The organism is Streptomyces sp. CC224B (genome assembly GCF_030010595.1).
GTDB classification, from domain to species: domain Bacteria; phylum Actinomycetota; class Actinomycetes; order Streptomycetales; family Streptomycetaceae; genus Streptomyces; species Streptomyces longispororuber.
The window spans coordinates 1-105475 of sequence record NZ_JASCXL010000014.1 but is presented as its reverse complement, the minus strand read 5'-3'; the positions used below and the strand labels follow the sequence as shown (position 1 = coordinate 105475).

Below are 105475 nucleotides of genomic sequence, written 5' to 3'. Positions count from 1 at the left end.
GAGCCGGCGTCCGCCTCGCCGCACTCATCCTCTGGCTCCGCGAACCCACCCAAGATCCTTTGTCAGACAGGACCTAGGGCCCGCGCGGACCGCCCTAGAGCCGGTGCATCCACCTGAAGCCCGGCGCGTCCCTCTGGAGCCCGGCGCAGGGGAGCGCACAGCGGCGCACAGGCTCGTGGCGAGCGCCCCCGTCTTGGTGGGTAGCGCACCGCCAGTGGCCCGGTGTCGTGACGCAGGATCGTTCAGGCCCCGACCGCCCCAGGGGCAACCCGCACCACCATGGGCGGCGTGCGAGATCCGTGCCACACTCCCGTAGGCGAGGAGCACCCACCGCCGTACCGTTCGTCCATGAGCACGACCTCCCCTGCCCGACGACTGCGCCTGGGCCTGCCGCGGCGTGTGTTCTCGCAGGTCCTGCTGATGCAGTTGGCGATCGCCGCCGGGGTCACGGTGCTCGCGACGGGGCTGTTCCTCGCGCCGCTCGGCACACAGCTCGACGACCAGGCCATGCGCCGCGCGCTCGCCATCGCGCAGACGACGGCGGCCCAGCCGCGGATCGCCCAGGACCTCACCTCGACGCGACCGGCGGCCGACGGCCCCGTGCAGGCGGCCGCGGAGCGGATCCGCGAGGCCAGCGGAGCCGAATACGTCGTGATCATGAACAAGCTCGGGGTGCGCTGGTCCCACCCGGAACCCGGTGAGATCGGCAAGGTCGTCTCGACCGACCCCAGCGACGCACTGGACGGCCGGGACGTCATGCAGATCGACAGCGGCACACTGGGCCGCTCCGCGCGCGGGAAGGTGCCGTTGCGCGTCCCCAGCGGCGACATCGTCGGGGCGGTCTCCGTGGGCATCGCGTACGACAGCGTCCGCGACCGGCTGATCCACACGATCCCCGGCCTCTTCGCGTACGCGGGCGGAGCACTCGCCGTCGGCGCCCTCGCCGCCTATCTGATCTCCCGGCGGGTCCAGCGCCAGACCCGGGACCTCGCCTTCTCCGACATCGCGGCGCTGCTCGCCGAGCGGGAGGCGATGCTGCACGGCATCCGGGAGGGCGTCGTCGCCCTGGACCACGACGGACGCGTACGGCTGCTCAACGACGAGGCGCAGCGCCTCCTGGGGCTCGGCACGGAGGCGATCGGCCGTCCTCTGGACGTGGCCCTCGGCCCGGGGCGTACGACGGACGTGCTGGCGGGACGGGTCACGGGCACCGACCTGTTGACGGTACGGGGCCAACGCGTCCTGGTCGCCAACCGCATGCCCACGGACGACGGGGGCGCCGTCGCGACCCTGCGCGACCGCACCGAGCTGGAGCAGCTCGGTCGCGAACTCGACTCCACCCGCGGCCTCATCGACGCCCTGCGCGCCCAGGACCACGAGCACGCCAACCGTATGCACACGCTGCTCGGCCTGCTGGAACTGGAGCTGTACGAAGAGGCCGCGGAGTTCGTCGGCGAGGTGGCGGGCGCGCACCGGGTGACGGCCGAGCAGATCACCGAGAAGATCCACGATCCGCTCCTGTCGGCCCTGCTCGTCGGCAAGGCGACCGTGGCCACGGAGCGCGGCGTGGCACTCGTCGTCTCCGAGGACACCGCCGTGCCCGACCGGCTCGTCGACCCAGGCGGCCTCGTGACGATCGTCGGCAACCTCGTGGACAACGCGCTGGACGCGGCGGCAGGCACACCGCACGCGCGCGTGGAGGTCGTTCTGCGTACCGAAGGTCTCCAGGGACGCACGGTTGTCCTCCGGGTACGCGATTCCGGCCCCGGTGTCCCGCCGGGACAGCGCGAGGCGGTCTTCACGGAGGGCTGGACCACCAAGGAAGCCCCCGCACACGGCAGGCGGGGCATCGGTCTCGCGCTCGTGCGCCGGCTCGCCGAGCGCCAGGGCGGCACCGCCCGGGTCGGCGCGGGCCCGGACGGAGGCGCCGAGTTCACCGTCGTCCTGCCCGAAGGACTCACGGAGCCGCAACCGGCCACAGCGGGGCCGCCGACGGCCGCAGCAGGACCGCCTCCGGCCACCGCGGAGCCCCAGTCCGCCTCCACCGGTCCGTGTCCCGTCTCGGCGGCTCCGCGTCCTGGCCCGGCGGGCCAGTATCCGACGTCCGCAGCAGACCAACCGTCGTCCGCCGAGGGTCCGCAGTCGGACCCGGCGGAACCACAGCCGTTCGTTCCGGAGGAGGCGCGATGATCGAGGTGCTGGTCGTGGACGACGACGTCCGGGTCGCGGACGTCAACGCCGCCTACGTCGAGAAGGTCCCGGGCTTCCGGGTCGCCGGACGCGCCCACAGCGCCGCCGAGGCGCTGCGGCTGGTCGAGGAGGTGCCCGTCGACCTCGTACTCCTCGACCACTACCTGCCGGACCGGACGGGCCTCGCCATGGTGCGTACGCTCCGCGAACGCGGCCACCAGACCGACGTCATCATGGTGACGGCGGCGCGGGACATCACCACCGTCCAGGCCGCGATGCGCCACGGCGCGCTGCAGTACCTGGTCAAGCCGTTCTCGTACACCGGGCTCCGCGCGAAGCTCGAGGCCTACGCCACGCTGCGCCGCACCCTAGACGGCGGGGGCGAGGCGGAGCAGGCGGAGGTCGACCGGATCTTCGGCGCGCTCTCCGCGACGACCACTGCGCCCGAGCTGCCCAAGGGGCACTCCCCCACCACGGCGGAACTGGTCCGCAGGGCCCTGCTGGCCGCCGAAGGGCCCCTCTCCGCCCAGGAGCTGGGGGAACGCACCCGGCTCAGCCGCCAGACCGCGCAGCGCTACCTGAAACTCCTGGAGCGCACGGGCCGCGTGCGACTGAGCCTGAGGTACGGCGACACGGGCCGTCCGGAGCACCGTTACGAGTGGGCGACCGGCCGCTAGCCCTGCGTTCGCGGCACCGTCGGAAGCCCCGGGCGACCCCTCCCCCGGGATCTCGGCACGGGGAGGCCTCCCCGCCGCCCTCGCCTCCACTCGGCTTACACGGCGCCCGCCCCCGTCAGCGAACGCACCTCCGTCTCCGCGTGCTTGCCCTCGTCCGCCCTGTCCGCCGAGGTCACCGTGGCCAGCCAGCCCGCGAGGAAGCCCAGCGGGATGGAGACCAGGCCCGGGTTGTCGAGTGGGAAGTACTGGAAGTCCACGCCGGGGAACAAGGCGTCCGGGCTGCCGGACACCACCGGCGACAGCGCCACGAGCACCAGCGCGGGCACCAGGCCCCCGTACACCGACCACACGGCGCCCCGCGTCGTGAACCTCCGCCAGAACAGCGAGTACAGCAGCACCGGCAGGTTGGCGGACGCGGCCACCGCGAACGCGAGCCCCACCAGGAACGCGACATTGAGGTCCTTGGCCAGCAACCCGAGGCCGATCGCCACCACCCCGATCCCGGCCGCGGCGACACGCGCCACCGCCACCTCACTGCGCGGCTCGGCGCGCCGCCGCAGGGACGCGTACAGGTCGTGGGCCACGGACGCCGAGGACGCGAGCGTGATCCCGGCGACCACGGCGAGGATGGTGGCGAACGCGATGGCGGCGACGATCGCGAAGAGAACCGTTCCTCCGGTGGAATCCGCGCCTCCGCCCAGGTCGAGCGCCAGCAGGGGCACCGCCGTGTTCCCCGCGGCGTTCGACCCGCGGACCGCGTCGGCACCGACGATCGCGGCCGCACCGAAGCCCAGCACGATCGTCATCAGGTAGAACCCGCCGATGAGACCGATCGACCAGACCACCGAGCGGCGGGCGGCCCGCGCGGTCGGCACGGTGTAGAAACGGGACAAAATGTGCGGCAGTCCCGCCGTCCCCAGCACGAGCGCCAGCCCCAGGCTGATGAAGTCCAGGCGCGCGGTCCAGTCCCCGCCGTACTTCAGACCGGGCGCCAGGAACGCGCTCCCGTGCCCACTGCGGTCGGCAGCCGTACGCAACAAGTGGTTGAAGTCGCCCTGGAACCGCACCAGCACCAGCACGGTCAGCGCGACGGCCCCGCCCATCAACAGGACCGCTTTGACGATCTGGATCCACGTGGTGGCCCGCATCCCTCCCAGCGACACATAGACGACCATGAGCGCGCCGACACCGATGACCGTCCACGCCTGCGCGGCCTCGCCCGTCTCCCCGAGCAGCAACGCGACCAGGGAACCGGCCCCCACCATCTGCGCCACCAGATAGAGAACGGACACCGTCACCGAGGACGTTCCCGCGGCGATGCGCACCGGACGCTCCCGCATCCGCGCCGCCACGACGTCGGCGAGCGTGAACCGCCCGCAGTTGCGCACCAGTTCCGCCACGAGGAACAGCACCACCAGCCACGCCACGAGAAACCCCACCGAATACAGCAGCCCGTCGTAGCCGTACAGCGCGATCAGCCCGGAGATGCCGAGGAACGAGGCGGCCGACATGTAATCCCCCGCGATGGCAAAACCATTCTCCATGGGCGAGAACAACCGCCCGCCCGCATAGAACTCCTCCGCCGAACCCTGCCTGTTGCGGCTCACATACGTCGTGATGGCGAGCGTGACCGCCACGAACACACCGAACAGCACGAGCGCCGCCGTCTGATGCTCACCGGTCACCGCTCGCCCCCTGCCTCAGCTCCCGCTCCCTCTTCTGCTCGAACACGGTCCAGCGCAGATCGAGCGCCGCCCGGTCCCGCCGCAGCCGCGCATGCCGGGCGTACGCCCAGGTCAGCAGGAACGTCGTGACGAACTGCCCGAGCCCCGCCAGCATCGCCACGTTCACCGCACCGGTGACGGGCCGCGCCATCAACCCCGGCGCCGACGTCGCCGTCACGACGTACGCCACGTACCAGGTGAAGAAGACGGCCACCCCGGGGACCACGAACCTTCGGTATCGGCGTCGCACTTCCTGAAAGGCCTCGCTCGCCTGCACCTGCAGGTAGATGTCGGTCGCGCTCCTGTCCCCCTCGGGCACCGGGGCGGCAGGACTCATGGGCGCCGGTGTGCCCACGCCGTCCGGCTCGCCCCACCCCGTGGCGAGCTCGTCGTACCACGGGTCCCGCAGGTCGCCTGGACCGTCCCGCCCGGCATTACGGCCGTCGTCCTTCTCCACCGAACTCTCCTTGCCCGCAGCCATGTTCGGCCGCGTGCCCAAGGATGAGCAGAACGGGAAGATCCCTGACTTGTCTCCTTCCGCTCTTCACCCCATCAGGTGAAATGGTTTCTCACCTGCGCGTACTTCCCGGTGGCTGCGCGAGACCGTGTCGATAGGCATACCGCACGGCCTGTGCGCGGTCCTTGAGCCCCGTTTTGGCGAAGAGGTTGTTGATGTGGGTCTTCACGGTGGCCGTGGAGACGTGCAGCGCGCGAGCGATCTCCTGGTTCGTCATCCCTTCCGCGATCAGTCCGATCACCTCCGTCTCCCGCAGCGTCAGGCCGTCCGGCGGTTCCACCGGCCGCGCCGGAGGCTCCGGCTCCGCGAGCCGCTCCAGGAGCCGCCGCTGGATCTGCGGCGACAGACCGGCCTTCCCCGAGAGCACGTCCCCGATGGCCCGCACGATCTCGTCACCGCCCGCGTCCTTGGTGAGATACCCCCGCGCCCCGGCCTTGAGCGCGGGGAACAGCGACTCATCGTCGTCGTATGTAGTGAGCACCACCACCTGCGTACCCGGATACTCGGCGCGGATCCGGCGCGTCGCCTCCGCCCCGTCACAACGGGGCATCCTCAGGTCCATCAGCACGACGTCCGGCGCGAGTTCTGCCACGAGCCGCACCGCTTCCTCACCGTCGCCCCCGGCACCCACGACCTCGATCCCCGGCAACAGCCCCAGCAGCATCACAATGCCCTCACGCACCACAGTCTGGTCATCGACCACGACCACACGCGCGGGCGCCTTCCCCTCTGCTGCTGCCTCCTGGCCCACCGGCCCCGCACCCGCACCGGCACCCGCACTGACACCTGCCTCTGCGCGAACCCCGACGCTCACTCCCGGCCCGCCCGCCGGAGAGCCGGGGCCCACACCGCCAGCACCAGCACCAGCACCAGCACCAGCACCAGCACCAGCACCAGCACCAGCACCAGCACCAGCACCAGCCATGGTCCCGCCGTCGCTGCGCCCGTCGTCCCCTGTCATCCCGGCACCCTCAGCCTCACCGCGAAGCCATCCTCCTCCGGCCCCGCCTCCAGCGAGCCGCCGAGCAACTCGGCGCGCTCCCGCATTCCGAGCAGACCGTACCCGGCACCCGACGCCGTCAGATCACCCGGCGCCCCGCCCGAATCCCGCACGTCCAGCGTGACGTCCTCCTCCCCGTACTCCAGGCACACGGTCACCTTGGCGCCCGAAGCGTGCTTCCGGACGTTCGTCAATGCCTCCTGCGCCACTCTCCGCACCGCCTGCGAAGCCTCGGTGGCAAGGTCCCGGCGCTCTCCGGAGACCGCGACCTGGGTTCCGTCCTCAGCGGCGAGCCGGCGGAGATAGTCCTCGACCGGGGTCATCTCCCCGCGCAGCGCGGACAGCGCCTGGCGGGTCTCGGCCAGTCCTTCCGCAGCCATGGCCCGTGCCGCAACCACCCGTTCGTGGATCTGCTCCCGGTCCGCGTCCCGTTCGATCAGCAGCCGGGCCGCCTCCAGGTGGACCATCTGCGCGGAGAGGCTGTGCGCCAGCACGTCGTGGATCTCCCGGGCGATCCGGGCGCGCTCGGCCAGGGCGGCGGACTCCGCCTCGGCGGCCCGCGCGGCCCGCTCCTGCGCGAGCAGTCGCTGGGCGTTGCCCCGGGCCTCGGCATCCAGCCGCAGGACGTAACCGGCGAGACCAAGACCCACGGTGACGGCCGCTGTGACCGGCCACGGGTCCTCGTTCACCAGGGCAAACGCCCCCAGTGCCAGCAGGGCGGCGGCCACCGCCGCGCCCAGGGGCAGTCGCTCCAGGGCCAGAACGGCGCAGGAGCACCACAGCACGGCCGCGGGTATGTGCAACCCGGTTCCCTGCGCCACCGCGCCTACCGCCACCAGCAGGCCGAGTGAGCACAAGGACGTCCAGGCCTGCCGTTGCAGGGTGGCGTGGAAGTACCACGCGATGGTCACCGTACAGAGCACGACCATGAGCATCGCCAGGGCGCTGCCCCAGGCCGGCATGTCGCGCCCGGAGAAGGCACTCCACAGCAGCACGCCGATGAACACCGCGCGCACCACCCAGGTGAGCAACCGCCGGGACCGGGTCAAGCCCTCCGGGCTGAGTGCTTCCCGTACAGGCCAGCGCGTCCAGTTGTCGCACGTCATGCCTACTCCTTCCGGTCGGTGTGCCCGGTCACCGCACGGCGGCGGTGAGTACCGGAGCCGGATGCAGAGCGCCAACCCGCAGCTCCAGAGAGCCGGCGCCTACCAGCAGGGACGCCGCCAGGCCGAGGAGCAGCGCGCCGGTGCCCTGGTGCATACCGATGAGCAGGGCTATGCCGACGAGCCCGAGCCGTGGGGCGATGCCCGCACCTCGCATCACGGCCGTGGCCTTGGTCTCCCGGCTACGCACGGAACCGTCCGGCTCGGTCCGGATGTGGCTGGTGCCGGCCCAGGCCGCCGCGCCCATTGCCACGCCGACGAGCAGTTCGACGCTGAGGAGCGCTATCGACGCATAGCGGTGGTGGACATCGATCAGATGCGAGCCGCGACCCGATCCGCGCAGGCCGCAGTAGGCGAGCACGACGGGCAGCGGCCACCAGCGCCTGGCCGCCCTCATGCGCTGCGGCTTCGTCTGGCGTATGGCGAGCAGCCCGGCGGCAGCGATGATCAGCAGCGCGTTGGCGAACCCGGGCATCACGGCCTCCGATGGCGTGCGCGGACGAAGAAGTACGACGACTTCGACGGTACGGAATCGGCCCAGGTCAGCGAATCGGAGCAGAAGTGGAGCGCGGGTGGAACGGTGCCTCCACCCGGGGGTGGAGGCACCGGACGCGGCGGGGCGTCGTGGCGCCCGGACCGCGGTTACGCGTCGATGCGCGAGCGGTCGAGCGTGGCGGCGGAGCTGGTGATGAACTCCTTGCGGGGAGCGACTTCATTGCCCATGAGCAGGTCGAAGACCTGCTCGGCGGCTTCCAGGTCGCTGATGTTGATACGGCGCAGAGTGCGGTGACGCGGGTCCATCGTGGTCTCCGCCAACTGGTCGGCGTCCATCTCGCCCAGGCCCTTGTAGCGCTGGATGGAGTCCTTGTACCGCACGCCCTTGCGTTCGAACTCCAGCAGCGTCTCGCGCAGCTCACGGTCGGAGTACGTGTAGACGTACTTGTCCTGCCCCTTCTTGGGCTGGGACAGCTCGATGCGGTGCAGCGGCGGCACCGCCGCGAACACCCGGCCGGCCTCGACCATGGGCCGCATGTAGCGCTGGAAGAGCGTCAGCAACAGGCAGCGGATGTGCGCCCCGTCGACATCGGCGTCCACCAGCAAGATGATCTTTCCGTAGCGGGCGGCGTCCAGATCGAAGGTCCGGCCGGACCCAGCCCCTATGACCTGGATGATCGCGCCGCACTCGACGTTCTTCAGCATGTCGGAGACCGACGACTTCTGAACGTTGAGGATCTTGCCGCGGATGGGTAGCAGCGCCTGGAACTCCGAATTGCGCGCCAGCTTCGCCGTGCCCAGCGCGGAGTCCCCCTCCACGATGAACAGCTCACTGCGGTCCACCGCGTCACTGCGGCAGTCCGCCAGCTTCGCCGGCAGGGACGACGACTCCAGGGCCGTCTTGCGCCGCTGGGCCTCCTTGTGCTGCCGGGCCGCGATGCGGGTCCGCGCCGCCGCCACGACCTTGTCCATCACGGCCCGCGCCTGCGCCTTGGCATCCCGCTTGGACGAGGTGAGGAACGCCTTGAGCTCCTTGGCGATCACGTTGGCCACGATGCGGTTGGCCGCCGACGTGCCCAGGACCTCCTTGGTCTGGCCCTCGAACTGCGGCTCGGCCAGCCGCACGGTCACGACCGCGGTCAGCCCCTCGAGGGCGTCGTCCTTGACGACGTCGTCCTCGGCCACCCGCAGCAGCTTCTGTGCCCGCAGCACCTCGTTGACGGTCTTGGTGAGCGAGCGCTCGAAGCCAGCCACGTGGGTGCCGCCCTTGGGCGTGGCGATGATGTTCACGAACGACTTGATCGTCGTGTCGTAGCCGGTGCCCCAGCGCAGGGCGACGTCCACGCCCAGCTCGCGGGTGACCTCGGTGGGCGTCATGTGCCCGCGGTCGTCCAGGACCGGCACGGTCTCCTTGAAGGTGCCCTGCCCGGTGAAGCGCAGGACGTCGCACACCGCCTTGTCCTGTGCCAGGAACTCACAGAATTCGCTGATGCCACCGTCGAAGCGGAAGGATTCCTCGCCCTTCGTACCGCCCTCGCCCAGCCCGTACTCGTCGCGTACGACGATCGTGAGGCCCGGAACGAGGAACGCGGTCTGCCGGGCACGCTGGTGCAGCGTCTCCAGGTTGAGCTTGGCGTCCTTGAGGAAGATCTGGCGGTCCGCCCAGTACCGCACGCGGGTACCCGTACGGGCCTTGGGGATCTTCTTGACCTTGGTCAGCCGGGCCTTGGCATCGAACGGGGCCTCGGGCCCCATCTTTGCGAACGCACCGGGGACGCCGCGCCGGAAGCTGATGGCGTGGGTGTGCCCGGCGCGGTCCACCTCGACGTCCAGGCGGGCCGACAGGGCGTTCACCACGGAGGCGCCCACGCCGTGCAGACCGCCGGAGGCCGCGTACGAACCGCCGCCGAACTTGCCGCCCGCGTGCAGCTTCGTCATGACGACCTCGACACCGGAGAGCCCGGTCTTCGGCTCGACGTCGACGGGGATGCCCCGGCCGTTGTCCCGGACCTCCACGGAGGCGTCGTCGTGCAGGATCACCTCGATGTGATCGCAGAACCCGCCCAGGGCCTCGTCGACGGAGTTGTCGATGATCTCCCAGAGGCAGTGCATCAGGCCCCGGCTGTCCGTGGAGCCGATGTACATGCCCGGGCGCTTGCGGACCGCCTCGAGCCCCTCCAGGACGAGCAGGTGCCGCGCGGTGTAGTTGGAACCGTCCCGGTCTGCTCCGGTCAGCAACGCTGTGGACGGCACGGACGTCTCGGCGGTCACGCGGTTCGCTCCTCGCTGAATTTCATTGGGGGCCCTTCGGGGTAAGGGCTCGGCTTCTGCTGCCCGTCAGAGGGTACCGAGGCCTGGTAGAGCCGCTGCCACGCCACCCTCGCCATCACCCCCGACCAGGTCCAGACTAGTCCAGAAGCGCACGCGTGTTCGATCCCTCGATGGAGTGAAGCGCACGTCACGTTCCCTTCCAGGCATGAACCATTTAGGCTCCGGGCACGTCCTCTTGAACAACCGGCAAGCCAGCCGGCAGGACCCGACCTGACAGACAGCGCGAAACCGTACGACACGTAAGACACGCACTACGGCACATTCGCCGCCAACCGGCAGCAGACAGCCACCTCGGAAAGAAAATTTCGAGGAAAAGCCACGAGCGGGAACGTTTTCGGCCTGGTTGGATGTTGACCCTGGTACGACAGCTCGTCGAGCTAGAGAAGAGGCGACGTGACTACTGTTCTGACCCCCGCGAGCCCCCTGACGGCCGCTGACCGCTGCGACCGATGCGGCGCCCAGGCCTACCTGCGCGTCGTGCTGCTCAGTGGCGGTGAACTGCTCTTCTGCGCCCACCACGGTCGCAAGTTCGAGCCGGAACTCAAGAAGATCGCCGCCGAGATACAGGACGAGACGGAGCGCCTGACGGCCGTTCCGGCCACCACGTCCGATGAGGACCGCTGACGCCTCGCACCACGACGAGCGAACGCCGGACCACCAGGCCGGCGACCGGGCGGCTGCCCCTGTGACCCAGGAGCGGCCGCCCGTCCTCTTCCCTGAGGTTTCCAGGCGTTTCCCGGCGTGGACCTTCCAGGCGCGGACGTCTTCCTGGCGCGAACCGTAGCGGCTGGCAGCTCCGGGCCGTGCCGACGGACGGGCCCTGACGGCTCCGGGAGGAGCCCAATTCCCGGGGACCGCCCAACCCCGCGACATCCCCCGGCAGCGAGCGCTGAGGCGGCCCCACAGGGCCGCGCCGAAGCTCCCCCGCTGCCCCGTAAGGCCGCTCTCGGCCTGCGTACCGCCCCAGTCGTCGCACCGTCACTGCGCTCGCCAGGATGTGAGCCACCGCGTTGCGCGGCGGCTCAGACGGTGGAGTGCGCCGCTACCGAGCGCCCCCCCGGCCGGCCCCACTGGGCAGCCCTTGAGGCACCCCAGGCCTGCGCACCTCAGCGCACCCCGCGCGCTGCTACTCGTACCGCTCCACAAGCCGTACGACCTCCGAGACGCGCGTATAGACCCCCGGGCTGTCCGCCCGGCCGCAGCCGCTCCCCCACGACACGAGCCCGATGAGGCGTCCGCGAGCCACCAGGGGGCCTCCGCTGTCGCCCTGGCAGGCGTCCCGCCCGCCCTGGCGCTCGCCTGCGCACAGCATCGACGTCCGCGTGTACGTCCCGTCGACGCTGCCTTGGTAGGCCTCGTCGCATACGGCATCCGGCAGGACCGTCACGCGCGCGGAGTGCAGCACGTGCGCGTAGTCACCTGCGCCCGTCGTGTCTCCCCAGCCGTACACAGCCGCGCCGGTCCCCGGTTCGTACGCGGGGTCTCCTGCGCGCGCCATCGGGATCACATACCCCTGCGGCAGCGCCCTGGACAGGGTCACGACGGCGACGTCGCCGTCGTTCGTGTAGGCGTCGTACTCAGGGTTGACCCATACGTCACTCACCGGGATCTCGGCCCCGGAGTCCGTGTGCAGGTCCTCGCGTCCGGCCAGGACCCTCAGGTCCCGCAACTGCTGCAGGGGCACGCCGAGCACCTCTTCGCTCATGCAATGTGCCGCGGTCAGCACCGTGGACGGCGCGACCACGACGCCCCCGCAGAACTGGCCCGAGCGGGTACCTCCGAATTGGGCACGACTGGCGAGGGCCACCGTCCACGGACTGTCCTCCACCCGTGCCGGAGTGCCGCCGACGATCACACTGTCGGCGGCCGCCGGAGGTGGGGAGGCCAGAGGCAGAGCCGCAGCGGCGGCCCCCAGGATCAGCGTTCCCGCCAGCGTTCGGGCGAAGGGGCGACGCATGCGTTCTCCTCACTCCGGGTTGCCATCGCGTACCCAGAGTCATCCGCCGTCGCGCGCGCCGCACCCTGTCCGCGCAGACAGACGAAAGACCCGGAGCCTTCGCACGGAAGGGCTCCGGGTCTTTCGCAGGCGCTCAGAGGTCTGGTCCGGATGGCCAGGACCTGGCCCTGGCGGTCGGGACGTGCCGTCCCGAGGCAGGGCGCGGTCCTGGCGGTCGGGACCTAGTCCAGGTAGTCGCGCAGGACCTGCGAACGCGACGGGTGGCGCAGCTTCGACATGGTCTTCGACTCGATCTGGCGGATGCGCTCACGCGTCACCCCGTAGACCTTGCCGATCTCGTCGAGGGTCTTCGGCTGACCGTCGGTGAGACCGAAGCGCATCGAGACGACGCCCGCCTCGCGCTCGGACAGGGTGTCGAGGACGGAGTGGAGCTGCTCCTGGAGGAGCGTGAAGCTGACCGCGTCGGCCGGAACCACGGCTTCGGAGTCCTCGATGAGGTCACCGAACTCGCTGTCGCCGTCCTCGCCCAGCGGGGTGTGCAGGGAGATGGGCTCGCGGCCGTACTTCTGGACCTCGATGACCTTCTCCGGGGTCATGTCGAGCTCCTTGGCCAGCTCCTCCGGGGTGGGCTCACGGCCCAGGTCCTGGAGCATCTGGCGCTGCACGCGCGCGAGCTTGTTGATGACCTCGACCATGTGCACCGGGATGCGGATGGTGCGGGCCTGGTCGGCCATGGCGCGGGTGATGGCCTGACGGATCCACCAGGTGGCGTACGTGGAGAACTTGTAGCCCTTGGTGTAGTCGAACTTCTCGACCGCGCGGATCAGACCGAGGTTGCCCTCCTGGATGAGGTCCAGGAAGAGCATGCCGCGGCCCGTGTAGCGCTTGGCCAGGGAGACCACCAGGCGGAGGTTGGCCTCCAGGAGATGGTTCTTGGCGCGGCGGCCGTCCTCGGCGATGATCTCCAGCTCGCGCTTGAGCTTCGGCGCGAGCTTGTCGGCGTTGGCCAGCTTGTCCTCGGCGAACAGACCCGCCTCGATGCGCTTGGCGAGCTCGACCTCCTGCTCGGCGTTGAGCAGGGGGACCTTACCGATCTGCTTCAGGTAGTCCTTGACGGGGTCGGCGGTGGCGCCGGCCGCCGCGACCTGCTGGGCGGGCGCGTCGTCCTCGTCCTCGTCGGAGAGGACGAAGCCCTGGGCGCCCTCTTCCGCGGGCTCGCCCTCGCCGGGCTTGCCGACGACGGGGGTCTCCTCGGTGACCTCCTCGTCCAGGAGCTCACCGGCCTCCTTCTTGGAGGCGGTCTTCTTCGCCGTCGTCTTCTTGGCGACGGTCTTCTTCGTGACGGCCTTCTTGGCCGTCGTCTTCTTGGCAGCAGCCTTCTTGGCGGCCGTGCTGTCCTCGGCCACGCCTTCGGCGGCGGGCTTCGCCGAGGCGGCTGTGGCGGTGGCCGACTTCGCGGTGGCGGTCTTGGCCGCGACCGTCTTGGTCGCGGTGCGTTTGGCCGGACTCTTCGCTGCGACGCTCTTGCGGGGGCGCTTGGGCTCCGCGGCACTCACCATCAGCGTCACACCCTCTTCCTCGAGGATCTGGTTGAGGCTGCGCAGAACGTTCTTCCACTGAGTGGCCGGGATCTGGTCAGCTTCGAAGGCACGACGCACGTCGTCGCCGGCGATCTGCCCATCAGCCTTTCCCCGCTCGATGAGCGCCATCACTGAGACGGATTCGGCGATCTCCGGCGGGAGCGTACGGGATGTGCTGGCCGACACGAACAACCTCTCGGAACGTTGGAAAACGGCTTCCGGCCCCGTCCACCCTGGATCGGAGCCGACGACCGACGGCTGGGAATTGTGCCGACGGTGCGGGCGGGACCGTGGAGCTGGACAGCGTCTGGCACGACGTCTGTATTCCCTCCTCGGCTATCACCTCTTAGGTCATCGCGCTGCCTCTAGGAGCGTTACGCCCAATCTACGTGGCCCGAGTCACACCCCATAGGGGCTGAAAAACGTCTAGATCCGGTCAGAAGCGACCACTGCTACGGAAAAGTCGACCACTCTTGGGTCCAAGACCGGTCATACGTACAGAGAAGGACCGCCCAACCTCCGAGACGCGCGCCGGAGCGCCACCCTCGAAGTCAGCGACGTTTCAACTGTCAACTACTCGGTCGTATGACCGTCCGCGAAGACCGGCTACCCCTTCTCGAGCGGGGCACGCGCTCTTGAGCAGGTACGTGTTCTCGAGCGAGGTACGCGCGTCCGGACGGGCGCCGGGAGACGCGTGTACTCCCCGGCCGGACGGGGGCCCCCGCGGGCCCGAGCCGTTACGCCCGTGTCGCCGGGCCCTTGGCACCTGGAAGGCCCCGGGAGTCCGGCGACACGGGAGCGGTCAGCGGGAGGGGGAGCAGCGAAACGATGCTGCGCGGCGCGCACGGCTGCGGTGGCGACGCGAGGCCGCGGTCAGTGCTCGCGAGGAGCGGGCACGACCCGCTCCACCTCCGGGTGGACGGTCAGGAGCTGGCGCATGGCGGCCTCGGCCGCGGGCCCGTCGCCGGAGGAGAGGGCGTCGACGATCCGGGCGTGATGGGTCAGCGAGGCCTCGGTGGGGCGGTCACAGCCGGTGACCGGGCCCCCGGAGACCTGGAGGGCGGCCGAGACGATGCCGGACAAGTGCTCGAGCATGCGGTTGCCTGCGACCTGGATGAGCAGCGAGTGGAACTCGGCGTCGGCGCGGGTGAAGGTGATCGAGTCACCCTGTGCCAGCGCGTGCCCCATGATCTCGACCATGTCGGAGAGGCGCTGCTGCACCTCCTCCCGGCCGTGCCCGGCGGCGAGCCGGGCCGCCAGTGGCTCGATGGTCCAGCGCAGCTCGCTGAGCTCACGGCGCTGGTCGTCGCGTTGCGGACCGAACGCCCGCCACTCGATGATGTCCGGGTCGAGCAGGTTCCAGTCGCTGACGGGACGCACGCGGGTGCCGACGTTGGGCCTGGCGCTGACCAGGCCTTTGGCCTCCAGTACGCGCAGTGATTCGCGGACGACGGTGCGGGAGACCTCGAACCGCTGGCCGATCTCCTCCGGGACGAGCGGCCGGTCGGCGCCCAGATCCCCGGAGACGATCATCTGGCCCAGTTGCTGGACCAGTTGGCCATGCAGTCCGCGGCCACGGCTGCCGGCTGCCCGGCGGCCGACGCGGCCCAGTTCCTGGTCGGCGCTCTCCCAGGCGGGCGCGACCACGCGGTCGGCGCTGTGGGCCTCGGTGTAGGGGTAGCGGTCGAGTTCGCCCGGGCCGGCGAGGCCGGAGTCTGCGGAACGGGCGGCGGTCATCATGGTGTGCGCAAGGGTACTCACGGATTCAGTTGTCGGCCGGGCGTCCAAGTCCCTTGAGGTCTTTGGTGAAAAGCACACGAAAGGGTGATCGCTTACCTCGCCGCAATTGACGCGTTATCGGAAAGAAGTGGCTGCCCTACGAAGACTTGTGCTCAGCAGGCGAACGAAAGGTGCCAGAAGACCGTCAGGGAACCCCGTCGTAAGCGACAGAAGACCACCATCGATCCGCGCCGTCGGCAGCGGAAGAGGTCAGCGGGCCCGTCCGCGCACCGCCGTGAGCAGGTACGCGCCGAGCAGAGCGGACAGTGACAACATCAGTGCGCCGCCCACAGGTTGGGCCACCGCCTTGAGTGCTCCCGCGATGAAGCGTTCGATACCGAACGGCCATTGCACCAGGGTGAGATGACGCAGCCTTCCCGGAAACCCGACGGCCGACCGGGCGGACGCCCCTTCCAGCGCCTTTCGTACGACCGGTACGACGACGATCGGCACCGCGAGCACTGCCGCGAGCCCGGCGGTGGTGGACCGGAAGATGCCCGCGGCCAGCACGCCGGCCCAGGCGCAGCCGACCATCAGAGACACCCAACTGACGCTCAGTGACAGCCAGTCGGCGGGAACTTTCGTGAGCTCCTCTCCGTATACCAGGTGGAGCAGCACGGCGTCGCACCCCACGGTGAGCCCGGCCAGCAGCAGTGCGGTGATGGCGGCGACGGCGAGCTTCGCGGTGAGGAAGCTCAGACGGCGGGGCACGGCACCGCGATCCGCCGCGAGGGCGGGGTGGCGGTACTCCTCACCGAAGGCGAGCGCGCCGAGCAGCCCCGCGCCCAGGGCGGCGGGCGGCAGGGGGAGCTCCTCCGGCCAGGAAGCAAGCAGGTAGTGCTGTGGTGTGTGCCCGGTCCGGGCGAGGAGGAGGCAGAGGACCGCGGACACGGCGATGACGCCGGCCACCGTGAAGTACCCGGTGCCGACACCCGTGATGCGGTGCAGCTCGTAGCGCAGCGGACGGAGAGGGCTCGGGGCGGCGCGGGTGGCGAGGGGAGGGGGGAGCGGGGACGGCGCGGGCAGAGGCGCGGACAGCGGGGGCCGGGCCGGGGACGACGGCGACGGCGACGGCGACGGCGTCCGCGGGGTGGCCTCGCCGGCGTCCGGTGATCCCTCGGGAACGGCACTGGGCTCGGGCGATGCGACGGGCGACTGGGACCGCTGCTGCGCGTCCTTGGCAGCAGCTACAGGTGCGGGGGGGTCCGCCCCTTCTTCGGTTGCCTCGGCTTCGGCGGACGTGAGGCTCACGGGCCCGTTCCGTACATCGTCAACGCGCTCTGCCCCCGGCTCCGAGACCGCCAGTACCCGCTGTCGCACCTCGGCGCCCAGCGATCCGGTGCCCCTGAGCCCATCGCTCGACAAGGGGCCTTCGGCGTCCCCTGAAGGTCCGGCGTCCCCGACCTCGTCGGCAAGTTGATGGACGAGGATGCCGTGCCGGAACGCGGTCTCCCCCACCTCTCCGCAGGTACTTCCGTACACCGACAACCGGCTGCCGCCTTCCCGCACCACTTCGACGGCCCGTCGGCGTGAGCGCGCCTCCTTGGCCAGCAGGGCGGCGAGGCGCGCGGCGTGCGGGCTGCGCACGGCGACGCGGGGCCTGAGCCGGGTACGGGCGAAGTCCGCCGCGTCCTGGTCGGCGACGAGCCGCCCCGCGTCCAGCGTGACGACCCTGTCGGCGGCCCGCGCCGCTTCCTTGGGATCGTCCGTGGTGAACAGGACAGTGCCGCCCCGGGTGGCGTGTGCTCGCAGGGCACCTTGCATCCAGGCGCCCTCCCGGGCGGAGAGTCCGACGGTGGGCCCGTCAAAAACGAGGGCGTGCGGATCAGCGAGGAGCGCGCACGCCAGGCCCAGACGGCGGTCCATGCCACGCGAGAGGGTGCCGAGACGCTGGTCGCGCAGGCTGACGAGTCCGACCGCTTCGAGCACGTCATCGGCGCGGGAAGCCGGCACACCGACTGCGGCGCAGAGCATGCGCAGGTGCCCTCGCACCGTGCGTGCCGGATGGCCGGGGACATCGCCGAGCAGCACACCCACTTCGTGCGAGGGGTGCGCGATGCTGTGCAGCGGTCTGCCCCTGAAGTACGTGATGCCGCGCCCCTGTTGGAGCTCCAGCATCAGTCTGACGGTTGTCGTCTTCCCTGCGCCGTGTGTGCCGAGAAGTGCGGTGACACGGCCTGGTCGCGCTTCGAAGGAGACGTTGTCGAGGGCGGGCGGAAGGTCCTTGCGGGGGCTGCTCGTCAGTCCGATGGCCTGGATCATCGCTTCTCTCGCAGGAGGTGCGACCGCGCGGCGGCCAGGGCACGTCCTCCGGCTCAGTGACGGACGAACCCCGTGGTTACCGCAGCAAGATAACGCGACATATCCGGCTTTTCGCTGAGGGTGTGTCTCGCGGGTGTCAAGCATGGGCCGTGCAGAAGCGAGTACGACAGCGTCCGCGACGAGTCAGCCGCCGAGCCCGGTGAAGGCCATCAGCGCACGATCAGGCGTCGGGTCGCAGCATCGGAGGGTTGAGGAGCGTCGCGCCTCCCGCCCGGAAGAGCTGTGCCGGGCGGCCGCCCTGGCGGGTGGTCGTACCCCCCGTGGGCACGAGGAACCCAGGGGTGCCCGTCACCTTGCGGTGGAAGTTGCGCGGGTCGAGTGCGACGCCCCACACGGCCTCGTACACGCGCCGCAGCTCCCCGACGGTGAACTCCGGCGGGCAGAAAGCAGTGGCGAGCGAGGAGTATTCGATCTTCGAGCGAGCCCGCTCCACCCCGTCCGCGAGGATCTGCGCATGGTCGAACGCCAGCGGCGCGGCCTGCTCCCCTTCTCGGCCGTACCCACCTTGGTGGAGCAGGGCCTCGACCGGGGCCCAGCGCGCGCTGTGGGCGTCGCCTCCCGGGCGGGGCGCGGGCAGGTCCGGTGCGAGGGCCAAGTGCGCGACACTGACCACGCGCATCCGTGGATCGCGCTTGGGATCGCCGTACGTCGCCAGTTGCTCCAGGTGTGCGCCGTTGGCCTGAACCGGGCTGTCCGGGTCGTGGGCGCAGAGCCCCGTCTCCTCCACCAGCTCACGTGCCGCGGCTGCCGAGAGGTCTTCGTCCGCCCGCACGAAACCTCCGGGCAGCGCCCAACGCCCCTGAAACGGCGGCTCTCCGCGGCGCACGGCCAGCGCGCACAGGGCGTGGCGGCGCACGGTGAGCACGACCAGATCGACGGTGACAGCGAAGGGCGGGAAGGCCGACGGGTCGTAGGGCGACATGCCGCGATCATAGTCGTCTGCCTGACGATAAACACCTCCTGTGCCGTCTGCTTCCGGCCCCGCTTCCCGGGAGCCGCCTGTCCGGCATGTCGTATTCATGGCAGTGCCGCTCGGCGGCATCACACCCCCAACTGGAGTCCGTCGGCTGCTTCCTCGACCATGGCGAGGCCGAGTCTGCTGACGCGCACGGAGAACGGGGCGCCCGCCACGCGCAGACCCGTCAGACCAATCTCTCCCAGGGGCGCGCTGCGGACCGGCCGCAACGTCACCGTGCCTGCCGGCGCGTCCGGACGGATCCCGGCCAGTACTGTCAGGAGCTGCGCTCCGGCGGCCGCGCTGACGGCCGCGGGGCGGCAGGCCGCCGGGTGCGGGATGGGTGCGCCGCCGGTCGCCCGCTGCTCGCCGCCGTACATCTCCGGCAGCCGGTACTCGAAGGCGGCGGCCGCGTCCAGCACGCCGCGCAGGAGCGAACCGGCTTCCTTCTCATAGCCCGCAGCCGCCAGGCCCGCGACGGCCGTGGCCGTCTCGTGGACGCGCACCGCTCCCCCGCGGTGCCCGAAGGGGTTGTACGACACCTCCTTGGCTCCCAGGCTGCGCAGGCCCCAGCCCGAGTCCATGGCGGGCCCGCCCAGCAGCCTGGCCACCTGCTCGGTCTGCACCTTGTCGAGCAGTCCCGGTGCGAACTCGCCCGCACCCAGGAGTCCCGTGTCGAGGAGGTGGGCCGCGCCCCCGGTCAAGTGCGGCAACGGCTGTCCGTCGGCGTGGAGCGCCGCGGCGGGTCTGCCGCCGCTCCGGTCCGCCACCCAGAACTCCTCCCGGAACCGCGTGCGCACCCGCTCGGCCCAGCGCCGCAGCTCCGCGCCACCTGTCCGCCCGTGGGCGTCCAACAGGTCGGCGCCCAGGAGCGCCGCGCGATGTGCGTGCGCCTGTGTCTCGCAGCGGGCCGGGCCGGCCGACGGGGCGTCCGGGTGGATGTCCCGTACGAAGGCCCCGTCCGGAGCCACGGCGAGGAGCCAGCGCAGGCACTGCTCCGCCGAGGGAAGCAGCTCCGCCACGGCGGCCGCCGCCATGCCCCATCGCCATGCCTCGGCGAGGAGGGCGGGGTACAGGAGCGTGGCCTCGATCCCTGTGCACACGGGCGGCAGGTGGGGGCCGGTGTCCCGCAGGGGCCCGGGGATCATGCCCGACCGGAGGCCGGGGCCCGTGAGCTGGTCGCGGGCGAGGGCCCGCAGCGTGCTCTCCGCGAGCCGGGTGCCGAGTGGCAGGACCATCCGCGCTGCCGTGAGGGCCTCGACGGGGGCGAGGCCGCAGCGCCAGGGCGCTCCAGCGGCTACGTAGAGATCGGTGGGGTGGGCCGGGGCGCGCAGCAGCAACGCCCGGAGGTCGGCCACCGAGGTGTCCAGCAAGCGCGGCACCGCTGGGTCGTCGCCGATCGCCTGGGCCGAGGACAACGGGCTGGTGACGCCGTGCCCGACCGCTCTGAGAGGGCCGGCACCGTGAGGGCGGACCCTCAGCTCGACGCTCTGGCTGCCTCCCGGCGGCAGGTGCACCTCCCAGCGCAGCAGTCCCGCGGAAGCGAGCGCGTCCTTGGGCGCCGGCACCGCTGTGACCACACAGTGGCCCCCTCCTCCGGAGGACCAGCGCATGCCCGAGTCGTACACGCTGGCGGCCAGCTCGGGACCGGCGCGGCCAGAGGCGACCGCACCGAGTTCGGCGAGGTCGGTGCCCAGCGCCACCTCGACGGGCAGCCGCAGAGGACGACTGGCCGCGCTGTGGAGTGTGATCCGCTCGGTGCCGTCGGCGTGCCGTGTGCGCTCGACCAGGACGTCCGGGTCCGGCCCTCCGTCCGCCGCGGGAAGGAGAGTCGCCACGAAGCGGGCACTGTCCGCCGACAGTATCCGGGCCTGCACGGCGACCGGCTCGCGGCCGGCCACACGCACCTGGCAGCGGGACAGCAACCGGCGACCGGACCGATAGAACCCTTCCAGTCCGTGGCCGTTCAACTGGCCGTGCTCCGTGGAGATCGCGAGCGCGGGAAGGGCGACACAGACGAGCGAGGCGTGCACAGGTGGCAGCGCGGCGGGACGGCGCGCTCCCGGGCCGGGTGGCCAACCGGCGGACGGGCGCCTCGGAGCCGAGACGAGCTCGCGGAAGCCCGGGGGCTCCGGGCCGTCGTTGCCGCCGGGCCGGGGAGAGACAGGAGACGAGCCGGGAACGGACATGGGGTAGCCACTTCTGCGTTCTCTGCGCTACGGAGACTCGGTCGCGGAGCAGCGGCACGAGCCGGACACGAGTACCGCCACTCAGGTGAACGGCCTGGGACCGTCCCAAGTCACGCACGCGGGCCAGGAAGCCTCCCAGCCGATGGCGCGTCGCCGTACCGGCTTCCACGCCATACGCCGAGCCGGCTCGCCCCTTCGCCGTCCTGGCCTGCGCGAACCTCGTCTGTCCTCTTCTCGTCACCGCCTTTGTCAGCGTCTCGGCCGCGGCCCCGGTCACCGCTGGTCCCTCGGGCCGCGGCGGATCGTGTCCCGCCGGTTCCGCGGTCCCGTGCCCGCACCGCCGACGGCGCGTGAGCCCGGGCCAGAGGTGCGAGGAGAGCGGCGACGGCCACGCGGTGTCGCCCTGACGCCGACGCCGGCCGCTGCGTGGTCCAGCTCGTCCGTACTCTCCTGGGGCTCCGGCGCATCTCCGGGCGGGGTGCCTTCCGGCGAGCCAGTGGAATTGTTGATCGTGGCGGCCGTCTGCGCCTCGGTGGCTTCTTCCTGCGCTGCAGCGGCTTCCTTACGGGCTTCGGCGGTCTCCTGCTGAGTCTCTGCCGTCCTCCTTGGGCCCTCGGCCGACTCCTGCTTGGTCCCGACCGGCTTCGGGCAGGTCCCGCGATCGAGTTGTTGGCCTTGAGCAGCCGCGCCGTCCCGCTGGGAGCGCTCGTTCCGCAGGATACGGCGGATCGGTTCGGGGTCCTCGTCCGCGCTGCACGCCGGGTGCAGCAGCAGGGCGAAGGCATACTGCGGGTCGGAGATCAACGCCATGGTCAGCGCCTCCTGGCCCTCCGCGAGGTCGCCGAGCGACCAGGCCACCCATCCGGCGAGGGTCAGGGGCGCGGCGGCGTGCTGCCGGTACTCCCCCACACAGCGCCGGGCCAGGGTGCGCCAGAGCCGGAGCGCCGGGGCCGCCTCCTCGCCCTCCATCCACTCCGCTGCCCGGTCGCGCGTCGTGCGGTCCTGGAGGCCGAGGATCAGCGCGGCGGCTTCGTCGTGGCCGATCAGTTCGTCGTCATAGACGTCGGCTTCCAGTGTGTCGGGGATGGGTGGGGCTGCGGCGAGGCGCTGCATGATGTGGCGAGCCAGGCCGATGGTCTCCTCGGCGACTTCGGCATGTCCGCCGTCGTCGAGGATGCGGGGCACGAGCGCGCAGGCCGCGTCGTGCAGGGCGCGCTCCTGATCGCTCGCGGCGCCGGTCCGCCACGGCGTGAGCCGGGCCCTGATCCGCCCTTGCGACGGGCCGACCTGGAAGCCCGCGTACACGGTGGCGGCCGCCAGGACGGACGTACCCGCGGGGAGAAGCGGGGTGCCTTCCGGCGGGCAGCATCGCTGGTCCGGGCAGCAGTACGTCCAGAAGCGGCCGTCCGAGACGCAGACGACCTCGAGCACGGGGACGTCGAGGCCGCCGCACTGGGTACGGAGGGCCTGGGCCAGCGGCCTGAGGCGCTCCATGACCTGCCGGCCGGAAGTGTCCCCCGCGAACACTTCCGGCTCCTGGCAGAGGAAGGCGACGGCACCCTCAGGTCGGGCCTCACGCTTCTCGGAGCCGCTCACCAGGCACTGGGCCAGTTCCCCCGCGACGCACGGCCAGTCCTCCGGCCGGTCGGGGATGCCGAGGCGCACCCGTCCGCCGAAGCGGCCCCGGGGGCCGTGCAGCGCGATGAGGACGACGCTGTTCTCGGGCTGGAAGCCGAGCAAATACGGCAAAGCGTCGGCGAGTTCGGCGGGCGTGCGGAGGGTGACGACGGTCTCGTCGATCGCGTCGGCTGGTTCGCTGTGATTCGTCATGTGCCGACTCTGCACCGGAATGCCAGCCTCCGGTTGGAGCTGTGGATAACCCTGGGCAGGGCCACGACAAGAGTTGTCCACAGTTCGGCGGACCCGTTCGCCGAATGTCCGACCCATCAGGTTGCATGGAGCCATGAGCAACGAAGACCTCCGCACGGCAGCCGACGCCATCCTCACCCGTCTCGTCGGCGGCCCCTCGCCCGCGCCCGGCGGAACGCCGCCGGACGGCCCGCGCCTGCGTGAGGACCAGTGGAGAGCCATCGAAGCGCTGGTCGCCGACAAGCGCCGGGCCCTCGTCGTGCAGCGCACCGGCTGGGGGAAGTCCGCGGTGTACTTCGTCGCGACGGCTCTACTGCGGGAGCGCGGCAGCGGCCCCACCGTGATCATCTCTCCTCTGCTGGCGCTCATGCGGAACCAGGTGGAGTCGGCGGCGCGCGCGGGCATCCGTGCCCGCACGATCAACTCGTCCAACACGGAGGAGTGGGACACCGTCCAGGCGGAGGTGGCCGCGGGCGAGGTCGACGTGCTGCTCGTGAGCCCGGAGCGGCTCAACAATCCCGACTTCCGCGACCAGGTCCTGCCCAAGCTGGCCGCGGCGACCGGCCTCCTAGTGGTCGACGAGGCGCACTGCATCTCCGACTGGGGTCACGACTTCCGCCCCGACTACCGACGCCTGCGCACGATGCTGGCCGACCTGCCGCCCGGCGTCCCGGTCCTCGCCACGACGGCCACCGCCAACGCCCGGGTGACCGCAGACGTCGCCGACCAGCTCGGTACCGGCAGCGGCTCGGACGCCCTCGTCCTCAGAGGTCCGCTCGACCGCGAGAGCCTGAGCCTCGGCGTGCTCCAGCTCCCGACCGCGGCACACCGCCTGGCCTGGCTCGCGGACCACCTCCACGACTTGCCGAGCTCCGGGATCATCTACACCCTCACGGTCGCCGCCGCCGAGGAGGTCACCGCCTACCTGCGGCAGCGCGGCCACACCGTCGCCTCGTACACCGGGAAGACGGAGAACGCGGACCGGCAGCAGGCCGAGGAGGACCTGCTCGCCAACCGCGTGAAAGCCCTGGTGGCCACCTCCGCCCTCGGCATGGGCTTCGACAAGCCGGACCTGGGCTTCGTCATCCACCTCGGCTCCCCCTCCTCGCCGATCGCCTACTACCAGCAGGTGGGCCGCGCGGGCCGTGGCGTCGACCACGCGGAAGTGCTGCTCCTGCCCGGCCAGGAGGACAGGGCGATCTGGGACTACTTCGCCTCCCTCGCCTTCCCGCCCGAGGAGCAGGTGCGTCACACCCTGGACGTCCTGGCACGGGCGGATCGCCCCCTCTCGCTCCCCGCGCTGGAGCCGCTGGTCGAGCTGCGCAGATCACGGCTCGAGACGATGCTCAAGGTCCTGGACGTCGACGGTGCGGTCCGGCGGGTGCAGGGCGGCTGGATCGCCACGGGCGCGCCGTGGTCCTACGACACCGAGCGCTACGCCTGGGTCGCCAAGCAGCGGCAGGCGGAGCAGCAGGCCATGCGCGAGTACGTCACGACCACGTCCTGCCGGATGGAATTCCTGCGGCGCCAGTTGGACGACGAGGAGGCCGCGCCGTGTGGGCGCTGCGACAACTGCGTGGGGGGCCGGTTCGGGGCGGACGTGACGTCGACCGCGCTGGAGTCCGCACGCGGTGAGCTGGCCCGGCCCGGTGTGGTGGTCGAGCCCCGGAAGATGTGGCCCACCGGCCTCGCCGCCGTGGGCATGACCCTCAAGGGCCGGATCCCGGCCGGTGAGCAGGCAGCTCCGGGCCGGGCCCTGGGCCGGCTCTCGGACATCGGATGGGGCAACCGGCTCCGCCCGATGCTCGCCCCGCAGGCGCCGGACGGCCCGGTGCCCGACGATGTCACCCAGGCCGTGGTGGAGGTCCTGGCGGACTGGGCCAAGGGCCCGGGTGGCTGGGCCCCGGGCGCTCCCGACGCCGGGCCCCGGCCCGCGGGTGTGGTGATCATGCCTTCCCGATCGAAGCCTCGGCTCATCCAGTCACTCGGGGCCCGGATCGCGGAGATCGGCCGCCTGCCGCTGCTCGGTTCCCTCGAATACGTGGCCGAGGTCACGGACGCGAGGATCCCGAGGAGCAACAGCGCACAGCGTCTGCGCGCCCTGGACGGCTCCTTGACGGTGCCGCCCGCTCTCGCCGCGGCCCTCCAGGAGGCAGACGGTCCGGTGCTGCTGGTCGACGACGCGACGGAGACCGGCTGGACGCTCGCGGTGTCCACGCGCATGCTGCGCCGGGCCGGCGCCAAGGGGGTGTTGCCGCTGGTCCTGGCCGTGCAAGGGTGACATCCGCATCATCGTGCGGCGCCCTGGGCAGGGATATGCGAGACGTATCACCGGATATGGGTCGGCGGGGTCAATTGCTCGTTGCCGCAAGCGAGTACGGCCGCAAGAATTGGAACCGCTCCCGCGCGGCTCCCCCGTAATCCGGTAGGGCTGTGCCGCGGTGCGTCCCCCAGTCCCCCAGCCCGACCCCGCCCTGCCAGGGGCGTGTAGCCGAAGGGAGGACCGTGACCTTCGGAATCGCTCCGTCCGCTGCGGCGTCGGCACCGGATCCCGTGGCCGCCGCTGCCGCGATGCCCGAGACCGGCGAGCAACTGACCCGGATGCTCGAACCCTCGGAGTGGTCAGCCGCCGAGATCCCGCTGCTCAGAAATCCACGTGAGGTCGTGAGTAGCCTGCACGCCCGGCACCGGCCCACTCTGGCCACCGCGATCGTGGCCGTACTCGACCCGGAGGAACGGGTCAGGGCGTCCGCCTCGTTCGTGCGACGGGCGAGCGCGGTGGACGGGTGGGTGTTCCGCAACGCGCTGCTGGCCCAGTTGCGCAGGGTGATCCCGCACGATCTGCGGCGCCGCACCCCGGTGCGCACCGCCGTACTGCTCTACTGCCGTGACGGGGACGCGCGTTGGACGCAGGAGGACGGCGCGTGGATGTGGGGCCTGCGGGACGCGTGCACGCTGCACGGGCTGAGGTGCGGGGCGTACATCACGCTCACCCGGGAGGGCTGGCAGGTCCTCGGCGAAGGCCGCGGAGGCCGTCGGCCGCACGCCGTGCCCGCGCCCGAAGGACCGGCCGGAGCATCCAGCACGGGTGCCGGGGAAGACGCTGGAGCCGGCGGTGGTCGGCGCCGGTCACCCTCCGACGGTGCGGCACCCCAGCCGTCGGCCGGGGGCGAGGCAGCGCAGACCTCTGCCGGAGATGCGGCGTCGCAGTCCTCGGCCGGGGGTGCGGCGTCGGAGTTGTCGCGGCGCGTGGCGGCGCGGTGAGGCCGGACGGCCCCGCCGCACCGCGCCCTGCGTCGTCCTCCGCGTGACGGCGGCGCCCCTGCGGGCAGGCAGCCACGCCCCACCGTGCCTCCACGCCGACTCCCGTGGGCGCGGCACCGATGCGACGGACCCACCTGCGGACGGGCGCGAGCACACCTGCGGAGGGGCCCAGCCGAGCACGGCACGGCACCCCGGGCCACGGCGCACGCGCCGCGGCCTGCCCGCCGGGCGGGAGCGTCAGACGCCCGCGCCCAGCATGGTGTTGATCCGCTGCGGGTCGCCGCAGACGATCAGCAGGGTGCCGGCCCGGTTGAGCGCGGCGGGCAGGGCCGTGACCGCGGTCTCCTCGCTGCCGCCGTTCAGCGCGACGACGACCACGGGGCGGGTCGCGGCGCGCGGCAGGGCGGCGGCGTCGGCGTAGAACACGTCGTCGCCGGCGTCGTGCTGCGCCCAGTAGGCGTCCTCGCCGAAGGACAGCTCGTGCGTGGACCACGGGTGGGGCTCGCCCGTGGTGACCACCAGGACGTCGCCCGGCGCACGGCCCGAGTCGAGCAGCAGGTCGACGGCTTCCTCGGCGGCGTCGAGAGCGCCGTCGGCGGAGGCCGGGATCAGCTGGATCTGCGGGACCGCGGGACCGTTGGCGGCGGCTTCCGGGGCGGCCGGGGCGGACGGCCCCGGCTTGGCGGCCTGGGCGGGCTGCCCAGGCTTGACAGCCGGTTCACGCGTCGCGCGCTGCGCGGGCGGCGTCGGCCGCACGGGACCCGGGCGACCGGGCCGCGACGGAGCCGCGGGACGCGGACCGGGTACGGGGCGGGGGGTCGGCGCGGTACGGCCGGTGGCCGGAGTGACGCGGGGACCCTGGGCACTCTCGTGAATCTGAGGCTCCTCGGGAATGAGAGGCATGCGTTGTTGTCTATCAAACGCCGATGCGACACGCGTCGGCGGGTGGCACATGAGTGCGACCGGAACTGTGGAAAACATCAGAACTCAAAGCCGAGCTGGCCCTCGATTTCCGGAACGTTTCCCTCCGCCCAGGCGCGGGCTTTCTTGAGGTGCCGCCACTGGGGCAGCGCATCAAGATACGCCCACGAAAGCCGGTGGTACGGGGTGGGGCCCCGTTCCGCCAGCGCGGCCTTGTGCACCGGCGACGGATAACCGGCGTTGGCCGCAAAACCGAAGTCTGCATGTTCGATGCCCAGTTCGGCCATCATTTTGTCGCGCTGAACCTTGGCGATCACCGACGCCGCCGCGACGGCCACGCAGGACTGGTCACCCTTGATCACCGTACGGACCCGCCAGGGAGCGCCGAGGTAGTCGTGCTTGCCGTCGAGGATGACCGCGTCCGGCCGGACCGGGAGCGCGTCGAGGGCACGGACCGCGGCCAGCCGCAGGGCGGCCGTCATGCCCATGTCGTCGATCTCCTCGGGCGACGCGTGCCCCAGGGCATGTGACGTGACCCACCCCTCCAGCTCCGCCGCGAGCTCGGTGCGCCGCTTGGGGCTGATCAGCTTGGAGTCGGTGAGGCCCGCGGGCGGCCTGCGCAGCCCCGTGATCGCCGCGCAGACGGTGACCGGGCCCGCCCACGCTCCGCGTCCGACTTCGTCGACACCGGCGACGATCTTCGCTCCGGTGGTGGCGCGCAAGGAGCGCTCGACGGTATGGGTGGGTGCTTCGTACGGCATGGCGTTTGACAGCGTACGCCGCCGGTGACCACTCGCGACACCCTGGTTGGCCAAGGCTTGGGCGGGTTCGCGCCACGCCACCTCCGCGAGGCGCGCGACCACCCCTTTCCAGAAGGGGGCATTCCCCTTCCGCGTGCACGATGCCCCTCCTGCCCCTACGCGAGAGGCGTTGCCCCGGGCGGTCGCGACCGGCTTACGGGCGCAGCAGCGGGACCATGACCTGATCCACGAGGGCCGCGAATTCCTCGTCCGTCCATTCGCTCCCGCACACCTTGGAGCGGTACATCATCATCGCGGGGATCACCTCGCAGACGTACTGGTCCGTCGCACCGGAACGCACCTCTCCGCGCTCGATTCCGCGCCGCATCACCTGTCGGATGAGTTCCACGCTCGGCTCGACGACACCCTCGACGATCACTTCATGGAAGCGCGCCGCAGCCTCGGCGTCACATTCGTGAAGGACCGCCAGCAGGGCGTGACCGGGGCGCGACGTCATGGCCGCACGCATGTCGCGGCACAGGCGCAGAAGGTCTTCGCGGACGCTGCCGCAGTCCGGCACCTCGTCGAACTTCGGCAGCCCGGCCTGCAGGGCGTGGACGACGAGGTCCTCCTTGGACGGCCAGCGCCGGTACACCGCGGCCTTGCCCGTCTGGGCGCCCGCGGCCACGCCCTCCATCGTCAAGCCGTTCCAGCCGACCGTACTGAGCTGTTCCAGCGCGGACTCCAGGATCGCGCGCTCCAGCACAGGACCTCGACGGCGCGAGGAGACCGCCTGAGCGGAAGCGGCCTTCCAACGCGAAGTAACCATCTGCATCTCTCCGTTGGGCTTTCGAGGAAGCCCAGTGAACGGTTGCGTTCTCTGTCCGGGCTTCACTACCGTGGGACGCGACAGTGAACGGGCGCGTTCACTAACGCACTTGTGGGGGACTCATCGTGACAACCTCTCCGTTGAAGCAAGACCAGCAAGCGGGTGCCGCCCGCCGGGAAGGACATCCCGGCATCGCCCTCACCATCATCGCGGCCTGCCAACTGATGGTGGTCCTGGATGCGACGATTGTGAACATCGCGCTTCCGCACATTCAGGACGCGCTGAAGTTCTCGACGACGGACCTCACGTGGGTGGTCAGTGCGTACACGCTCACGTTCGGCGGTCTGCTGCTGCTCGGCGGGCGTGCCGGTGACATCCTGGGGCGCCGCCGGGTCTTCATGTTCGGCATCCTGCTGTTCACCCTCGCCTCGCTCCTCGGTGGATTCGCCCAGGAGCCCTGGCAGTTGCTGGCGGCGCGGGCCCTGCAGGGCGTCGGTGGCGCGATCGCGTCGCCCACGTCGCTCGCGCTGATCACGACGACGTTCCCCGAAGGTCCCGAGCGGAACCGCGCGTTCGGTGTCTTCGCGGCGGTGTCCGCGGGAGGCGGCGCGATCGGCCTGCTGGCGGGCGGCATGCTCACCGAGTGGCTCGACTGGCGCTGGGTGCTGTTCGTCAACGTCCCCATCGGTGTCCTGATCGCGTTCCTGACCCCGCTGTACATCAGCGAGTCCGAGCGCCATCCGGGCCGCTTCGACCTCGTGGGCGCCTGCACCTCGACGCTCGGCATGGCGTCCTTGGTCTACGGGTTCATCCGCGCTTCCGAGGACGGCTGGCGTGACGGTCTCACCCTGGGGTCGTTCGGCGCCGCGGTCGTGCTGCTCCTGGCGTTCGTGGTCATCGAGAGCCGGGCCAAGGAACCGATCACTCCGCTCAAGATGTTCGCCGATCGCAACCGCTCGGGCACGTACGTGATCATGCTGAGCTTGGCGGCGGCGATGTTCGGCATGTTCTTTTTCATCGTGCTCTTCGTGCAGAACGTGCTGGACTACACGCCCATCGAGGCAGGCCTCGCCTTCCTGCCCGTCACCGTCGCGATCGTGACCGGCGCGGGACTCTCCCAGCGGTTGCTGCCCGTGCTCGGACCCAAGCCCTTCATGGTGACCGGGTCGGCGATCGTCGCGCTGGGGCTCGGCTGGCAGACGTTCATCACGCCGGACAGCTCGTACGTCAGCGGGGTGCTCGGGCCGATGCTGCTCTTCGGCTTCGGCATGGGCCTGAACTTCGTGACACTGACGCTGACGGCGGTGTCCGGAGTCGCGGTGCACGAGGCGGGCGCGGCGTCCGGGCTGCTCAACGCCACGCAGCAGGTCGGCGGATCGTTGGGCCTGTCCATCCTGACCACGGTGTTCGGCACGGCGAGCCGGGACGAGGCCAAGGAGCAGATACCCGACTTCCTGGCGAAGGCCTCCCCGGAGCAGAAGGCCGCCTTCGCGAAGTCGCACGAGCTCCCGGCCCCCTGGGGCCACGAGGTGCTCGCCAAGGGCATCTCCACGGCCTTCCTGCCGGCCGTCGCGATGGCGGTACTCGCTCTGCTGACCGCCGTGGTGGTGATCCGGGTACGCAAGAGCGACCTGGACGCTCTGGCGGGTACGGCGAGCGCTGCGGGGCCCTCCGGGGGCTGACGGGGGCCGTGTGTACCCGGGCCTGCGCGATGGTGGGCCCGGCCCGGCACACACGGAGCCGGGCGGCCGTCAGCGCGTACGCCGCCCAGCTCCTGCCGTGCACGCAGAGCGCGAGCTTGCCTCGGAGCCACCGCCGAACGCTGCCACCGCGCGCCACTGCCCGGGCGCCTGTACAGCTCGCTCCGCTTGAGCCCTCGCCCCTCCCGACGAGCAGCCCTTCCTCCGTACGGGACGGCCGGTACCGCCCGACCCGGCTTCCCGGCCCCCGCTCAGGAGCCCACCGTGGTGGGCACCCACCCGGGCAACGGCTCCGTGCGGTCGAGCCATAGCGCGGGCGGCTTTCCTCCGGCGGCCGCGATCACGCCACCGACGATCGCGCAGGTGGTGTCCATGTCACCGCCCACTCCGGCGGTGGTCCAGAACGCCTTCTCGTAGTCCCCCAGCGCCCGAGCGGCCGACCACAGCGCGAACGGCACCGTGTCGTGCGCGGTCGTACGGCGTCCGCAGCCCAGGACGGCGGCGACCGTCCCGGCGTCGCCGTAGTCGAGCATGTCGCGGGCGCGCCGAAGTCCGGCCCCCACGGCGCTGCGCGGCACCAGGTCGACGACCCCGTCGAGGAGCGCCTTGGCCGTCGGCGGTCCCGTCGGGTCGGCCGCCAGCGCCGCGGCCGCCGCGACCGCCATGGCCCCGACGACGGCTTCCCGGTGCTGGTGGGTCGTGTAGGCGGAGATCTCGGCCTGATGGGTGGCCTGCTCCGGGTCGGAGGCGTACCAGGCGCCGAGCGGCGCCATCCGCATCGAGGCGCCGTTGCCCCAGGACCCTTGCCCCTTGAACAGCGCGGACGCCAGCTCGCGCCAGTCCTCTCCGCCCCGGATCCGGGCGAGGAGGCGGCTGACGGCAGGGCTGTAGCCCCGGTCCGCGTGATGGCGCTCGGCGAAGGAGCGCGCCAGGGCGTCCTGGTCGATCCTGCCGTGCATGGCAAGGACGGCCAGCACGGAGCACGCCATCTCGGTGTCGTCGGTCCACGGCCAGGGGCCGTCCGGCAGCTCGCGCCGCTTGAGCAGTGGGTAGTGCACGGGCGTGAAGAACTGGGAGCCCAGCGCGTCTCCCACCGCCAAGCCGCGCAGGCTGGCCAGAGCACGGTCCAGGCACTGGTCGGGAGAGAGGTCAGCGGTCATCGCCTTGTCACTCTATCCGGTGATGCCGTACGGCTCCGGCTCACGCCAGCGCTCAAACGGCCGGTCGAGTCTGTACTTGCCGTCCTCGCCGAGCAGCAGGGCCCGCATCTCACCATTGCCCGGGTTGGACAGGCATTCGAATTCGGCCACCGACCAGTGGAACCACCGCATGCAGAACAGGCGCATGGTCAGCCCGTGCGTGACGAGCAGGACGTTCGGCGGGTGGTCGGGCGCCTCGAAGCTGCGGTAGAGGCTCTCCAGGAAGGAGCCGACCCGGTCGTAGACGTCGGCGCCCGACTCGCCCTGCGCGAAGCGGTAGAAGAAGTGTCCGTAGGCGTCCCGGTAGGCCTTCTGCAATCGGATGTCGTCCCGGTCCTGCCAGTTTCCCCAGTCCTGTTCCCGCAGCCGTGGCTCCTCGCGTACGCGTACCTGCTCCGGGTCGAGGCGGAAGGCCTGGAACGTCTCGTGGGTGCGGCGGTACGGCGAGACGTACGCGCTGATCCGCTCCTGTCCGAACAGCTCGCGCAGCCCTTTGCCGGCCTCTTCCGCCTGTCGGAGCCCCGTCTCGGTCAGGGCGAGTGCATGGTCGGGCTCGCGCTCGTACACGGTGTCGTCGGCGTTTCCTGCCGACTCGCCGTGTCGGACGAGAACGATGCGCCGGGGTCGTGCCATGGGTCGACCCTAGATCGGGGGCTCCGGGCGGGGCTCAGCCGGGTAGCCGTCCGGCCTCCATCCGGCGTATTCGCCCGGTGAAGCGACTCCTGAGGAGCCGGTCGTGCGAGACGACGACGAGGGCACCGGTCCACCGGTCGAGGGCCTGCTCCAGTTCCTCGACGAGCGTGAGGGCCAGGTGATTGGCCGGTTCGTCGAGCAGGAGCAGGTCGGCGGGGCGGGCGAGCAGCCGCGCGAGGGCGAGTCTGCGGCGCTGCCCGGCGGAGAGCGAACCCACGGGCACGTGAGCCGGGCGGGGGCTCGGCGAGCAGAGCCGGGAAGCCCGGTGCCACCGTGACCTCCGCGGCCGACCAGACCTCGGCCACGCCACCCACCGCCCTCACCTCCACCTCCGCCCCCGACACGAAGCCGTCCCGCACCAAGCCCCAGCCCTCAGCCCCGGCGCAGCCCCAGCCACGATCCCAGCCCCAGCCCCCCGGCACCCGCCGTCCCGGCGGCCGTACCGCCCGTACCCGTGCGGCCGTGCGCGACGCCGTTCTGAGCGGCCTCAGCGATCACGGCTACCCAGGGCTCACCATCGAGTACGTGGCCGAGCACTCCGGTGTCCACAAGACCACGCTCTACCGGCGCTGGGGCGGCCTGGAAGGCCTGGTGGCCGACGCCCTGGACCTGGCGGGCGAGGACACCTGGACGCCGCCGGACACGGGGAGCCTGGAGGGCGACCTGCGCGCGCTCGCGCGCGAGGTCGTCGACGCGTTCGGCGACCGCGCCGAGGCCGCGGCGCCCACCGCCTTCGTGGCGGCCGCCTTCCAGTCCCCGCGCGCCGCCGACGCCTTGCGCGCCTTCTACGCGGAGCGGCTCACACGCTGCGAGGCCGTCGTCGCGCGTGCCGTCGCGCGCGGCGAGGCAGCCGCGGACACCGACGCCGGGGCGCTCGTCCGGGCCGTGTCGGCACCCCTGATGCTGCGCCTGTTCATCACCAGGGAGCCCATCGACACGGCGCTCGCCGACCAGTCGGCCGCAGCGGTACTGGCCGCCACGCGCGCGGGGGCCTTCGCCCGGCGATGATCAACAGCCGTCCCGGGGGCGCGCAGAGCCGCACACGGGCGCCCAGGGTGTGCCGAGCGCGCCTCAGGGCTCGTAGCGCCGTCTCACGTCACACCGTCCAGGACGGTTCCAGTTCCACGACATCGCCCGTGAGCGCCGCGATGTCGGCCTCCGTCTGGGCCCGCAGCGAGAGCCGTTCCACGCGCTCCACGCGGTACTTGCCGTGCTCGGCGGCGGACTGCCACATCGACAGGACCAGGAACTCGTGGCCCGGGGCCTCCCCGAAGAGCCCCCGGACCATCCCGGGTGAGCCGGCCATCGCCGGGTTCCAGATCTTCTCCTGCATCAGCGCGAAGTGCTCCACGCGCTCCTCGTGGACGCGGCAGTGCGCCACCCGCACCACGTCGGTGTCCGTGAAGCGCGGCTCGAAGCCCGTCTTCACGTCGAACCGGTAGTCGAAGAGCTTCACCTGGGCGTCCTTGTACGTGCCCACCTGCGCCGCCGCGAGCCGGTCGTGCGAGCGCGCCATGAAGGAGTCGTAGAAGGCCCGGCTCTCCCAGAAGGCGAAGACGTGCGCCACGTTCGTCCGACTGCGGCTCCACCCTCCACCCTGTCCCCGGAATCCCGGCTCCCCCAGAAGCCCCGCCCACTTTCGCTGCGCCCGCTCGAATCCCCGGCGGTCCACGACGGTGCAGCGAATCCACTTGACCAGCACCGCGCCATCGTACGGCGGAGCGCGTGGCGCGCGTCACGCTCCGGGGTAGTGCGCCTGGATCAGATCCGCGAACTCCTGGTCGGTGAGCTCGATACCGAACTGCCCCACGAGCACGTTCCGCAACTCGTCCACGGAGACCTCTCGTTCGTCCGGCTTCCCGTCGGGCCCCGTGACGGACAGATGCGCTCCGGTCAGTCGGCGGCGCAGCTCCGGGGTGGCCCGTTGCAGTACAGGACGGCGCACGAACGGGGACAGGGGGTACGTCGCCGTGTAGTGGTTCAAGACGGTGTAGTCGACGGGGAGGTACGGCGTCTGCGCGTACGCGTAGAGGTCGAACCAGCCGTCGGGGTGCTCGGTGCGCAGCACCATCTCGCCACTCGGCTCGCGCTCCAGGCTGAACCGCCACTCTCCTTGTCGTGCGTCGGCACCGTCGCGCAACAGGAGGGGTTCGAGCAGCCCCTCGCCCCCGAAGCCGACGTCGCAGTGCCACAGTTCACCGTCCGCCTCGACCTTCAGGAGCATGTGGGTGACGGGGCGCGTGGAGGAGGCTCCGGCCCTGACCCGGGCGCCGAGTCCTGCCACGGTGAAGCCGAAACATTCCAGCGCCGCGGCGAACAGGTGGTTCTGTTCGTAGCAGTAGCCACCGCGCCGGCGGCGCACCATCTTGTCCTGCAGGGCGGCCACGTCCAGCAGGACGGGACGGCCGAGCATGATCTCCAAGTTCTCGAACGGAATCGCTGTCACGTGCGCGCGGTGCAGCGCGCGCAGCGTCGCCAGGTCCGGCTTCACCTCTCCCTCGTAGCCGATCCGGGCCAGATAGGCCTCAGCGTCCAGTGCTTCCCCGTTCCACGTCATGGGGTCAATGATTGCCGCAGGGGCGTCGTGCGCAAAGCGGAGGGTTCGGAACCCCGATGTCAGTGGGAAGCCTTAGCGTGGTGGTAGCACGGGACAACAGACCAGCCACGGGCAACAGGGCAGCAACGAGGGGGAGTTCGGTGAGTAACATCAGCAAAGGGCTCAAGAAGGTCGAGGTCGGCCTGAAATGGGACCCGAGCCCCCTTGGCTCGTCGCCGCACGACCTGGACATCATCGCCGCGACGTACACGGCCGACGACCCCCACGGCAGCCCCGACTACCTCGTGCACTTCGACAGCCGCTCCCCGGACGGCACGATCACGCTCAGCCGGGACAGCACGACCGGCCAGGGGTTCGGCTACGACGAGGTCATGGTCCTGGAGCTGGAGCGCCTGGCCGAGCGGTACGCGCGCGTGGTGATCGGCGTGGCCGTCCAGCAGCCCGCGGAGGGGCGGATCTTCGGCGACATAGAGAACGCCTCGGTCCGGATCCGGGACGGGTACACGGTCCTGGCCGAGCACGACTTCACCGAGGTGGCCGGGTGCACGTCCGCCGTGGTCGCGGAGTTCACGCGCGCCCGGGAGGGCGGGTACTGGTCGTTCCGCGAGGTGCTGCACGGCTTCGACACGGACCTCGCCTCGTTCACGTCCGCAATGGGCGCGGTGCGCTGAGACGCGGTGAGGGGCGGCGGACCCGAAGGCCCGCCGCCCCTCACCTCACGGCGTTACGCGCTCAGCTGCAGCCGCTGGTGGAGCCGCAGCCCTCGCAGATGTAGCACGAGCCGGCGCGCTGCATCTTCGTACCGCAGGAGAAGCACAGCGGTGCGTCGGCCTGGATGCCGAGCTGCATCTCGACGAGCTCGGCACTGGTGTGCGCCTGCTGCGGGGCGGGCGCCTCGGCGTGCGCCTGGGGAGCGGCGACGGCCTTCAGGGTCTCCGTCTGGCGCGGTGCGGACTGGGCCAGGCCCTCCACGTCGACGTCCTCGTCGGCCGGCTCGTACGAACCGGTCTCCAGGTGACGCTGACGCTCCTCGGCGGAGTGGATGCCGAGGGCGGAGCGGGTCTCGAAGGGCAGGAAGTCCAGCGCCAGGCGACGGAAGATGTAGTCGACGATCGACTGCGCCATCCGCACGTCCGGGTCGTCGGTCATGCCCGCCGGCTCGAACCGCATGTTCGTGAACTTGGAGACGTACGTCTCCAGGGGCACGCCGTACTGCAGACCGACGGAGACGGCGATGGAGAAGGCGTCCATCATGCCCGCGAGGGTCGAGCCCTGCTTGGACATCTTCAGGAAGACCTCGCCCAGGCCGTCGTCCGGGTAGGAGTTCGCGGTCATGTAGCCCTCGGCGCCACCGACCGTGAAGGACGTGGTGATGCCGGGACGGCCCTTGGGGAGGCGCTTGCGCACCGGGCGGTACTCGACGACCTTCTCGACGGCCTCACGGATCGTCGCCTCGGTCTTCTCGGTGACCTCGGCCTTCTCCTCCTCCTTCTTCTTGGCGGAGAGCGGCTGGCCGACCTTGCAGTTGTCGCGGTAGATCGCGAGCGCCTTGACGCCCATCTTCCAGGCCTCGAAGTAGACCTCCTCGACGTCCTCGACGGTCGCCGTCTCCGGCAGGTTGACCGTCTTGGAGAGGGCGCCCGAGATCCACGGCTGGATGGCCGCCATCATGCGGACGTGGCCCATCGCGGAGATGGAGCGCTCGCCCATGGCGCAGTCGAAGACCTCGTAGTGCTCGGTCTTCAGGCCCGGGGCGTCGATCACATTGCCGTGCTCGGCGATGTGGGCGACGATCGCCTCGATCTGCTCCTCCTGGTAGCCCAGGCGGCGCAGGGCCTGCGGCACGGTGCCGTTGACGATCTGCATCGAGCCGCCGCCGACGAGCTTCTTGAACTTGACCAGGGCGAGGTCGGGCTCGAGGCCGGTGGTGTCGCAGGACATCGCGAGACCGATGGTGCCGGTCGGCGCGATCACCGAGGCCTGGGAGTTGCGGAAGCCGTTCTTCTCACCGAGGCGCAGGACGTCCTGCCAGGCCTCCGTGGCGGCGGCCCAGATCGGCGTGTCCAGGTCGTCCATGCGGACGGCCGTGGCGTTGGCGTCGGCGTGCTGCTTCATGACGCGCTTGTGCGGCTCGGCGTTGCGGGCGTAGCCGTCGTACGGGCCGACGACCGCGGCCAGCTCGGCGGAGCGCTTGTACGAGGTGCCGGTCATCAGGGAGGTGATCGCGCCGGCGAGGGCACGGCCGCCGTCCGAGTCGTAGGCGTGGCCGGTCGCCATCAGCAGGGCGCCGAGGTTGGCGTAGCCGATGCCGAGCTGGCGGAAGGCGCGGGTGTTCTCGCCGATCTTCTCGGTCGGGAAGTCGGCGAAGCAGATGGAGATGTCCATCGCCGTGATGACCAGCTCGACGACCTTGGCGAAGCGCTCGGACTCGAAGGACTGGTTCCCCTTGCCGTCGTCCTTGAGGAACTTCATCAGGTTCAGCGAGGCGAGGTTGCAGGACGTGTTGTCCAGGTGCATGTACTCGCTGCACGGGTTCGACGCGGTGATCCGGCCGGACTCAGGGCACGTGTGCCAGTGGTTGATGGTGTCGTCGTACTGGATGCCCGGGTCGGCGCAGGCCCAGGCGGCCTCGGCCATCTTGCGGAAGAGCGCCTTGGCGTCGACCTCCTCGATGACCTCGCCGGTCATGCGGGCGCGCAGGCCGAACTTGCCGCCGGTCTCGACCGCGCGCATGAACTCGCCGTTCACGCGGACCGAGTTGTTGGCGTTCTGGTACTGGACGGACGTGATGTCGTCGCCGCCCAGGTCCATGTCGAAGCCCGCGTCGCGCAGGGCGCGGATCTTCTCCTCCTCCTTGACCTTGGTCTCGATGAAGTCCTCGATGTCGGGGTGGTCGACGTCGAGCACGACCATCTTCGCGGCACGGCGCGTGGCACCACCGGACTTGATCGTTCCGGCGGAGGCGTCGGCGCCCCGCATGAAGGAGACCGGGCCGGAGGCGTTGCCTCCGGAGGACAGCAGTTCCTTGGAGGAACGGATACGGGAGAGGTTCAGGCCGGCACCGGAGCCGCCCTTGAAGATCATGCCCTCTTCCTTGTACCAGTCGAGGATCGACTCCATGGAGTCGTCGACGGACAGGATGAAGCAGGCGGAGACCTGCTGCGGCTGGGGCGTGCCGACGTTGAACCACACCGGCGAGTTGAAGCTGAAGATCTGGTGCAGGAGGGCGTACGCCAGCTCGTGCTCGAAGATCTCGGCGTCCGCGGGGGAGGCGAAGTACTTGTAGTCCTCGCCGGCCTTCCGGTACGTCTTCACGATGCGCTCGATGAGCTGCTTGAGGCTCACCTCGCGCTGCGGCGTCCCGACCGCGCCCCGGAAGTACTTGCTCGTGACGATGTTGACCGCGTTCAACGACCAGAAGTCGGGGAACTCCACGCCGCGCTGCTCGAAGTTGACCGAACCGTCGCGCCAGTTGGTCATGACGACGTCACGGCGCTCCCAGGTCACCTCGTCGTACGGGTGCACGCCGGGGGTCGTATGAATGCGCTCGATACGCAGGCCCTTGCCACCCTTGGGTCCCTTGGCACGGGAACCTCGTGCGGGGCCGCTCGTCGTCTCGGTCATGCCGCCTCCCTGTATCAGGCTAAAACGCCCTGAAGTGCCACGTTCTTCCCGCAGCACGGTGTGTGTGTCTTGCGTCGCGGACGCTCCTGCGTGCGCCTCGCGACAGGTCTGGTGTGCCGCCGAACCGTCGGCCGGACGGTCAGTCGGCGGCAGTGGCAGGCTGCGGGACTTCGGGAGTCCCTCCGGGCCCGCGGCCGGTCGCGGCAGGCTCCGCGGCGGAGCCGTCCGGCGCGCTGTCACGCCCACCCCGCAGCTCTTCGATCGCGGCCTCGAAGTCCTCGAGCGAGTCGAAGGCCCGATACACGGACGCGAAGCGCAGATAGGCGACGAGGTCCAGCTCCTGCAGCGGGCCGAGTATGGCGAGACCCACGTCGTGGGTGGTCAGCTCGGCGCTGCCCGTGGCACGGACCGCTTCCTCGACCCGCTGGCCGAGCTGGGCCAGCGCGTCCTCCGTCACCGGTCGCCCCTGGCAGGCCTTGCGGACGCCATTGATGACCTTGGTACGGCTGAAGGGTTCGGTCACGCCGCTGCGCTTGACCACCATCAGTGAGCACGTCTCCACCGTCGTGAAACGGCGCGAGCAGTCCGGGCACTGACGCCGCCTGCGGATCGACGTGCCGTCATCAGTGGTGCGACTGTCGACTACGCGGCTGTCGGGGTGCCTGCAGAAGGGGCAGTGCATGGAACTCCCAACCCTCCTTCACGGCACGTCTCACAGGCCTCTGCGGGCGCTTGAGGCCCTCGAAGCAGCCCCCAGCATAGGCGATGCCTGAGGCCCCGAATGACCGGGGACCACAACTTCTGGGCTGCGGTCGCAATCCAACCACTAGATCTGGGGTTTGCCGTGTTTTCCTGGGGCATCGCGTGTCGCTCGCCGACCTGGCGCCCCATGCCGCGATCCCGCGCGCGGGCACCGCGCTCCCCGTACGGGGGCCACACCCCTTCCCGTACGGGGGCCACACCCCTTCCCGTACGGGAAGGACGTCGGCCACCCGGCGCCGGAGGGGCGCCTCCCCTCCGCACGCGGACGGCGGGCGGTCGCGTGCGACGTCGCCCGAGAGGGGCCGGTGCGGGGTTGACGGGGGCCTGGGTGGCACTATGTGAGCCTCACCCGGCAGGGTTACGACCCCGGCGGTGAAGCGTACCGTAATGAACCGAAATGCCTTTCGGCCCGAGCGCGAGCCATACACCCAAACACATGATCGCGGCAGGCAATCTGCGTTTTTTCACTCGAACGTGTGTTTGGCGCAACCTTTCGAAAGCAACTACCGTTGGCTAACTAGGGAGAACATCTCGAGAGGGGCCGACCGACGTGACCACCACCGCAGACAGCGCCACCATCACTGCCCAGGACCGCTCCCGGAGCCGATTCGAGCCGGTGCATGCCATGAATGACGCAGCCACGAACCAGGAGGGGCCCAAGCCCGCGCGCTCCCTGCCGGGCCGACCTCCAGGAATCCGTGCCGACAGCTCAGGGCTCACGGATCGCCAGCGCCGGGTGATCGAGGTCATCAGGGACTCGGTGCAGCGGCGGGGCTACCCGCCGTCGATGCGGGAGATCGGACAGGCGGTAGGCCTCTCCAGCACGTCGTCGGTGGCGCACCAGCTCATGGCTCTGGAGCGCAAGGGGTTCCTGCGCCGCGACCCGCACCGCCCGCGCGCCTACGAGGTCCGCGGCTCGGACCAGCCGAGCACCCAGGCCACGGACACGACGGGCAAGCCCGCCGCGTCGTACGTCCCTCTCGTCGGCCGCATCGCGGCGGGCGGCCCGATCCTCGCGGAGGAGTCCGTCGAGGACGTGTTCCCCCTCCCCCGGCAGCTCGTCGGAGACGGCGAGCTCTTCGTCCTGAAGGTCGTCGGTGACTCCATGATCGAGGCCGCGATCTGTGACGGCGACTGGGTGACGGTCCGCCGCCAGCCCGTCGCGGAGAACGGCGACATCGTCGCCGCGATGCTCGACGGCGAGGCCACCGTCAAGCGCTTCAAGCGCGAGGACGGCCACGTCTGGCTGCTGCCGCACAACGCCGCGTACCAGCCCATCCCCGGTGACGAGGCGACCATCCTCGGCAAGGTGGTGGCGGTCCTGCGCCGGGTGTGAGCCCCGCCCCTGGACCGGGCCCCGGAACCCACTGCGCCGGTTCCGGGGCCCTGTGCTGTGCCCAGCCGGGTGCGGGACCCCGTGGCCATGGGGGGGGAGCTGCCCCTCCTCGGATGAGTCGGCTCGCGCTGTTCCTGCCGCTTCCGCCGTCCCTGGGGGCGCCCCCGGTCCCCCTCCCCCGGCGGACGGAAGCATGATCGGGGGCGCACCCATCGGGCCCGGCGCGCACGCGCCGCACACGCCCCGGCGAGGCTCCCGCCCACCTACGCGTCCTGCGCGCCCTTCTCCTTCGCCGCGGCGTCGATCGCCGCCAGGGAGCGCCGCACCTGATTGCGGTCCGTCGTGTACCAGAAGTCCGGCAGTGACGCCCGGAGGTAGCTCCCGTACCGAGCGGTGGCCAGGCGCGGGTCGAGGACGGCGACCACGCCGCGGTCCCCCGACGCCCGGACGAGGCGGCCCGCGCCCTGCGCCATCAGCAGGGCCGCGTGGGTCGCGGCGACGGCCATGAAGCCGTTGCCACCCGCTTCGTCCACCGCCTTCTGGCGGGCGCTCATCAGCGGGTCGTCGGGGCGCGGGAACGGGATCTTGTCCATGACCACGAGCTGGCAGCTCGGGCCCGGCACGTCCACGCCCTGCCACAGCGACAGCGTGCCGAACAGGCACGTCTCGTCGTCGGCGGCGAAGTTCTTGATCAGCTCGCCCAGGGTCTCCTCGCCCTGGAGCAGGATCGGCATGTCCAGCCGTCCCCGCAGTTCCTCGGCGGCCGCCTGTGCCCCGCGCATCGAGGAGAACAGGCCGAGCGTGCGCCCGCCCGCCGCCTCGATCAGCTCCGTCAGCTCGTCCAGCATGTCGCCGCGGGCGCCGTCACGGGCCGGGCGGGCCAGGTGCTGTGCGACGTACAGGATGCCCTGCCGGCGGTAGTCGAACGGCGAGCCCACGTCGACGCCCTTCCACACCGGGAGGTCGTCGCCCTGCGTCCCTTCGGGGGGCAGGCCCAGGGAGGCCCCCACGCCGTTGAAGTCGCCGCCCAGCTTGAGCGTGGCCGACGTGAGGATCACCGAGCGGTCGGTGAAGAGCTTCTCGCGGAGCAGTCCCGACACCGACATGGGTGCCACCCGCAGGGAGGCGCCGAAGCGGTCGTGGCGCTCGTACCAGACGACGTCGTACTCGGAGCCGTTCGTGATGCGCTCCGCCACGTCGTGGACGCTCTCCACGGAGGCCAGGGCCTGCTTGCGGACGGCGTCCTCGTCCTGGACCGACTTGTCGCGGGTCGACCCGAGGGCGGAGATGACCGTCCGGGCGGCGTCACGCAGCGCCATCAGCGCGTACCCGAGGTCCTCGGGGACCTCCTCCAGGCGGCCGGGCAGGGCCAGCTCCATCAGCCGCTCGAAGCCCTCGGCGGCGGTCTGGAGCTGGTCCGCGACCTTCTCGTCGACGAGCTTGGCCGCGCGCCGCACCGCGCGGTTGACCTGCCCCGGCGTGAGCTCGCCGGTGGCCACGCCGGTCACGCGGGAGACCAGCTCGTGGGCCTCGTCCACGATCAGCACCTCGTGCTGCGGCAGGACCGGGGCGCCCTCGATGGCGTCGATGGCGAGCAGGGCGTGGTTCGTGACCACGACCTCGGCGAGCTTGGCCCGCTCCCGGGCCATCTCGGCGAAGCACTCCTGGCCGTACGCGCACCGGGTGGCGCCCAGGCACTCCCTGGAGGAGACGGACACCTGGGCCCACGCCCGGTCGGACACCCCGGGGGTGAAATTGTCCCGGTCGCCGCTCTCGGTCTCGTCCGCCCAGTCCCGCAGGCGCAGCAGGTCGCGGCCGAGCTTGCTGCTGGGCGCCGCGGCCTCGAACTGGTCGAAGAGGCCCTCTTCCTCCTCCTGGGGCATGCCCTCGTGCAGACGGTGCAGGCACAGGTAGTTCGACCGCCCCTTGAGCATGGCGAACTCGGGGCGGCGGCGCAGCAGCGGGTGCAGGGCGTCCACCGTGCGCGGCAGGTCCCGCTCCACGAGCTGGCGCTGCAGCGCGAGGGTGGCCGTGGCGACCACGACCCGCTCGCCGTGCGCCAGCGCGGGCACCAGGTAGCCGAGGGACTTACCGGTGCCGGTGCCGGCCTGGACCAGCAGGTGGGAGCCGTCGTCGATCGCCTCGGCGACGGTCTCGGCCATGGTCACCTGGCCGGGGCGCTCCGTGCCTCCGACGGCGGCGACGGCGGCGTGCAGGAGCTCGGGGAGTGAGGGCTTCGTCATAGCCCGACCACCCTACGGTGCCCCACTGACAATGCCGCGATCAAGGCTGATGGAGGGGGTTGGGCACGGTCCCGTGCACGGCGGCGTGGGGGCGCTCGGCCCGGTCGCGGTAGCCGTCGAGGTGGAGCCGGTTGCGGTTCAGGCACAGCCGCTCGATCCGGGGCGTGAACAGGTCGAACAGCTCGTAGCGCTCCTTGAGCTCCGGGGCGCGTGCCTGGTGGCGGAGGATCTCGGCGCGGACGAGGGCCCAGAAGTCGGTCTCGGGAACGCCGAGCTGCTCCTCGCACAGGGGGGCCAGGTAGCGGAAGACGCCGACGAACAGGCCGGCGTGGAGGAACTGCGTGAGGAACGCGGGCGGCTCCGTGAGCAGGATGTCGCGCACGGCGGCAGGCATCGTGTCGTGCTCCCGGACGCGCTCGGCGCTGACGTTGACGTCGTCCACGAAGTCCTTCACGGCCAGCCGTACGGGCACGTCGCTGTCGTCGAAGACGACGATGGTGTTCTCCCCGTGGGGCGAGAACACCGTGCCGTACCGGTACAGGAACTGCAGGAGGGGCGGCAGCAGGGTCGCGAACAGGTGGCGCAGCCAGACGGCCGGTACGAGCCCGGACCGCTCGACGAGCGCGGCGACGAGGGCGCGTCCCTGGGGGTCGGTGTGCAGCAGGCAGGCGAGGGTGCGGGCGCGCTCCCCCGGCGCGAGGTAGCGCGTGACCGGCTCGCGCCAGATGGCGCCGAGCAACTCCTTGTACTGGTAGGGAACTTCCGGCAGCGAGTCGTAGACGGGATGTTCCACCGTCACGGACGCGACTTCTCCGAGGAGGATCACGCGGCATTCGTCGCGCAGGAAGGGGTCGGAGTCGCGCAAGGCGTGCACCCAGGAGGTGACGTCCGGGGCGGCGAGGGTGCGCTCCGTGGGGAGACCGCGCCACACCAGGGTGTTGAGGACGGACAGCGGCAGCTTGATGGTGTGCCGCTCGGGTCGCGTGATGTTCAGGAAGGTGCGGATGGACTGCTGGGGCAGGCGCAGGTCGCCGTCGGTGGGGAGCGGGACGATCTTCCCGGAGGCGACGGACGGCGCGAAGAGGGGCAGCACGATGTCATCCCACTGCCAGGGGTGCACCGGGAGGTAGAGGTACTCCTGGGGGTCGAGGCCCCGCTCGCGGAGTATGGCGGCGTAGGCCTCCTGTGTGGCGGGGGCGAGTTCGCGCGCGTAGAGCTTCTCGGAGGTGTCCAGGGCGAGCACGCCCCGGTAGGTGGCGAGGCTGGTGTGGACGGCGATCCAGGGGATCGTGGTGTGGGCGCGGGCTTCGGGTGCCCAGTGGCGCGCGTCGGTGGCGGAGAAACCGATGCGCCCTTTGTTGAGGACGAGCCAGGGGTGGCCCGTCTGGTGACCTTCGAGCTCCGCGTAGCCGAGGTCGGCGAGCTCCGACGCGCTCAGGGCGCCGTGGTCGAGCCGGGTGTCCGCGCTCAGGGTGACGGTCAGTTCGCGGATGAGGTGGCCGAGGGTGGCGCCGTCCAGGCCGAGAGTGCGGCGCGCGGCCGTCAGGAACCAGAGCGGGTCCGTGAGCGGCCGGGGCCGGTCGTCGCCTTCGTCGAGCAGCAGGCTCGCCGGGTCCACGCGCCAGCTGCCGTAGGCGGTGCGGCGGGCGCGGAAGGTGAGGCGGGGCCGTGGCCGGCCGCTCGTGCCGGATTCGTCGAGGAAGAGGTGGTACGTGTCCGTGCCGTCGGCGGTGTCGGCGGTGTCGGCGTCGACCGGTGCGGGCCGGAGGATCTCCTCGTACGCGAACTCGCTGACGATCTTGGCGAGCAGGCGTCGGCCCGCCTGCTCCCAGCGCTCCCGCGACAGCTCGGGCGGGTCGTAGAGGGCGGCGGGGTGGTGGGGTTTGTGGGGTCCGGACGGATGCGGCACGGGGACTCCTCGGGGAGGGAACCGGATCAGGTCGAGCGACGTTGGAGAAGTGAGCAGGTCGTCAGCGGGCGGGTCCGAGCAGGCCGCGCAGGGCCCGGTCGCGGATCATGAGCGCGGCTCGCTTGTCGGGCAGGTCGACCTCGGCGGCGAAGCGGAAGCCGGCGCTGAGGAAAGCGGAGACGGAGGGGGTGTTGCGCAGGTCCGGTTCGGCTACGACGCGTGCGCAGGCGGGGCGGCGGTCGAGGACGAGGTCGGCGACGACTCTCAGCAGGGTGCTGCCCAGGCCCCGGCCGCGGTGGGTGACGCCGCCGATGAGCAGGTGGATCCCGGTGTCGTGCGGACGGGCGGGGTAGTGGCGTGCCAGCGGATCGAGGTCGGCACGGTAGATCTCCCAGTAGCTCATGGGTGTGCCCGCGAGGACGCCGAGGCAGGGGACACTGCGCCCGTCTCCGTCCAGTTGGGCGCGCAGGTGGGCCTCGGTGACGGACTCGGGCCCCGAGAGCTCCCAGAATTCGGCGACGGCCGGGTCGTTCATCCACCGGCTGATGAGCGGCAGGTCACGGGGGAGGTGGACGGGCACGAGTTGGAAGACACCGGCGTCGGTGGCCGCCGGGCCCCAGGTGGCGATGTGGTCGAGAAGGTCCTCCCGGGGGTGGGGGTCCACCCCGCCTGCCGTCGGCCCGTAGGCGCCGTTTCCGTCGGCTGCCGGTGGCGGTTCCCGCCCGTCGCCGTGGGCGATCAACGCGAGGAGTTCGTCGGGCAACTGCAGATCGAGGGTGTCTTCGCAGTCCGTGGAGCCCGGGGTGGCGGGCTCGGTTCCGGCGTCGGTGCTCGTATCGCTGTCGGCGACGGTGCTCGTATCCGGGCTGGCGTCGGTGCTGACGTCGGTGCTCGCGTCGGTGCTGGCATCGGTGGGAGGCACGACGTGGCTCCTCTCGGCGGGGCGGGTTCAGTGGAGGCGGGGCAATGGTCCTCAGGGGTGGCTCAGGTCGGGCGTGGGACGGGCTCGGCGATGCTGGGCTGAGGGGTACGGGGTGAGCGGTGCGGGGTTCACGCGTGGAGGGGGTTGGCGATGGTGACGTAGACGGACTGGGTGTCGACGGGGCCGACGAGTTCGTCGAGACCGTGCAGGCGGGTGAGCAGGTTGGCCTTGCACCGCAGCACGGGTGAGTCGAGCAGCAGGGCGGGCAGGGGAGTGCGCAGGCGGCCCGGCCCTGACGCCACATCGCCGAGGAAGCGGCGGAGGGCGGCGAGCAGCAGCCGTTCGTCGGCGAGGCGTTGGGAACCGAGGGCGCCGACGAGGCCGAGGACGTTGTTGATGCCGAGGTAGTAGGCGAAGCGCTCGTCGGTGACCTCGTCGGAGACGAACGTGTCGCTGTGCCGGCCGATGCCGGGGAGGCGCTGGTCCAGTTCGGCGCGGCGGGACTCGCGGAAGTAGTAGCCCTGGTTGTCGCGGTAGCGGCCGCCGCTGGGCCATCCGTCGGGGTCGAGCAGGAGCACGGTGTTCTGCTGGTGGGCCTCCAGGGCGACTCCTGCCTCGCTGTCCAGCCACAGGACGGGGCGGACGACGTTCTCGAGGTACCGCAGGAACCACTCCGCGGCCACGGCTCCGCGCGGGCGGCCGGTGCGTCCGGCGAGGCGGGTGATGATCTCGGCGAGCCGGGAGCGCATCGGCGGCTGGTCCTGGCCACCGTCCGGGGCGGGCGGCCTGGGTGAGACGAGGCCGGCGATGCAGGTGGCGTCGTCGGCGGGGCCGAACGGATTGTGCCGGATCATGACGTCGAGCCCGGGGACGGGGGCGCCGTCGGCTCCGGTGACGGCGAGCCAGGCGGGGTCGCGGATGATGTCGAACCCCGGGTGAGCCGCGCGCCACTGTTCGGCAAGGCCGCTGCGCAGCAGGCGGTGAACCTCGACGCCGCGGTGGAGTTCCTTGCGGAGGTTCTCCCGGCGGGAGTTGGTGATGCGCAGGCCGAGCGACAGCTTCAGCATGGCCGGGGCGCCGGAGCGGTAGAGCGTGCGGACGGAGGAGGTGGGGTGCCAGGGCTCACCGTGCGGGCCGCAGTCCTGGAGCAGCCCGTCGGCCAGGAGTGCGGTGGCCTCGGGGCGGTGCTGGAGCTCGCGCATCTGCCACGGGTGCACGGGGAGCAGGGCGTGGCCGTCCGGCGGAGTCAGTCCGGGCCCGGCCAGGCGGGCGGTCAGCAGCCCGGCCGGGACGACGCGGCCGCGCTCGGTCCAGGCCGAGTCCGTGGCCAGGACGGAGGGGGCGACCGCGAGCCAGTGCAGCGGGAAGGCGCCGCGCAACTCCGGTGAGTAGAGACGGGTTTCGGCGTCCGAGAGGCCTTCACGGCTCTTGGGGGTGGGGTGCAGGGGGTGCCCGAGGAGGAGGGACTGCTCGGCGGTCAGGAAGAGGTCGGGAGGGTCCTGCCGATGGTCCCGGCGCGAGGCCAGGAACGTGGCGGTACGGCGGAGGGAGTCGGCGACGCGGGCCACGAGGTCGGCGCCTTCGGCGGCCTCCGGGGACACGGTGGCCGCCGGGGCGGCCGCGGCCTCCGTGGCGGCTGCGGCTTCTGTGACAGCCGCGGGTTCCGTGACAGCGGTGGCTTCCGTGGCGGCCACGGTCTCCGTGGGGGCTGCGGCTTCCGTGGCGGCTGCGGCGTCCGTGGCGGCGGCGCCCGGCTTCGGCTCCGCTTCGGCCGGTTCCTCGTCGGGTGCCGACGCGACGGCTCTTCCCGCCGGGGGCTGCGGTACGGCGTCAGCGGTGCGCTCGGCGCTTCCGCCGGGCGGGGGTGCCGTCTCGCGGCTCAGCAGGGTGGCGAGCGTGACGGCGTCGACCGGGGGCCCGGGCTCGGGGTCGTTCTCCAGGTGGGGAAGGCCGAAGCGGTGCCAGCCGGTCGGGGACCAGTAGTCGACGGGCACGAGCAGGGCGGTGCCACTGGTGGGAAGGGGGATGCGGAGGGTGCCGCGCTCAGGGGCGTCGTAACCGTTCTCGCGCACCCAGCACCGGAGCAGGTTCTCCAGGGCGGCGGCCTGTGCGGCCGTGCGCGGGTCGGGGTGGTCGAGCAGATCGGCGGTGCCGTGGGGAAGGCGCTTGGCCTCCTGGCTCCGGCCCTTCTGCTGGGGGACTGTCTCGGACTCCGCAGCCGGCGGGGAGTGCGTGCCGCAGGCGCCTGAGGGATGCGGTTGGGGACGGCCGTCGGATGCGGGGGTCGCGTTCAAGGGGCTTCCTTGCTGGTGTCGGGCTCCGTGTGGGGACGGGCGGGGCTTGACGACTGGAGGGGGACGGGAAGGGGACGGGAGTGGCGGATGGGGCGCGCCCGGGACGGACCGGCCGCGTCTGCCCCGCCGATGGGGGGAGGCGGCGGACAGGGCAGACAGTCGACGGGACGGACCCGGGAGCCGGAACAGACCCGGAGGCCGGGAGAGACGGTGGACGGGTCAGCCCCGGGACCGGAACGACGGTGGACCGGGGCAGACGGGGTGGGCTGGCACGGACGAGGTGGACCGAGACGGACGAGGTGACCAGGACAAGCGAGGTGGACCGGGGCAGACGGGGTGAACTGGGACGGACGAGGTGGATCGGGACAGACGGTGGGCCGGCGCGGGCCATGAACAGGGGGAAGGGCGGCGGACATGGGGAGCGTGGGCGTGGGCTACCGGTGGTGGGCGCGCGTCACCGTGGCGAGCGCGTCGGCGAGGCGGTCAAGGACGGCGGTGGCCTGTTCGTCGGTGATGGTGAGCGGCGGGAGGAGGCGTACGACGCTGGAGTGGCGCCCACCGAGTTCGACGATGAGTCCGCGGCGCAGGCACTCCCGCTGTACGGCTGCGGCGAGTTCGGGGGCGGGCGGGAGCGGGCGGGTCTCCGGCAGCTCGTGCGCGTGGTCGCTCGGGCGCTGGTGCGGCTCGGCGCGGTCGCCGGGCACGGTGGCTGCGGAGGACGGGGTGCCACGGGGGCGGGCGGTGTCGGAGGGGTCGTCGCCGGTGCGGGCGGCGGGCACGGTCCGGGTCCGGTCCTCGCCCCCGGGGGTCGGCACACCGGCACGACCGGCACTCCGCGCGGGGTCCGGCTCGCCACCGCCCGGAGCGGGAGGGGAACCGGCCGGATCGACCAGTTCGACGCCGAGCATGAGGCCGCGGCCGCGGACCTCGCCGACGCAGGAGTACTCGTTGCCCAGGGACCGCAGGGCGGCGAGCATGCGGGCGCCCAGGGTGGCGGCGCGCTCGGCGAGGTGGTGCTCACGGACGTAGGCGAGGGTCGCCGCGCCCGCGGCCATGGCGAGCTGGTTGCCGCGGAAGGTGCCGGCGTGGGCACCGGGCGGCCAGACGTCGAGGTCGTCGCGGTAGACGACGACGGCGAGCGGGAGGCTGCCGCCGATCGCCTTGGACGCGACGAGGACGTCGGGCACGATGCCGCTGTGTTCGACGGCCCAGAAGGCGCCGGTGCGTCCGACGCCCGTCTGCACCTCGTCCGCGATGAGCGGAATGCCGCGCGCCGCCGTGATGTCGCGCATCCGGCGCAGCCAGGTGTCGGGGGCAGGGAGCACACCGCCCTCGCCCTGCACGGGTTCGACGATCATCCCGGCGGGGGCGGGCACGCCGGACTTGGGGTCGTCGAGCACGTTCTCGGTCCAGCGGGCGCCGAGTTCGGCGCCACGGGGGCCGCCGACGCCGAAGGGGCAGCGGTAGTCCTGCGGATAGGGCAGGCGCGCCACCCGTACGTCCCGCGCGCTTCCGGATGCTTCGAGCGCCCCCGCTGTCATCCCGTGGTACGCGCCGGTGAAGGCGAGCAGTCCGTCCCGTCCGGTCGCGGTGCGCACCAGTTTCAGCGCGGCCTCCACCGCGTCCGTGCCCGCGGGCCCGCAGAACTGGACGCGTGCGCGCTCCGCGAAGCCACGGGGCAGCGTGTGGAACAGCTCGGTGGTGAAGGCGTCCTTGACGGGAGTGGCCAGGTCGAGGACGTGCAGCGGGGCGCCCGAGTCGAGCACGGCGCGGATGGCCTCCAGGACGACGGGGTGATTGTGCCCGAGGGCGAGGGTGCCCGCGCCGGAGAGGCAGTCCAGGTAGCGCTGTCCGTCGGCGCCCTCGATCGTCATCCCGCGCGCGCGTACGGGCACGATCGGCAGGGCGCGCGCATAGGTGCGCGCCGCGGACTCGCGCGCCGACTGGCGGCGCAGGATCCCTTCGTGTGCCGCGGACACCGCCGCGGGAGCAGGCTCGGTCACGGCCACGACTGTTGGTCCTCCCACTGGGACGGGGCAGGACCCGCCGCATCCGGCCGGGTGCGACGGGCGGGTTGGCGCGGAGGTGAACGCGTGCCGCGTGTCCCCCGTACGTACCAACGACGGCGAGGGCGGGGGATCACGGGTTGCCCGAAGATCCTTGCCGTGACGGAACCGTTGCAACTCTGTCGGCTGTCCCCGACGGCACCGGCATAGTGTGGGGTGCCGTTCATCAGCACCAAGGCGTTCAGAATCCCTGAGCGCCGTGGTGCTCAGGGATGATCGACGCCGACGTGGCGGACGTACGCGAAGTCGTACGGACGGCGCACGGGAGGCGTGGACACCACGGGTGTCCGGCATTGGAACGATTCGAGGCCCAGGGGGATTCTCACCATGCGACCCATACGTCCGCTCTTCACCGCTCGTCGTGGGAGGAGCGTGCGCGGCAGGACCTCCCCCGTGGCGGCCGCTGTCGCGCTCGGCGCCGCGCTCGTCCTGACGGCGACGGCCTGCGGCCCCGGCGACGACAAGGACGACTCGTCCGCGGCGCAGCCGGCCGGCGACAACGGTGACGGCGACGGCAAGATCCGCCTTCCCGGTGACCTCGAGGACCGGCTCAAGGAGCACGGCATCGACGTCGACAAGTGGAAGAACGGCGCCTGGCGGGACTGGGACAAGGACGACTGGCTGCGCGAGGCGGGCGAGTTCGTCAACCCGATCATTGAGGACCTGTGGGACCCGGACCGGATGCGGGACGCCGACAAGAACCCGGACCGCGGCGTCGACGACAGCGACATCTCCGGCGACCAGGGCGTCACGGACCCGACGCCGGAGCCGGTCGAGGCGGCGGCCGTGAAGGCGCCGTACCACGACCAGGTCCCCGCGGCCGGCAAGCTCTTCTTCGACGGCCCCGAGGGTTCGATGGTCTGCTCGGCCACGGTGGTCAAGGACCCGAAGAACCCGGGCAAGTCGAACATGGTGTGGACGGCGGGCCACTGCGTCCACGCGGGCGCCAAGGGCGGCTGGTACCGCAACATCGCCTTCGTCCCCTCGTACAACGACGCCGGCAAGCCCACGGCGCAGCTCCAGGGCGCGCCCAAGGAGGAGGTCGCTCCGTACGGCGTGTGGTGGGGTGACTGGGCTCAGACGTCGGACCAGTGGATCGAGCAGGGCGGTCCGACCGGCGGCAAGGGCGCTCCGTACGACTTCGCGGTGATGCATGTGACGCCGGAGAAGGGCGGCAGCGGCAAGTCCCTGGAGGAGACGGTCGGCGCCGCGCTGCCCGTGGACTTCAACGCGCCCGCCGTGGCGGACATCAAGGACATGACGGCGACGGGCTACCCGGCGGCGCCGCCGTTCGACGGGCAGCGGCAGTTCCAGTGCGCGGACAAGCCGGGCCGGCTCTCGATCAGCGAGCCCGACCCGACGATGTACCGCATCGGCTGCACCATGACCGGCGGTTCGTCCGGCGGCGGCTGGGTCGCCCAGGGCGAGGACGGCAAGCCCGCGCTGGTGTCGAACACCTCGATCGGCCCGGTCACGGCCGGCTGGCTGGCGGGTCCGCGCCTGGGCGACGAGGCCAAGGGCATCTACGACGCCGTCAGCAAGAAGTTCGCGGGCCAGTAGGCGGAGGCGCGCCGGCTGGTGGGTTCGTCCGCGCGGGGCGGGCCCGCCGGCCGCGTGCCACGGGGCGCGGCTTGAGCCGTGTTCCTGTCAGCGCCGACCGCCTCGGCCCGGAGCCGCCCGGGGAGTCGCCCAGGAAGCCGCTCGGGCCCCGGCCGCTGCGGCCTCAGCCTGCTTCCGCGCGGCAGGGCGCGGCGACACCGAGGCACCGAGGCACCGAGGCACCGAGGCACCAGCTTGCCTCGTACACCCGCTTTGTACGTCCACGTACGCGTATGCGACCGAGGCGGCGAAACCTTCACGACCTCGCCGCCGTACGTCCCCACCTGCACAGGCATAGTGGGAGGCCACGTCGGCCGGGGCGGCGGACGCCACGCCCACGCCTGACACGCACATGGCAAATACACATTCCTACGGGGGTTCCAGCTCCATGCGTTCCATTCGTGCGCCCTTCGCGCGCGGCCGCGGTCGCCGTACCGCGCTCGCCGTCACCGGGCTCGCCGCGACTCTCGCGCTCACCGCCACGGCCTGCGGGCCGAGCGACGACGAGGCGAGCGACACGTCGGGCTCATCCGGGACCTCGCAGGGCGCGGACAAGGGGTCCGGCTCGGGCGGCGGCGGGCTGCCGGCCGACCTCACGGACCGGCTCAAGGAGCACGGCATCGATCCGGACAAGTGGAAGGACGGTGCCTGGAAGGACTGGAGCAAGGACGACTGGCTGCGCGAGGCCAAGGACTTCGTCAACCCCGTCATAGAGGGGCTGTGGAAGCCCGAGCGGATGCGCAAGGCGAAGGACCCGAACAAGACGATCGCGGCGAAGGACGCGGCCGCCGACCAGGGCGCGACCGACCCCGAGCCGCAGCCGGTCCAGGCGAAGCCCGAGAAGACGCCGTACCACGAGAACGCCGCGCCCGTCGGCAAGATCTTCTTCGACTCCCCCGAGGGCTCGATGGTCTGCTCGGGCACGGTCGTGAAGGACCCGCGCAACCCGGGCAGGTCCAACCTCGTATGGACCGCGGGCCACTGCGTGCACGCGGGTGCGCGGGGTGGGTGGTACCGCAACATCACCTTCGTGCCGGCCTATAACGACCTGAACAAGTCCGAGGCCGAGCTGAGCAACGCGGCACCGCAGGAGATCGCCCCGTACGGCCAGTGGTGGGCGGACTGGGTGTCGACCTCCGGCGAGTGGATCGACCGGGGCGCGGCGTCGGGCGGGGCCGGTGCTCCGTACGACTACGCCGTGATGCACGTGAAGCCGCAGCAGGGCAGCAAGTCCCTGGAGGAGACGGTCGGCAACGCGCTGGACGTCGACTTCTCGGCCCCGTCCGCGCGGAGCGTGGGTTCCATGGGTGCGTGGGGCTACCCGGCCGCGCCGCCGTTCAACGGCCTGACCATGCACAAGTGCATCGACAAGCCGGGCCGTCTGTCGCTGGACCCCACGCAGCCGACGATGTTCCGCATCGGCTGCACCATGACCGGCGGCTCGTCCGGCGGCGGCTGGTTCCGGGTCGTGAACGACGAGACCAAGCTGGTGTCGAACACCTCGATCGGCCCGGCGCAGAACACCTGGCTGGCCGGTCCGCAGCTCGGTTCCGGGGCGAAGCGGGTCTTCGACATGATGAGCGAGAAGTACGGGGCTCAGTGATCCTGGCGGATCACTGAGCGTGATGCGCGGGCGGCCCTGCGGTTCGATCCGGCCCCTGCAGTTCGATCCGGCCCCTGTGGCTCCGGGCGCCCCGCGGTTCGGGGGCCTGCGACGCGGGGCACGGAGGCCACGCCGCCCCCGCACGGGCCCCACGCGGCTGAGGCCCCGCTCCCTGTGACAGGGAACGGGGCCTCAGCCGTGTGGGTCAGCTCGCGAGCACGCCGCGGCGGGCCTGCTCGCCCGGCGTCAGTGCGCCGCCGGGACGAACGGAGCGAGCTCCGCCGCCAGCACCTCGTGCACCCGTGCCTTGAGCAGCGTGCCCTCGGCGGTGTGCTCCTCGGAGAGCACCTCGCCCTCGGCGTGCGCGCGCGAGACGAGCTTGCCCTGGGTGTACGGCACGAGGGCCTCGATCTCGACCTCGGGCCGCGGCAGTTCGGCGTCGATGAGCGCGAGCAGCTCCTCGATGCCCTCGCCGGTGCGCGCCGAGACCGCGATCGCGTGCCGCTGCGTGCGCAGCAGCCGCTGGAGGGTCAGCGGGTCCGCCGCGTCCGCCTTGTTGATCACCACGATCTCGGGGACGTCCGTCGCGCCGACGTCGCGGATCACCTCGCGGACAGCCGCGAGCTGCTCCTCGGGCGCCGGGTGCGAGCCGTCCACCACGTGCAGGATCAGGTCGGACTCGCCGACCTCCTCCATCGTGGAGCGGAAGGCCTCCACGAGGTGGTGCGGCAGGTGCCGGACGAAGCCGACCGTGTCCGCCAGCGTGTACAGGCGGCCGCTCGGGGTCTCGGCCTTGCGGACGGTCGGGTCCAGCGTGGCGAACAGGGCGTTCTCCACCAGGACCCCCGCCCCCGTGAGGCGGTTGAGCAGGGAGGACTTGCCGGCGTTCGTGTACCCGGCGATGGCGACCGAGGGCACCTGGTTGCGCTTGCGCTCCTGGCGCTTGATCTCGCGGCCCGTCTTCATCTCCGCGATCTCCCGGCGCATCTTCGCCATCTTCTCGCGGATCCGTCGCCGGTCCGTCTCGATCTTGGTCTCACCGGGGCCGCGGGTGGCCATGCCGCCACCGCCGCCGCCACCCATCTGACGGGAGAGCGACTGACCCCAGCCGCGGAGCCTCGGCAGCATGTACTGCATCTGCGCGAGGGCGACCTGCGCCTTGCCCTCGCGGGACTTGGCGTGCTGGGCGAAGATGTCGAGGATCAGCGCGGTCCGGTCGACCACCTTGACCTTGACGACGTCTTCGAGGTGGATGAGCTGGCCGGGGCTGAGCTCACCGTCGCAGACGACCGTGTCGGCACCCGTCTCGAGCACGATGTCGCGCAGCTCGATGGCCTTGCCGGAACCGATGTACGTCGCCGGGTCCGGCTTGTCACGGCGCTGGATGACGCCGTCGAGCACGAGGGCGCCGGCGGTCTCCGCGAGGGCGGCGAGCTCGGCGAGGGAGTTCTCCGCGTCCTGAACCGTCCCGGAGGTCCAGACGCCGACGAGCACCACCCGCTCCAGACGGAGCTGCCGGTACTCGACTTCGGTGACGTCCTCGAGCTCGGTGGAGAGGCCCGCGACGCGGCGCAGGGCCGCTCGCTCGGCACGGTCGAACTGGTCGCCGTCCCGCTCTCCGTCGATCTCGTGGCTCCGAGCGACGTCCTCTTCCATCAGGGCATCGGCCCGAAGACCTTCGGGGTAGTTCTGCGCGAAGCTCTGTGCGTCCTGGGAAAAGGAAGAAGAGGAGGTCATTGGGTCCTTTACGTCGATGGGAAACCGATGCGAGGGCGCTTTCGGGACGTCCGGCGTCCCGCCGCACCCCTTGGTGCGACCGCGCCTCGCGAGCGACGGCGCCACCCGTCACATGCGACAACGCTCACGACCGCCCCGGGATTCCCGGGACCGGCAGGCACCGACCCTGAGATATCCCGGAGGGGATGTCCCGGATGGGCCGCGCCGTCGACCACACGATGGTTGCACGGGACGGCCCGTCTCGTCATCTGGGTTATTGCCGGGATCCGCCCGGCCATGCGCGCCCGGGCCCGCACACATCCCCGGAGCCCGGGCCCGCGGCATCGCTGCCGACACCGGCACCGAGCCCGACACCGGCGCCAGTACCAGTACCAGTGCCCGACCCGAGCCCGACACCAGTACCAGTACCTGGACCGGCACCAGTACCAGTACCTGGACCGGCACCGACACCGACACCGACACCGACACCGACACCGGCACCGGCACCGGCACCGGCACCGACGATCAAGGGTGGACGTGCCCCCCGCCGCCATGGACGCCGTCACCGTGGGCCGCGGCAGCGTGTCCGCTCCCGCCCCGCGCGGGCAGCTTCGTCCCCGGAGCCGCCGACTTCCACTTGGGGTACCCCGGCATCGGCGGCGTCTTGGCCCCGTACAGCCAGGCCTGGAAGAACTCGTGCAGGTTCCGGCCCGAGATCTGGGAGGCCAGGCGGACGAAATCGGCCGTCGTGGCGTTCCCGTCGCGGTGGACGCGGACCCACTCGCGCTCCAGGTGCTCGAAGGCGGGCCGCCCGATCTCCTGCCGCAGCGCGTAGAGCACCAGGGCACTGCCGTCGTACATGACGGGCCGGAAGAGGCTGATCTTCTGCCCCGGTGCGGGCGCCTTGGGCGCGGCCGGCGGGCCGCCCTTCGCGCGCCACTGGTCCGAGTGCTTGTAGGCCTCGCGCATCCGCGCGTGCAGCGTGCGCCCGGACTTCTCCTCCCCGTACAGGGCCTCGTACCAGGTGGCGTGGCCCTCGTTCAGCCACAGGTCGGACCAGGTGCGCGGGCTGACGCTGTCGCCGAACCACTGGTGCGCCAGTTCGTGGACCATGATCGTGTCCACGTACCACTCCGGGAACTCGGGGCGCGTGAACAACTGCTTCTCGAAGAGCGACAGCGTCTGCGTCTCCAGCGCGAAGCCGGTCTCGGCGTCCGCCATGAGCACCCCGTACGTCTCGAAGGGGTAGCGGCCGACCTTGCTCTCCATCCAGGCGATCTGGTCGGGTGTCTTCTTGAGCCAGCGCTCCAGCCCCGCGCGGTCCTTGCTCGGTACGACGTCGCGTACGGGGAGCCCGTGCGGGCCGGTGCGGCGCGGCACCGCGGAACGGCCGATGGACACCTGGGCCAGCTCCGTGGCCATGGGGTGCTCGGTGCGGTACGACCACGTACGGGTGCCCTCGGCCTGTCCCGTCGTACGGGGGACACCGGCGCGCGTCGACGCCAGGGGGAGGCCGTTCGCGACGACGGTGAGCTCCTTGGGGGCGGTCACGTGGAACGTGAACCGCGCCTTGTCCGCGGGGTGGTCGTTGCAGGGGAACACGCGGTGCGCGGCGTCCGCCTGGTTGGCCATGGCGAGGCCGTCGGCGGTGCGCACCCAGCCGGACTCCTCCTTGCGGCCGACCGGACTGCTGGTGTGGTGGACGGCGATCCGCATGCGCTCGCCGCGCTCCACGCGCGCGTGGGGGGTGATGACGAGGTCCTCACCGCTGGTGTCGAAGCGGGCGGGCACGCCGTTGACCTCGACGGAGCGGACCTTGCCCTCGGCGAAGTCGAGGTTGACGCGCTCCAGCGGGGCGGTCACCTGGGCGTCGATCTTCGTCAGGGCGTCGAGCGGCTTGCTGTTGTCGCCGCGGTAGGTGAAGGCGATGTCGTACGCCAGGACGTCGTACCCGGGGTTGCCGAGGTGGGGGAAGAGCCGGTCGCCGATGCCGAGCGGCGGGGCCGGCTGCGGGGTGCTCGCGGCGAGCAGGGTGGCGGAGGTGGCGGTGGCGAGCAGGGCGACGGCGACGCGGAGCGTGCGGGGCCGCACGGCCTTGGGGCGTGGGGTGAGCAGCATGAGCCACCGCTATCAGCGCCCGCCTGCCGTGCCGGGGCGACGCGCGCCGGGCCACTCGAACGAGTCGGCTGCGGGTGGCCGGATGCCACAGCGACGGCACGCCGCGTGCCGTTCGGTTGCCACCCTGAGCCTCCAGGGGCCTGGTGCCGCCGCCCTGCCGCCCTCCCTAGGGGCTGTGTTGCCGCCGCTCTGCACCCCCAGGGGCTGTTGTGCCGCCCCGGGTGCGGCGGGCGGGTCACCGTCGCCCCGAGCCCTCCTGGGCCCGTAGCCGCCGCCCCGGCCTCCCGCCGAGCACCCGCCTCACGGTGCCGCCGGGGTCCGGTGCTGGGCCCGGCTCACGTCGTACACACCCGGTACGTTCCGCATCGCGCGCATCAGGACGGGGAGGCGGGCGGCGTCCGGGAGTTCCAGGGTGTACGTGTGGCGGACGCGCTGCTGGCTCGGGGGCTCCACGGTCGCCGAGATGATGGCGGCGCCCTCCAGGGCGATGGCTTCGGTGAGGTCGGCGAGCAGGTGCGGCCTGCCGAAGGACTCGGCGACGAGCGTGACCCGGCACTCGGCGCTGTCCCCCCAGCGCACGCCCACCTCCGCGCGCCCCACGTCCTTCATGCGCGCCACCGCCGGGCAGGTGACCCGGTGGACCGTGACGACGCCGCCGCGCACCGCGAAACCCGTGACCTCGTCGGGCGGGACGGGAGTACAGCACCCGGCGAGCCGTACGGTGGCGCCTTCGCGGTCGACCACGGCGTTCGCGGCGGCCGGGCGGAGGGTCGTCGGCACCTGGGGCCGGGAGGTGGCGGCCGGGACCGTCACCGGGGGCGGGGCCGCCGCGGGCGGCGGACAGGGGGCGGGGGTCGGGTGGGAGGCGAGCCAGCGGCGGATGGCGATGCGCGCGGCGGGCGTGCGCGCGTGGTCGAGCCACTCGCGGGAGGGCCCGGATGACGGGTCCTGGCCCATGAGGAGCTGCACCGTGTCGCCGTCCCGCAGGACCGTGCTGAGCGTCGCGAGGCGGCCGTTCACGCGGGCGCCGATGCAGGCGTGCGCGTCCTCGCCGTACTGCGCGTACGCGGCGTCGACGCAGCTCGCTCCGGCGGGCAGGCCGAGCGTGCCGCCCTCGGCGCGGTAGACGGCGATCTCGCGGTCCTGGGCGAGGTCCTCGCGCAGGGTGGACCAGAACGTGTCGGGGTCCGGGGCGGCCTGCTGCCACTCGAGGAGGCGTGAGAGCCAGCCGGGCCGGGTGGGGTCGGCGCGCTCGCCGTCGGCGGGCTGCTCCTCCGTGGGCGGCGCGTACGGGTTGCGCAGGGCGACGACGCCCGCCTCCGCGACGCGGTGCATCTCGTGCGTGCGGATGAGGACCTCGGCGACCTCGCCGTCGCGGCGCGCGACGGCCGTGTGCAGCGACTGGTACAGGTTGAACTTCGGTACGGCGATGAAGTCCTTGAACTCCGAGACGACCGGCGTGAAGCACGTGTGCAGCTCGCCGAGCACGCCGTAGCAGTCGGCGTCCTCGCCGACGAGGACGAGCAGCCGCCCGAAGTCGGCGGGGCGCAGGCCGCCGCGTTTGCGGTGGACGCGGTGCACGGACACGAAGTGCCGGGGTCGGATGAGGACTTCGGCCGTGATGCCCGCCTCGCGCAGGACGCCGCGCACGTCTTCGGCGATGTCCACGAGCGGGTCGGAGCCGCCGGCGTTCTTCGCCGCGACCAGCGCCTCGATCCTGGCGTACTCCTCGGGGTGGAGGATGGCGAAGACGAGGTCCTCCAGCTCGGTCTTCAGGGCCTGCACGCCGAGCCGTTCGGCGAGCGGGATGAGGACGTCCCGGGTGACCTTGGCGATGCGCACCTGTTTCTCGGGGCGCATGACACCCAGGGTGCGCATGTTGTGCAGGCGGTCGGCGAGTTTGATCGCCATCACGCGGACGTCGTTGCCGGTGGCGACGAGCATCTTGCGGAAGGTCTCGGGCTCGGCCGCCGCGCCGTAGTCGACCTTCTCCAGTTTGGTGACGCCGTCGACCAGGTAGCACACGTCGTCACCGAACTCCGCGCGCACCTGATCGAGGGTCACGTCCGTGTCCTCGACCGTGTCGTGGAGCAGGGAGGCGGTCAAGGTCGTCGTCTCGGCGCCCAGTTGGGCGAGGATCAGCGTGACGGCGAGCGGGTGCGTGATGTACGGCTCGCCGCTCTTGCGCGTCTGGCCGCGGTGCGAGGACTCGGCGAGGACGTAGGCGCGGCGCAGCGGCTCCAGGTCGGCGTCGGGGTGGTGGCCGCGGTGGGCCTCGACGACGTGGCTGATCGCGTCCGGGACGCGGTCGCGTCCGGCGGGCCCGAGCAGCGCGGCCCGGCCGAGCCTGCGCAGGTCGAGGCGGGAGCGGGCGCGGCGCCACTGGCCTGTGGAGCCCGCAGTCGCCGGGGCCGGGCCCACGGGCGTCGTGGGGCCGGGCGTCGCGGGATTCGTCGCCTCCGCACTCATGGGCACCTCCGGCAGCTCCGACCGGCGGTGTGCGGACGGCAGCCTGCTCCGTCCGGGCCGGTGCTTGATGCTACCGAGCCCATCACGCGCCGCTGACCCGCTCTCGCCGAGCGTGAAACGGATCACCCATTCGAGCGACAGTTCTGTGGAGTCGTGTTTCGCATGATGATGCGACCGGGACGCGTGCTGGTGCGACACGGAGAGACCCGTCGTGACGCGTCACGGGCCTGTGGTGACCGCGCGGCCTCCATCGGCCCGCGTCACCCCCCATAGGCTGCCGGGGGTGCCCACTGGCGCCCGGCCGCGCGGCCCCGGCTGGCCACCCGGTCGGACGGCCAGCTGGCCGGCTGGCCACCCGGTCGTGCGGTCACTCAGTCCTGCGGTCACTCGGTTGGACAGCCGCCCGGCCGTGCGGCGCACCGGGGTGGCCGTCCAACGGAGGGTCCTCAGCGCGCCGCCGAGGCCAGCCACCGCGGGTCGATCTCGCCCTCCGCGACGATCACGGCGGGGCCCGTCATCTCGATCTCGCCGTCCGGCCGCTCGGTGATCACGAGTCGGCCGCCGGGCAGGTCCACGGTGTACGTCACCGGGGCGCCGGTCTCCGCGGGGTCCAGGCCGTCCCTGCGGGCGGCGGCGACGGCGACGGCGCACGCGCCCGTGCCGCAGGCCCGGGTCTCGCCCGCGCCCCGCTCGTGCACGCGCATGGCGACGTGGCGCGGGCCGCGGTCGACGACGAACTCCACGTTCACCCCGTCCGGGTACGCGCTCTGCGGGCTGAACGGCGGAGGCTCGTAGAGGTGGCCCGCGTGGGCCAGGTCGTCCACGAAGGCGACGGCGTGCGGGTTGCCCATGTTCACGTTGCGGGCGGGCCAGTGGCGGTCGGCCACGGAGACCGTGACCTCGCCCTCGGGGAGCACGGCCCTGCCCATGCCGACGGTGATGTCGCCGTCGCCGCCGGAGGACGTGGGCTTGGCGATGTGCACGCGCTTCACTCCGCCGCGGGTGGCCACGGCCAGGTCGCCCTCGCCGACGAGCCCCGCGTGCTGGAGGTAGCGCGCGAACACGCGCACGCCGTTGCCGCACATCTCGGCGATCGAGCCGTCGCCGTTGCGGTAGTCCATGAACCACTCGGCCTCGTCCACCAGGTGCCGCGCCTCCGGGTGCGCGGCGGAGCGCACCACGTGCAGCAGACCGTCGCCGCCGATGCCCGCGCGCCGGTCGCACAGGGCGGCGACGGCGGCCGGGGACAGCTCAATGGCGTTGTCGGCGTCCGGGACGATCACGAAGTCGTTCTCGGCCCCGTGCCCCTTGAGGAAGGCGATCGGTGTGCTCATTCCTCGATCGTACGGCGTGGGTACGACAGCGGTGACGGAGCGGTCCGCCGGGGCTGCCCGGGCTGCCCGGGCTGCCGGGACTGCCGGGACCGCTGCGGCCTGCCGCTCAGCGCAGCCGGGCCACGCGCCACACGGCGAGGACGGCGACCGCGGTGACCGCCAGGGTGTACGCCGAGACCACCCGCCAGTCCGGGCGCCGCCCCGAGCCGCGCTCCGGGAAGCCGGGCCAGGTGTGGCCGACGCGGCGGGCGGCCATCATGCCCCAGCCCGCCGCGCAGGAGCTGATGAGCAGCCCGAGCATGGCGACCACGGCACCGCCGTCGCCGAACTCGAAGGCGAGCGGGAAGGCGAACATCAGGGAGCCGACGGCGGCGAGGACCACGATCGGGGCGAGCTGCCAGATGCGCAGTCTGCGCTGGGGGCGCAGCTCCACCTCGACCTCGGGCCCGGTGGCCAGCTCCGCCTCGGAGGGGCCGTCGTCGGTGACGCCGCCCGCGGTCGCCTGCTGGCTGTCCGGGCCGTCCGGGCTGAGCCGCGCTCCGTCCGGAGCGGTGTGCCGCTCGCCGTCATGTGCGGTGTCACGAGGGCCGGCCTCCATCGCCACGCGCCCTCCCACTTCGGACTCCACTGGTCGATCGATGGTCGATGATGGCACGGCGTCAGGTGCCACGATGACCGGCGGAGCGTCCCGATGCCATCACGTGATCAGGCTGTGACCGCTCGTTCGACCAACGTCAGTGCGCGTCCGGGGAGTTCCCCGCGGTCGGCGGCGGCCCCGCTGAGCCAGTGCACCCGCGGGTCGCGGCGGAACCACGTGTCCTGGCGGCGCGCGAAGCGCTTGGTGGCGCGCACGGTTTCGGCGCGCGCCTCTTCCTCGGTGCACTCCCCCGCGAGCGCCGCGAGGATCTGCTGATAGCCGAGCGCGCGCGACGCCGTGCGCCCCTCGCGCAGCCCCCGCGCCTCCAGCGCGCGCACCTCGTCGACGAGGCCCGCCTCCCACATGCGGTCCACGCGTACGGCGATGCGTTCGTCGAGCTCGGGGCGGGCCACGTCGACGCCGATCTGCACGGTGTCGTACACCGACTCGTGGCCGGGCAGGTTGGCGGTGAAGGGCCGTCCCGTGATCTCGATGACCTCCAGGGCGCGGACGATGCGGCGGCCGTTGCCGGGCAGGATCGCGCGGGCCGCGTCGGGGTCCGCGGCGGCGAGCCGGGCGTGCAGCGCGCCGGGGCCGTGCTGCGCGAGCTCATCCTCCAGCCGCGCGCGCACGGCGGGGTCGGTGCCGGGGAACTCCAGGTGGTCGATGGCACCCCTGACGTACAGCCCGGAGCCGCCGACGAGGATCGGCCAGCGGCCCTCGGCGAGCAGCCGGTCGATCTCCGCGCGGGCGAGCTTCTGGTACTCGGCGACGCTCGCCGCCTCGGTGACGTCCCAGATGTCGAGGAGGTGGTGCGGGACGCCGCCGCGCTCGGCCAGCGTCAGCTTGGCGGTGCCGATGTCCATCCCCCGGTAGAGCTGCATCGAGTCCGCGTTGACGACCTCGCCGCCGAGGCGCTGCGCCAGGAAGACTCCCAGATCGGACTTACCGGCCGCGGTCGGCCCGACGACGGCGATGACCCGCGGTGCGGGGGGTGCGCTACTCACCGCCCCAGTCTCGCAAATCCCCCCGCGTCTGCCCGAACGAGCTACGTGACGGCACGGCAGCGGGGTCGTTCCCTGTTGGGAGGTTCCAGCCGCCGGTTTCGAGGCCGGTGTCCCGGGCGACGCAATCGGACGCACCGGGCGGCGCGGGATTTCGCCCACACGAGTAACGTATGGAGTAGATATGGGCGTTTTTGCACGGTTCCGCCGGAAGTCCAAGGACACGGAGAAGGCGTCAACGGCCGAGGCCGCGACCGACACCCTCACGGCAGAGCCGGAGAAGGCGGGCGAGGAGTCCGCCACGGAGGCGGAGAAGGCCTCCGACGGGGACGAGAGCAAGGCTGGGGCAGAGAGCGGTTCCAGCGGTTCCAGGGGTTCCGCGGACGAGAAGCACGCCCCGGAGGGCGCACAGGGCCCACAGGGCGTCGGCGTCGCGGCCGACGACACGGACGTTACGGATGGTGCGGACGGCAGCAGCGGCACGGACAGCACGAGCGAGACGGACGACACGGACGCGAAGGCGGAGGCCGCCGAGGCGGCCGGGGAGAACGTGGAGATCCCGAAGCAGCAGTCCGCTCAGGAAGCGGCCGACAACGAGGCCGGTGAGGGCGCCCGTAAGTGACCCCTCGATGAGGAACCAGTGAGGAAAGGCGGACCGATGGGCTTCCTGGACAACCTGAAGGCCAAGCTCCGTCCTGCCAAGGGCAAGGCCTCGGCACTCGCGCGGCGGCACGGCGACACGATCGACCAGGGGCTGGAGAAGGCCGCCAAGGTCGTCGACCGCAAGACCAAGGGCAAGTACAGCAGCCAGATCGCCTCGGGGACGGGGAAGGCGAAGGACGCCCTGGGGCGCCTCGCCGGGACGGACGGCGGCAAGGCCGGTGGTGGCGACACCGCTCCCCCGGCCGCGCCGCCCCCGCCGTCCTCGCCGCGGCCCCCCTCGGCCTCCTGACACGCACCGGCGGACGGCCGTGAAGTCACGCAGCTTCACGGCCGTCGGCGTGTGCGCCGTCGGCGGCACGGGGCCTTGCACGCTCGCCCCTAGGACTAGGACTAGGACCAGGACCAGGGCTGGCGCCCGGGAGGGGCGTCGTCGGCGCGCACAGCGGTGCCGCCACGACAGCTCGCAGGACCAGCCCGAGGACACTAGGACACAGGGCCAGCCCTAGCCCCAGGGCCGGCCCTAGGCCCAGGCCGCCACCAGGTACCCCACACCGTACGGAGCCTCGTCGAAGAGCAGCGCGCCCTTGAGGCCCGCGCCGGCCGCGGCGCCCGCCAGCACCTGCCAAGGGGCCCGGCCCGCCGCCTGCAGCTCGTGCGCCAGCTTCTCGTCCAGCCCCTTCAGGGCCTCCACGTCGGCCGCCGCCAGGGCTGCCGCCACCGCCGCGTCGAAGTCGGCCGCCCGGTCGTCCAGGTACCCGGGCGCCTTCAGCGTGCGGCACGCGCTGGCGTCGCCCATCACCAGCAGCGCCACCCGGTCCGTCCGCGCTGCGACCTCCTGGCCCACGCGGATGCAGCGCTCGGCCGCGAGCCGCTCCCCCACGCCGAGGCCGTCGACCGGAGCGGCTGACCACCCGGTGCGCTCCAAGAGCCAGCCGGCGACCGCGAGGGAGGCCGGAAGCTGATGCTCCGGCATCTCGCTGTCGCCTTCCGGTGTCCCAAGGCGGACGTCGAGGTCCACGCCGAAGCCGCGGAACGACCCGCAGGTCCCCTGAGGGTGCGGTCCGTGGCCCTCGGGTCCGGCCGGGCCGACCACGACCAGGCGGTCCGGCCGGGAGGCCGCGAGCACCCCGACGGCGTCCGCGCACGCCGCGCGCGCGGCGTCCAGCTCGGGGGCCGCACCCGCGGCGACCTCGGGCACGAGCAGGGGCGGACAGGGGCACACGGCTGCGGCGACAAGCATGATCCGCAGCGTAACGCGCGCCGCCGACAGCGCGGGGCGCGGTCAGCGGCGGCGTACGGGAGGACGGCAGGACGGCAGGACGGGCACCCTAGGACGGCGGACCGGGGACCGGAGGACCGGGCGACCGGCCACCGTCCCCCCGCGCCCGGTGTACCGCTCTCAGTCGCGGGCGCACCCGGGAGCCGCCGCCACCGGCAGGGGCTCCGGGACGCCCACCTTGGGCAGGCCGAGGAGGACGCCGGCCGGCTTCGCGGCCTCGGCGGCGTTGCGCTTCTCCCAGGCGTCACCCGCGCGCGTGCGGCGCACGTCGAGGACGGCTCCCTCGGCGAGCAGGTGGTGGGGCGCCGCGTACGTGACCTCGACGGTGACCACGTCGCCGGGGCGCACCTCGGTGTCCGGCTTGGTGAAGTGCACCAGGCGGTTGTCGGGGGCGCGGCCGGAGAGGCGGTGCGTGGCGCCGTCCTTGCGGCCCTCGCCCTCGGCGACCATCAGCTCCAGGGTGCGGCCGACCTGCTTCTTGTTCTCCTCCCAGGAGATCTCCTCCTGGAGGGCCACCAGGCGCTCGTAGCGCGCCTGCACGACCGCCTTGGGGATCTGGTCGTCCATCTCGGCCGCCGGCGTGCCGGGCCTCTTGGAGTACTGGAAGGTGAAGGCCTGCGCGAAGCGGGCCTCGCGGACCACGTGCAGGGTCTGCTCGAAGTCCTCCTCGGTCTCGCCGGGGAAGCCCACGATGATGTCCGTGGTGATGGCCGCGTGCGGGATGGCGGCGCGGACCTTCTCGATGATGCCCAGGTAGCGCTCCTGGCGGTAGGAGCGGCGCATCGCCTTCAGGACGGGGTCCGAGCCGGACTGCAGCGGCATGTGGAGCTGCGGCATCACGTTCGGCGTCTCGGCCATCGCGGCGATCACGTCGTCCGTGAAGTCGCGCGGGTGCGGCGAGGTGAAGCGCACGCGCTCTAGGCCCTCGATGGTGCCGCAGGCGCGCAGGAGCTTGCTGAAGGCCTCGCGGTCCCCGATGTCGGAGCCGTACGCGTTGACGTTCTGCCCGAGGAGCGTGATCTCGGAGACGCCCTCGGCGACGAGCGCCTCGATCTCGGCGAGGATGTCGCCGGTCCTGCGGTCCTTCTCCTTGCCGCGCAGGGCGGGCACGATGCAGAACGTGCAGGTGTTGTTGCAGCCCACGGAGATCGACACCCAGGCCGCGTACGCGCTCTCGCGGCGCGTGGGCAGCGTCGAGGGGAACGCCTCCAGGGACTCGGCGATCTCGATCTGCGCCTCCTCCTGGACGCGGGCGCGCTCCAGGAGGACCGGCAGCTTGCCGATGTTGTGCGTCCCGAAGACGACGTCGACCCAGGGTGCCTTCTTGACGATGGTGTCGCGGTCCTTCTGGGCCAGGCAGCCGCCGACGGCGATCTGCATGCCGGGGCGCGAGGCCTTCTTCGGGGCGAGGCGGCCGAGGTTGCCGTACAGGCGGTTGTCGGCGTTCTCCCGGACCGCGCACGTGTTGAACACCACGACGTCGGCGTCGCCGTCGGAGCCCTCGGGCGCGCGCACGTAGCCCGCGCCCTCCAGGAGGCCGGAGAGGCGCTCGGAGTCGTGGACGTTCATCTGGCACCCGTAGGTGCGCACCTCGTAGGTCTTCAATCCGGCCACTGCTCCACCAGCCACGTCGTCACCGCTCACCCGTCCAGGGTAAGGGCTGGGATCAGCGCGCCGTGCTGGCCGGTGCTCAGGGGCCGGCCCGAGTGGGACGGAGCCGGGGCGCCGGGTGGGTGCCGTCCCTGCCCGGCGGTGCGGCGCCGGGCCCCTCCGACGGCACGGTGCCGCCCCGTGGTGCCGCGCGTCCCGCCCTTGTCCGCCGAACGGGGACCGGCGCGGGAACTCGCGCCACTACATTGCACGTTGACAGCATCACCGGCCCTCTTCGCGCCAGGAGGCATCACGTGACCGGGCACCCCTCCCCCGAGGCTCCGGAGGTCCCTGAGGCTCCTCGGGGTCCGTCCGCCAAGGACGCCGCCGAGGCCGTACGGAGCCGGATCAACACCGCGCAGCCGCACACGGCGCGGATCTGGAACTACTGGCTGGGCGGCAAGGACAACTACGCCGTGGACCGCGAGGCGGGTGACCGCATCCGCGAGCTGCACCCCGGCATCGGGGACTACGCGCGCGCGGACCGCCAGTTCCTGGGCCGCGCGGTGCGCCACCTGGTGGCCGACCGCGGCGTGCGCCAGTTCCTGGACGTCGGCACCGGCCTGCCGACGGCCGACAACACGCACGAGGTGGCCCAGCGGATCGCCCCGGAGTCGCGCGTCGTCTACGTGGACAACGACCCGCTGGTCCTCACGCACGCGCGCGCCCTGCTGACCAGCTCCCCCGAGGGACGCACGGACTACCTGGACGCCGACATGCGGGACGTGGACCGCGTCCTGGAGCACGCGGGGCGGACGCTGGACTTCAGTGAGCCGGTCGCGCTGATGCTCCTGGGGGTCGTCATCTTCATCGACGACGACCAGGAGGCCTACGGCGTCGTACGCCGCCTCATGGAGGCCCTGCCCTCCGGGAGCCACCTCGTCCTGTCGCACACCATCACCAGCCCGGCGATGCCGGACGTGGACGCCGCGGTGGCCTTCTGGAACGAGCACGGCACCCCGAAGCTGACACAGCGCACCCCGGAGCAGGTGGCCCGCTTCTTCGACGGGCTGGACCTGCTGGAGCCCGGCGTCATCTCCTGTTCGCGGTGGCGCCCCGAAGGGGGTGGGCAGGGGCTGCCGGACGAGGTGGCCATGTACGCGGGCGTGGCCCGCAAGGCCTGAGCGGCCTTCGGCAGTCCCGGGAGACGACTGCGGTGCCTCAGGGCAGCGGGGCCCAGACCATGCGCCCCTGGGAGTCCCGTTCCGCCCGGCCGAACACCACGTCCGCGAAGTGGATGCCGAACCCCAGGGTGCCGGGCTCGGCCAGTTCGCCGACGAGCCGCTGCCGGTACGCGGCCGCCTGGGCGGGGTCGTGGTCGACGGCCGCCGACCACTCGGGGCGGGTGATCTGCACCGGTGAGTGCAGTGCGTCGCCGAAGGCCAGGAGACGTCCGCCGCCCGACGAGATCTCGTACGTGACGTGGCCCACCGTGTGCCCCGGCCGCACCCGGGCGCGCACCCCGGGGAAGACCTCCTCGCCGTCCGTGACCGTCCGGACCTTGGGCGCGAGGACGGCGAGGACCTCGCCGGTCGCCCCGTGGTCCGCGGCCAGGTGGCGCTGCTCCCACTCGGGCTCGCCGAACAGATAGGCGGCGCCGGTGAACGCGGGCTCCGTGCCGCCGGGTGCCGGGTTCCAGGCCCAGCCCAGGTGGTCGCCGTGCAGGTGCGTGAAGGCGACCGCCTCGATCGTCCCGGGGGCGCGGCCGAGCGCGGCGAGGTTCGCCAGGAGCTCGCCGCTGCGCCGGGCGCCGATGAGGGCGTTGCCCGGGTCGTCCGGGGCGTCCTGGGGACCGTAGCCGGCGTCGATGAGCAGGGCCCGGTCGCCGTGCTCGACGAGCAGCCCGCCGACGCTCGCCACGAGGTGTCCGTGCTCGTCCAGGTGGTCCGCGTGGGCCTCCCAGTCGCTCGCCGTCGAGGCGGGCAGCCAGCCGCGGGGCTTGAGGCGGACGGCGCCGTCGGCCACGGAGCTGACGCGCAGGTCGCCGAGGCGGAACGTGCGGGTGCGCCCCGGTCGGCGCAGCCGCTCGGCGGCGTCCTCCCCGCCCAGCAGCGCGGGGCCGTCGGCGTGTGCTTCGAGGGTGTTCTCGGACGCGGGCATGGGACCTCCAGGGCAGTCGGTTCAGCCGTCGGCGCGGCTGTGGTCCGCCCCGCCGAGCAGAACGTTAGAACTAGAATCATTCGAGTTGCAACCATTTGAGTTGCAGCGATGAGTACCCTGAGGCCATGGCGAACACGCGCGACGGCGCTCTCGGCGGCGAGCAGGCGACCCGGGCCGAGGCCGCGGCTCCCGAGCCGGTGGCCACGGAGCCGGAGAATCCGGCGGAAGCCCCTGCTTCGGAGACTCCCGCTCCCGCCCGGACCCCGGCGAAACCCCCGGAACCGCAGACCGCCCTGTCCGCCGAGACCCTCGCCGAGGCCGAGCGGCGCCTCTGCGGCCTCGTCAACGCCCTCTCCCGGCGGATCGAGGGCCACGTGCGGGAGCACGCCTCCGCCCTCGGCCTGACCGCGCCGCAGGCCGTCGCCCTGCGCGAGCTGACCGGGCCGATGACCCTGCGCGAGCTGGCGGAGCGGATGTCCTGCGAGCCGTCCAACGCCACGTTCGTCTCGGACCGCCTGGAGGAGCAGGGCCTCGTGGAGCGCCGGCCGCACCCCAGCGACCGGCGCGCCAAGCAGCTCGTGCTCACCCCCAAGGGGGCCGCCCTGCGCGACCGCCTCATCGCCACGCTCACCCGGGAGTCACCTCTCAGCCGCCTCTCGGACCGCGAGCAGGACACGCTCCAGGAGCTGCTGCTGCGAGCCGTCGCGGGCTAGAGCACCGCGTGGCCCGGGCCCCGGCCCTGGTCAGCACGGCGGCAGCGGTGGCAGGATCGCGCCCATGTCGCCAGCCCTGCCCCGCCTCAGCCGACGGCGCGCCCTCCAAGGGGCGGCCGTCGCCTTCGTGGTCTTCGGGCTGCTCCTGTGGTGGCTGCTCCCGGTGGGAGGGTCGTCGCCCCAGGGCCGGGTGGCCTTCAGTACGGGCGTCAAGGGCGCCGTCTACGAGACGTACGGGCAGCTCCTGCGGACCGCCGCGGCCAAGGACATGCCCGACGTCGACATCGACCTGCTCAACAGCGAGGGGTCGCAGCAGAACGTGGAGCGGGTGGCCACCGGGCGGGCCGACTTCACGATCGCCGCCGCCGACGCCGTGGAGAAGTACCGCCTCAGCGGCGGGGCAGGCGCCGAGCGGCTGCGGGGCTGCGCGCGGCTGTACGACGACTACGTGCACATCGTGGTGCGCCGCACGTCCGGCATCCACACGGCACAGGACCTGCGCGGCAGACGGGTCGCCGTCGGGCAGCCGCGCTCGGGCGTCCAGCTCATCGCGGAGCGCGTCCTGAAGGCCGCCGGGCTGGATGTGGACAAGGACGTCACGGCGCTGCCGAACGGCATAGACACCGCCCCGGACCTGCTGCGGCGCGGCAAGGTCGACGCGTTCTTCTGGTCCGGCGGCCTGCCCACCTCGTCCGTGAGCGCGCTGTCCGAGGACGTCGCCATCCGCCTCGTACCACTCGGGGACCTCGTCGGCGCCCTGCACCGACAGGGCGGCGCGTCGCGCTACTACCGGGCCGCCGTGATGCCCGCCGACGCCTACCCCGAGGCCCAGCAGAACGCCGCAGTGCGGACCCTGGCCGTGGCCAACCTCCTGGTGACCACCGACCGGGTCGACCCGGAGCTGACGGAGGGCCTCACCCGGACGGTCATCGACAGCCGGGACCGCATCGGCGCACGCGTGCACGCCGCGCAACTCGTCGACCTGCGGACCGCCCTGTACACCCACCCCCTGGCCCTGCACGAGGGCGCGCGGCGCTACTACCGCTCGGTCAAGCCCTGAGCGCCGGCCTCTCGCCGCCGGGCGCCTGCCGGGGGACGCCCACCGTCACCTTCAGGCCGTGCGGCTCGTGACGCTCGTACGCGAGGGTGCCCCCGCCGGCGGCCAGCAGCGCCCGGGAGATGGACAGGCCGAGTCCGGAGCCCTTGACGTTCTGATGGCGGTTGCTGCGCCAGAAGCGGTCGCCGACGCGGGCCAGCTCGTCGTCGGTGAGGCCCGGGCCGCGGTCGGTGACGACGACGCTCGCCGTCCCGTCGGCCGAGGCGACCCGCACCTCGACGCGCTCCCCCTCGGGCGTGAACTTGAGGGCGTTGTCGATCACCGCGTCCAGGGCGCTGGACAGCGCGATCGGGTCCGCCCACCCCGTGGTGGCCGGGCAGTGCCCCTCCAGGAGCACGCCCCGCTCCTCGGCGAGCGGCCGCCAGGCGGCCACGCGCTCGGCCGCGAGCGCGCCGATGTCGGTGAGCCGGAGGTCCGCCGTCGCGTGCTCGGCGAGCGCCAGGTCCAGGAGGTCGTCGAGGACCTGCGCCAGTCGCTTGCCCTCCGTGCGCACCGAGGCGATCTCCTCGTTGCCCTCGGGCAGTTCCAGGGCGAGCAGCTCGATGCGCAGCAGCAGGGCGGACAGGGGGTTGCGCAGTTGGTGGGAGGCGTCGGCGACGAAGGCGCGCTGCTGCTCAAGCACGTCCTCGACGTGGTCGGCCATCTCGTTGAACGAACGGGCCAGGCGCCGCAGTTCCGGCGGCCCGCCCGCCGCCGCGACCCGGGACGCGAGGCGGCCGGTGGCGATGTCGTGCGTGGTCGCGTCCAGAACGCCCACCGGGCGCAGGATCCAGCGGGTGAGGCGCAGCGCCGCGCCGACCGCGAGGAGCATCGCCGCCGACTCGCCCGCGCCGATCAGCAGCCAGCCGTGCAGGGTCTGCGCGCGCATGCGCCCGGTCGGCGAGTCGGTGACGACGACGGCGATCACGTCGCCGTCGCGGATCACCGGGGACGCCACGACGATGCGCCCGTCCTCCTCCCAGGGCCACACCTGGGGCGGGTCGTGGCTGCCCCGGGAGCGCAGCGCCTCTTCGAAGGCGTCGCGTACGGGGTGGCCCACGCCGGGCAGGAACCAGTCGTCCGGGGCGTGCGCCATGGGGAGCGTGTCCCGGAAGAAGACGCCCGCCCTGATGCCGTAGACCTGGTTGTAGTAGTCGAGTTCGTTCTGGAGCGTCTCGCGCCGTTCGTCCTTGTCGCGTACGCGTGAGCCGACGGGGCGCTCCGTGACGAACTGCGCGAGCGAGGCGAAGCGCGCGGTGTCGTCGATGCGGTCGACGACGACCTTCTGCTGCTGGGCGGAGGCCACGCTCACCGCGAGGGGCACGCCCAGGGCGAGCAGGACGCCCGCCATCAGGACGATGAGCAGCGGCAGGAGGCGGGCGCGCACCTGTGCCCGCTACGACGCCGGGGCGACGAGCCGGTAGCCGACTCCGCGCACGGTCTCGATCAGGGCGGGCATGTGCAGCTTCGCGCGCAGGGAGGCCACGTGCACCTCCAGCGTGCGGCCGGTCCCCTCCCAACTGGTCCGCCACACCTCACTGATGATCTGCTCCCGGCGGAAGACGACGCCGGGCCGCTGGGCCAGCAGGGCGAGCAGGTCGAACTCCTTGCGGGTCAACTGCACCCGGGTGCCGTCCACGCTGACCTGCCGGGTGGGCAGTTCGATGCGTACGTTGCCGAGCCGCAGCTCGGTCTCGGCCGGGGCGGGCGCGGTGCCGGCGGACGGGCGCCGGGTGACGGCGTGGATCCGGGCGATGAGCTCCCCGGTGTCGTAGGGCTTCACCACGTAATCGTCGGCTCCGAGGTTGAGACCGTGGATGCGGGAGCGTACGTCGGCCCGGGCCGTGACCATGATGACGGGGGTCGACGTGCGCTTGCGGATCTTCCCGCAGACCTCGTAGCCGTCCTGGTCGGGCAGGCCGAGGTCCAGGAGCACCACTCCGAAGGGTGCCGCTTCGCCGGGCAGCAGGGCCTGGAGGGCCTCCTCGCCGCTGCGCGCGTGGGTGACGGCGAAGCCGTGCCGGGCCAGGACCGCGGCGAGGGCGGCGGCCACGTGGTCGTCGTCCTCGACGAGGAGCAGTCTCATGCGGTCCCCCTCCAGCTCATCGGCCCCCCTGTGGTGTGGTGGTTCCCACGGGTCCCGGTGGTGCCGTGGGCCCGCGGTTCATCGGATGTTCCGTTTCCGCTCACGCGGCGCTCCGCCCGTGTCCACGGGCGTCGGCCACGCGCGCGTGCGCGCGGATCTCAGCGGTACGGGACGCGTGCGGCGCCCCAAGGCATCCACGCCGATGGCAAAGGACCGCGTCAAGACCCTTCGGGTCACGGACACGTTCCGTTATGCACCCGGTACGCGCGCCCGGCGCCCCGTTCACACAAAGTGTCCGGTTGCGGCCGGATCGTTATGCTCAATTTCCCCTCAGATGTAATGACGCTGGTCGCACCGGGTTACTACTGTCCTCCCAACCCGAGGAGGATGGAGCAACAAGCCGTGACCGAAGTATCGGTGACCAAGGACGCCATACCCGCGGCGGACGACCTTGTCGTGTTGAAGAACGTCAACAAGCACTTCGGCGCGCTGCACGTCCTCCAGGACATCGACCTGACCATCGCCCGCGGCGAGGTCGTCGTCGTGATCGGGCCCTCCGGGTCCGGCAAGTCGACCCTGTGCCGCACGATCAACCGCCTGGAGACCATCGACTCCGGCGCCATCTCGATCGACGGCAAGCCCCTGCCCCAGGAGGGCAAGGAGCTCGCCCGGCTCCGCGCCGACGTGGGCATGGTCTTCCAGTCGTTCAACCTCTTCGCGCACAAGACCGTGCTCGAGAACGTGATGCTGGGCCAGGTCAAGGTGCGCAGGACGGCCAAGGCGGAGGCGGAGGAGAAGGCCCGCGGCCTGCTCGACCGCGTGGGCGTCGGCTCGCAGGCCGACAAGTACCCGGCGCAGCTCTCCGGCGGCCAGCAGCAGCGTGTCGCGATCGCCCGCGCGCTCGCCATGGACCCCAAGGTGATGCTCTTCGACGAGCCCACGTCGGCGCTCGACCCGGAGATGATCAACGAGGTCCTCGAGGTGATGCAGCAGCTCGCCCGGGACGGCATGACCATGGTCGTCGTGACCCACGAGATGGGCTTCGCCCGGTCGGCCGCGAACCGCGTGGTGTTCATGGCGGACGGCCGGATCGTCGAAGAGGCCACTCCGGACCAGTTCTTCAGCAACCCGCGCAGTGACCGTGCCAAGGACTTCCTGTCGAAGATCCTGCACCACTGACGTGCCGCGCCGGCGCCCCGCCCGCAGGGGGCGCCCCCTCACCTCCGGACGCCCGGCAGCGTCTCCCCCAACCTCCGCCGACACGAAGGATGTTCACCATGAAGGTTCGCAAGGTCACCGCGGCAGCCTCGGTCCTGCTCGCGCTCTCCCTCACCGCCACCGCGTGCGGCGGTGACGACAAGGACGACAAGGGCTCCGGCGGGGGCAAGAAGATCACGATCGGCATCAAGTTCGACCAGCCGGGCCTGGGCCAGAAGACGCCGGACGGCAAGTACGAGGGCTTCGACGTCGACGTCGCCACCTATGTCGCCAAGGAACTGGGCTACAAGGAGGGGGACATCGAGTGGAAGGAAGCCAAGAGCGCCGACCGCGAGACGATGCTCCAGCGCGGTGACGTCGACTTCATCGCCGCGACGTACTCGATCACGCCGGAGCGCGAGGAGAAGGTCGACTTCGCGGGTCCGTACCTGCTGGCGCACCAGGACGTCCTGGTCCGTGCCGATGACGACTCCATCAAGTCCCCGAAGGACCTGAACAGCAAGAAGCTGTGCTCGGTGACCGGGTCGACGTCGGCGCAGAACATCAAGGACAAGCTGGCCCCCAAGGCCCAGCTCCAGCGCTACGGCGCGTACTCGCAGTGCCTGACCGGCGTGCAGAACAAGGTCATCGACGCCCTCACCACCGACGACTCCATCCTCGCCGGTTACGCCGCCCAGAAGAACTTCCAGGGCAAGTTCAAGCTCGGCGGCTTCAAGATGACCAACGAGAACTACGGCATCGGCGTCAAGAAGGGCTCCGACCTCAAGAAGAAGATCAACGACGCGCTGACCAAGATGGTCAAGGACAAGGCCTGGGACGAGGCCGTGAAGAAGAACTTCGGCCCGGCCAACTACAAGCACGAGCCCGCGCCGAAGATCGGCGACATTGTCAAGTAAGCAGGATGTGAGGGGCGTGCCGCTCGCGACAGCGGCACGCCTCGCTTGTCCTTCCAACGCGGAAGCGCGGGATAATGTTCGACTTTCTTGAAGGCTATGACCTGTGGGGAGCCTTCTGGGAGACGGTGAAACTCACCGGACTCTCAGCGGTCGGCTCCCTGATATGGGGAACCATGCTGGCGGGCATGCGTGTCAGCCCTGTGCCCCTGATGCGTGGATTTGGCACCGTCTATGTCAACGTCGTGCGGAACATTCCGCTCACCATCATCATTGTTTTCACCTCGCTCGGCCTGAACCAGACGCTGGCCGTCAACTTGGGCGCGGAGGACGTCGACAGCGTCAACTTCCGCCTCGCCGTGCTCGGTCTGACCGCCTACACGGCTGCCTTCGTCTGTGAGGCGCTGCGCTCGGGCATCAACACCGTGCCGGTCGGGCAGGCCGAGGCCGCGCGGGCGATCGGTCTGAACTTCACCCAGGTCCTCACCCTCGTCGTGCTCCCGCAGGCCTTCCGCTCTGTGGTGGCCCCGCTCGCCAACGTGCTGATCGCGCTCACGAAGAACACCACCGTGGCCGCCGCGATCGGTGTCGCCGAGGCGGCCCTGCTGATGAAGAACATGATCGAGAACGAGGCCCAGACGATCGCGATCGCTGCCGTCTTCGCATTCGGATTCATCTGCCTCACTCTTCCGACCGGTCTGATCCTCGGCTGGCTCAGCAAGAAGGTGGCGGTCAAGCGATGAATACCGTCCTCTACGACGTCCCGGGGCCGCGCGCCAAGCGGCGCAACCTCATCTATTCGGTGGTCTTCGTCATCGCCGCCGGTCTTCTGTGCTGGTGGGTCTACCGCGCGCTGTCCGACAAGGGGCAGCTCGACTGGGTGATGTGGAAGCCCTTCTTCACGGACAGCAGGGCCTGGACGACATACATCTGGCCCGGTCTGGAGAACACGCTCAAGGCCGCCGCGTACTCCATGGTCCTCGCGTTGCCGCTGGGCGCCGTGCTCGGCATCGCACGCCTCTCGGACCACCTGTGGGTCCGTATCGTGGCCGGATCGGTCGTGGAGTTCTTCCGCGCGATCCCGGTCCTGATCCTCATGCTGTTCGCCAACCAGGCCTTCGCCGAGTACAGCGACGTCCCCTCCGACGACCGCCCCATGTACGCGGTCGTGACCGGCCTCGTCCTGTACAACGCCTCCGTACTCGCGGAGATCGTGCGGGCGGGCATCCTCGCCCTGCCCAAGGGCCAGACCGAGGCAGCAAAGGCGATCGGCCTGCGCAAGGGCCAGACCATGCGGTCCGTGCTGCTGCCGCAGTCGGTCACCGCGATGCTGCCCGCGATCGTCAGCCAGCTCGTGGTCATCGTGAAGGACACCGCGCTCGGCGGCGCCCTGCTCACGTTCTCCGAGTTGCTGTCGACCGTCAGCACGATGAGCGGCTACTACGGCGCCAACGTCATCGCCAGCTTCACCGTCGTCGCGCTGATCTTCGTAGTCATCAACTTCATCCTCACCACGTTCGCCTCCTGGCTGGAGGGACGGCTGCGGCGCGGCAAGAAGTCCACGGGTGCGATGGTGCCCGTGGCCGCCGTGGCCGGAACGGCGGCCACCGGTGACGGGGGCGGCGCCCTCGGCGGCGGCGTGATGGGCGGCACGGGCGACGGAGGCGGCGGGGGCGGCACCGGCCAGTGAGTCCTCCCCGGGCACTCACCCGATGATCCGTAAGAACGAAGGCAGTGGCGGCCACGCCACTGCCTTCGTCGCTTGACGCAAGCACCGGCAGTGGGTTGCATACGTTCTGTGATCGTGCACCGGGTTTCAACTGCCATTTCCTGTACGTACGTCCGGCGCTCGCAAGCCGTCATGGCAGGAGGCCGTACGCCGTGGACCCGGTGATCGTCGCCGGTGCGGGCCCCGTGGGCCTCACCCTGGCCCTGGCTCTCGCCCGCCACTCCGTTCCCACCGTCGTCCTCGACGAGGGGCCCGGCAAGGACGAGCAGCGGCCCGCGCGGACCGCCGTGCTGCGGGAGGACACCGCCGCGCTCGTCGAGCGTCTGGCCGGCGGCTCCTTCGGCGGTGTGAGCACGGGCGCGCGGTGGAGCGGGTGGCGGTCGATGCGACGGAAGCAGGTGACCCGGCAGCTCACGTTCAGTGACGAGCTGCCCTCGCCGTTGCACGTCCCCCAGCACGTGCTGACGGGTGCGCTGCGTGACGCCATCGCCGACGAGCGGCTCGTGAAGGTCGCCGTGGAGAGCAAGCTGGACGCCCTGGACCAGGACGCCTCCGGGGTCACGGCTCACACCCGGGGGCACAAGGACGCCTGGTGGCGAGGGAGTTATCTGATCGGCTGCGACGGGCCCCGGTCGACGGTCCGCAAACTGCTCGACATCCGCTTCCCGGGGCGTACGGCGGTCGAGCGGCACGCGGTCGCCGTCCTCCGGGCGGAACTCCCGTGGCCAGGCGAAGCGTTGCTGCACCGTAACCCTCCGTGGCGCGGCGCGGGGACCGAGGTGACGGCGCGCCCCCTGGCGGGCGGCCTGTGGCGGATCGACTGGCTGCTGCCCCCGCGCGGTGACCTGGTCACCCCCGACGCCCTCCTGTCCCGCCTCCGCGAGACCCTGGGGGGCTGGTGCGGGGGCTCGTCCACACCGCCGTACGAGCTCCTGGACACCGGCGTCCACACGGTCCACCACCGGCTCGCCCGGCGCTGGCGGGCCGGTCGCTGCTTCCTGGCCGGGGACGCCGCCCACCTCCTGGGCACCCTCGGTACCCAGGGCCTGGACGAGGGCCTGCGGGACGCGGACAACCTCGCGTGGAAGCTGGCCCACGCCTGGCACCACGGCGCGGGGGGCGCACTGCTCGACAGTTACCAGGTGGAGCGGCGCGCCGCCGTCGCCGCGCGCCTGCGCGCCGCTGACCAGGCGCTGCCCGCGCTCCGCGGGGGCGGTGGCCTGCGCGCGTACGTCCCCGGGGCGGCACGCGGCCAGGAGACGCTGCTCACGGACGGCCATGTGGGGTGCGGCCAGCTCGGTGCACCAGCGGCGCACGCCAACTCCCCCCTGACACCCGGGCCTTCGGACTCGACCGTGGAGGTGGCCACGGAGCCGGGCGCTCCGGTCGTCGATGTGGGGGTGACGGCTCCCGACGGCTCCTACGTACGGCTGCGGGGCCGCCTCGGCCTCAGCCAGTTCCTGGTCGTCCTCGTGGCCCCGGGCACCCTCGTGTGGGACCGGCGGCACTGGATGACGGCCGGGATCATGCCCCGCCTCGCGGCGGCGGTGTCCGCCCTGCCGTGCCCCGCCGAACTGCTCGTCGCCGAGAGCTACCCCGGCGCGGCCGCGCACACGGTGCTCCTCGTACGGCCTGACGGGCATCTGGTCACCGCGCTGAGCGGCGTACGGCCCGCGGAGCTGTACGCGGCCACGGAGGCGGCCCTCGGCCGGGTGGCGCCACCGGAGACGCCGGCGAAGGGGCGCGCGGGCCGGGGCGGGGCCGCCAAGAAGGGCCGCGGAAGCACTGCCTCCGGGGCGAAGGGGGCCTCCTCCGGGGCGAAGGCGACCTCCTCCGGAGCGAGTGGCGTCTCCTCCGGGGCGAGCGGGCCCGCCGCGGGGACGAACGGGCCCGCCGCCGGAGCCGGTGGGTCCGCCTCTTCCGGGGCGAATGGATCCTCCTCTGCGGTGCCAGGGTCCGCCTCCGGCACGGCCGCGTCCGCGGAGCCGGGAAACCCCGCAGGCACGGCACCCACGAGGCCGGGAAGGCCCGTACGCCAAGGAGGGACCCCCGTGGAAGGGCCCGTTCGCCCAGGAGGGAACCCCACGGGAGGGTCCCCGGAAGCGGGAGGGCCCGCAGGCACGAGCGGCCCCACCGCCGCGCGCGAGTCCGCAGGTCCGCCCCAGCCCACAGGCCGGGTCGAGTCCCGGAAGAGCCCGTCCGGAGCGACCGGCGCGACAGGGACGACTGGCGCGACCGGCGCGGAGGCGGCCGGACCCGGCGCTGGCGCGTCGGGCGGGCGCGACAGCGCCTCCCCGCGCGGGTCCGCGCGCGCATCCGCCCCCCACCGCGGCACCCGTCCCGCCCCCGGGGACAACGGCAGTTGAGACGGGAGCGCGCTCGCCCACACGGGGAGAGCGAGTTGACCGTGTCCCACGGTCATGGTCTACTCCGGATCATGACCGACACCGCTGTCCGCTTGTGGCGGAGGGTCCACATGGACCTCGTCCGCTACGCGGGCTGCGTGTGTCACCCGTCCATCTGACTTCGCCTTCTCCGCCTCTCGCGCGCCCGGTTCCGGCGCGCCCGCACGCGAACTCACTGGACGGTCCACCATGTCTGCGTCTGTCTCCGGATCCACCCCCCTCCCCTCACTCCCCTCACCCCCTTCCCTTCCCTCCCCCGCCGGCTCCCGCGCGCCCGCGCCCACCTCGGCGGAGCTGCTCGACTTCGTGCGCCGCGCCGCCGCCGACGCCGACCTGGTCGCCTCCCTCCCCCTGGACCCGCAGGGCCGCACCTGGGTGCGTCTCGAGGGTCCGGGCGGCAGTGAGGCCTGGCTGATCGGCTGGCCGCCCGGCACCGGCACCGGCTGGCACGACCACGCCGAGTCGGTCGGCGCCTTCACCACTGCCTCGGGCACCCTCAAGGAGAACTCCCTCGCCGCCCGGCTCCCCACCGACGGCTGGAAGACCCTGGAACTCACCGAGGGCATCGACCGCGAACGGCTGCTGCCCGCCGGACAGGGGCGGGCGTTCGGCCGCAACCACGTGCACGAGGTGTTCAACCAGTCGCGCACGGACCACGCCGTCTCCGTGCACGCCTATTACCCGCCACTTCCGCGGATCCGCCGCTACAGCCGCACCGGCGACGTGCTACGTCTGGAGCACGTCGAGCGTCCGGAGGACTGGCAGTGAGCGCGGGTCTGGAGCTGAACGGCATTCCGGGGGTGACCGCGGCCCCGCTGATCACGGCGGAGCCGCTCGCCCCCGTGGGCATAGACGAGTTGCTGGAACGGGTACGCGATGGCCTCGACCGGGTCACACCGCGGCAGGCGTACGAGATCGGCCGCACGGGGGGCCTGCTCGTCGACATCCGGTACGCGGCCCTGCGCGACCGCGACGGCCTGATCCCGGGGGCACTGGTCGTCGAGCGCAACGAACTGGAGTGGCGCCTCGACCCCCAGGGCAGCCACCGCGCCCCGCAGGCGGACCGCCACGACCTGCGGATCGTCGTCCTCTGCAACGAGGGCTACGCGTCGAGCCTCGCGGCCCACTCCCTGCGCCAGCTCGGCCTGCGCCACGCGACCGACCTGGTCGGCGGCTTCCAGGCGTGGAAGGCGGCCGGGTACCCGGTGTCCGCGTGACCGCGTGCGCACCCCCGGTGTCCTGCCGGGGGTGCGCACGCGCGCGTGGGGCTCAGCGTGAGCGGGCGCAGGCTCAGCGGCTTCAGCGTGAGCGGGACGACGTACCGCAGTACTCGGCGTTCATGACCGGGGAGAGGTCCCCCACCCAGTCGCCGTTGTGATTGTAGGCGAGCTGGTGGCTGCCGTCCTCGGTGGTGACGGCCATGGAGAGCCATCCCACCATGCCCCCGGCGTGGCCCCAGAGGGTGGTGCCGCAGCTCGTCGTGAGCTTCCCGAGGCCGAGCCCGTAGGCGAAACCGGTGGACTCCGGGTCGTTGACGGTGGTCTTCATGGCCTTCAACTGCCGCGGCGGCAGCAGCTTCCCGCGCATCAGGGCACGGTAGAAGCGGGTGAGGTCGCCCGCGCTGGAGATGATGTCGCCGTCGGCCCAGCCCTGCGAGCCGTTCATCTCGGTGATGTCGTCGATCCGGTTCGGCTGCGCGGGGAAGAGCTTGGCGTAGCCGCGGCTGCTCGGCCGGGGCAGGTGGACGCCGTTGCCGGGGTTGGACGTCTCCTTCAGCCCCAGGGGCTTGATGATGCGCTCGCGGACCTCCTTCTCGTAGGTCCTCTTGCCGAGCTTCTCGATGATCAGCCCGGCGAGCACGTAGTTGGTGTTGGAGTACGAGAAGTCGGTGCCGGGCCGGAAGTTCGGCTTGTGGGAGAGGGCCACCTTCACGTGCTTCTCGGGCGGCAGCGTGTCGTAGCGGTGCCGGAGGTAGCCGTCGCCCTCCAGGTACGTCCTGCTGTACTTCTTGTCGGCGAGGTAGTCGAACAGGCCGCTGGTGTGGTTCAGGAGCTGCCGTACGGTGATCTTGCGGCCGTCGTTGCCGTTGCCCCGCACCATGCCGGGCAGGTGGCGCTCCACCTTGTCGTCGAGATCGAGCCGCCCTTCGGCCTCCATCTGGAGGAGGACCGTCGCGACGAACGTCTTGGTGATGCTGCCGACCCGGAACCGGTCGTGCTTGCCGCGCGGCTCGCCCGTCTTCAGGTTGCCGACGCCGGACGCCGCCTTCCAGACGCCGTCGGCGTCCCGGGCCTGTGCGGTGATGCCGGGGACCCCGGCCTTCACGGCCGCGTCCATGGCGCGCTGCGTCACCCGGTGGTGGCCGGTCGCGGGGGCCGGGTCCGGCGACGCCTCGGCGGGGGCGGTGAAGGCGGTGCCCGCCAGCGCGGCCGCCGCGAGACCCACCACGCCGGCCTTCGCTCTGTTCCGTACCGTTGTCGACGTCGTCATTTCGCACTCCCGGGAGTCTGGGGTCGTCCGTGGTCAGCCGTGGGCCGCGCCCGTACGGGCCGTCGCGGGCGACGTTCTGTCGCGGCGCGCGCGGCGGACGGGCCACTCGAGTACTCGAGTACCTAGACCACGGACGTGGCGGAAGTGGTTGAGCAGCTTGTGAACTCGGCGGCGAAATCGCCGGGTTGTAAGGGGCTACCACCATTGCGTAGCGCCCCTTACAGCCACATGCCGTTCCCACGCTCCTGAGGCACCACTGTCCAGAGCTGTGCCCCCAGGGGACTCACTCCTTGGCCGTCGTCATCGTGACCGGGAGGGGCCGCAGTGCGGCGCGGCCCGGGAGCGCCGTGGCGGCCAGGGCGAGCAGTCCCGCGGCGGCGACCACCGCGGCGTACAGCAACGGCAGGGCCGCCGGGGTTGCCGAACCGGTCATGCCGACGCTGAACGCGGTCAGGACGGCGAAGGCGACACCGCTGCCCAGTGCCGTCGCGATGAGCAGCACCGACAGCGCCTCGGCGCGCAGCATCCGCAGGACCTGGCGCCGCGTGGCACCCGCGAGCCGGAGCAGCGCGAACTCCCGTACCCGCTCCGAGACCGACATCGCGAGCGTGTTGACGACGGCGATCGCGGTGAAGGCCAGGACCAGGCCCATGGCCAGGAGGTTCACGTCGGCGCTCGACTGCCCGCGTTCGGCCTGGAGCCGGTCCACGGCGTCCGCGGACTCCACCCGCACCTGCGGGAACTTCTCCAGGGCCGCCGCGAGTTGTTCCTTCGTACGGTCGCTCCGGACGAGGACCGTGGCGGCGAGCGGGTTGTCGACGTGGCGGGCGACCAGGTCGTGCGCCATGGTCAGGTCACCGAAGCCGAGCCCGCGTGCGTAGACGGCGCGGACCGTCAGCGTGGCCGGGGTGCCGTCGCCGAGCGTGAGTGCGAGGCGGCTGCCCGGTGCGAGGCCGAGCTGGTCGGCGGCCAGCTCGCTGACGGCGATGTCGCCCGCGCCGAAGGACGTCAGCGTGCCCGCGGTGACGTCCGGGTCCCAGGTGCGGGTCAGCCCGGCCGGGGTCACGCCCTGCGCCGGGTACTTGTCGAGCCCGACGCGCACCGTGGTGCGGACGACCTCGGTGACCGCCCCGACACCGTCGGCCGCCCGCAGCCGCCGCGCGGCCTGCTCCGGTACGCCGGGGCCGTGCGCGGTGAGCGTCCAGTCAGCGCGGACGCCGTCGCGTGCCTGCGCGCGGGCGGCGGCCGTGAGCGTGGGCTGGACGAAGAGCACCGTGCACGTCATGCCGATGAGCAGGACGAGCGGGGTGACGGCGGCGGCCATACGGGCCGCGTTGCCGCGGAGGTTGGCGTGCGCGAGCCGCCCGGTCGGCCCCGTGCGGCGCAGCAGCAGGTGTCCGAGCAGGGCCGCCGCTCCTCTGACGAGGAGCGGGCCGAGGAGGGAGACGGCGACCGCCAGGACCACCACGGCCAGGAACGTCACGGGGGTCGAGGCGGGCTCGGTGCGCAGCACGCTGAGGACGAGCACGAGCACGACGCCGCCCGCGAGGAAGAACAGGCCCGCGGCGACGCGCGCCCAGGAGGGCCGCGCACGCTCCACGCGCGCCTCGGCCAGGGCCTCTCCCGGGCGGATGCGGGCGATGCGGCGGGCGGAGAGCCGTGCGGCCGCCCACGCGCCGCACACCGTCGCGGCGACGGCGACGAGCGGCGGGAAGACGCTCACGACGCGGTCCAGCGTCGCGGGAACCACCCCGCTGTCCCCGAACTCCCCGTACAGCAGCGCCCCGAGCGGGATGCCCGCCAGCGAACCGAGTGTGCCCGCGGCGGCCCCGACGAGGAGGGCCTCGCGTCCGAGGCGCGCACGCACCTGCCGGGGGGTCGCGGCGACGGCCCGCAGGAGGGCGAGTTCGCGGTGCCGCTGCTGGATGGACAGGGCGAAGGTGCCGACGACCACGAGGACGGCGACGAGCAGCGATGTGCCGCCCATCACGCCGCCCATGCTGACGAGCTTCACGCGCGCGCCGGCCGCGTCGAGGAACTCGACGGGTCCTCTCCCGTCACCGCTGCTGACCTGCGCGGTCGTGCCGCGCAGCGCCTTCTTGACCGCCGCCCTGAGCGCGTCGACGGAGGTGCCCTCGGCCGGCAGGACACCGAAGGCGGTGACCTGGCCGGGGCGGTCCGCGAGCCGCTCGGCCTCGCGGGCGGAGAAGAAGAGCGCGGTCTGGTGCGCCAGAGCCTCTCCCCTGCTGTCGGGAGCCGCGATGCCCGTGACGCGGTACGTACGCGGGGCCTGCGTCGACTGGACGGTGAGCCGGTCCCCGGGTGCGAGGCGGGCGCGGTCGGCGAGGCCGCGGTCGATGACGAGGTCGGGGGCGGCGCGCGGGGCCCGGCCGTCGATGATCCTGAAGGGTGTGAGCGCGGCCGAGGACCAGGCGTGCCCGTAGGCGGGCCGATCGGCGTCACCGGCTCCGGCTCCGGGCAGCAACGGCTCGGCCATGAAGGTGAGTTCGGGCACGACCGTGCCGACGCCCGGCACTCCGTCGAGCCGTTTCCCGATGGCGCGCGGCAGCCAGGCCCGTTCGGCTATCGGCTTCGTCTTGTGCTTGACCTTGGTCTTGCCCTTCTTGTGCTTGACGGTGGTCCGGTGCACGTTCTGGTCGGCGGAGACGAGCACGGGGGCGGCGGCGTAGCGCTCGGTTTGGATGGTGCCGCGCAGTCCGGTCTCCAGGAGGGTGCCGCAGGCCGTGATGAGCGCGGCGGCGCACATCAGGGCCACGAAGGCCCCCAGGAAGCCGCCTTTCCGGGCGCGGATGGTCCGCAGCGCGTAGCCCAGCATCATGAGGTCTCGGTCCCTTCGCGGTCGTCGGAGTCGCAGGCGCCTGCGGAGGGCGAGGCCCCGGGGGCAGGTTCCAGCACGCCGGGCGGCACCTCGGCGGCTGCCGACGCGGTGAGCGGGGCGGTGGCCGGAGGGGTGGTCGGAGGAGTGGCCGGCGCGGGGAAGGCCAGGAACCGAGTGAGGACGGTGCGGGCCCCGGGCGGGGTGTCGGCGTCGGAGCGCTTGTAGCGGTTGAGGAGCGCGATGTACTCCTCGAAGAACCCGCGCAGTTCGGCCGCCGTCAACCGCATCGTGCCGCGCGAGTAGGGGAAGGCATCGGCCCATTCGCCGGCCTCGTGGCCGCCGCCCTCGCGCTGGAGCTGCTCGAAGAGTTCCAGGTCGGCGACGTACGCGAGGTGGTTCAGCTCGTCCATGACGAGGCGCGTCTCGGCGTTCTGCCGACTGCGCGGCGGGAAGCGACGGTCCCCGGGCACCGCGCGCCACCAGCGCTCGCGCCCGTGTCCGCTCGCCCCGGTCTCCTCGACGAAGCCGTACCGGGCGAGTTCCCGCAGGTGGTAGCTGGTCGCGCCGGTGTTCAACCCCAGCGCGCGGGCCAGCGTCGCGGAGGTGGCGGGCCCGTGCACGGTGAGGTGCTGCAGGATCTGTTGCCGCCGGGGCTGCGCGAGCGCCTTGAGCACGCGCAGGTCGCATAGCTCTTCGGGGCCGGACGCGGCGTCGGCGGACGGGGCGTCGACGGGCGCGGAGGTCCTGCCGGGCGCGGAGGCCCCACCCTCATCGCCGTGGTTGCCTGGGTCGTGAACCATGCGTACACAGTCGCCTGTGCACAGGTTCCTGTGCGCTGCGGCGACCAGGCGTCTTGCCCGGGGGGTTAACCCCACCCCGGTAGCTCAGCGCCCGGTCCGGGGCCTCACCGCCGGTGCAGCCCGGACCCGCCCAGGCCGTCAGTACTCCAGGTCTTCGGTGTCCTCCCCTTCTTCCTCCAGGGCCTGGCGCACCACGCGCAGCGCCATCCCTTCCGGATAGCCCTTGCGAGCCAGCATCCCCGCGAGGCGGCGCAGTCTCTTGTCGCGGTCGAGGCCTCGGGTGGAGCGCAGCTTGCGGGCGACGAGCTCGCGGGCGGTGGCCTCCTCCTGCTCGGCGTCGAGCTGACCGACGGCCTCCTCGATCAGTGCCGAGTCCACACCCTTGGTGCGCAGCTCGCGCGCCAGGGCCCGCCGGGCCAGGCCCCGGCCGTGGTGCCGGGACTCGACCCAGGCGTCGGCGAAGGCCTCGTCGTTGATCAGCCCGACCTCCTCGAAGCGGGAGAGGACCTCCTCGGCCACCTCGTCGGGGATGTCGCGCTTGCGCAAGGCGTCGGCCAACTGCTTGCGCGTACGGGGTGTCCCGGTGAGCAGGCGCAGGCAGATGGCCCGCGCCCGCTCAGCCAGGTCCCCCGTCGGCGGTTCCCCGTCCTCGGCCCTCGACGAGGGCGGGGAACCGCTGTCCTGATGGCCGCCGAAGGCGCCACGTCGCCTACGGCGGCGTCCGCCACCGCCTCGGCCCTCCTGGTCATCGCTCCACAGGCCGTCGGCATCGGTGCCCGTGCCGTCCGGAGCGCCGCCGTGCCCGCGGTCGCGCCTCGGCGGGTCCACGGGGTCCGGCCACTCGGTACGTCGCGTCACGGCCTAGCTCTTGGCCGCCGCGGCCTTCTTGGTGGCCTTCACCGCGGGGGCGGGCACCGACTTGGCGGCGTCGTCCGCCGGGACCGCGGCCGTGGCGTCCGCGCCGGGCTCGCTCTCGGCGGCGTCAGGGCGGACACCGACGCCCAGCTTCTCCTTGATCTTCCTCTCGATCTCGTTGGCGAGGTCGGGGTTGTCCTTCAGGAAGTTGCGGGCGTTCTCCTTGCCCTGGCCGAGCTGGTCGCCCTCGTACGTGTACCAGGCGCCGGCCTTGCGGACGAAGCCGTGCTCCACGCCCATGTCGATCAGGCCGCCCTCGCGGGAGATGCCCTGGCCGTAGAGGATGTCGAACTCGGCCTGCTTGAAGGGCGGCGCGACCTTGTTCTTGACGACCTTGACGCGGGTGCGGTTGCCCACCGCGTCCGTGCCGTCCTTCAGGGTCTCGATGCGGCGGATGTCCATGCGCACCGAGGCGTAGAACTTCAGCGCGCGGCCACCGGTCGTGGTCTCCGGGGAGCCGAACATCACGCCGATCTTCTCGCGGAGCTGGTTGATGAAGATCGCGGTGGTCTTCGACTGGTTGAGCGCGCTGGTGATCTTCCGCAGGGCCTGGCTCATCAGGCGGGCCTGCAGACCCACGTGCGAGTCGCCCATCTCGCCCTCGATCTCCGCGCGGGGCACGAGGGCCGCGACGGAGTCGATGACGATCAGGTCGAGGGCGCCGGAGCGGACCAGCATGTCGACGATCTCCAGCGCCTGCTCGCCGTTGTCCGGCTGGGACAGGATGAGGTTGTCGATGTCGACGCCGAGCTTCTTCGCGTACTCCGGATCGAGGGCGTGCTCCGCGTCCACGAAGGCGACGGCGCCGCCGGCCCGCTGCGCGTTGGCCACGGCGTGCAGGGTGAGGGTCGTCTTACCGGAGGACTCCGGGCCGTAGATCTCCACCACACGGCCGCGCGGGATGCCGCCGACACCGAGCGCGACGTCGAGCGCGGTCGAGCCGGTGGAGATGACCTCGATGGGCTCCTGGGACCGCTCGCCCATGCGCATCACTGCGCCCTTGCCGAATTGTCGTTCAATCTGTGCGAGCGCGGCGTCGAGCGCCTTCTCGCGGTCGGTTCCTGCCATGGGTTCCACCCGGTTTGCTTGAGTCGATCGCTTCACGTCAAAGACGCTAGCGCCTGCCACTGACAATGCGTCCCGACGCCCGTCCGGCCTGTGGATAACTCGCGGCCCGCAGCCCGCCGAAAATCCACCGGCGTGCCCGGGGATCCCCCCGTGAACCCCCGGAAAATCGCCGCCGGAGCCCCCATCAGAATGGATGTTCGATTTTGCTGTCAAGCGCACCACGCGGGCCCGCCCGCCGAGGGCGGCGACGGCGGAACCCGCGCTTCAAGCGTCGCCGGGCCTCCGCTCCGAACCTCTCTCCGGGCCTCCGCTCCGAGCCTCGCCGGGCCCGGCTCGCGGGAGGGTCCCGGAGAGCCCTCGGACGCTGCCCGCGTCAGGCGTCGCGGCGCGGCTGGGTCAGTGCGCGCCGGACCCGGGTGAGCAGCGACGTGCCGCCGCGGCGGCGGTGTCCGTGCACCCGCGGGTCGTCCGTGACGTCGTAGCGCTTGACGTACGCCCCCAGGAAGGCCTGGAGGGTCGCCACCGCCGGGATGGCGATCAGCGCGCCGACCGCGCCGAGGAGCGCCGTGCCCGCGATCACCGATCCGAAGGCCACCGCCGGGTGGATGTCCACGCTCTTGGCGGTGAGCTTCGGCTGCAGGACGTAGTTCTCGAACTGCTGGTAGATCACTACGAAGCCCAGCACCCACAGCGCGTACCAGGGGTCCACGGTGAAGGCGATCAGCATCGGCAGGGCGCCCGCCAGGTAGGTGCCGATCGTGGGGATGAACTGGGAGACCAGTCCCACCCACACCGCGAGGGCGGGCGCGTAGGGCACCTCCAGGATCTGCAGCAGGATGTAGTGCGCGATCCCGGAGATCAGCGCCATCAGGCCGCGCGAGTACAAGTAGCCGCCGGTCTTGTCGACCGCGATCTCCCACGCGCGCAGCACCTCGGCCTGCTTGGCGGGCGGCAGCACGGAGCACAGCGCGCGCCGCAGCCGCGGCCCGTCGGCGGCGAAGTAGAACGAGAACAGCAGGATCGTCAGGAGCCGGAAGAGGCCGCCGAGCACCTGTGCCGAGACGTCCAGGACGCCGCTCGCGCTGTTCTGCGCGTACTTCTGCAGCCAGTCGGAGTGGATCAGGCTGTCCTGGACCTCGACGCGGGACAGGTCCGTGTCGAAGTTCTGGTTGATCCAGCCGATGACCCGGTCCAGGTAGTCGGGGAAGTCCTCGACCATGTCGACGATCTGGCCCGCGAGCATCGAGCCCATCATCGTGACGAAGCCCGCACCGGCGACGATGACGCCGAGGAAGACGATGCCGGTCGCCAGCCCCCTGCGCATGCCGCGCGCCGCCATCCAGCTCACGGCGGGCTCGACGGCGAGCGCGAGGAAGAACGCGATCAGGATGTTGATCAGCAGCCCGGTGAGCTGGTGAAAGGCCCAGCTCCCGAGCTGGAAGCAGGCGACCAGCGCCAGCGCGAGCACCATGGCTCGCGGCAGCCAGCGCGGCATGCCTGCGCCGCGTCCCTGCTCGGCCCCGGCGGGGGGCTGGGCGGGCGGGGTCGTGCCGGGCGGTGCCACGGCCTCTGAAGTGCTCTGCGCGCTGTCGTCTCTCGGTGCCACCGTGCCAGTCTCACCCACGCCGCGGGCTTTATGCCGTCGCCCCCTGATCTCGGGCGTCCGGCGCTCGCGCACGGTGCGGTCAGCGGCGGAACGGGGGTGCCCCCGGGGCGGTCGGAGAAGCCCCGGGAGGGTCGCCCGGAGCTTGCGCGCGGTCCCGGGGGCATCGGTGCGGGAGGACGTCCGGGCACGACTCCACGACTCGGAGCCCCCGGGACCCCGACAGCACCGGTACGGGACATCAACGGCTCCGGCACGGAACCTCGACAGCACCGGCGCGGGACCCCGACGACACCGACGACACCAGCGCGGGACACGGACAGTGCCGCACACCCGGGCCGCGCTCCCGCGCGCGGGTCAGCGCCTGTCGGACGGCACGTCCATGGCCGTGCACACGGCGCGCCAGACGTCCTTCGCGTCCCAGCCCGCGTCCAGCGCCTCCAGCACCGTCCGCCCGCCGAGCTCGGACATCACGTGGTCGCGCGCGAAGGAGTCCGCGTACCCCGCGCCGAAGTGTGCCGCCATTCGCTGCCAGAAGACCGTCAACCGCATGCGTCCAGTATCGCGCCCCTGAGAGTGCAGCCGGGCCCGGAGGGCTTGTCGTCGGCTCTTTCCGCCCTACGGTCGGAGCATGGCCGAAAACGGAGCGTCCTCGCACGCCGCGTCCTCCCCCCTCGCGCGCGCCGAGCAGTTCGTCTGGCTCACCGCGCGCGTCCTCGAACAGCGACGGTTCGCGTACCACTTCCTGAACGGCGCGCACGGCGCGGACGGTGCGGGTGGCGACGACGGCGCGGACGCGGTGGAGACGGCGCTGGCCGCGTACGGCAACGCGGACGGCGGGTACGGCCACGCGCTCGAGCCCGATCTGCGCGGGCCCGTGAGCCAGCCCCTGCACGCCGGGCACGCCCTGCGGGTGCTGGACTCCATCGGCCGCTGCGGCGGCCTGCGCGTGGAGCGCGTGTGCCGCTACCTGACGTCGGTCTCGACGGCCGAGGGCGCCTTGCCCGCGATCCATCCCAGCCAGCGCGGCTACCCCTTGGCGCCCTTCGTGCCCGTGGTGGACGACCCGCCCAGCGAGCTGCTCGCCACGGGTCCCGTGGTGGGCCTGCTGCACCGCAATGAGGTCTGGCACGCCTGGCTGTTCCGGGCCACCGACTTCTGCTGGCAGGCCGTCGAGTCGCTGGACAAGTCGCATCCGTACGAGATCCAGGCGGCGGTCGCCTTCCTCGACGGCGCGCCCGACCGCCCGCGCGCGGAGGCGGCGGCGGACCGGCTCGGCCGCCTGGTGCGGGAGCAGCGCCTCGTGGCCCTGGAGCCCGAGCGGGCCGACGCGTACCCGGTGTCCGCGGGGTACGCGCCGGGTGAGCACCACTTCGCGCACGACTACGCGAAGACGCCCGACTCGCTGGCCCGGAGCTGGTTCACGGACGAGGAGATGGCGCGCTCCCTGGACTTCCTGACGCAGGACCAGCAGGAGGACGGCGGGTGGCCCATCCGGTGGCGGCAGTGGGCCCCGGGCACCGCCCTGGAGTGGCGGCCGATCGTGACGATCGAGGCCCTGCGCACCCTGCACGCGTACGGCCGCCCGATCGGCTGAGGCCCACCCAGGGCGGCGGCTGGGTCACCCTGTGAGTGCCCGCACACCTGCCGTGACGGCGACGGCCACGGCGATGATGACCAGGAACGGCGCGCGCAGCAGCAGCGCCACGGCCGCCGCCGCGAGCCCCGCGGCCTTGGCGTCGAGCACCAGGGTCCGGCCGTCGGCGAAGGCCTGCTGGGCGGTGAGCGCGGCCAGCAGCGCCACCGGGAGCAGGGCGGCCGCGCGCCGCACGCGGGGTCGCTCCAGGGCCCCGGCGGGCACCAGCAGGCCCGCGAGCTTGACCGCGTAGCAGCTCACAGCGGTCACGGCGATGGCGATCCAGACGGTCACCTGTCGTCCTCCTGTGTCGCGGCGGGCGGTGTTCCGTCGTGGGACCGGGCGGCTGTGGGACGCCCCTGTGCGGCCCGGGTGCCGCTCCGCGCCCGTAGGCCCGCCCCGTAGAGGACGACCGGCACGGCCAGCGCGGCCATGAGGACCGGCACGCCTGCGGGCAGCACGGGCAGGGTTCCGAGCCCCAGGAGGACCGCGACAGCGGCGACGGCACGCTCCTGGGCGGTTCGCAGCATCGGTGCCAGCAGCGCGAGGAAGACGGCGGGGCCCGCGGCGTCGAGCCCCCAGGTGTCGGTGTCCCCGATCGCCTCGGCGCCCACCGCGCCGCCCAGGGTGGTGAGGTTCCACAGGGTGTACAGGCTGAGACCGGTGACGGTGAAGCCGAGGCGGGCGCTGCGCCGCCCGGGCTGGGCGAGGGAGACAGCCGCCGTCTCGTCGATCACCCAGTGGGCCGCGAACGGCCGCACCGCGCGCGGGAGGGCCAGGAGCTGGGAGAGCCGCAGTCCGTAGAACGCGTTGCGCACGCCGAGGAAGAACGCGCCGGCTGCCGCGGTGAACGGGTTGCCGCCCCCGGCGAGCGCGCCCACCAGGGCGAACTGTGAGGCCCCGGTGAACACCAGGAGGCTGAGCGCACAGGTCTGCAGCACGGTGAGGCCGCTCCCCGCCGAGGTCACGCCGAAGGCGAACCCGGAGAGGCCGACCGCCACACCGACGCCGAGGGCGTCGCGGACGACGGCGGAATCCGGCCGTCCGTCCCGGCCCGCCGGCTCCGTGGGGGCGGTGGGGCCGGTGGGGGTGGGGAGGGTTTCGCGTATGTCCGCGGAGGGTGTCCGTTCCGCGGGTGATGTTCGTTCTGCCACACCGAGGACGCTACGAGGAGCCTGGCGGGACGGTCTTGTACGTTCTTGCGCTCCCGTTGGTACGCACCCGGGGGTACGCCGACGATGCGGGTGAAGTGGCGGTTGAGGTGCGGCTGGTCGGTGAAGCCGACGGCGACGGCGGCCTCGGCGGGCGTCGTCCCGGCGTCCAGGAGATGCCGGGCGCGGCGCACGCGCGCGTCCGTGAGCCAGGCGTGCGGCGGCATGCCGTACGCGTCGCGGAAGGCGCGCAGCAGGGCGAAGGGGCTGACACCGAGGCCGGTGGCGAGCCGCTCCAGGGTGGGCGGGGCGGTGAGGCGCTCCTCGAGCACGGCACGCGCGCGTGCCGCCACGCGCTCACCCGCCGACCGCACGGTGCGCTCGGGCCGGGAACCGCCGTTGTGCCGCAGCAGCCGCGTGACGGCGAGCCGCAGGACTGTGTCGGCGGCCAGCGCGTTGCCGTCCTCGGCGGCGCGCAGCACCTGGTGGACGAGGGCCACGGCGTAGGGGTCCGCGAACACGGGTTCGGTGAAGCCGGGGGTGCCGCGGATGGCGGTCGTCTCCGCGGCGATGGCGGCGACCAGTTCCGGTGCCGGGTACACCGCCCCGTACCGCCAGCCCTCGGGGCCGCCTCCCCGGCCGGTGTGCGGGGTGTCGGGGTTGATCAGGGCGAGCGTCCCGGGGCCCGCGTGCCGGTCGGCACCCGTGTGGTGGAACACGTCGACGCCGTCGGTGACGGCGGCCATCACGTAGTGCTCGTGGGTGTGCCGGGCGAACGTCTTGCGGACGTAGCGGGCCCGCAGCAGATCGACGCCGGGCAGCTCGGCGTAGGTCCAGTGCCGCGCCCGCTCCGCCGATCCAGTCATACGGTCATTCTGCGCCGACGGCCCGACCGGCCCTCCCGGCCCGTCCCGGGCCCCGGCGTCCGGACGTGGAGGGGCGGCCACCGCGGACCGGGCGCGGAGGACCGGGCGCGGAGGACCGGGGACGCGGCGGATTGGGCGCGGTGGGCCGGGCACGGAGGGCCGGGCACGGAAGGCCGGGCGTGGAGGGCGGCCGGGCGCGGTGGGGCCGGACACGGAAGGCCGGGCGCGGTGCCGCGTCGAGCCGCGACGGCGGTGTCGTTCCCGCAGCTCAGCGCCATTGTCAGTGGCGGGGTGCACGATGGATCCATGGTCAGGTCCGCAGACAGCGCATCCGGCGCCCTCGACGGCTTCTCCCCCGCGACCCGCGGCTGGTTCTCGGGGGCCTTCTCCGCGCCCACGTCCGCCCAGGCCGGGGCGTGGCGGGCGATCGCGGAGGGCTCGGACGTGCTGGTGGTCGCGCCGACCGGCTCCGGCAAGACCCTGGCCGCGTTCCTCGCCGCCCTGGACCAGCTCGCCTCGGCCCCGCCCCCGGCGGACCCGAAGAAGCGCTGCCGCGTGCTGTACGTCTCGCCGCTGAAGGCCCTCGCGGTCGACGTGGAGCGCAATCTGCGCAGCCCGCTCACGGGCATCCGGCAGGAAGCCGTGCGCCTCGGCCTGCCCGAGCCCGAGGTGCGGGTCGGCATCCGCTCCGGCGACACCCCGGCGGCCGAGCGCCGCGCCCTGGCCACCCGCCCGCCGGACATCCTGATCACCACCCCGGAGTCGCTGTTCCTGATGCTCACGTCCGCCACGCGGGACGCGCTGACGGGCATCGAGACGGTCATCCTTGACGAGGTGCACGCGGTCGCGGGCACCAAGCGCGGCGCGCACCTCGCACTGACCCTGGAGCGGCTCGACGCGATCCTGAAGCGTCCCGCGCGCCGGATCGGCCTGTCCGCGACGGTGCGCCCGGTCGACGAGGTGGCCCGCTATCTGTCGCCGCAGCGCAGGGTCGAGGTCGTGCAGCCCGCGTCGGGCAAGGAGTTCGACCTGTCGGTGGTCGTCCCCGTCGAGGACCTCGGGGAGCTCGGCGGCTCCCCGGCGGCGGACTCCGACCAGGCCGCGGAGCGCCCCTCCATCTGGCCGCACGTGGAGGAGCGCATCACCGACCTGGTGCAGGCGCACCGCTCGACGATCGTCTTCGCCAACTCGCGCCGCCTGGCGGAGCGCCTGTGCAACCGTCTCAACGAGATCGCGTACGAGCGTGCCACCGGCGAACCGCTCCCGGAGGACCACAGCCCGGCCGACATGATGGCCCAGTCGGGCGCCGCCAAGAGCGCGCCGCCCGTGCTCGCCCGCGCGCACCACGGCTCCGTGTCCAAGGAGCAGCGCGCCCAGGTAGAGGAGGACCTGAAAGCGGGCCGGCTGCCCGCCGTGGTCGCCACCTCCAGCCTGGAGCTGGGCATCGACATGGGCGCCGTCGACCTGGTGGTGCAGGTCGAGTCGCCCCCGTCCGTGGCCTCCGGGCTGCAGCGGGTGGGCCGCGCGGGCCACCAGGTGGGCGCGGTCTCCACGGGCGTGGTGTTCCCGAAGTACCGGGGGGACCTGGTCCAGGCCGCCGTCGTCACGGAGCGGATGCGCGAGGGCGCCATCGAGTCCCTGCGCGTCCCCGCGAACCCGCTGGACGTGCTGGCCCAGCAGCTCGTCGCGATGGTCTCCCTGGACACCTGGCAGGCGGACGACCTCCTGGCCGTGGTCCGGCGCGCGGCGCCCTTCACGTCGCTGCCCGAGTCGGCGTTCACGTCCGTCCTGGACATGCTCGCCGGGCGGTATCCGTCCGACGCGTTCGCGGAGCTGCGCCCGCGCGTGGTGTGGGACCGCGTCGCGGGCACCGTCACCGGCCGCCCGGGCGCGCAGCGCCTCGCGGTGACGTCCGGGGGCACGATCCCCGACCGGGGGCTCTTCGGGGTCTTCCTGGCGGGCGCCGACCCGAAGAAGGGCGGCGGCCGGGTCGGCGAGCTCGACGAGGAGATGGTCTACGAATCGCGCGTGGGCGACGTCTTCACCCTGGGCACCAGCTCCTGGCGCATCGAGGACATCACGCGCGACCGGGTGCTCGTCTCCCCCGCGCCCGGTGTCCCCGGACGGCTGCCGTTCTGGAAGGGCGACCAACTGGGCCGCCCGCTCGAACTGGGCCGGGCGGTGGGGGCGTTCCTGCGCGAGCTCGGCTCTCTGTCGCAGGACGACGCGCGCGGGCGCCTGCACGCCGCGGGCCTCGACGCCTGGGCCGCGGACAACGTCCTGGCGTACCTCTCCGAGCAGCGCGAGGCCTGCGGGCACATCCCGGACGACCGCACGATCGTGGTGGAGCGGTTCCGCGACGAGCTGGGCGACTGGCGGGTCGTCGTGCACTCGCCGTTCGGCGCGCAGGTGCACGCGCCCTGGTCCCTGGCGCTCGGCGCCCGCCTCACCGAGCGGTACGGCATGGACGCCCAGGTGATGCACGCCGACGACGGCATCGTGCTGCGGCTGCCGGACGCCGACCTCATGGGGCTCGACCTGCTCGACCGCGAGCCGGTGGACATTACCGCGGGCTCCGCATCGGACCCGGAGAAGGCCCCCGTCGGCGCGGCCGACGTGACCTTCGACAAGGGCGAGGTCCGCCAGATCGTCACCGACCAGGTGGGCGGTTCGGCCCTGTTCGCCTCGCGCTTCCGCGAGTGCGCCGCCCGGGCGCTGCTGCTGCCCCGCCGCACCCCGGGCAAGCGCACGCCCCTGTGGCAGCAGCGTCAGCGCGCCGCCCAGCTCCTGGAGGTGACGAGCGAGTTCGGCTCCTTCCCGATCATCCTGGAGGCGGTCAGGGAGTGCCTCCAGGACGTCTTCGACGTACCGGGCCTCACGGAGCTGATGGGCGACATCGAGTCCCGCCGCGTCCGGCTCGTGGAGGTCACCACCCCCGAGCCGTCCCCCTTCGCCCGCTCCCTGCTGTTCGGGTACGTCGCCCAGTTCCTGTACGAGGGCGACTCGCCCCTGGCCGAGCGCCGCGCGGCCGCCCTGTCCCTGGACTCCCGGCTGCTCGCCGAACTCCTCGGCCAGGCGGAGCTGCGCGAGCTGCTCGACGCGGACGTCCTCGCCGAGCTGGAGCGCGAGCTGCAGTGGCGCACGGACGACCGCCGCGTCAAGGACGCCGAGGGCGTCGCCGACCTGCTGCGCCTGCTCGGCCCGCTCACGGACGCCGAGCTCGCCGAGCGCGGCGCCGAGCGCTCCTGGGCCGAGGAGCTCGCGACCACCCGCCGCGCCATCCGCGTCCGGATCGCCGGGGCCGACCACTGGGCGGCCATCGAGGACGCGGGCCGCCTGCGGGACGCCCTCGGGACCGCGCTGCCGGTCGGCGTGCCCGAGGCGTTCACGGAGCCCGTCAAGGACCCCTTGGGCGACCTCCTCGCGCGCTACGCCCGCACACACGGCCCGTTCACCTCCGCCGCGGCAGCCGCCCGCTTCGGCCTGGGCGTCGCCGTCACGGAGGGCGCGCTCCAGCGCCTCGCCGCGAACGGCCGGGTCGTCCAGGGCGAGTTCCACCCGGCGGGCATCGGCCAGGAGTGGTGCGACGCGGCCGTGCTGCGCCGCCTGCGCCGCCGCTCCCTGGCCGCGCTGCGCCAGGAGCTGGAGCCGGTGCCTCCGGTCGCGCTGGCCCAGTTCCTGCCGCAGTGGCAGCACTTGAGCGGCCACGGGCTGCGCGGTATCGACGGCCTGGTGCGCGCGATCGAGCAGTTGCAGGGCGCGTCGGTGCCCGCGTCGGCCCTCGAGAAGCTCGTCCTCCCTTCCCGGGTCACGGGGTACGCCCCGGCTCTGCTCGACGAACTGACCGCAGCCGGCGAGGTGGTGTGGGCCGGGGCCGGAGCGCTCCCCGGCAAGGACGGCTGGGTCTCGCTCTACCTGGCCGACGCCGCGCCGCTGCTCCTGTCGGCCGCGCACCCCTTGGAGCTCACCGCCCTCCACCAGTCCGTCCTGGACACGCTCTCCGGGGGGTACGGCTTGTTCTTCCGGCAGATCGCCGACCAGGTCCGCGCCACCACGCACCCGGAGGTCACCGATCCCCAACTGGCCGACGCGGTCTGGGACCTGGCCTGGTCGGGGCGGCTGACCAACGACACGCTGGCACCCCTGCGCTCCCTCCTGGGTTCGGGCCGCACGGCGGGGTCCACGGCCCACCGCGCGAAGCGCGCGGTCCCGCGCGGGCGGTACGGCACCCTGACCGCCGCCGCCCGTACCGCCTCGCGCACCGGCCCTCCCACGGTCGCGGGCCGCTGGTCCCTCCTGCCCGCCCGCGAGCCCGACCCGACCCTGCGCGCCCACGCCCTGGCCCGCACCCTGCTCGACCGGCACGGTGTGGTCACCCGGGGCGCGGTGGCGGCCGAGGGCGTCGAAGGCGGCTTCTCGGCGACGTACCGGGTCCTGTCGGCCTTCGAGGACAGCGGCCAGGCCCGCCGGGGGTACGTGGTGGAAGGGCTCGGCGCCGCGCAGTTCGCGATGGACGGGGCCGTGGACCGGTTGCGCGCGGCGGCCACCGCGCGTGAGCGCGCGGGCGGCGCGCACACGGGTGACACCCAGGCGGTCGTCCTGGCGGCCGCCGACCCCGCGAACGCGTACGGGGCCGCGCTGCCCTGGCCCGACCCCCCGGCCGAGGCCGGACACAAGCCGGGCCGCAAGGCGGGGTCCCTGGTGGTGCTCGTGGACGGTGAGCTGACGCTGTACGTGGAGCGCGGCGGCAAGAGCGTCCTCGCCTGGGCGACTCCCGAGACGCCGCCCGGGGAGCAGGACCCGCGCCTCCACGCGGCCGCGAGCGCGCTGGCGTCCGCGGCCAAGGCGGGCGCCCTCGGCACGGTCACCGTGGAGCGCGTCAACGGCGTCTCCGCCCTGACCTCCCCCCTGGCCCCGCTCCTGGAGCACACGGGCTTCCACGCCACCCCCAGAGGCCTCCGCCTCCGCGCCTGACCACCCGCCGGAGGCGACGGCCCGCCCCGCCCGCGCCCGGTCCCCCTGCGGGGGTGCGGACAAGCAGGGGCGCGGGTAGGCGCAGCCCTGGTGCACGCAGAGCCACCACCGTGGTTCACGGCCCGACCCACCGCGAGACCGTGCGACCCGACCGGGGTACGCACACCCCGCCCAACCGAGCCCCACCTCCCCCAGCCCCGCCAACCAGCCGCCCCACCAACCAGCCGTCCCACCGGCCCCAGCACCCCGCCAGCCAGGGCGCACCGCCCCCCAAGGCCCCCAGCCAGCCACCCGTCCACCCCCACCGCCCCGCCGGCCCCAACACCCCCACCAAAAAGTGTCACCCTGGACCCATGCCCGAAGGAGACACCGTCCACCAGACGGCCCGCCGTCTGCACCAGGCCCTGGCCGGTCACACCCTGACCCGGTCCGACCTGCGCGTCCCCAAGCTGGCCACGGCCGACCTGACCGGCCGTACCGTCCTGGACGTCACCCCGCGCGGCAAGCACCTGCTCACCCGGGTGGAAGGCGGCCTCACGCTGCACTCGCACCTGCGGATGGACGGCGCCTGGCGGGTCTTCGCCGCGCACGAACGCTGGCGCGGCGGCCCCGCCCACCAGATCCGCGCCATCCTCGGCACCGCCGAGCGCACGGCCGTCGGCTACCGCCTGCCCGTCCTGGAACTGCTCCGCACCACCGACGAGCACCGCGCCGTGGGCCACCTGGGACCCGACCTCCTGGGCCCCGACTGGGACCCCGACGAGGCCCTGCGCAACCTGCTCGCCGCACCGGAGCGCCCCCTCGGCGAGGCACTCCTCGACCAGCGCAACCTCGCGGGCATCGGCAACGTCTTCAAGTGCGAGCTGTGCTTCCTGCTCGGCGTGACCCCGTGGCTGCCGGTCGGCGAGCTCCCCACCGAGACGGCGGACCGCCTGCCCGCGCTCGCCAAGAAGCTCCTGGAGGCCAACCGCGACCGCCCGGACCGTACGACCACAGGCGTCCCCCGCCCCGGGCGACGCCTGTACGTGTACGGCCGCGCGCCGCGCCCGTGCCTGCGCTGCGGCACCCCCGTACGGCTGGCCGACCAGGGCGACGGCTCCCGCCAGCGCCCCACCTACTGGTGCCCGGTCTGCCAGAGCGGCCCCACCCCCTGAGCCGTTCTCCGGCCGGCCACGGCCCGTCACCGGCGTCAGGCCGTCTGCCGCGGGGCACCAGAACGCCCCCTTTCTGGCCCCGCACGCACACTAGTTGACGACCCGTCAGAACCCGTCCTACGGTCCCGCCATGCCCCTCACGGCGTACGACCTCACCGGCCGCACCGCGTTGGTCACCGGCGCGGCGAGCGGCATCGGGCGTGCCAGTGCCGTTCTGCTCGCGGAGGCGGGCGCCACGGTGCACTGCGCCGACCAGGATGCGCCGGGCCTGCAGGAGACGGCCGCGCGCATCGAGGCGGGCGGCGGCACAGCACACCCGCACGTGCTGGACGTGGCCCGCGAGGCACAGGTGGAGCGGACCGTCGCCGACGCGGCCACGACGACGGGCCGTCTCGACGTCCTGGCCGCGATCGCCGGGATCATGCACAGCAGCCCGGTCCTGGAGACCCGCGAGGACGACCTCGACCGGGTCCTCGGCGTGAACTTCAAAGGTGTCCTGTACGCCTGCCGGGCGGCGGCCCGCGTGATGATCGCGGGCGGCAGGGGCGGCAGCATCGTCACGATGGCGTCCGGCGCCGTGGACACCGGCGGCCCCGGCCTGCTCTGCTACGGCGTCTCGAAGGCCGCGGTCGTCCAGCTCACGAAGACGCTGGCCACGGAGGTGGGCCCGTACGGCATCCGCGTCAACGCGGTGGCCCCGGGCTGGATCCGTACGCCGATGACGGCTCGCCACGGCGCGGCGGGCCGGGCACGCGCCGAGGACCTCATGGCCCGCAGGGCTCCGCTCGGCCGGGTCGGTGTGCCCGAGGACGTCGCCCACGCCGTGCTGTACCTGGCGTCGGACGCCGCGGCGTTCACGACCGGCCAGATCCTCCGCCCCAACGGGGGCGTGGCCATGCCTTGGTAGGAGCGCCCGCTCCGCGCGGACGCCCCGCCCCCGCGCCCCCGCCCCTTACACCCCCGGCTCCCCATGCGCCTCGCCAGGCTTCCGCCCCCGCGCCCGCCGCCGCGGCCGGAACGCCCCCGGCGCCCGCTCCCTCGGCGCGCAGTGCACCGGAAGCAGGCTGAGCCCCCACCCGCCGGCGGCGACGGCCCCTTCCAGGGCACCGGCGTCGCGGGCCACCGCGAGGCGCACCACCGCCCACCACCACAACGTGGTGACGCCGAGTGCCGGCGCCCACCGCAGGACGCGCCCCGCCACGGCTGTCACCTCCCGGCAGACGACGCTGGACCCGGTACGTGCCGCAGCGGCCCGGTACACCACCACCCGCGCGGCACCCCGCGCAGCCGCTCACGGCCACGACCGGCGGACCGCACAGCCCCTTCACGGCCACGACCGACACACGCACAAACCCACACGCACGCAACCCGAGCCCGGAGCAGCCGCTACCGACGGACCGGCCACCCGTAGGCAACGACCGGACCCGGCCGACTACCCGTTCTCGGCCTGGAACATCCAGTGGTGCTTCTCCAGGTCGGCCGTGATCTGGATGAAGAGGTCCTGGGTCACCGGGTCCGGCTCGTCCGTGGCCTGCACCCGCTCCCGCATCCGCGTGATCACCGCGCCGAGGGCGTCCACGAGCATCCCGACCGCGTCGACGTCCTTGACCCAGCCTTCCGGTACGTCGCCGATGCCGCTGCTGGCGGCCACCGTGGCCGCCCGCGCGTCGGGCGACACGCCGAGGGTCGAGGCCCGCTCCGCGACCGTGTCGGTGTGCTGGCGCGCGGTGTCCACGACCTCGTCGAGCTGGAGGTGGATGGAGCGGAAGCGCGGCCCGACCACGTTCCAGTGGATCTGCTTGGCCACCAGGGAGAGGTCCACGAGATCCACGAGCGTGCCCTGCAGGGCATCGGCCACCGTCTTCAGGTCGTCGTCGGGCAGCGGGCTCTTCACGACGTACATCGGCTACCTCCGGTGCTCACGTTCATCAGGTGTATCCGGGCGCACGGCTGCCCCCGAGCCCGCACACCAAACACCCCTCAACCATCCCGCACCGCCACGAGGACGGCCACTTCGGGCGTCGCGGCCAACCTCCCCCACGGCCCCACGGCCCCCGCGGCCTCGCTCGCCCCCGACCCCGCCACGGCCCCATCCCCGGCCCCCGCCACGACCCCAGCCGGACTCCACGGCAGACCCCCGAACCCCGAACCCGAAACCCCGAACCCCACGGCAAACAGCGAAAGGCCCCGGCCGGAACACCCCGGCCGGGGCCTAGCTCACGTAATGGCATCGCCCGGACGACGGGCGACCACCGCGCCGGAACGCCGCGCGCCCCAGCCCACCGCCCGTAGCCCCACCTGGGTGCCCGAGCGGGCGGCCGAGAGACCGGCGGACCGAACGGACCGGGCGGACCGGGCGGACCGGCGACCGTCAGGCGGCGACGACGTCGACCGCTTCCGCGGGCGCCTTGATCGTCACCCGTTCCGGTGGCACACCGGTCACCGAGACGGAATTGAGCATCGGGCGGACCGGTGCCCGCACCGGTTCCGTGGCAGCGGCCGACTCGGCCAGTTCGGCGAGCGAGAGCTCGTCGCTCACTTCTCGCATGAGCTCGGACATCCGTACGTCAAGCGCGTCGCAGATCGCGGAAAGCAGCTCGGAGGAAGCCTCCTTCTGCCCCCGCTCCACCTCGGAGAGATAGCCGAGTGAGACTCGGGCGGACGAGGAGACTTCGCGCAGAGTACGGCCCTGGCGCTGGCGCTGCCGACGCAGCACGTCACCCAGCAGGCGACGGAGCAGAATCATCGGTGGCTCCCTCCTCGGACCGCGTAGCCGCATCCTTCACGCCCCACCGTACCGCCTCGCGCGGCGGCCGTGCGGGGAGCGATGTCGTGTTCACTCAGGGCTGCAAACATCAAGTCCCCCCGTTCTGTTCCGTATCCTGTGCCCGCTCGTTCCCGGCGCGTTCGCCGGTGAGCTGCTCAAGAAGCAGGCTTAGCACGCCGCGGACGCTCTCCATACGGATTTCCGTACGGTTTCCGTTCAACCGCAGAGCGGCTACTTTCCCCTCAGAGCGAAGCGGGGAACGTTCCCCGCCCGGCCCGGAAACACCACCGGCACCGTCGGCGACAGCGTGCGCGCGGCCGGAAACGGCCTGTGTGGCCCCTGCAACGGCCTCCGGCGCCCGGCTCGCCCCCGCCGCCCGGGGAGCGCTCTCCGGCGCCCCGTAAGCGCTCTGCGGCACCTCAGACCCCCGGTCGGTACCGGAACCCGCCCGGGTGAAAAAGCCCACCTCAGCCCCGGAGCCCATCTCGGCCCCAGAGCACACCTCAGCCTCAGAGCGCACCTCGGCCCCGGAGCACGCCTCCGCCTCGAAGCCCACTTCAGCCCCGGAGCCCACAGCCCCAAGAGCCCCCTCACGCCGCACGCCCACCGTCGTCGGCCCCGCCACCGCCACAAAGACCGTCCCCACAGGCTGGCCGTCCTGCGGCGTGGGCCCGGCGACGCCCGTGGTCGCGATCCCCCAGTCGGCCCCGAGCAGCGTCCGCACCCCGGTGGCCATCTGCGCGGCCACCTCGGCGTCCACGGCACCCCGGGCGGCCAGGAGGCCGCCGTCGACTCCGAGGACGTCCCGCTTGAGTTCGGTCGCGTACGCGGTCAGGGAGCCCCGGAAGGCCTGGGACGCCCCGGGCACGGCTGTCACCTCGGCGGCCACCAGGCCACCCGTCAGCGACTCGGCGACGGCCAGGGTCTCGCCCCGCTCCCGCAGCAGCCGCAGCACCTCGGCCGCGACCCCGGCGGGCCCGGCCGCGACGGCCGCCGCACCCACGGACAGGCCCTCAAGGCCCGTGGAAGGCCCCTGGGAGTCCCCGGAAGGTCCCTCGTAGCCCCTGGTAGGTCCCTCGGACGTCACTTCCCCGCTCCCGGCTCCCCCGCGTCCGTGGCCCCGGCGGTCACATCCGCCCCGGCGGTCACATCCGCCCCGGCGGTCACATCCGCCCCGGCCGTGGCAGCGGCCGCCTCGGCCTTCCCGCGCCGGCGCAGCACCACGGCCTGCTTCACGTAGTCCAGCCCGGTCACCACGGTCAGCACGACGGCCACCGCCATCACCCAGAACCGCAGCGTGGCCAGCGGCCCGGTCAGCGCCAGGACGTACATGCCGACGGCCGTGCCCTGGGCGAGCGTCTTCATCTTGCCGCCGCGGCTGGCCGGAATGACGCCGTAGCGGATCACCCAGAACCGCAGCAGCGTGATCCCGAGCTCGCGGCCGAGGATCACGAGGGTCACCCACCACGGCAGGTCCCCGAGCCAGGACAGACAGATCAGGGCGGCACCCATGATCGCCTTGTCGGCGATGGGGTCGGCGATCTTGCCGAAGTCCGTGACCAGGTTGTACGTACGCGCCAGATGTCCGTCGAAGAGGTCCGTGATCATGGCGACGGCGAAGGCCGCCCAGGCGAAGGAGCGCCACGCCGGGTCGTACCCGCCGTTGCCGAGCAGCAGCATCACGAATCCGGGCACGAGCAGCAGCCGGATCATGGTCAGCAGGTTCGCGACGTTCCACAGACTCGCCTGGTCCATCGCGGCGGCGCCGAGCTTCCCGCCGCGCACCGGCTTCGCGCCGGGCGCGCCGGAGCCGCCCGCCGCGGATGCCGGGACCTGCGTCATCTGACCGTCCTCTCACCGGCGCCATGGGGTCGGCCGGAGGCCTCGACGACCTCGCACTGCTCTGCCACCAGATCCACGCCCTCCGTGCCGACGACCTTTGCCACGACCATACGGCCGATCTCCAGGCCGTCCCCAGGGGCCGGGTCGGCGAACCGGATCTGGCCGTCGGTCTCGGGCGCCTGGTGGGCGGCCCGCCCGAGGGCGCCCTCCTCGTCGTCCACGGCCTCGACGAGGACCTCGACCCGCTCGCCGACGCGCTCCTCGGCGCGCTGCGAGGTCAGCTCCTCGGCCAGGCGCGCGACGCGCGCGAGCCGCTCGTCGACGACGTCCTGGTCCAGCTTGCCGTCGTACGTCGCCGCTTCCGTGCCGTCCTCGTCGGAGTAGCCGAAGACGCCGATGGCGTCGAGGCGCGCCCCGGTGAGGAAGCGCTCCAGCTCCGCCACGTCGGCCTCGGTCTCGCCGGGGAAGCCCACGATGAAGTTGGACCGCACACCGGCCTGCGGCGCCTTGGTCCGGATCGTGTCGAGCAGCTCGAGGAACCGGTCGGTGTCGCCGAACCGCCGCATGGCCCGCAGCACGCCGGGCGCGGAGTGCTGGAAGGACAGGTCGAAGTACGGCGCGACCTTCTCCGTGGACGTCAGGACGTCGATCAGGCCGGGGCGCATCTCGGCGGGCTGGAGGTAGCTGACCCGCACCCGCTCGATGCCGTCGACGGCGGCGAGCTCGGGCAGCAGCGACTCCAGGAGGCGGATGTCGCCGAGGTCCTTGCCGTACGAGGTGTTGTTCTCGGAGACCAGCATGATCTCCTTCACGCCCTGCTCGGCGAGCCAGCGCGTCTCGCCGAGCACGTCCGAGGGGCGGCGCGAGATGAACGAGCCGCGGAAGGACGGGATGGCGCAGAACGAGCATCTGCGGTCGCAGCCGGAGGCGAGCTTCACCGAGGCGACCGGGCTCGCGCCCAGGCGGCGGCGGAGCGGGGCGCGCGGCCCGGAGGCGGGCGCGACGCCCTCCGGCAGGTCGACCGGGGCGTGCCCCGGGAGGGCGACCTCGGCACCGGCGCCCTGCCGCTCGGCCGGGCTGATCGGCAGCAGCTTGCGGCGGTCGCGCGGCGTGTGGGCCTCGACGCTGCCCCCGCTCAGGATGGTCTGGAGGCGGTTGGAGATGTCGGCGTAGTCGTCGAAACCGAGGACGCCGTCGGCTTCGGGCAGGGCCTCGGCGAGCTCCTTGCCGTAGCGCTCGGCCATGCAGCCGACGGCCACGACGGCCTGGGTGCGGCCGTGACCCTTCAGGTCATTGGCCTCGAGAAGGGCGTCGACGGAGTCCTTCTTGGCGGCTTCGACGAAACCGCAGGTGTTGACGACGGCGACGTCCGCGTTCTCGGCGTCCTCGACGAGGGCCCAGCCGTCCGCCTCCAAGCGGCCTGCGAGCTCCTCCGAGTCCACCTCGTTACGGGCGCAGCCAAGGGTGACAAGGGCGACGGTGCGGCGTTCGGGCATGGTCTCAAGACTACTTCGTCCATGCGTCGGCGCCCGCCGCCAGGGTTCCCGGTGCCCGCGACGGGCGCTGGAGCGGGGCGCGCGGACACGCCGGTCAGCCGACCTCCGGGTCGCCCTTCGTGTACGTGAGGCGCTCGACCTGGCCGGGCTCGAATTCGTTCTCGACCTGCTTGCCGTTGACGAAGAGCTTGATCGCGCCGGCGTCGCCGAGCACCAGGTCGATCTTCTGCTTGTCCTGGAAGGTCTTGGACTCGCCCTGCTGGAGCAGGCCGTCGAAGAGCAGCCGGCCGTTGTGGTCCTTCGCCGAGATCCAGCTGCGGCCGTCGGTGGCGTCCACCTTGACCGTGACCTTGTCCCGGGGCACCCCGGCGATGGCGCTGTCGGACGGGTCGGGCTTGGGGTCGGCGGGCTTGGGAGGGCTCGGCTTGCCGGTGGGCTTGCCGGCGCTGGGCGTGGCGCCCTCGGCGAGCTGCTGCGAGGCGCCGTCGCCGTCGTCACCGCCGCTGAAGGCGGTGTACGCGACGAAGCTGATCACGGCGACGATCGCGGCGACCATGGCCGCGGTCCAGTTCGGCCGGCGCGGCTCGGAGCGGATCCGCTCGGCCTCGAACAGCGGCGCGGCCGCCGTCTGCGCCGGGGGGCCGCCGCCGTGCTCCTCGTCGTACTGGGCGATCAGCGGCTCGGGGTCGGCGCCGACCGCGCGGGCGAGCGCCCGGATGTGGCCGCGCGCGTACACGTCGCCGCCGCAGCGGGAGAAGTCGTCCTGTTCGATGCCGTGCACGAGCGGGATGCGCACCCGGGTGGTCGTACTGACTTCGTCGACGCTCAGCCCCGCGTCGATGCGGGCGCGGCGCAGGACACTGCCGATCGAGGGGCGGTCCTGGGCGGAACGCTCCTGGGCGGGGCCGTCCACGGGCCCGTGCTGAGCGGAGCGGTCGTCTGCGAGGCGGTCGTCTGAAGGGCGGTCGTCTTCAGGAGAGTTGCCGATGGACACGGGTGCGCCTTTCGAGCGTGTAGCCACCTGCCGGACATTCAGTCTAGGGGGGCTGAGAAAGGGTGGGGCAACCGGGCGGACGGACTTTGTACGCCATCAGAACGGCCGGACGTCCTGATGGTGGAACGCGGTGCTTCTCTTTCCCTCAACTTGACGTGCGCCGAAGGGAAACGGTTGCTCGGATGTCCCGTACGGGTGAGCTGGACCGCCGTACGGGCGAACCGGGCCCCGTCCGGCGCGCGCACGGCCGTCGTACGAGGTCAGGCCCGGACCACGCACGCCGGCGCGGGCTACTGAGGAGCCTCCCCACGAAGCACCGCGAGCACTCCGTCCAGCTCGTCGGGTTTCACAAGAACGTCACGTGCCTTGGAGCCCTCGCTCGGGCCGACGATGTTGCGCGACTCCATGAGGTCCATCAGGCGTCCGGCCTTGGCGAAGCCGACGCGGAGCTTGCGCTGGAGCATCGACGTGGACCCGAACTGGGTGGAGACGACCAGTTCGGCCGCCTGGCACAGCAGGTCCAGGTCGTCGCCGATGTCCTCGTCGATCTCCTTCTTCTGCTTCGTGCCCACGGTGACGTCGTCGCGGAAGACCGGCGCCATCTGGTCCTTGCAGTGCTGTACGACCGCCGCGACCTCGTCCTCGGTGACGAAGGCGCCCTGCATACGGATCGGCTTGTTCGCCCCCATCGGCAGGAAGAGCCCGTCGCCCTTGCCGATGAGCTTCTCGGCGCCGGGCTGGTCGAGGATGACGCGGCTGTC

The 105475-nt window shown here is 72.3% G+C and carries 79 protein-coding genes and 6 pseudogenes; 28 read left to right on the top strand and 57 right to left on the bottom strand.

Going from position 1 to position 105475, the window contains the following annotated elements; all coding sequences use genetic code 11:
- The first annotated feature begins 348 nt into the window (after positions 1-348).
- Both QK440_RS08440 and QK440_RS08435 read left to right on the top strand, forming a co-directional pair.
- Complete coding sequence (locus tag QK440_RS08440) at positions 349-2190, top strand: sensor histidine kinase (protein ID WP_282792366.1); 1842 nt, start codon at positions 349-351, stop codon at positions 2188-2190.
- A complete protein-coding gene (locus tag QK440_RS08435; protein ID WP_282792365.1) occupies positions 2187-2867 on the top strand; it encodes a response regulator in 681 nt (226 codons plus the stop codon). The genes QK440_RS08440 and QK440_RS08435 overlap by 4 nt, the downstream gene beginning before the upstream one ends.
- A gap of 95 nt (positions 2868-2962) precedes the next feature.
- On the opposite strand, the gene QK440_RS08430 is transcribed toward QK440_RS08435, so the two are convergent.
- The 6 genes from QK440_RS08430 to QK440_RS08405 form a co-directional block, all read right to left on the bottom strand.
- Positions 2963-4552 (bottom strand): cation acetate symporter, encoded by a 1590-nt coding sequence (locus QK440_RS08430; protein ID WP_282792364.1) that lies wholly within the window; start codon positions 4550-4552, stop codon positions 2963-2965.
- Entirely contained in the window at positions 4542-5072 is a 531-nt protein-coding gene (locus tag QK440_RS08425) for a DUF485 domain-containing protein (RefSeq protein ID WP_282792363.1), read from the bottom strand. The genes QK440_RS08430 and QK440_RS08425 overlap by 11 nt, the downstream gene beginning before the upstream one ends.
- An 88-nt stretch (positions 5073-5160) precedes the next feature.
- Positions 5161-5817: a response regulator transcription factor gene (locus QK440_RS08420; RefSeq protein WP_282792362.1), complete on the bottom strand. Its 657-nt coding sequence runs from the start codon at positions 5815-5817 to the stop codon at positions 5161-5163.
- Positions 5818-6065: 248 nt separating this feature from the next.
- The gene (locus QK440_RS08415) at positions 6066-7214 is read right to left on the bottom strand and encodes a histidine kinase (RefSeq protein ID WP_282792361.1); all 1149 of its coding nucleotides are present in this window, start codon (positions 7212-7214) and stop codon (positions 6066-6068) included.
- Positions 7215-7242: 28 nt separating this feature from the next.
- Positions 7243-7746, bottom strand: a complete 504-nt coding sequence (locus QK440_RS08410; protein WP_282792360.1) for a DUF1453 domain-containing protein — start codon at positions 7744-7746, stop codon at positions 7243-7245.
- 167 nt (positions 7747-7913) lie between these two features.
- The gene (locus QK440_RS08405; RefSeq protein WP_282792359.1) at positions 7914-10037 is read right to left on the bottom strand and encodes a DNA topoisomerase IV subunit B; all 2124 of its coding nucleotides are present in this window, start codon (positions 10035-10037) and stop codon (positions 7914-7916) included.
- Positions 10038-10490: 453 nt separating this feature from the next.
- On the opposite strand from QK440_RS08405, the gene QK440_RS08400 reads away from it, so the two are divergent.
- On the top strand, positions 10491-10721 hold the full coding sequence (locus QK440_RS08400; protein WP_282792358.1) for a hypothetical protein: 231 nt from the start codon (positions 10491-10493) through the stop codon (positions 10719-10721).
- Between the two features lie 502 nt (positions 10722-11223).
- On the opposite strand, the gene QK440_RS08395 is transcribed toward QK440_RS08400, so the two are convergent.
- From QK440_RS08395 to QK440_RS08365, 7 genes are all read right to left on the bottom strand, one after another.
- Positions 11224-12054 (bottom strand): serine protease, encoded by an 831-nt coding sequence (locus tag QK440_RS08395; RefSeq protein ID WP_282792357.1) that lies wholly within the window; start codon positions 12052-12054, stop codon positions 11224-11226.
- 221 nt (positions 12055-12275) lie between these two features.
- Positions 12276-13826 (bottom strand): RNA polymerase sigma factor, encoded by a 1551-nt coding sequence (locus QK440_RS08390; protein WP_282792356.1) that lies wholly within the window; start codon positions 13824-13826, stop codon positions 12276-12278.
- Positions 13827-14507: 681 nt separating this feature from the next.
- A complete protein-coding gene (locus tag QK440_RS08385) occupies positions 14508-15395 on the bottom strand; it encodes a FadR/GntR family transcriptional regulator (protein WP_282792355.1) in 888 nt (295 codons plus the stop codon).
- Positions 15396-15623: 228 nt separating this feature from the next.
- Positions 15624-17675, bottom strand: coding sequence for an ABC transporter ATP-binding protein (locus tag QK440_RS08380; protein WP_282792354.1), 2052 nt, complete (start codon positions 17673-17675; stop codon positions 15624-15626).
- Positions 17676-17895: 220 nt separating this feature from the next.
- Complete coding sequence (locus tag QK440_RS08375) at positions 17896-18657, bottom strand: NUDIX hydrolase (protein ID WP_190133742.1); 762 nt, start codon at positions 18655-18657, stop codon at positions 17896-17898.
- 119 nt (positions 18658-18776) lie between these two features.
- Positions 18777-20732, bottom strand: a complete 1956-nt coding sequence (locus tag QK440_RS08370) for a glycogen debranching N-terminal domain-containing protein (RefSeq protein WP_282792372.1) — start codon at positions 20730-20732, stop codon at positions 18777-18779.
- A gap of 420 nt (positions 20733-21152) precedes the next feature.
- Positions 21153-22709, bottom strand: a complete 1557-nt coding sequence (locus QK440_RS08365; protein WP_282792353.1) for a DUF4192 domain-containing protein — start codon at positions 22707-22709, stop codon at positions 21153-21155.
- Between the two features lie 133 nt (positions 22710-22842).
- On the opposite strand from QK440_RS08365, the gene QK440_RS08360 reads away from it, so the two are divergent.
- Together QK440_RS08360 and QK440_RS08355 are read left to right on the top strand one after the other, a co-directional pair.
- Positions 22843-25029 carry a RecQ family ATP-dependent DNA helicase gene (locus tag QK440_RS08360; RefSeq protein ID WP_282792352.1) on the top strand — a complete coding sequence of 729 codons (2187 nt, stop codon included), beginning with the start codon at positions 22843-22845 and terminating at the stop codon, positions 25027-25029.
- A gap of 224 nt (positions 25030-25253) precedes the next feature.
- A pseudogene (locus QK440_RS08355) lies at positions 25254-25796 on the top strand (hypothetical protein); the annotation flags it as partial.
- A gap of 453 nt (positions 25797-26249) precedes the next feature.
- On the opposite strand, the gene QK440_RS08350 reads toward QK440_RS08355, so the two are convergent.
- The 3 genes from QK440_RS08350 to QK440_RS08340 all read right to left on the bottom strand — a co-directional run bounded on the left by QK440_RS08350 (position 26250) and on the right by QK440_RS08340 (position 28502).
- On the bottom strand, positions 26250-26915 hold the full coding sequence (locus tag QK440_RS08350) for a hypothetical protein (protein ID WP_282792351.1): 666 nt from the start codon (positions 26913-26915) through the stop codon (positions 26250-26252).
- A gap of 77 nt (positions 26916-26992) precedes the next feature.
- Positions 26993-27694: a ribonuclease HII gene (locus tag QK440_RS08345; protein ID WP_282792350.1), complete on the bottom strand. Its 702-nt coding sequence runs from the start codon at positions 27692-27694 to the stop codon at positions 26993-26995.
- A 193-nt stretch (positions 27695-27887) separates the two neighbouring features.
- The gene (locus QK440_RS08340; protein ID WP_282792349.1) at positions 27888-28502 is read right to left on the bottom strand and encodes a TetR/AcrR family transcriptional regulator; all 615 of its coding nucleotides are present in this window, start codon (positions 28500-28502) and stop codon (positions 27888-27890) included.
- A gap of 125 nt (positions 28503-28627) precedes the next feature.
- Between QK440_RS08340 and QK440_RS08335 the strand changes: the two genes are divergently transcribed.
- Positions 28628-30184 carry an MFS transporter gene (locus QK440_RS08335; RefSeq protein WP_282792348.1) on the top strand — a complete coding sequence of 519 codons (1557 nt, stop codon included), beginning with the start codon at positions 28628-28630 and terminating at the stop codon, positions 30182-30184.
- Positions 30185-30453: 269 nt separating this feature from the next.
- Here the strand turns inward: QK440_RS08335 and QK440_RS08330 are convergent, their stop codons facing one another.
- The 3 genes and pseudogenes from QK440_RS08330 to QK440_RS08320 all read right to left on the bottom strand — a co-directional run.
- Complete coding sequence (locus QK440_RS08330; protein WP_282792347.1) at positions 30454-31362, bottom strand: ADP-ribosylglycohydrolase family protein; 909 nt, start codon at positions 31360-31362, stop codon at positions 30454-30456.
- Between the two features lie 12 nt (positions 31363-31374).
- Positions 31375-32034 (bottom strand): histidine phosphatase family protein, encoded by a 660-nt coding sequence (locus tag QK440_RS08325; protein ID WP_282792346.1) that lies wholly within the window; start codon positions 32032-32034, stop codon positions 31375-31377.
- Between the two features lie 34 nt (positions 32035-32068).
- Positions 32069-32317 (bottom strand): annotated as a pseudogene (locus tag QK440_RS08320) (ATP-binding cassette domain-containing protein); the annotation flags it as partial.
- A gap of 239 nt (positions 32318-32556) precedes the next feature.
- On the opposite strand from QK440_RS08320, the gene QK440_RS08315 reads away from it, so the two are divergent.
- Complete coding sequence (locus tag QK440_RS08315; RefSeq protein ID WP_282792345.1) at positions 32557-33102, top strand: TetR/AcrR family transcriptional regulator; 546 nt, start codon at positions 32557-32559, stop codon at positions 33100-33102.
- Positions 33103-33190: 88 nt separating this feature from the next.
- Here QK440_RS08315 and QK440_RS08310 read toward each other — a convergent pair whose 3' ends face one another.
- Complete coding sequence (locus tag QK440_RS08310) at positions 33191-33796, bottom strand: YdbC family protein (RefSeq protein ID WP_282792344.1); 606 nt, start codon at positions 33794-33796, stop codon at positions 33191-33193.
- A 33-nt stretch (positions 33797-33829) separates the two neighbouring features.
- Positions 33830-34651 carry an arylamine N-acetyltransferase gene (locus QK440_RS08305; RefSeq protein ID WP_282792343.1) on the bottom strand — a complete coding sequence of 274 codons (822 nt, stop codon included), beginning with the start codon at positions 34649-34651 and terminating at the stop codon, positions 33830-33832.
- 140 nt (positions 34652-34791) lie between these two features.
- Between QK440_RS08305 and QK440_RS08300 the strand changes: the two genes are divergently transcribed.
- Complete coding sequence (locus tag QK440_RS08300; protein WP_282792342.1) at positions 34792-35322, top strand: TerD family protein; 531 nt, start codon at positions 34792-34794, stop codon at positions 35320-35322.
- Positions 35323-35383: 61 nt separating this feature from the next.
- Here the strand turns inward: QK440_RS08300 and QK440_RS08295 are convergent, their stop codons facing one another.
- Entirely contained in the window at positions 35384-38275 is a 2892-nt protein-coding gene (locus QK440_RS08295) for a vitamin B12-dependent ribonucleotide reductase (protein ID WP_282792341.1), read from the bottom strand.
- Between the two features lie 139 nt (positions 38276-38414).
- Positions 38415-38957 carry a transcriptional regulator NrdR gene (nrdR, locus tag QK440_RS08290; RefSeq protein WP_190133729.1) on the bottom strand — a complete coding sequence of 181 codons (543 nt, stop codon included), beginning with the start codon at positions 38955-38957 and terminating at the stop codon, positions 38415-38417.
- A gap of 630 nt (positions 38958-39587) precedes the next feature.
- Between nrdR and lexA the strand changes: the two genes are divergently transcribed.
- Positions 39588-40373: a transcriptional repressor LexA gene (gene lexA, locus QK440_RS08285; RefSeq protein WP_282792340.1), complete on the top strand. Its 786-nt coding sequence runs from the start codon at positions 39588-39590 to the stop codon at positions 40371-40373.
- A gap of 263 nt (positions 40374-40636) precedes the next feature.
- On the opposite strand, the gene QK440_RS08280 is transcribed toward lexA, so the two are convergent.
- From QK440_RS08280 to QK440_RS08260, 5 genes are all read right to left on the bottom strand, one after another.
- On the bottom strand, positions 40637-42616 hold the full coding sequence (locus QK440_RS08280; RefSeq protein WP_282792339.1) for an ATP-dependent DNA helicase: 1980 nt from the start codon (positions 42614-42616) through the stop codon (positions 40637-40639).
- 40 nt (positions 42617-42656) lie between these two features.
- Positions 42657-44525 carry an IucA/IucC family siderophore biosynthesis protein gene (locus QK440_RS08275; protein ID WP_282792338.1) on the bottom strand — a complete coding sequence of 623 codons (1869 nt, stop codon included), beginning with the start codon at positions 44523-44525 and terminating at the stop codon, positions 42657-42659.
- Positions 44526-44586: 61 nt separating this feature from the next.
- Positions 44587-45447, bottom strand: coding sequence for a GNAT family N-acetyltransferase (locus QK440_RS08270; protein ID WP_282792337.1), 861 nt, complete (start codon positions 45445-45447; stop codon positions 44587-44589).
- A gap of 128 nt (positions 45448-45575) precedes the next feature.
- Positions 45576-47741: an IucA/IucC family protein gene (locus QK440_RS08265; protein ID WP_282792336.1), complete on the bottom strand. Its 2166-nt coding sequence runs from the start codon at positions 47739-47741 to the stop codon at positions 45576-45578.
- A 434-nt stretch (positions 47742-48175) separates the two neighbouring features.
- Positions 48176-49750, bottom strand: coding sequence for a diaminobutyrate--2-oxoglutarate transaminase family protein (locus QK440_RS08260; protein WP_282792335.1), 1575 nt, complete (start codon positions 49748-49750; stop codon positions 48176-48178).
- A 384-nt stretch (positions 49751-50134) separates the two neighbouring features.
- Here QK440_RS08260 and QK440_RS08255 point away from each other — a divergent pair, with 384 nt between their 5' ends.
- Positions 50135-51367: a hypothetical protein gene (locus tag QK440_RS08255; protein ID WP_282792334.1), complete on the top strand. Its 1233-nt coding sequence runs from the start codon at positions 50135-50137 to the stop codon at positions 51365-51367.
- 427 nt (positions 51368-51794) lie between these two features.
- The gene (locus QK440_RS08250; protein ID WP_282792333.1) at positions 51795-53009 is read left to right on the top strand and encodes a hypothetical protein; all 1215 of its coding nucleotides are present in this window, start codon (positions 51795-51797) and stop codon (positions 53007-53009) included.
- A gap of 246 nt (positions 53010-53255) precedes the next feature.
- Here QK440_RS08250 and hflX read toward each other — a convergent pair whose 3' ends face one another.
- The 6 genes from hflX to miaA all read right to left on the bottom strand — a co-directional run bounded on the left by hflX (position 53256) and on the right by miaA (position 62290).
- Positions 53256-54746, bottom strand: a complete 1491-nt coding sequence (hflX, locus tag QK440_RS08245; protein ID WP_282792332.1) for a GTPase HflX — start codon at positions 54744-54746, stop codon at positions 53256-53258.
- Between the two features lie 504 nt (positions 54747-55250).
- A complete protein-coding gene (locus QK440_RS08240) occupies positions 55251-56843 on the bottom strand; it encodes a M1 family metallopeptidase (RefSeq protein ID WP_282792331.1) in 1593 nt (530 codons plus the stop codon).
- Positions 56844-57143: 300 nt separating this feature from the next.
- Positions 57144-59312 (bottom strand): HD domain-containing protein, encoded by a 2169-nt coding sequence (locus QK440_RS08235; protein WP_282792330.1) that lies wholly within the window; start codon positions 59310-59312, stop codon positions 57144-57146.
- Positions 59313-59758: 446 nt separating this feature from the next.
- On the bottom strand, positions 59759-60646 hold the full coding sequence (gene dapF / locus QK440_RS08230) for a diaminopimelate epimerase (RefSeq protein WP_282792329.1): 888 nt from the start codon (positions 60644-60646) through the stop codon (positions 59759-59761).
- Positions 60647-60752: 106 nt separating this feature from the next.
- Entirely contained in the window at positions 60753-61244 is a 492-nt protein-coding gene (locus QK440_RS08225; RefSeq protein ID WP_282792371.1) for a hypothetical protein, read from the bottom strand.
- Positions 61245-61351: 107 nt separating this feature from the next.
- Positions 61352-62290: a tRNA (adenosine(37)-N6)-dimethylallyltransferase MiaA gene (miaA, locus tag QK440_RS08220; RefSeq protein ID WP_282792328.1), complete on the bottom strand. Its 939-nt coding sequence runs from the start codon at positions 62288-62290 to the stop codon at positions 61352-61354.
- Positions 62291-62471: 181 nt separating this feature from the next.
- Between miaA and QK440_RS08215 the strand changes: the two genes are divergently transcribed.
- Together QK440_RS08215 and QK440_RS08210 are read left to right on the top strand one after the other, a co-directional pair.
- Positions 62472-62909, top strand: coding sequence for a hypothetical protein (locus tag QK440_RS08215; protein WP_282792327.1), 438 nt, complete (start codon positions 62472-62474; stop codon positions 62907-62909).
- Positions 62910-62945: 36 nt separating this feature from the next.
- Entirely contained in the window at positions 62946-63239 is a 294-nt protein-coding gene (locus QK440_RS08210; RefSeq protein ID WP_282792326.1) for an antitoxin, read from the top strand.
- A gap of 231 nt (positions 63240-63470) precedes the next feature.
- Here QK440_RS08210 and QK440_RS08205 read toward each other — a convergent pair whose 3' ends face one another.
- Both QK440_RS08205 and miaB read right to left on the bottom strand, forming a co-directional pair.
- Positions 63471-64190: a hypothetical protein gene (locus QK440_RS08205; protein WP_282792325.1), complete on the bottom strand. Its 720-nt coding sequence runs from the start codon at positions 64188-64190 to the stop codon at positions 63471-63473.
- A gap of 159 nt (positions 64191-64349) precedes the next feature.
- On the bottom strand, positions 64350-65843 hold the full coding sequence (miaB, locus tag QK440_RS08200) for a tRNA (N6-isopentenyl adenosine(37)-C2)-methylthiotransferase MiaB (protein WP_282792370.1): 1494 nt from the start codon (positions 65841-65843) through the stop codon (positions 64350-64352).
- 290 nt (positions 65844-66133) lie between these two features.
- Between miaB and QK440_RS08195 the strand changes: the two genes are divergently transcribed.
- The gene (locus tag QK440_RS08195) at positions 66134-67003 is read left to right on the top strand and encodes an SAM-dependent methyltransferase (RefSeq protein ID WP_282792324.1); all 870 of its coding nucleotides are present in this window, start codon (positions 66134-66136) and stop codon (positions 67001-67003) included.
- Between the two features lie 37 nt (positions 67004-67040).
- Here QK440_RS08195 and QK440_RS08190 read toward each other — a convergent pair whose 3' ends face one another.
- The gene (locus QK440_RS08190) at positions 67041-67979 is read right to left on the bottom strand and encodes an MBL fold metallo-hydrolase (protein WP_282792323.1); all 939 of its coding nucleotides are present in this window, start codon (positions 67977-67979) and stop codon (positions 67041-67043) included.
- Between the two features lie 293 nt (positions 67980-68272).
- Between QK440_RS08190 and QK440_RS08185 the strand changes: the two genes are divergently transcribed.
- On the top strand, positions 68273-68692 hold the full coding sequence (locus QK440_RS08185; protein ID WP_282792369.1) for a MarR family transcriptional regulator: 420 nt from the start codon (positions 68273-68275) through the stop codon (positions 68690-68692).
- A gap of 64 nt (positions 68693-68756) precedes the next feature.
- Positions 68757-69752 (top strand): TAXI family TRAP transporter solute-binding subunit, encoded by a 996-nt coding sequence (locus tag QK440_RS08180; protein ID WP_282792322.1) that lies wholly within the window; start codon positions 68757-68759, stop codon positions 69750-69752.
- On the opposite strand, the gene QK440_RS08175 is transcribed toward QK440_RS08180, so the two are convergent.
- Positions 69742-71175, bottom strand: a complete 1434-nt coding sequence (locus tag QK440_RS08175) for a HAMP domain-containing sensor histidine kinase (RefSeq protein ID WP_282792321.1) — start codon at positions 71173-71175, stop codon at positions 69742-69744. The two genes, QK440_RS08180 and QK440_RS08175, sit on opposite strands and share 11 nt — an antisense overlap.
- Positions 71176-71184: 9 nt before the next feature.
- Positions 71185-71874, bottom strand: a complete 690-nt coding sequence (locus tag QK440_RS08170; protein ID WP_282792320.1) for a response regulator transcription factor — start codon at positions 71872-71874, stop codon at positions 71185-71187.
- 402 nt (positions 71875-72276) lie between these two features.
- Here QK440_RS08170 and QK440_RS08165 point away from each other — a divergent pair, with 402 nt between their 5' ends.
- The 8 genes and pseudogenes from QK440_RS08165 (at position 72277) to QK440_RS08135 (ending at position 79336) form a co-directional block, all read left to right on the top strand.
- Entirely contained in the window at positions 72277-73053 is a 777-nt protein-coding gene (locus tag QK440_RS08165) for an amino acid ABC transporter ATP-binding protein (protein WP_282792319.1), read from the top strand.
- 98 nt (positions 73054-73151) lie between these two features.
- The gene (locus tag QK440_RS08160; RefSeq protein ID WP_282792318.1) at positions 73152-73988 is read left to right on the top strand and encodes a glutamate ABC transporter substrate-binding protein; all 837 of its coding nucleotides are present in this window, start codon (positions 73152-73154) and stop codon (positions 73986-73988) included.
- A 74-nt stretch (positions 73989-74062) separates the two neighbouring features.
- Entirely contained in the window at positions 74063-74728 is a 666-nt protein-coding gene (locus tag QK440_RS08155) for an amino acid ABC transporter permease (RefSeq protein ID WP_282792317.1), read from the top strand.
- The gene (locus QK440_RS08150; RefSeq protein WP_282792316.1) at positions 74725-75675 is read left to right on the top strand and encodes an amino acid ABC transporter permease; all 951 of its coding nucleotides are present in this window, start codon (positions 74725-74727) and stop codon (positions 75673-75675) included. Before QK440_RS08155 ends, QK440_RS08150 begins: the two co-directional genes overlap by 4 nt.
- A 191-nt stretch (positions 75676-75866) precedes the next feature.
- A pseudogene (locus QK440_RS08145) lies at positions 75867-77423 on the top strand (FAD-dependent monooxygenase); the annotation flags it as partial.
- A gap of 728 nt (positions 77424-78151) precedes the next feature.
- Positions 78152-78238, top strand: coding sequence for a putative leader peptide (locus tag QK440_RS41350; RefSeq protein WP_349239274.1), 87 nt, complete (start codon positions 78152-78154; stop codon positions 78236-78238).
- A 70-nt stretch (positions 78239-78308) separates the two neighbouring features.
- A complete protein-coding gene (locus tag QK440_RS08140) occupies positions 78309-78887 on the top strand; it encodes a cysteine dioxygenase (RefSeq protein ID WP_282792315.1) in 579 nt (192 codons plus the stop codon).
- 23 nt (positions 78888-78910) lie between these two features.
- Complete coding sequence (locus QK440_RS08135; RefSeq protein ID WP_282792368.1) at positions 78911-79336, top strand: rhodanese-like domain-containing protein; 426 nt, start codon at positions 78911-78913, stop codon at positions 79334-79336.
- Between the two features lie 82 nt (positions 79337-79418).
- On the opposite strand, the gene QK440_RS08130 is transcribed toward QK440_RS08135, so the two are convergent.
- From QK440_RS08130 to QK440_RS08100, 7 genes are all read right to left on the bottom strand, one after another.
- Positions 79419-80609: a serine hydrolase domain-containing protein gene (locus QK440_RS08130; RefSeq protein ID WP_282792314.1), complete on the bottom strand. Its 1191-nt coding sequence runs from the start codon at positions 80607-80609 to the stop codon at positions 79419-79421.
- Between the two features lie 283 nt (positions 80610-80892).
- A complete protein-coding gene (locus QK440_RS08125; protein WP_282792313.1) occupies positions 80893-83448 on the bottom strand; it encodes an ABC transporter permease in 2556 nt (851 codons plus the stop codon).
- Positions 83445-84248, bottom strand: coding sequence for a helix-turn-helix domain-containing protein (locus QK440_RS08120; RefSeq protein ID WP_282792312.1), 804 nt, complete (start codon positions 84246-84248; stop codon positions 83445-83447). The genes QK440_RS08125 and QK440_RS08120 overlap by 4 nt, the downstream gene beginning before the upstream one ends.
- A 138-nt stretch (positions 84249-84386) precedes the next feature.
- Positions 84387-85106 carry a recombination regulator RecX gene (gene recX, locus QK440_RS08115; RefSeq protein WP_282792311.1) on the bottom strand — a complete coding sequence of 240 codons (720 nt, stop codon included), beginning with the start codon at positions 85104-85106 and terminating at the stop codon, positions 84387-84389.
- Positions 85107-85109: 3 nt separating this feature from the next.
- Positions 85110-86231 carry a recombinase RecA gene (gene recA / locus QK440_RS08110; RefSeq protein WP_349239272.1) on the bottom strand — a complete coding sequence of 374 codons (1122 nt, stop codon included), beginning with the start codon at positions 86229-86231 and terminating at the stop codon, positions 85110-85112.
- Positions 86232-86604: 373 nt separating this feature from the next.
- Positions 86605-87837: an AI-2E family transporter gene (locus QK440_RS08105; RefSeq protein ID WP_282792310.1), complete on the bottom strand. Its 1233-nt coding sequence runs from the start codon at positions 87835-87837 to the stop codon at positions 86605-86607.
- A 354-nt stretch (positions 87838-88191) separates the two neighbouring features.
- Positions 88192-88386, bottom strand: a complete 195-nt coding sequence (locus QK440_RS08100) for a DUF3046 domain-containing protein (RefSeq protein WP_282792309.1) — start codon at positions 88384-88386, stop codon at positions 88192-88194.
- 79 nt (positions 88387-88465) lie between these two features.
- Here QK440_RS08100 and QK440_RS08095 point away from each other — a divergent pair, with 79 nt between their 5' ends.
- On the top strand, positions 88466-89431 hold the full coding sequence (locus tag QK440_RS08095; RefSeq protein ID WP_282792308.1) for a hypothetical protein: 966 nt from the start codon (positions 88466-88468) through the stop codon (positions 89429-89431).
- Positions 89432-89455: 24 nt separating this feature from the next.
- On the opposite strand, the gene QK440_RS08090 is transcribed toward QK440_RS08095, so the two are convergent.
- The 3 genes and pseudogenes from QK440_RS08090 to QK440_RS08080 form a co-directional block, all read right to left on the bottom strand.
- Positions 89456-89764, bottom strand: coding sequence for an AzlD domain-containing protein (locus QK440_RS08090; RefSeq protein WP_282792307.1), 309 nt, complete (start codon positions 89762-89764; stop codon positions 89456-89458).
- Entirely contained in the window at positions 89761-90579 is an 819-nt protein-coding gene (locus QK440_RS08085; RefSeq protein ID WP_349239273.1) for an AzlC family ABC transporter permease, read from the bottom strand. The genes QK440_RS08090 and QK440_RS08085 overlap by 4 nt, the downstream gene beginning before the upstream one ends.
- 158 nt (positions 90580-90737) lie before the next feature.
- A pseudogene (locus tag QK440_RS08080) lies at positions 90738-91487 on the bottom strand (AraC family transcriptional regulator); the annotation flags it as partial.
- 306 nt (positions 91488-91793) lie between these two features.
- On the opposite strand from QK440_RS08080, the gene QK440_RS08075 reads away from it, so the two are divergent.
- From QK440_RS08075 to QK440_RS08065, 3 genes are all read left to right on the top strand, one after another.
- Complete coding sequence (locus QK440_RS08075) at positions 91794-96461, top strand: ATP-dependent helicase (protein WP_282792305.1); 4668 nt, start codon at positions 91794-91796, stop codon at positions 96459-96461.
- A 353-nt stretch (positions 96462-96814) separates the two neighbouring features.
- Positions 96815-97615 (top strand): DNA-formamidopyrimidine glycosylase family protein, encoded by an 801-nt coding sequence (locus QK440_RS08070; protein ID WP_282792304.1) that lies wholly within the window; start codon positions 96815-96817, stop codon positions 97613-97615.
- A gap of 130 nt (positions 97616-97745) precedes the next feature.
- Positions 97746-98522 (top strand): SDR family NAD(P)-dependent oxidoreductase, encoded by a 777-nt coding sequence (locus tag QK440_RS08065; RefSeq protein ID WP_282792303.1) that lies wholly within the window; start codon positions 97746-97748, stop codon positions 98520-98522.
- A 525-nt stretch (positions 98523-99047) separates the two neighbouring features.
- Here the strand turns inward: QK440_RS08065 and QK440_RS08060 are convergent.
- The 8 genes and pseudogenes from QK440_RS08060 to QK440_RS08025 form a co-directional block, all read right to left on the bottom strand.
- On the bottom strand, positions 99048-99518 hold the full coding sequence (locus QK440_RS08060) for a DNA starvation/stationary phase protection protein (RefSeq protein ID WP_282792302.1): 471 nt from the start codon (positions 99516-99518) through the stop codon (positions 99048-99050).
- 468 nt (positions 99519-99986) lie between these two features.
- Positions 99987-100361 (bottom strand): helix-turn-helix transcriptional regulator, encoded by a 375-nt coding sequence (locus tag QK440_RS08055; protein WP_030688912.1) that lies wholly within the window; start codon positions 100359-100361, stop codon positions 99987-99989.
- A gap of 109 nt (positions 100362-100470) precedes the next feature.
- Positions 100471-100623, bottom strand: a pseudogene (locus QK440_RS08050) (damage-inducible protein CinA); the annotation flags it as partial.
- Positions 100624-100953: 330 nt separating this feature from the next.
- Positions 100954-101385, bottom strand: a pseudogene (locus tag QK440_RS08045) (CinA family protein); the annotation flags it as partial.
- Positions 101386-101465: 80 nt separating this feature from the next.
- On the bottom strand, positions 101466-102224 hold the full coding sequence (pgsA, locus tag QK440_RS08040) for a CDP-diacylglycerol--glycerol-3-phosphate 3-phosphatidyltransferase (RefSeq protein ID WP_282792301.1): 759 nt from the start codon (positions 102222-102224) through the stop codon (positions 101466-101468).
- Positions 102221-103720, bottom strand: coding sequence for a 30S ribosomal protein S12 methylthiotransferase RimO (gene rimO, locus QK440_RS08035; protein ID WP_282792300.1), 1500 nt, complete (start codon positions 103718-103720; stop codon positions 102221-102223). Before rimO ends, pgsA begins: the two co-directional genes overlap by 4 nt.
- Before the next feature lie 94 nt (positions 103721-103814).
- Positions 103815-104714 (bottom strand): helix-turn-helix domain-containing protein, encoded by a 900-nt coding sequence (locus tag QK440_RS08030; protein ID WP_282792299.1) that lies wholly within the window; start codon positions 104712-104714, stop codon positions 103815-103817.
- Between the two features lie 290 nt (positions 104715-105004).
- Positions 105005-105475: DNA translocase FtsK (locus tag QK440_RS08025; protein WP_282792298.1), on the bottom strand; the 471-nt coding region annotated here is incomplete at its 5' end.

Coding starts and splice junctions, on each gene's coding strand:
- QK440_RS08440 (WP_282792366.1), top strand. CDS start 349: ATGAGCACGACCTCCCCTGCCCGACGACTGCGCCTGGGCCTGCCGCGG.
- QK440_RS08435 (WP_282792365.1), top strand. CDS start 2,187: ATGATCGAGGTGCTGGTCGTGGACGACGACGTCCGGGTCGCGGACGTC.
- QK440_RS08425 (WP_282792363.1), bottom strand. CDS start 5,072: ATGGCTGCGGGCAAGGAGAGTTCGGTGGAGAAGGACGACGGCCGTAAT.
- QK440_RS08415 (WP_282792361.1), bottom strand. CDS start 7,214: ATGACGTGCGACAACTGGACGCGCTGGCCTGTACGGGAAGCACTCAGC.
- QK440_RS08410 (WP_282792360.1), bottom strand. CDS start 7,746: ATGCCCGGGTTCGCCAACGCGCTGCTGATCATCGCTGCCGCCGGGCTG.
- QK440_RS08395 (WP_282792357.1), bottom strand. CDS start 12,054: ATGCGTCGCCCCTTCGCCCGAACGCTGGCGGGAACGCTGATCCTGGGG.
- QK440_RS08380 (WP_282792354.1), bottom strand. CDS start 17,675: ATGATCCAGGCCATCGGACTGACGAGCAGCCCCCGCAAGGACCTTCCG.
- QK440_RS08375 (WP_190133742.1), bottom strand. CDS start 18,657: ATGTCGCCCTACGACCCGTCGGCCTTCCCGCCCTTCGCTGTCACCGTC.
- QK440_RS08365 (WP_282792353.1), bottom strand. CDS start 22,709: ATGACGAATCACAGCGAACCAGCCGACGCGATCGACGAGACCGTCGTC.
- QK440_RS08360 (WP_282792352.1), top strand. CDS start 22,843: ATGAGCAACGAAGACCTCCGCACGGCAGCCGACGCCATCCTCACCCGT.
- QK440_RS08350 (WP_282792351.1), bottom strand. CDS start 26,915: ATGCCTCTCATTCCCGAGGAGCCTCAGATTCACGAGAGTGCCCAGGGT.
- QK440_RS08345 (WP_282792350.1), bottom strand. CDS start 27,694: ATGCCGTACGAAGCACCCACCCATACCGTCGAGCGCTCCTTGCGCGCC.
- QK440_RS08340 (WP_282792349.1), bottom strand. CDS start 28,502: ATGGTTACTTCGCGTTGGAAGGCCGCTTCCGCTCAGGCGGTCTCCTCG.
- QK440_RS08330 (WP_282792347.1), bottom strand. CDS start 31,362: ATGACCGCTGACCTCTCTCCCGACCAGTGCCTGGACCGTGCTCTGGCC.
- QK440_RS08325 (WP_282792346.1), bottom strand. CDS start 32,034: ATGGCACGACCCCGGCGCATCGTTCTCGTCCGACACGGCGAGTCGGCA.
- QK440_RS08305 (WP_282792343.1), bottom strand. CDS start 34,651: ATGACGTGGAACGGGGAAGCACTGGACGCTGAGGCCTATCTGGCCCGG.
- QK440_RS08295 (WP_282792341.1), bottom strand. CDS start 38,275: ATGACCGAGACGACGAGCGGCCCCGCACGAGGTTCCCGTGCCAAGGGA.
- nrdR (WP_190133729.1), bottom strand. CDS start 38,957: ATGCACTGCCCCTTCTGCAGGCACCCCGACAGCCGCGTAGTCGACAGT.
- QK440_RS08280 (WP_282792339.1), bottom strand. CDS start 42,616: ATGACGAAGCCCTCACTCCCCGAGCTCCTGCACGCCGCCGTCGCCGCC.
- QK440_RS08255 (WP_282792334.1), top strand. CDS start 50,135: ATGCGACCCATACGTCCGCTCTTCACCGCTCGTCGTGGGAGGAGCGTG.
- QK440_RS08250 (WP_282792333.1), top strand. CDS start 51,795: ATGCGTTCCATTCGTGCGCCCTTCGCGCGCGGCCGCGGTCGCCGTACC.
- hflX (WP_282792332.1), bottom strand. CDS start 54,746: ATGACCTCCTCTTCTTCCTTTTCCCAGGACGCACAGAGCTTCGCGCAG.
- QK440_RS08240 (WP_282792331.1), bottom strand. CDS start 56,843: ATGCTGCTCACCCCACGCCCCAAGGCCGTGCGGCCCCGCACGCTCCGC.
- QK440_RS08235 (WP_282792330.1), bottom strand. CDS start 59,312: ATGAGTGCGGAGGCGACGAATCCCGCGACGCCCGGCCCCACGACGCCC.
- dapF (WP_282792329.1), bottom strand. CDS start 60,646: ATGAGCACACCGATCGCCTTCCTCAAGGGGCACGGGGCCGAGAACGAC.
- QK440_RS08225 (WP_282792371.1), bottom strand. CDS start 61,244: ATGGAGGCCGGCCCTCGTGACACCGCACATGACGGCGAGCGGCACACC.
- QK440_RS08215 (WP_282792327.1), top strand. CDS start 62,472: ATGGGCGTTTTTGCACGGTTCCGCCGGAAGTCCAAGGACACGGAGAAG.
- QK440_RS08210 (WP_282792326.1), top strand. CDS start 62,946: ATGGGCTTCCTGGACAACCTGAAGGCCAAGCTCCGTCCTGCCAAGGGC.
- QK440_RS08205 (WP_282792325.1), bottom strand. CDS start 64,190: ATGCTTGTCGCCGCAGCCGTGTGCCCCTGTCCGCCCCTGCTCGTGCCC.
- QK440_RS08190 (WP_282792323.1), bottom strand. CDS start 67,979: ATGCCCGCGTCCGAGAACACCCTCGAAGCACACGCCGACGGCCCCGCG.
- QK440_RS08180 (WP_282792322.1), top strand. CDS start 68,757: ATGTCGCCAGCCCTGCCCCGCCTCAGCCGACGGCGCGCCCTCCAAGGG.
- QK440_RS08170 (WP_282792320.1), bottom strand. CDS start 71,874: ATGAGACTGCTCCTCGTCGAGGACGACGACCACGTGGCCGCCGCCCTC.
- QK440_RS08160 (WP_282792318.1), top strand. CDS start 73,152: ATGAAGGTTCGCAAGGTCACCGCGGCAGCCTCGGTCCTGCTCGCGCTC.
- QK440_RS08155 (WP_282792317.1), top strand. CDS start 74,063: ATGTTCGACTTTCTTGAAGGCTATGACCTGTGGGGAGCCTTCTGGGAG.
- QK440_RS08150 (WP_282792316.1), top strand. CDS start 74,725: ATGAATACCGTCCTCTACGACGTCCCGGGGCCGCGCGCCAAGCGGCGC.
- QK440_RS41350 (WP_349239274.1), top strand. CDS start 78,152: ATGACCGACACCGCTGTCCGCTTGTGGCGGAGGGTCCACATGGACCTC.
- QK440_RS08140 (WP_282792315.1), top strand. CDS start 78,309: ATGTCTGCGTCTGTCTCCGGATCCACCCCCCTCCCCTCACTCCCCTCA.
- QK440_RS08130 (WP_282792314.1), bottom strand. CDS start 80,609: ATGACGACGTCGACAACGGTACGGAACAGAGCGAAGGCCGGCGTGGTG.
- QK440_RS08125 (WP_282792313.1), bottom strand. CDS start 83,448: ATGATGCTGGGCTACGCGCTGCGGACCATCCGCGCCCGGAAAGGCGGC.
- QK440_RS08120 (WP_282792312.1), bottom strand. CDS start 84,248: ATGGTTCACGACCCAGGCAACCACGGCGATGAGGGTGGGGCCTCCGCG.
- recA (WP_349239272.1), bottom strand. CDS start 86,231: ATGGCAGGAACCGACCGCGAGAAGGCGCTCGACGCCGCGCTCGCACAG.
- QK440_RS08100 (WP_282792309.1), bottom strand. CDS start 88,386: ATGCGGTTGACGGTCTTCTGGCAGCGAATGGCGGCACACTTCGGCGCG.
- QK440_RS08095 (WP_282792308.1), top strand. CDS start 88,466: ATGGCCGAAAACGGAGCGTCCTCGCACGCCGCGTCCTCCCCCCTCGCG.
- QK440_RS08075 (WP_282792305.1), top strand. CDS start 91,794: ATGGTCAGGTCCGCAGACAGCGCATCCGGCGCCCTCGACGGCTTCTCC.
- QK440_RS08070 (WP_282792304.1), top strand. CDS start 96,815: ATGCCCGAAGGAGACACCGTCCACCAGACGGCCCGCCGTCTGCACCAG.
- QK440_RS08065 (WP_282792303.1), top strand. CDS start 97,746: ATGCCCCTCACGGCGTACGACCTCACCGGCCGCACCGCGTTGGTCACC.
- QK440_RS08060 (WP_282792302.1), bottom strand. CDS start 99,518: ATGTACGTCGTGAAGAGCCCGCTGCCCGACGACGACCTGAAGACGGTG.
- QK440_RS08055 (WP_030688912.1), bottom strand. CDS start 100,361: ATGATTCTGCTCCGTCGCCTGCTGGGTGACGTGCTGCGTCGGCAGCGC.
- pgsA (WP_282792301.1), bottom strand. CDS start 102,224: ATGACGCAGGTCCCGGCATCCGCGGCGGGCGGCTCCGGCGCGCCCGGC.
- rimO (WP_282792300.1), bottom strand. CDS start 103,720: ATGCCCGAACGCCGCACCGTCGCCCTTGTCACCCTTGGCTGCGCCCGT.